This is a genomic window from Paenibacillus agaridevorans (assembly GCF_018604145.1).
In the GTDB taxonomy this organism is placed as follows: domain Bacteria; phylum Bacillota; class Bacilli; order Paenibacillales; family Paenibacillaceae; genus Pristimantibacillus; species Pristimantibacillus agaridevorans.
In genome coordinates, this window is the sequence record NZ_CP075889.1 from 6,932,501 (window position 1) to 7,047,843 (window position 115,343).

General features: G+C 54.4%; 97 protein-coding genes and 2 rRNA genes (2 of these 99 running past the window's edge). 86 read left to right on the forward strand and 13 right to left on the reverse strand.

Annotated elements, in window-relative coordinates:
* Nucleotides 1–426, forward strand: a 23S ribosomal RNA gene (locus KJW29_RS27845) (it extends 2,507 nt beyond the left edge of the window).
* Nucleotides 427–562: 136 nt separating this feature from the next.
* Nucleotides 563–679: ribosomal RNA gene (gene rrf, locus KJW29_RS27850) — 5S ribosomal RNA — on the forward strand.
* A 411-nt stretch (nucleotides 680–1,090) separates the two neighbouring features.
* Here the strand turns inward: rrf and KJW29_RS27855 are convergent.
* Nucleotides 1,091–1,621 carry a transposase gene (locus KJW29_RS27855; RefSeq protein ID WP_214627112.1) on the reverse strand — a complete coding sequence of 177 codons (531 nt, stop codon included), beginning with the start codon at nucleotides 1,619–1,621 and terminating at the stop codon, nucleotides 1,091–1,093.
* 267 nt (nucleotides 1,622–1,888) lie between these two features.
* Between KJW29_RS27855 and KJW29_RS27860 the strand changes: the two genes are divergently transcribed.
* From KJW29_RS27860 to rsmI, 10 genes are all read left to right on the forward strand, one after another.
* Entirely contained in the window at nucleotides 1,889–2,080 is a 192-nt protein-coding gene (locus tag KJW29_RS27860) for a sigma factor G inhibitor Gin (RefSeq protein ID WP_214627113.1), read from the forward strand.
* A gap of 220 nt (nucleotides 2,081–2,300) precedes the next feature.
* Nucleotides 2,301–3,896 (forward strand): aminotransferase class I/II-fold pyridoxal phosphate-dependent enzyme, encoded by a 1,596-nt coding sequence (locus KJW29_RS27865; protein ID WP_214627114.1) that lies wholly within the window; start codon nucleotides 2,301–2,303, stop codon nucleotides 3,894–3,896.
* A 103-nt stretch (nucleotides 3,897–3,999) separates the two neighbouring features.
* Complete coding sequence (gene tmk, locus KJW29_RS27870; RefSeq protein ID WP_214627115.1) at nucleotides 4,000–4,632, forward strand: dTMP kinase; 633 nt, start codon at nucleotides 4,000–4,002, stop codon at nucleotides 4,630–4,632.
* Between the two features lie 181 nt (nucleotides 4,633–4,813).
* Nucleotides 4,814–5,143, forward strand: a complete 330-nt coding sequence (locus KJW29_RS27875; protein WP_087571169.1) for a cyclic di-AMP receptor DarA — start codon at nucleotides 4,814–4,816, stop codon at nucleotides 5,141–5,143.
* A gap of 15 nt (nucleotides 5,144–5,158) precedes the next feature.
* Nucleotides 5,159–5,602, forward strand: coding sequence for a YaaR family protein (locus tag KJW29_RS27880; protein WP_087571170.1), 444 nt, complete (start codon nucleotides 5,159–5,161; stop codon nucleotides 5,600–5,602).
* A gap of 34 nt (nucleotides 5,603–5,636) precedes the next feature.
* Complete coding sequence (holB, locus tag KJW29_RS27885; protein ID WP_187103086.1) at nucleotides 5,637–6,623, forward strand: DNA polymerase III subunit delta'; 987 nt, start codon at nucleotides 5,637–5,639, stop codon at nucleotides 6,621–6,623.
* A gap of 3 nt (nucleotides 6,624–6,626) precedes the next feature.
* Nucleotides 6,627–7,430, forward strand: coding sequence for a PSP1 domain-containing protein (locus KJW29_RS27890; protein ID WP_087571172.1), 804 nt, complete (start codon nucleotides 6,627–6,629; stop codon nucleotides 7,428–7,430).
* A gap of 62 nt (nucleotides 7,431–7,492) precedes the next feature.
* A complete protein-coding gene (locus KJW29_RS27895) occupies nucleotides 7,493–7,900 on the forward strand; it encodes an initiation-control protein YabA (protein ID WP_087571189.1) in 408 nt (135 codons plus the stop codon).
* 95 nt (nucleotides 7,901–7,995) lie between these two features.
* Nucleotides 7,996–8,766: a tRNA1(Val) (adenine(37)-N6)-methyltransferase gene (locus tag KJW29_RS27900; protein ID WP_214627116.1), complete on the forward strand. Its 771-nt coding sequence runs from the start codon at nucleotides 7,996–7,998 to the stop codon at nucleotides 8,764–8,766.
* On the forward strand, nucleotides 8,763–9,662 hold the full coding sequence (gene rsmI / locus KJW29_RS27905) for a 16S rRNA (cytidine(1402)-2'-O)-methyltransferase (protein ID WP_214627117.1): 900 nt from the start codon (nucleotides 8,763–8,765) through the stop codon (nucleotides 9,660–9,662). The genes KJW29_RS27900 and rsmI overlap by 4 nt, the downstream gene beginning before the upstream one ends.
* A gap of 117 nt (nucleotides 9,663–9,779) precedes the next feature.
* On the opposite strand, the gene KJW29_RS27910 is transcribed toward rsmI, so the two are convergent.
* Nucleotides 9,780–10,034, reverse strand: coding sequence for an AbrB/MazE/SpoVT family DNA-binding domain-containing protein (locus KJW29_RS27910; RefSeq protein ID WP_012772023.1), 255 nt, complete (start codon nucleotides 10,032–10,034; stop codon nucleotides 9,780–9,782).
* Between the two features lie 268 nt (nucleotides 10,035–10,302).
* Here KJW29_RS27910 and KJW29_RS27915 point away from each other — a divergent pair, with 268 nt between their 5' ends.
* The 19 genes from KJW29_RS27915 to hmpA all read left to right on the forward strand — a co-directional run bounded on the left by KJW29_RS27915 (nucleotide 10,303) and on the right by hmpA (nucleotide 31,047).
* Complete coding sequence (locus tag KJW29_RS27915; protein WP_214627118.1) at nucleotides 10,303–11,601, forward strand: HD domain-containing protein; 1,299 nt, start codon at nucleotides 10,303–10,305, stop codon at nucleotides 11,599–11,601.
* Between the two features lie 14 nt (nucleotides 11,602–11,615).
* The gene (locus KJW29_RS27920) at nucleotides 11,616–12,395 is read left to right on the forward strand and encodes a TatD family hydrolase (protein WP_214627119.1); all 780 of its coding nucleotides are present in this window, start codon (nucleotides 11,616–11,618) and stop codon (nucleotides 12,393–12,395) included.
* Nucleotides 12,396–12,833: 438 nt separating this feature from the next.
* Nucleotides 12,834–13,982 (forward strand): resuscitation-promoting factor, encoded by a 1,149-nt coding sequence (locus tag KJW29_RS27925; protein ID WP_179215860.1) that lies wholly within the window; start codon nucleotides 12,834–12,836, stop codon nucleotides 13,980–13,982.
* A 144-nt stretch (nucleotides 13,983–14,126) separates the two neighbouring features.
* On the forward strand, nucleotides 14,127–14,681 hold the full coding sequence (gene rnmV, locus KJW29_RS27930; protein WP_281426388.1) for a ribonuclease M5: 555 nt from the start codon (nucleotides 14,127–14,129) through the stop codon (nucleotides 14,679–14,681).
* Between the two features lie 2 nt (nucleotides 14,682–14,683).
* Nucleotides 14,684–15,604, forward strand: coding sequence for a 16S rRNA (adenine(1518)-N(6)/adenine(1519)-N(6))-dimethyltransferase RsmA (gene rsmA, locus KJW29_RS27935; protein WP_214627121.1), 921 nt, complete (start codon nucleotides 14,684–14,686; stop codon nucleotides 15,602–15,604).
* Nucleotides 15,605–15,674: 70 nt separating this feature from the next.
* A complete protein-coding gene (yabG, locus tag KJW29_RS27940) occupies nucleotides 15,675–16,571 on the forward strand; it encodes a sporulation peptidase YabG (RefSeq protein WP_214627122.1) in 897 nt (298 codons plus the stop codon).
* Between the two features lie 230 nt (nucleotides 16,572–16,801).
* Nucleotides 16,802–17,077 (forward strand): biofilm formation stimulator Veg, encoded by a 276-nt coding sequence (gene veg, locus KJW29_RS27945; protein WP_087571179.1) that lies wholly within the window; start codon nucleotides 16,802–16,804, stop codon nucleotides 17,075–17,077.
* Nucleotides 17,078–17,251: 174 nt separating this feature from the next.
* The gene (locus KJW29_RS27950) at nucleotides 17,252–17,440 is read left to right on the forward strand and encodes a small, acid-soluble spore protein, alpha/beta type (RefSeq protein WP_087571180.1); all 189 of its coding nucleotides are present in this window, start codon (nucleotides 17,252–17,254) and stop codon (nucleotides 17,438–17,440) included.
* 195 nt (nucleotides 17,441–17,635) lie between these two features.
* Complete coding sequence (gene ispE, locus KJW29_RS27955) at nucleotides 17,636–18,490, forward strand: 4-(cytidine 5'-diphospho)-2-C-methyl-D-erythritol kinase (protein WP_214627123.1); 855 nt, start codon at nucleotides 17,636–17,638, stop codon at nucleotides 18,488–18,490.
* An 82-nt stretch (nucleotides 18,491–18,572) separates the two neighbouring features.
* On the forward strand, nucleotides 18,573–19,400 hold the full coding sequence (gene purR / locus KJW29_RS27960) for a pur operon repressor (protein ID WP_087571182.1): 828 nt from the start codon (nucleotides 18,573–18,575) through the stop codon (nucleotides 19,398–19,400).
* 59 nt (nucleotides 19,401–19,459) lie between these two features.
* Nucleotides 19,460–19,858, forward strand: coding sequence for a RidA family protein (locus KJW29_RS27965; protein WP_397374646.1), 399 nt, complete (start codon nucleotides 19,460–19,462; stop codon nucleotides 19,856–19,858).
* A 129-nt stretch (nucleotides 19,859–19,987) separates the two neighbouring features.
* Nucleotides 19,988–20,269, forward strand: a complete 282-nt coding sequence (gene spoVG / locus KJW29_RS27970; protein ID WP_087571183.1) for a septation regulator SpoVG — start codon at nucleotides 19,988–19,990, stop codon at nucleotides 20,267–20,269.
* 186 nt (nucleotides 20,270–20,455) lie between these two features.
* Nucleotides 20,456–21,853, forward strand: a complete 1,398-nt coding sequence (gene glmU / locus KJW29_RS27975; RefSeq protein ID WP_214627124.1) for a bifunctional UDP-N-acetylglucosamine diphosphorylase/glucosamine-1-phosphate N-acetyltransferase GlmU — start codon at nucleotides 20,456–20,458, stop codon at nucleotides 21,851–21,853.
* Between the two features lie 110 nt (nucleotides 21,854–21,963).
* On the forward strand, nucleotides 21,964–22,617 hold the full coding sequence (locus tag KJW29_RS27980; protein WP_214627125.1) for a 50S ribosomal protein L25/general stress protein Ctc: 654 nt from the start codon (nucleotides 21,964–21,966) through the stop codon (nucleotides 22,615–22,617).
* 217 nt (nucleotides 22,618–22,834) lie between these two features.
* A complete protein-coding gene (pth, locus tag KJW29_RS27985) occupies nucleotides 22,835–23,395 on the forward strand; it encodes an aminoacyl-tRNA hydrolase (protein WP_087571186.1) in 561 nt (186 codons plus the stop codon).
* Between the two features lie 88 nt (nucleotides 23,396–23,483).
* Nucleotides 23,484–23,714 carry an anti-sigma-F factor Fin gene (fin, locus tag KJW29_RS27990; protein WP_087571187.1) on the forward strand — a complete coding sequence of 77 codons (231 nt, stop codon included), beginning with the start codon at nucleotides 23,484–23,486 and terminating at the stop codon, nucleotides 23,712–23,714.
* Nucleotides 23,715–23,893: 179 nt separating this feature from the next.
* The gene (mfd, locus tag KJW29_RS27995) at nucleotides 23,894–27,421 is read left to right on the forward strand and encodes a transcription-repair coupling factor (protein ID WP_246608410.1); all 3,528 of its coding nucleotides are present in this window, start codon (nucleotides 23,894–23,896) and stop codon (nucleotides 27,419–27,421) included.
* Nucleotides 27,422–27,506: 85 nt separating this feature from the next.
* A complete protein-coding gene (locus KJW29_RS28000) occupies nucleotides 27,507–28,619 on the forward strand; it encodes a peptidylprolyl isomerase (protein WP_214627126.1) in 1,113 nt (370 codons plus the stop codon).
* A gap of 1,177 nt (nucleotides 28,620–29,796) precedes the next feature.
* Nucleotides 29,797–31,047: an NO-inducible flavohemoprotein gene (hmpA, locus tag KJW29_RS28005; protein WP_214627127.1), complete on the forward strand. Its 1,251-nt coding sequence runs from the start codon at nucleotides 29,797–29,799 to the stop codon at nucleotides 31,045–31,047.
* On the opposite strand, the gene KJW29_RS28010 is transcribed toward hmpA, so the two are convergent.
* A complete protein-coding gene (locus tag KJW29_RS28010) occupies nucleotides 31,021–31,524 on the reverse strand; it encodes a Crp/Fnr family transcriptional regulator (protein WP_214627128.1) in 504 nt (167 codons plus the stop codon). The two genes, hmpA and KJW29_RS28010, sit on opposite strands and share 27 nt — an antisense overlap.
* Nucleotides 31,525–31,843: 319 nt before the next feature.
* Here KJW29_RS28010 and KJW29_RS28015 point away from each other — a divergent pair, with 319 nt between their 5' ends.
* From KJW29_RS28015 to spoIIE, 18 genes are all read left to right on the forward strand, one after another.
* Nucleotides 31,844–33,514: a transposase gene (locus tag KJW29_RS28015; protein ID WP_246608411.1), complete on the forward strand. Its 1,671-nt coding sequence runs from the start codon at nucleotides 31,844–31,846 to the stop codon at nucleotides 33,512–33,514.
* A 321-nt stretch (nucleotides 33,515–33,835) separates the two neighbouring features.
* Entirely contained in the window at nucleotides 33,836–34,708 is an 873-nt protein-coding gene (locus KJW29_RS28020; protein WP_214627129.1) for an SPFH domain-containing protein, read from the forward strand.
* A gap of 11 nt (nucleotides 34,709–34,719) precedes the next feature.
* Nucleotides 34,720–34,896: a type II toxin-antitoxin system antitoxin gene (locus KJW29_RS28025; RefSeq protein ID WP_143810390.1), complete on the forward strand. Its 177-nt coding sequence runs from the start codon at nucleotides 34,720–34,722 to the stop codon at nucleotides 34,894–34,896.
* Between the two features lie 428 nt (nucleotides 34,897–35,324).
* The gene (gene urtA / locus KJW29_RS28030; protein WP_087571243.1) at nucleotides 35,325–36,533 is read left to right on the forward strand and encodes an urea ABC transporter substrate-binding protein; all 1,209 of its coding nucleotides are present in this window, start codon (nucleotides 35,325–35,327) and stop codon (nucleotides 36,531–36,533) included.
* A 143-nt stretch (nucleotides 36,534–36,676) separates the two neighbouring features.
* Nucleotides 36,677–37,582 (forward strand): urea ABC transporter permease subunit UrtB, encoded by a 906-nt coding sequence (urtB, locus tag KJW29_RS28035; RefSeq protein WP_214627131.1) that lies wholly within the window; start codon nucleotides 36,677–36,679, stop codon nucleotides 37,580–37,582.
* A 104-nt stretch (nucleotides 37,583–37,686) separates the two neighbouring features.
* Nucleotides 37,687–38,805, forward strand: coding sequence for an urea ABC transporter permease subunit UrtC (urtC, locus tag KJW29_RS28040; protein WP_214627132.1), 1,119 nt, complete (start codon nucleotides 37,687–37,689; stop codon nucleotides 38,803–38,805).
* 20 nt (nucleotides 38,806–38,825) lie between these two features.
* A complete protein-coding gene (urtD, locus tag KJW29_RS28045; protein WP_108994820.1) occupies nucleotides 38,826–39,608 on the forward strand; it encodes an urea ABC transporter ATP-binding protein UrtD in 783 nt (260 codons plus the stop codon).
* On the forward strand, nucleotides 39,586–40,293 hold the full coding sequence (urtE, locus tag KJW29_RS28050; RefSeq protein ID WP_214627133.1) for an urea ABC transporter ATP-binding subunit UrtE: 708 nt from the start codon (nucleotides 39,586–39,588) through the stop codon (nucleotides 40,291–40,293). The genes urtD and urtE overlap by 23 nt, the downstream gene beginning before the upstream one ends.
* Before the next feature lie 356 nt (nucleotides 40,294–40,649).
* Nucleotides 40,650–41,192: a stage V sporulation protein T gene (gene spoVT, locus KJW29_RS28055; protein WP_087571201.1), complete on the forward strand. Its 543-nt coding sequence runs from the start codon at nucleotides 40,650–40,652 to the stop codon at nucleotides 41,190–41,192.
* Nucleotides 41,193–41,382: 190 nt separating this feature from the next.
* A complete protein-coding gene (locus KJW29_RS28060) occupies nucleotides 41,383–43,314 on the forward strand; it encodes an oligosaccharide flippase family protein (RefSeq protein WP_214627134.1) in 1,932 nt (643 codons plus the stop codon).
* Nucleotides 43,315–43,335: 21 nt separating this feature from the next.
* The gene (yabN, locus tag KJW29_RS28065; RefSeq protein WP_214627135.1) at nucleotides 43,336–44,916 is read left to right on the forward strand and encodes a bifunctional methyltransferase/pyrophosphohydrolase YabN; all 1,581 of its coding nucleotides are present in this window, start codon (nucleotides 43,336–43,338) and stop codon (nucleotides 44,914–44,916) included.
* 195 nt (nucleotides 44,917–45,111) lie between these two features.
* Nucleotides 45,112–45,384 (forward strand): HU family DNA-binding protein, encoded by a 273-nt coding sequence (locus KJW29_RS28070; protein ID WP_087571204.1) that lies wholly within the window; start codon nucleotides 45,112–45,114, stop codon nucleotides 45,382–45,384.
* A gap of 3 nt (nucleotides 45,385–45,387) precedes the next feature.
* On the forward strand, nucleotides 45,388–45,675 hold the full coding sequence (locus tag KJW29_RS28075) for an RNA-binding S4 domain-containing protein (RefSeq protein WP_087571205.1): 288 nt from the start codon (nucleotides 45,388–45,390) through the stop codon (nucleotides 45,673–45,675).
* Nucleotides 45,676–46,618: 943 nt separating this feature from the next.
* Nucleotides 46,619–46,903 (forward strand): sporulation protein YabP, encoded by a 285-nt coding sequence (gene yabP, locus KJW29_RS28080; RefSeq protein WP_187103104.1) that lies wholly within the window; start codon nucleotides 46,619–46,621, stop codon nucleotides 46,901–46,903.
* A complete protein-coding gene (gene yabQ, locus KJW29_RS28085) occupies nucleotides 46,900–47,517 on the forward strand; it encodes a spore cortex biosynthesis protein YabQ (RefSeq protein ID WP_246608412.1) in 618 nt (205 codons plus the stop codon). Before yabP ends, yabQ begins: the two co-directional genes overlap by 4 nt.
* A complete protein-coding gene (locus KJW29_RS28090; protein ID WP_214627136.1) occupies nucleotides 47,517–47,831 on the forward strand; it encodes an FtsB family cell division protein in 315 nt (104 codons plus the stop codon). Before yabQ ends, KJW29_RS28090 begins: the two co-directional genes overlap by 1 nt.
* Before the next feature lie 145 nt (nucleotides 47,832–47,976).
* Nucleotides 47,977–48,480 (forward strand): S1 domain-containing RNA-binding protein, encoded by a 504-nt coding sequence (locus KJW29_RS28095; RefSeq protein ID WP_087571208.1) that lies wholly within the window; start codon nucleotides 47,977–47,979, stop codon nucleotides 48,478–48,480.
* A gap of 678 nt (nucleotides 48,481–49,158) precedes the next feature.
* On the forward strand, nucleotides 49,159–51,651 hold the full coding sequence (spoIIE, locus tag KJW29_RS28100; RefSeq protein WP_214627137.1) for a stage II sporulation protein E: 2,493 nt from the start codon (nucleotides 49,159–49,161) through the stop codon (nucleotides 51,649–51,651).
* Between the two features lie 717 nt (nucleotides 51,652–52,368).
* Here the strand turns inward: spoIIE and KJW29_RS28105 are convergent.
* A complete protein-coding gene (locus tag KJW29_RS28105) occupies nucleotides 52,369–53,886 on the reverse strand; it encodes a malate:quinone oxidoreductase (protein ID WP_214627138.1) in 1,518 nt (505 codons plus the stop codon).
* Between the two features lie 296 nt (nucleotides 53,887–54,182).
* Between KJW29_RS28105 and KJW29_RS28110 the strand changes: the two genes are divergently transcribed.
* The 4 genes from KJW29_RS28110 to KJW29_RS28125 all read left to right on the forward strand — a co-directional run bounded on the left by KJW29_RS28110 (nucleotide 54,183) and on the right by KJW29_RS28125 (nucleotide 57,240).
* Complete coding sequence (locus tag KJW29_RS28110; protein WP_214627139.1) at nucleotides 54,183–54,425, forward strand: SGNH/GDSL hydrolase family protein; 243 nt, start codon at nucleotides 54,183–54,185, stop codon at nucleotides 54,423–54,425.
* 130 nt (nucleotides 54,426–54,555) lie between these two features.
* On the forward strand, nucleotides 54,556–55,086 hold the full coding sequence (locus KJW29_RS28115; protein ID WP_246608413.1) for an RNA polymerase sigma factor: 531 nt from the start codon (nucleotides 54,556–54,558) through the stop codon (nucleotides 55,084–55,086).
* Nucleotides 55,070–55,918: a hypothetical protein gene (locus KJW29_RS28120; RefSeq protein ID WP_214627140.1), complete on the forward strand. Its 849-nt coding sequence runs from the start codon at nucleotides 55,070–55,072 to the stop codon at nucleotides 55,916–55,918. The genes KJW29_RS28115 and KJW29_RS28120 overlap by 17 nt, the downstream gene beginning before the upstream one ends.
* Before the next feature lie 110 nt (nucleotides 55,919–56,028).
* Nucleotides 56,029–57,240 (forward strand): glycoside hydrolase family 88 protein, encoded by a 1,212-nt coding sequence (locus KJW29_RS28125; protein WP_214627141.1) that lies wholly within the window; start codon nucleotides 56,029–56,031, stop codon nucleotides 57,238–57,240.
* A 78-nt stretch (nucleotides 57,241–57,318) separates the two neighbouring features.
* On the opposite strand, the gene KJW29_RS28130 is transcribed toward KJW29_RS28125, so the two are convergent.
* Nucleotides 57,319–57,999 (reverse strand): response regulator transcription factor, encoded by a 681-nt coding sequence (locus KJW29_RS28130; RefSeq protein WP_214627142.1) that lies wholly within the window; start codon nucleotides 57,997–57,999, stop codon nucleotides 57,319–57,321.
* Between the two features lie 27 nt (nucleotides 58,000–58,026).
* On the reverse strand, nucleotides 58,027–59,529 hold the full coding sequence (locus KJW29_RS28135; RefSeq protein ID WP_214627143.1) for a sensor histidine kinase: 1,503 nt from the start codon (nucleotides 59,527–59,529) through the stop codon (nucleotides 58,027–58,029).
* A gap of 115 nt (nucleotides 59,530–59,644) precedes the next feature.
* Between KJW29_RS28135 and KJW29_RS28140 the strand changes: the two genes are divergently transcribed.
* The 5 genes from KJW29_RS28140 to KJW29_RS28160 all read left to right on the forward strand — a co-directional run bounded on the left by KJW29_RS28140 (nucleotide 59,645) and on the right by KJW29_RS28160 (nucleotide 66,685).
* Complete coding sequence (locus KJW29_RS28140; RefSeq protein WP_214627144.1) at nucleotides 59,645–61,003, forward strand: ABC transporter substrate-binding protein; 1,359 nt, start codon at nucleotides 59,645–59,647, stop codon at nucleotides 61,001–61,003.
* A gap of 97 nt (nucleotides 61,004–61,100) precedes the next feature.
* Nucleotides 61,101–61,994 (forward strand): carbohydrate ABC transporter permease, encoded by an 894-nt coding sequence (locus tag KJW29_RS28145; RefSeq protein ID WP_246608414.1) that lies wholly within the window; start codon nucleotides 61,101–61,103, stop codon nucleotides 61,992–61,994.
* Entirely contained in the window at nucleotides 61,994–62,887 is an 894-nt protein-coding gene (locus tag KJW29_RS28150) for a carbohydrate ABC transporter permease (RefSeq protein ID WP_246608415.1), read from the forward strand. Before KJW29_RS28145 ends, KJW29_RS28150 begins: the two co-directional genes overlap by 1 nt.
* A 17-nt stretch (nucleotides 62,888–62,904) precedes the next feature.
* Nucleotides 62,905–64,350 (forward strand): sulfatase family protein, encoded by a 1,446-nt coding sequence (locus tag KJW29_RS28155; protein WP_214627145.1) that lies wholly within the window; start codon nucleotides 62,905–62,907, stop codon nucleotides 64,348–64,350.
* A gap of 61 nt (nucleotides 64,351–64,411) precedes the next feature.
* Nucleotides 64,412–66,685 (forward strand): FAD-dependent oxidoreductase, encoded by a 2,274-nt coding sequence (locus KJW29_RS28160; RefSeq protein WP_214627146.1) that lies wholly within the window; start codon nucleotides 64,412–64,414, stop codon nucleotides 66,683–66,685.
* A 768-nt stretch (nucleotides 66,686–67,453) separates the two neighbouring features.
* Here the strand turns inward: KJW29_RS28160 and KJW29_RS28165 are convergent.
* Nucleotides 67,454–69,733, reverse strand: a complete 2,280-nt coding sequence (locus KJW29_RS28165; protein WP_214627147.1) for a helix-turn-helix domain-containing protein — start codon at nucleotides 69,731–69,733, stop codon at nucleotides 67,454–67,456.
* Between the two features lie 229 nt (nucleotides 69,734–69,962).
* On the opposite strand from KJW29_RS28165, the gene KJW29_RS36305 reads away from it, so the two are divergent.
* The 3 genes from KJW29_RS36305 (at nucleotide 69,963) to KJW29_RS28175 (ending at nucleotide 77,874) form a co-directional block, all read left to right on the forward strand.
* Nucleotides 69,963–70,415: a hypothetical protein gene (locus tag KJW29_RS36305; RefSeq protein WP_246608416.1), complete on the forward strand. Its 453-nt coding sequence runs from the start codon at nucleotides 69,963–69,965 to the stop codon at nucleotides 70,413–70,415.
* Entirely contained in the window at nucleotides 70,339–71,100 is a 762-nt protein-coding gene (locus KJW29_RS36310) for a type 2 periplasmic-binding domain-containing protein (protein ID WP_246608417.1), read from the forward strand. Before KJW29_RS36305 ends, KJW29_RS36310 begins: the two co-directional genes overlap by 77 nt.
* Before the next feature lie 180 nt (nucleotides 71,101–71,280).
* Entirely contained in the window at nucleotides 71,281–77,874 is a 6,594-nt protein-coding gene (locus KJW29_RS28175; RefSeq protein ID WP_246608904.1) for an S-layer homology domain-containing protein, read from the forward strand.
* Nucleotides 77,875–78,005: 131 nt separating this feature from the next.
* Here the strand turns inward: KJW29_RS28175 and KJW29_RS28180 are convergent, their stop codons facing one another.
* Nucleotides 78,006–78,572, reverse strand: coding sequence for a nucleotidyltransferase domain-containing protein (locus KJW29_RS28180; RefSeq protein WP_343222689.1), 567 nt, complete (start codon nucleotides 78,570–78,572; stop codon nucleotides 78,006–78,008).
* A 93-nt stretch (nucleotides 78,573–78,665) separates the two neighbouring features.
* On the reverse strand, nucleotides 78,666–78,872 hold the full coding sequence (locus KJW29_RS37025; protein ID WP_485020613.1) for a DUF6199 family natural product biosynthesis protein: 207 nt from the start codon (nucleotides 78,870–78,872) through the stop codon (nucleotides 78,666–78,668).
* 2,054 nt (nucleotides 78,873–80,926) lie between these two features.
* Here KJW29_RS37025 and ltrA point away from each other — a divergent pair.
* On the forward strand, nucleotides 80,927–82,255 hold the full coding sequence (ltrA, locus tag KJW29_RS28185) for a group II intron reverse transcriptase/maturase (protein ID WP_214625909.1): 1,329 nt from the start codon (nucleotides 80,927–80,929) through the stop codon (nucleotides 82,253–82,255).
* 281 nt (nucleotides 82,256–82,536) lie between these two features.
* Here ltrA and KJW29_RS28190 read toward each other — a convergent pair whose 3' ends face one another.
* Both KJW29_RS28190 and KJW29_RS28195 read right to left on the reverse strand, forming a co-directional pair.
* The gene (locus KJW29_RS28190) at nucleotides 82,537–83,409 is read right to left on the reverse strand and encodes a tetratricopeptide repeat protein (RefSeq protein WP_246608905.1); all 873 of its coding nucleotides are present in this window, start codon (nucleotides 83,407–83,409) and stop codon (nucleotides 82,537–82,539) included.
* 86 nt (nucleotides 83,410–83,495) lie between these two features.
* On the reverse strand, nucleotides 83,496–84,404 hold the full coding sequence (locus KJW29_RS28195) for an ATP-binding protein (RefSeq protein WP_187105200.1): 909 nt from the start codon (nucleotides 84,402–84,404) through the stop codon (nucleotides 83,496–83,498).
* Nucleotides 84,405–84,664: 260 nt separating this feature from the next.
* Here KJW29_RS28195 and KJW29_RS28200 point away from each other — a divergent pair, with 260 nt between their 5' ends.
* The 23 genes from KJW29_RS28200 (at nucleotide 84,665) to KJW29_RS28310 (ending at nucleotide 112,998) form a co-directional block, all read left to right on the forward strand.
* Nucleotides 84,665–86,113, forward strand: coding sequence for an SWIM zinc finger family protein (locus KJW29_RS28200; RefSeq protein WP_214627151.1), 1,449 nt, complete (start codon nucleotides 84,665–84,667; stop codon nucleotides 86,111–86,113).
* A gap of 14 nt (nucleotides 86,114–86,127) precedes the next feature.
* Nucleotides 86,128–87,924 (forward strand): HEAT repeat domain-containing protein, encoded by a 1,797-nt coding sequence (locus KJW29_RS28205; RefSeq protein WP_214627152.1) that lies wholly within the window; start codon nucleotides 86,128–86,130, stop codon nucleotides 87,922–87,924.
* Nucleotides 87,924–89,015, forward strand: a complete 1,092-nt coding sequence (locus KJW29_RS28210) for an AAA family ATPase (RefSeq protein ID WP_214627153.1) — start codon at nucleotides 87,924–87,926, stop codon at nucleotides 89,013–89,015. Before KJW29_RS28205 ends, KJW29_RS28210 begins: the two co-directional genes overlap by 1 nt.
* Nucleotides 89,012–91,489 carry a DUF5682 family protein gene (locus KJW29_RS28215; protein ID WP_214627154.1) on the forward strand — a complete coding sequence of 826 codons (2,478 nt, stop codon included), beginning with the start codon at nucleotides 89,012–89,014 and terminating at the stop codon, nucleotides 91,487–91,489. The genes KJW29_RS28210 and KJW29_RS28215 overlap by 4 nt, the downstream gene beginning before the upstream one ends.
* Before the next feature lie 2 nt (nucleotides 91,490–91,491).
* Entirely contained in the window at nucleotides 91,492–92,718 is a 1,227-nt protein-coding gene (locus tag KJW29_RS28220) for a VWA domain-containing protein (protein WP_214627155.1), read from the forward strand.
* Nucleotides 92,719–93,395: 677 nt separating this feature from the next.
* The gene (locus KJW29_RS28225) at nucleotides 93,396–94,130 is read left to right on the forward strand and encodes a vWA domain-containing protein (RefSeq protein WP_108994989.1); all 735 of its coding nucleotides are present in this window, start codon (nucleotides 93,396–93,398) and stop codon (nucleotides 94,128–94,130) included.
* A complete protein-coding gene (locus tag KJW29_RS28230) occupies nucleotides 94,114–95,037 on the forward strand; it encodes a serine/threonine protein kinase (protein ID WP_187103136.1) in 924 nt (307 codons plus the stop codon). Before KJW29_RS28225 ends, KJW29_RS28230 begins: the two co-directional genes overlap by 17 nt.
* Before the next feature lie 98 nt (nucleotides 95,038–95,135).
* Complete coding sequence (gene tilS, locus KJW29_RS28235; protein ID WP_214627156.1) at nucleotides 95,136–96,566, forward strand: tRNA lysidine(34) synthetase TilS; 1,431 nt, start codon at nucleotides 95,136–95,138, stop codon at nucleotides 96,564–96,566.
* A 51-nt stretch (nucleotides 96,567–96,617) separates the two neighbouring features.
* Complete coding sequence (gene hpt / locus KJW29_RS28240; protein ID WP_108994987.1) at nucleotides 96,618–97,157, forward strand: hypoxanthine phosphoribosyltransferase; 540 nt, start codon at nucleotides 96,618–96,620, stop codon at nucleotides 97,155–97,157.
* 99 nt (nucleotides 97,158–97,256) lie between these two features.
* Nucleotides 97,257–99,260, forward strand: a complete 2,004-nt coding sequence (gene ftsH / locus KJW29_RS28245; RefSeq protein ID WP_087571593.1) for an ATP-dependent zinc metalloprotease FtsH — start codon at nucleotides 97,257–97,259, stop codon at nucleotides 99,258–99,260.
* 356 nt (nucleotides 99,261–99,616) lie between these two features.
* Nucleotides 99,617–100,669: a BMP family lipoprotein gene (locus KJW29_RS28250; RefSeq protein WP_214627157.1), complete on the forward strand. Its 1,053-nt coding sequence runs from the start codon at nucleotides 99,617–99,619 to the stop codon at nucleotides 100,667–100,669.
* Nucleotides 100,670–101,165: 496 nt separating this feature from the next.
* Nucleotides 101,166–102,713: an ABC transporter ATP-binding protein gene (locus tag KJW29_RS28255; RefSeq protein WP_214627158.1), complete on the forward strand. Its 1,548-nt coding sequence runs from the start codon at nucleotides 101,166–101,168 to the stop codon at nucleotides 102,711–102,713.
* A 6-nt stretch (nucleotides 102,714–102,719) separates the two neighbouring features.
* The gene (locus KJW29_RS28260; RefSeq protein ID WP_214627159.1) at nucleotides 102,720–103,805 is read left to right on the forward strand and encodes an ABC transporter permease; all 1,086 of its coding nucleotides are present in this window, start codon (nucleotides 102,720–102,722) and stop codon (nucleotides 103,803–103,805) included.
* Between the two features lies 1 nt (nucleotide 103,806).
* Nucleotides 103,807–104,760, forward strand: coding sequence for an ABC transporter permease (locus tag KJW29_RS28265; RefSeq protein WP_214627160.1), 954 nt, complete (start codon nucleotides 103,807–103,809; stop codon nucleotides 104,758–104,760).
* Nucleotides 104,761–104,872: 112 nt separating this feature from the next.
* Nucleotides 104,873–105,205: an ArsR/SmtB family transcription factor gene (locus tag KJW29_RS28270; protein ID WP_246608418.1), complete on the forward strand. Its 333-nt coding sequence runs from the start codon at nucleotides 104,873–104,875 to the stop codon at nucleotides 105,203–105,205.
* Nucleotides 105,206–105,240: 35 nt separating this feature from the next.
* Nucleotides 105,241–105,747 carry an SRPBCC family protein gene (locus KJW29_RS28275; protein ID WP_214627161.1) on the forward strand — a complete coding sequence of 169 codons (507 nt, stop codon included), beginning with the start codon at nucleotides 105,241–105,243 and terminating at the stop codon, nucleotides 105,745–105,747.
* Nucleotides 105,748–105,803: 56 nt separating this feature from the next.
* On the forward strand, nucleotides 105,804–106,196 hold the full coding sequence (locus KJW29_RS28280; RefSeq protein WP_214627162.1) for a VOC family protein: 393 nt from the start codon (nucleotides 105,804–105,806) through the stop codon (nucleotides 106,194–106,196).
* A gap of 600 nt (nucleotides 106,197–106,796) precedes the next feature.
* Nucleotides 106,797–107,735 (forward strand): quinolinate synthase NadA, encoded by a 939-nt coding sequence (nadA, locus tag KJW29_RS28285; RefSeq protein WP_087571602.1) that lies wholly within the window; start codon nucleotides 106,797–106,799, stop codon nucleotides 107,733–107,735.
* Nucleotides 107,736–107,855: 120 nt separating this feature from the next.
* The gene (nadB, locus tag KJW29_RS28290) at nucleotides 107,856–109,469 is read left to right on the forward strand and encodes an L-aspartate oxidase (RefSeq protein ID WP_214627163.1); all 1,614 of its coding nucleotides are present in this window, start codon (nucleotides 107,856–107,858) and stop codon (nucleotides 109,467–109,469) included.
* On the forward strand, nucleotides 109,462–110,346 hold the full coding sequence (gene nadC / locus KJW29_RS28295; protein WP_214627164.1) for a carboxylating nicotinate-nucleotide diphosphorylase: 885 nt from the start codon (nucleotides 109,462–109,464) through the stop codon (nucleotides 110,344–110,346). Before nadB ends, nadC begins: the two co-directional genes overlap by 8 nt.
* A complete protein-coding gene (locus KJW29_RS28300; RefSeq protein ID WP_214627165.1) occupies nucleotides 110,343–111,119 on the forward strand; it encodes a type III pantothenate kinase in 777 nt (258 codons plus the stop codon). Before nadC ends, KJW29_RS28300 begins: the two co-directional genes overlap by 4 nt.
* A complete protein-coding gene (gene hslO, locus KJW29_RS28305) occupies nucleotides 111,119–112,024 on the forward strand; it encodes an Hsp33 family molecular chaperone HslO (protein WP_214627166.1) in 906 nt (301 codons plus the stop codon). Before KJW29_RS28300 ends, hslO begins: the two co-directional genes overlap by 1 nt.
* A 17-nt stretch (nucleotides 112,025–112,041) precedes the next feature.
* On the forward strand, nucleotides 112,042–112,998 hold the full coding sequence (locus KJW29_RS28310; protein ID WP_214627167.1) for a peptidylprolyl isomerase: 957 nt from the start codon (nucleotides 112,042–112,044) through the stop codon (nucleotides 112,996–112,998).
* Nucleotides 112,999–113,112: 114 nt separating this feature from the next.
* Here the strand turns inward: KJW29_RS28310 and KJW29_RS28315 are convergent, their stop codons facing one another.
* Nucleotides 113,113–113,682, reverse strand: coding sequence for a PIN domain-containing protein (locus tag KJW29_RS28315; protein WP_214627168.1), 570 nt, complete (start codon nucleotides 113,680–113,682; stop codon nucleotides 113,113–113,115).
* Entirely contained in the window at nucleotides 113,669–114,325 is a 657-nt protein-coding gene (locus tag KJW29_RS28320) for a helix-turn-helix domain-containing protein (RefSeq protein ID WP_214627169.1), read from the reverse strand. Before KJW29_RS28320 ends, KJW29_RS28315 begins: the two co-directional genes overlap by 14 nt.
* Nucleotides 114,326–114,559: 234 nt before the next feature.
* Here KJW29_RS28320 and cysK point away from each other — a divergent pair, with 234 nt between their 5' ends.
* Nucleotides 114,560–115,343: the 5' portion of a cysteine synthase A gene (cysK, locus tag KJW29_RS28325; RefSeq protein ID WP_187103148.1), read on the forward strand. It continues 155 nt past the right edge of the window; the window shows 784 of its 939 coding nt (coding positions 1–784); it begins with the start codon at nucleotides 114,560–114,562; its stop codon lies beyond the right edge, outside the window.

Sequence of the window (115,343 nt, forward strand, 5' to 3'; positions counted from 1 at the left end):
CCAAGAGTCCACATCGACGGGGAGGTTTGGCACCTCGATGTCGGCTCATCGCATCCTGGGGCTGAAGTAGGTCCCAAGGGTTGGGCTGTTCGCCCATTAAAGCGGTACGCGAGCTGGGTTCAGAACGTCGTGAGACAGTTCGGTCCCTATCTGTCGCGGGCGTAGGAAATTTGAGAGGAGCTGTCCTTAGTACGAGAGGACCGGGATGGACGTACCGCTGGTGTACCAGTTGTTCCGCCAGGAGCACCGCTGGGTAGCCAAGTACGGACGGGATAAGCGCTGAAAGCATCTAAGCGTGAAGCCCCCCTCAAGATGAGATTTCCCAGTATGTAAGACCCCTTGAAGACGACGAGGTTGATAGGTTCGGGGTGGAAGCACAGCAATGTGTGGAGCTGACGAATACTAATCGGTCGAGGGCTTATCCTAATCGCTTACTTGGTCATACAGCCGGTAAGCAAGCTAAAGATTCAGCAACTTTCGTATCCAGTTTTCAATGTGCAAACATTGAAGCGCATGGCGTATTTCGAATTCGTTCGGGAGACGCGATCAGCGAGAAACATCGTTTGGTGGCGATGGCGGAGGGGAACCACGCGTTCCCATACCGAACACGACCGTTAAGCCCTCCAGCGCCGATGGTACTTGGACCGCAGGGTCCTGGGAGAGTAGGACGTCGCCAAGCACGAATAACCCACCGTATTTATGACGGTGGGTTTTTTGTGCGTTCAGGGACGGTTGGATGGAGGCTGTGCCTATCCAACCGTCCCTGGGCGACGTTCCTCTCCCTAGTGGGGAGAGTGTCCGAACCCTCTGATCGATGCAATTCGACGATGTTGGCCCGGCTTTAGAGGTAGGTTCAGACGCCGACCGGGGATGCGATTGCTTCGAAGCCAACTCATCCCCAGTGCGGAATGGACATCGCCAAGCAATGGTTGTCGCTCACGCCGACAACCTGTCAACTAAACATACCAATTACTTCTTACTGCGAGTACGTCGGCCACACCGACATACTGCCCTCCAACAAACTTGCTCTAAACAAAAAGCCCCACTACCCTTGCGGGCAATGAGGGAAATAGTTGTACTGGAGACAAACTTAACGGTGATAATACGAAGCTTCTTTGGACTCTAGGCGCAGGACGCCGTCCTTGCGCTGCTTGCGGAAGGATAGCGACAACAGCATGCGAGGTGCGAGCAGCCATGTATGCCAGCTTATAAGGCTAATCATGAGCGCAGGCGTCGCCCAAGGGTACACAACGCCGATAACGCATAGTCCCAGCCAAAAGAGATGGCGATGAACCCGGCGGAACAGATGCAAAGTAATGTCGTTAGCCGGCTTGAATCCGATCCATGGCGGGATAATACGCCAAATCCACTTGCGATCGGCTGCTTCATCTACCTGTATGAAGGTTACTAATAAGATAAGGATATGAAGCAGCTGAACAGCTGCGAATCCGAACAGCCAGGCAAACAGTCCGTTCATGCCATAGGCAAGCATCTGGATGCCAAGGAAGATGCCTGCAATTATGAGATGGCTGGTAACCAGCTCCGGCCTCACCATGACTCTTTTAACGAGCTGATACTGATATATAGTGGCATTCTGTTGCTGGGATAATGATTGCTTCATAGGATGATTGTCCTCTTCTCCGGAATTTACAATCCTCTTCCTTACATTTATCGGCATGCAATAGACAGTTGTGCACTACAAATTTGGGCTCAGGAATCACCAATTGCCCAGATCCGGCATACGATAACGAGAAAAACTACCGTCGCGCGCGGGCGCACATTCTCGAAAGATTTCTATAGAAGATTTTCACATGAAACAAGTATATTTCAATAGACTATGTGCCATAATAGTAGGTAAAGACGATGGCGATAGAAAGCGGGGATTGGAATGAACGAATTTCGCGATCACCATTGCATTATTTGTGGATTGCCCAAGGCGGAGGGCGAAGGGATTGTTATCGTAACTGGTTTTATATGCGAGAATTGTGAGACAGAGATGGTACAGACCGACGTTCAAGACGCCAAATATCCTTTTTTTATTCATCAGATGAAACAATTGCTCGTTGAGAAAAACGCTTAAAGCGGCTTCTAATAAAGAGGCTGCTTTTTTTCTTGAATTATAGGAAAGTATAAGTTTTCTCCATACTTGACCTATAAATCTCGGAATGAAACGCGCTGCAATATCAAAAGACGGCGACAGCCGTTTCACCTTGCTCCCGGTCAACGTTTACGAGTGTGCTTTCATTCGCTACAATGTAGGCAGACACCGCCCTACGGGCGAACGAAGGGATTGCAACAAAATGAACCCTATATATGCACCTATATATGAAGCATTAAAAAAACATGCAAGCAGCAAGCCGCGGAGCTTTCATGTACCGGGGCATCAGAATGGACAGGTATGGCAGGAGCTCGGAGCCGCAGCAAACACTTCAACAGGCCATACAATAGATGCCTATAGGCAAACCTATGATGCCATAATGAGGATCGATGCAACGGAATTATCCTCTACGGATGATTTGCATCATCCCGAAGCGGCGATCCAAGAGGCGCAGATTTTGGCTGCGCAAAGCTTTCATGCAGAAGCAACATTTTTTCTGGTTGGAGGAAGCACATCGGGCAATCTGGCTATGCTGCTTGCAGTATGTGATCCTGGTGATCTGGTGATCGTGCAGCGCAATGTACATAAGTCGATCATTAATGGACTGAAACTCGCGGGAGCAACAGCCGTTTTCGTTAGTCCACAGCGCGATGCAGGTTCTGGGCTTGCTGTAATCCCCTCCCTTAGCGGGATAGAAGCAGCGCTGAAACGTCACCCGCAAGCGAAAGCAGTCTTCTTATCGAATCCCAATTACTATGGCATGGGTGAGCAATTAAATCGATATGCGGAGACGGCGCATCAATACGGTGTTCCACTGCTGGTAGACGAGGCCCATGGAGCCCATTACGGTCAACATCGTGAGCTCCCGCGGTCGGCGATGCAAGCGGGAGCGGATGCGGCTGTGCAATCGACTCATAAGACGCTGCCTGCTCTTACGATGGGAGCCATGCTCCATATTCAGGGTAATCGAATAAATCTGGATCGCTTGAAGCAAGCGCTGGCTATCGTCCAGAGCTCCAGTCCGTCGTTCCCGATTATGGCATCGCTCGATATTTCCCGAGCAATGATAGCTTTTTTTCAAGAGGAGCTGTTCCAGCCTGCCTTAGCTCATGCCCGTACATTCCGTGCCTGGCTGAAGGCTGCTAAGCTGTTCCTTCAAGAAGTCACTTTAACGGATGCAACCGTCAGTAGCAAGCATGACAGGAGCGAGATGATAGATCATACTTCGCTTCAGCGAGATCCGCTTAGAATCGTGCTTCATGATTCGACCGGAACTCTAACCGGCAAGCAACTGCAGCAGCTGCTCGAGGAGAAGGGCTGTTGGGCGGAGATGTCGGATAACGTATACGTGGTGCTGCTGATCGGGATTGGTACTGGAGATGAGCATATGGAGCGGTTGAGAGATTCCATAACATTCATACATCAAACAATTGCAAGTGAAATGGAAGATATCGCGCCCAACATGAAACGATCGGTAAAAGAAGCTGAAAATAGGCATTTAGCGAGCTCGGCAGTATGGGCTGCGACTGCATTAGAAGAGCCTGTGGCGTTCGGCGGAGGATGGTACCGGAACCAGCCCAGCATCCGTCTGCCGCTTCGAGATGCAATAGGCCGCCGTGTCGCCGAGATGGTTGTTCCGTATCCGCCGGGTATTCCGCTATTGTATGCAGGAGAGAGATTGACGATTGCGGTGGCAGAAGAAATCGAGAGATTAGCTTCCGGAAGAGCCAATTTCCAGGGAGCAATCGACTCCGGCATGGACACAATCGCTGTCTATGAGGAAAAACCTGGGGGCTAAAGCTCGAAAAAGCGCATGATTCAACGAATTTCGTTGTGGTGTCACGTCCGCTTTGTTACAATAAATAAGAGTACAAGTCAAGTAGGTTAGGGGAAACGGCAAGTTGACTAAAGGAATCTTCATTACTATAGAAGGCGGCGAAGGATCAGGCAAAACAACGCTGATCCAGCGTCTCTCCCATGCTCTTCAGCAGAAGGGATGGGATGTGATGACGACGCGCGAGCCGGGCGGCATCCCGATCGCGGAGCAGATTCGGACCGTGATTCTGGATCCTGCGCATACGAAGATGGATGCTAGAACCGAAGCGTTGTTGTATGCGGCTTCACGAAGGCAGCATCTGGTGGAGAAGGTATTGCCGGCGCTCGAACAAGGCGCCATCGTAATCTGCGATCGGTTCGTCGACAGCAGTCTGGCTTATCAGGGCCATGCGAGAGGTCTTGGGATGGACGCAGTATGGGAGATCAACACATTCGCCATACAAGATACCATGCCGGAACTAACTTTGTTCCTGGACGTGTCGCCTGAGGTGGGACTCTCCCGAATCAATGCGGCAGCGGACAGAGAGATCAATCGTCTCGATCTGGAGCGTCATTCCTTCCACGAGCGTGTAAGAGAAGGCTATCGGATGCTGCTGGAGCGGTTTCCGGAACGGATCGTGTCAGTAAACGCAGACAGGCTTCCGGATGACGTATTCGAAGAAGCGCTGCAGGTGCTGATGGACCGACTGAACAGATAGGCAGGACGTACGATTGTCGGCATCATGACGGTTGCGGCATACGGTTGCTCCAAGCAGTTCCAGTAACCGATAACAGCCCAATGCATAGGATAAGGTGAAGCGGCTGTCGCCGTTCTTCGGCGGCGCAGCGCGTTACGCAAAGGCGATGACCTAATTTAATCTTAAACGAGGGGGAATGAGGATGAAATTAGTTATTGCGGTCATTCAGGATAAGGATAGCAACCGGTTGTCGAATGCGCTTGTAAGAGAGGGATTCCGTGCGACGAAGCTGGCAAGTACAGGCGGATTCCTGCGTGCGGGAAATACGACGTTCATGATCGGGATTGAGGATGAGCGCGTGCATGAGGTGCTTCAGGTAATCAGCGCGAACTGCAAGGTACGCGATCAATTGGTTACGCCGGTGTCTCCAATGGGCGGCTCGACGGATTCCTACATTCCGTTCCCGGTTGAGGTGCAGATTGGCGGCGCGGCGGTATTCGTCATGCCGGTGGAGAGATTCGAACACTTCTGATTGGGTGTGACGTAGATGAGAGTCGATCAAAGCTGGCGACCTTTGGGCCAGAACCGAACAAGCGGAGATACGGGCGGAAGACCCGTTCAACCGGTTAGTTTCTCCGATGTCCTGGTGCAGCAGAACGCCCAGAGAACGAACGAGCAGTTGCAGCAGAAGCTGCAGGACATTCATAACCAAGGGGAACGTTTGGCCAAGCTGATGACGGTTCGGGAGCTAAAGCTGTATCGGGCCATGGTCAAGAAGTTTCTGGAGGATACGGTTAAGCGCGGAGTAGGGCTTAAGGAAGTGCGCGGCTTCGATCGCCGCGGACGCGTAAAGCGTTATAAGCTGCTCGACGAGCTCGATGAGACGCTGGTGTCGATGGCAGAGGAATTGCTCGACAGCGAGCAAGGACGATTGGAGCTGCTTAACAAGATTGGCGAGATCCGCGGGATTCTGATCAATCTTTTGTTTTAGGCGGACCTCCTTTAAGAAAGGTAAGGACAATGATATGAGTCTTGAACGACTGGAGCAAGCCGAAGGCCAGTGGAAGGCGCAGCGCATTTTGAGACATGCGCTGCAAAGCGGCCGCGTCTCCCATGCTTATTTGTTCAACGGCCCTTCGGGGACAGGGAGAATGGCAACCGCGCAAGCGTTCGCGAAGGCGCTGTTCTGTACGTCGAATGGCTGGGATGCGTGCGGGCAATGCCTGGCATGCAGAAAGTTCGAGCATGGCAATCAGACAGCGCTTCTGACGATCGCTCCCGATGGACAGAGCATCAAGATCGACCAGATCAGAGAGCTGCAGCGAAATCTGTCGTATCGGGGAACGGAGACGGAACGCACCGTATATTTGGTCGAACGAGCCGAGACGATGACGCTGCAGGCGGCCAATAGTTTGTTGAAATTTCTCGAGGAACCTTTGTCGCCGATTGTCGCCATTCTCATTACGGATAATGGACAAGCCATATTGCCGACGATCCGATCGAGAACGCAGTGGGTGCCCTTCCTGCCGATCCCGCCGGAAAGTATGCTGGAGAAGCTTGTCTTGGAGGGGGCTTCTCCGCTTCTTGCAAGAGCAGCCGTCCATCTGTCCTCGGGACTCGACGGAGCTAGACAAATTCTCCAGCAGAATGAGTTTGCAGAAATCAGAAACCTAGTGATACAATTAGGCAAGGAGAGCTTGTCCCGATTCACCGCGGCGATGATCACTGCCCAGCAGCAGCTATTCAAGACGGATTTGAGCGCCGGTATGGATATGCTGCTATCTTTGCTTACACTATGGTTTAAAGACTTTACACAGTTCCAGGCCGGAAGGCAGGACAAGATTGTTTTCATAGATCAGTTGGATTGGATAAGCAGTCACGCGTACGACCGTTCCTTTGCAGGATGGGTATCCTGCATGGAGCATATATTGGAGGCGGGCAAGCGCATTCGGGCGAACGTATCGCCTCAGCTCGCATTTGAGCAATTATTGGTACACTTACAGGAGGGCTAATCCTTGTATAATGTCGTCGGTGTCCGCTTTAAGAAAGCGGGCAAGATCTATTACTTTGATCCGGTCGAACATCCCGTAGACAAAGAACAACATGTTATTGTTGAGACCGCGCGGGGAATCGAATACGGTAAAGTGGTGGTGGGACAGAAGCAAGTCGGTGAATCGGATGTTGTTCTCCCTCTCAAGAAGGTTATTCGCATAGCAAGCGATTCTGACGCTCAGATCGTCGAAGAGAATCGCAACGCCGCTAAGGGTGCGTTCACGACCTGTCTTGACAAGATTAAGAGCCATCAGCTTCGCATGAAGCTGGTTGATGTCGAATTTACGTTCGACCGCAATAAAATCATTTTCTACTTTACCGCCGAAGGACGCGTCGACTTCCGCGAGCTGGTAAAGGATCTCGCCAGCGTATTCCGTACCCGGATCGAGCTGCGTCAGATCGGCGTAAGGGACGAGGCTAAGATGTTAGGCGGTATCGGACCATGCGGGCGGGTGCTCTGCTGCTCTTCGTGGCTTGGCGATTTCGAACCGGTCTCGATCAAGATGGCCAAGGATCAAAATTTGTCGCTTAATCCGACCAAGATCTCCGGATTATGCGGGAGACTTATGTGTTGCTTGAAGTATGAGCATGACAATTACGAGAGCGTACGCGAGGAATTGCCGGCCATCGGCAAGATCGTCGTGACATCTTACGGAGAAGGCAAGGTTACGGGCATCAACGCATCCACGAAGAGCGTATATGTATCACTGTTTGATGTACCGGGCAAGCCGAAGGAACTGCCGCTTGATGATGTTGTCGTGAAGTAGACGGCGGCGTTAACAATCTGACAGGCGAGAGATACTCGCGCTTGATGCTCTGGGGTGGGGACTTGGAGAAAAAAGATATATTTAAACAGATGGATCAATTGGATAGCCAGATAGGGGAGTTCCATGCCCAATTCAGTGCGCTCAAGCAGATTATCAAACAATTGCTTGAAGAGAACAATCAGCTGAGCATGGAAAATCATCAGCTAAGGCTTGTGCTGAAGCGGGAGACCGCCCCCGATCGGGAAACCGTTCCGGCAGCTTCGACTCAGGCGATGGAACAGCATAACGGAACTTCTGCCGAGATAATAATTGGCAATATGGAACACGACGACAACGGTGCCGCGATTGGAGAAGGATATGACAACCTGACGAGGCTTTATCACGAAGGGTTCCATATCTGCAACGTCTACTACGGTCATCTCCGTACCGAAGGCGATTGCCTGTTCTGCCTGTCGTTCCTAAATAAATAAGCAGTATGTATCGACGGGCCGTCCTTACCTGAGGGGACGGTCATTTTTTAAATTATAGGGAAACATAAGATTTTCTATATAAGGAGAACACGAAGATGACGCAATTAAAGCCAAATGATTCATCCACTAGTCAGTCTGCGCAGCGGGAAGATCAGAAGATCGGCTTATTGCCCGGGGAGCGAATGGATGACCTGCTGACGGATACAGGGCTTAGGATTATACAGAGCCGCGAAGTCTTCAGCTTCTCGCTGGATGCTGTCTTGTTATCCAGATTCGCCAGCCTTCCGAAGCGGGGCCGAGTTGCGGATCTATGCTCCGGCAACGGAGTTATTCCCATCCTGATGTCGGCCGGAACGGAGGCAAGGATGGATGCCATCGAGATTCAACCGCGACTAGCCGACATGGCCAGGAGGAGCGTGGAGATAAATGGGCTCCAGGAGCAAATTACCGTGATACGAGAGGATCTCAGGGAATATGCGAAGACGGCTGGCAACGGCATTTACGACGCTATTACGGTCAATCCCCCTTACATGCCTGTCACGGCTGGAGATCAGAACGTGAACGAACATTATGCGATCGCGAGACATGAGATCCATTGTACGATCGAGGATATAGCCAGCGCCTGCTGCAGGCTGCTGCGCCCCGGGGGCAAGTTGTTTATGGTGCATCGTCCTTCGAGGATGCTGGATATCGTGGAGACGATGCGGCGTTATAGGCTGGAGCCCAAGCGGATCCAATTCGTACATCCCAATACAAGGTCCGAGGCTAATATGATATTAATAGAAGCAACGCGTGACGGGAAACCTGACATCAGACTGCTTCCGCCTATAATGGTGTATAACGACGAGGGGGTACAGATCGTATGAACAGGCAAAAAAGCTACGAAGCTCCGCAAGCGGTTGCCTCAGGCAAGTCTGCACCGGGCAGTCTTTTCTTGGTGGGGACGCCGATCGGCAATCTGGAGGATATGACCATGCGGGCAATCCGCACCCTCAAGGAAGTGGACCTCATTGCAGCGGAAGATACCCGGCAGACGAGGAAGCTGCTGTCTCATTTCGAAATTCATACGCGGCTGGTGAGTTATCATGAGCATAATAAGGAAGCGAGTGGTCCGGAGCTGATACGGTTATTGCTGGAAGGCCAATCCATTGCGATTGTCAGCGATGCCGGTCTGCCTGCCATCTCTGATCCAGGAGCCGACCTTGTCCGCGATGCCGTAGAACAGGATATCGCCGTTATTCCTATTCCGGGGGCGAATGCCGCTTTGTCCGCGCTCATTATGTCCGGGCTGCCGACTGACACATTTACATTTGCCGGATTCCCGCCAAGGGAGAGGAAGTCGCTTCAGAAACGTCTGACCGAGCTGTCTGGCCTCAGGTCCACGCTGCTCTTTTATGAATCGCCGCACCGTATCAAGAAGACGCTTGGCGAAATGCTGGAGAGTATCGGCGATCGCCGGATTGCCGTTATTCGCGAGCTGACGAAGCGGCATGAAGAAGCCATCAGAGGTACGGTCTCGGAATGTATCGCATGGTTCGAGGAGTATCAGCCTCTCGGTGAATTCTGTATCGTGGTAGAAGGCGCAAGCGATGGGGAAGCGGGCAACGGTCTTGCGAATCCAGAAGCTTGGTGGTCGAAGCTTGGCCTGGAGGAGCATGTGGCCCACTATGAAGCCGAGATGAGCAGGAAGGATGCCATTAAGCAAGCAGCGACGGATCGCGGTCTGCCGAAGCGGGACGTATATAATGAAGTGAACCGCTGACCGAATTTCCGGACAAAAAAAAGGACCTTCCTGGCCGGGTTCTAGCGCAGGAAGGCATCAAGGAGTATAAAAAGGTTAGAATTAACATGTGGATATAATGATTATAACCGATTTTTTTTATTTTGTCACAGGAGAAGGCATTTCTGATAAACAAATATGGCAAACAATTTTTCCTTTGAAGTACGACACGTTTTCGGCGTTGCCGCAGAAGATACATGCAGGCTCGTATTTCTTAAGCATGATGCGTTCGCCATCTACATAAATCTCGAGAGCGTCCTTCTCGCCAATGCCAAGCGTACGGCGTAATTCGATTGGAATAACAACGCGCCCAAGCTCATCGACCTTACGAACGATACCAGTAGATTTCATCATCATTCATCATTCCCCTCAGATAATATATTCGTCAATGTTCGACAATATTTTATAAATTCATGTTACTATAATACCAACTCTTCCCATAACAGTCAACCTGTAAAAATCAGCAGATAGCGTGCTGTTATAAGGATATTACCCACTATAGCAGATAATATTCTATGTAATAGAATACAACAGCTTCGACAAATTGGAAACTTAATTACGACATTATTCGACAAAAGTCGATAAAACTGTGTCGAATTTATGAACAGAAGGAGATGAGGAAATGAACGGTCAACTTAAGGAGGAAAAGGTATTTAAGGATCCCGTCCATCATTATGTGTACGTCCAGGATGAGACGATATGGAGCCTGATTAATACAAAAGAGTTCCAGCGACTGCGCCGGATCCGGCAGCTTGGGACAACCTACTTAACCTTTCACGGCGCGGAGCATAGCCGGTTCTCCCATTCTCTTGGCGTCTACGAAATTACGCGCCGCATTATTTCGCAATTCGAGCGCTACGGCTACCCCGACTGGCCGAAGGAAGAAAAGCTTGTCTCCTTGTGCGCGGCGCTTCTCCATGACGTAGGACACGGTCCGTTCTCCCATTCGCTGGAGGAGATCTTCGCTACGGATCACGAGGAGTGGACATGCGCCATATTAATGGGAGAAACTGAAATAAATGGCGTGCTTCGCTCCGTTTCCGAAGAGTTTCCTTCGCAGGTTGCGGCCGTCATTAAGAAGAAGTATCCGAAGCCGATCGTCGTCAGTCTCATCTCCAGCCAGATGGATGCGGACCGTATGGATTATCTGCTGCGCGACGCCTACTTCACGGGCGTTAACTACGGCACGTTCGACCTGGAACGCATATTGCGGGTATTGCGTCCTTATAAAGGAAAAATTGTAGTGAAGGATAGCGGCATGCATGCCGTCGAGCATTATCTTATGTCGCGCTACCAGATGTATTGGCAAATATACTTCCATCCCGTTACGCGCAGCTCGGAGATTATATTGAGACAAATATTTCGAAGAGCGCAGCAATTAAACGCGGAAGGCTACCAGTTTGGCTGGATGACGCGTTCCATTAAGCAGCTTTTGGACAATACGCTCGAGCTGAAGGATTATTTGAAGCTTGACGAGGCGCTCGCTCAGACGGCCTTCTCCGAGTGGGAGCAGGAGGCCGATCCGCTGCTCAGCGACCTGTGCCATCGATTTTTAAACAGGCAGCTCTATAAATATGTAACCATCGATCAACCGGATGAATTATTGCTTGGCGAGGTTGCCGCTACCCTGGAATCCATCGGTCTGAATCCGGATTATCATATGGAGATCGACTTCCCCTTCGATCTTCCTTATGATGTATACCGACCGGATCGGCAGGAGGGGGAAAAACGGGAAAAAGCGCCAATTTTGTTGCTGGACGAGCATGATGAAATAAGCGAGATTTCCTTGAAATCCGACATTGTTCGTTCCATCACAGGCTTGCATCAAGGAAAGTATCATTTGTATTACCCGGAGGAGCCGTTGCGGGCCAATAGGGCGCAGCTATCCGACCGAATGAGGAAGTTATTCCAACTGGATTAAAGGAGATGGACATCATGTTATTCGACACGCATACGCATCTGGACGCTAGACAATTTGACGAAGATCGGGAGCAGGTAATCGACAGGGCTCGCGCTGCCGGAGTCAGTCTTATGGTAAACATAGGATGTGACAGGAGAAGTATACCATTAACAATCGAACTGGCGGAGCGATATCCGTTTATCTACGCGGCGGTAGGTTGGCATCCTGTGGACAGCATCGATATGAAGCCGGAGGATCTGGAGTGGATCGAGCGTCTTTCCAGCCATGACAAGGTTGTCGCGATCGGCGAGATCGGGCTGGATTACCACTGGGACACATCGCCGAAAGACGTACAGCATCGCGTATTTCGGGAACAGATCAGGCTGGCCAAAAAGGTAAAGAAACCGATCGTCATTCATAATCGGGATGCCCATGAGGATGTTATTCGTATTCTTAAGGAGGAAGACGCGAAGGAAATTGGGGGTGTCATGCATTGTTTTTCCGGGAGCTGGGATACTGCAAAACAATGTCTTGATATGAATTTCTATATTTCGTTCGGAGGACCGGTTACGTACAAAAATGCAAGGGTTCCAAAAGAGGTGCTCGAGAGGGTTCCGATGGATCGACTATTGATCGAAACCGACTCCCCATATCTTACTCCTCATCCAAATAGAGGGAAGAGAAATGAGTCTGCATATGTGGCTTTGGTGGCTGCCGCCGCAGCCGAAATTAGGGGCATCTCGGTGGAGGAATTGGCTCAAATCACGATGAAAAACGGTAAAAATTGTTTTGGCATCGAAGGAAAGTCAGTCTAAAAGCGAGAAAACGAGACCTTTCATGCAAAAAAACTGATTTTTGCAGCTGAATTCAACTATTTATTCGGAGTTTTCCTGCTTTTTTCGTGAAAATCGCATTTTATCGCTTCTTTACAACTGGGCTCCGATGAAGGTATGATTCGTATCAGAGCTTTACATTTTGTATTGGATTTCCAGCCGAGCAGACATTTTTGCACCCTCAAAATAACCTCTCCACATTCCCGGGTAGTGAGCGCTAAGGCGCCTACCACATGTGCTCCACTTTGACGACAACCTCTAGCATGTCCCGAATATTCGGTTAGTAGTCGTCATAGGGTTAATCAGGGAGGTGAGAGTCTGCAAGACTGGAGTGCGTGCTTGCACGCCAATATACTATAGTCGCGTCAGTTGTAACATGCGTAACACTTGGCGGCGGGGCTATGAAGGAGGACCGAGGAAGTGGGCCTGAGTAAGAAGAAGGACACCCATGGGAAGCGATCATCCAGCATGACTTTCGCAATGCGATGGAAGCATGGAAACTTGCGTTTGATTATGTTAAGTGCAGTAATCTCAATCGCTATGACTTTCATGTTTTTGGTGTTGTTGTACGGAACGGCTGTCAAGAGCGTCTCCGTAGTAGTGAATGGACAAGAAACCGTTGTCGAAACGAAACAATGGGTCCTGCAACGCCTACTGGATGAACAAGCTATTACAATAGGACCGCACGACAAAGTGTCAGTCCCGCTTAATTCACCGATTAAGGACGGCGACCGGTTCGAGGTCGATCATGCGATTCCCGTAATTGTAAAAGCAGATGGCAAGACATCTACGGTGTACACGACAGAGAAGACGGTTGGAGCGGCGATCGAGAAATTGGATATAACCGTCCGCAGTGATGATAAAATAAATCCGCCTCTGTCCGCGGAAGTGGCAGAGGATGAGCTTGTAACAATCGTTCGGGTAGACACGAAGGTGTCGGCACTCGAAAAGGATGTTCCGTTCTCTATCGTGAAGAAAGAAGATCCGACGCTGGAGAAGGGTAAGGAGAAGGTCATCCAAACCGGCAAGAGCGGCGTTTTGATCGAGCAATCCAAGGAGCAATACGAAGACGGCGTGCTTGTCGCAAGCCAGGTCGTAAGCGAAGTTGTGCAGACGGCTGCCGTTGACCAAATCGTCGCCATTGGCACGAAGAAGCCGGAACCGAAAGTCACGGTTCTGTCGAACAAGAGCCCAAGCGTGACTACGGTAACGAAAGACGACCTTACCTTCAGCGCGAAGAAAGTGTTGAAGAACGTGACGCTTACCGCGTATACCGCGGGCGTCGAATCGACAGGCAAAGACGAGGACCATCCGCAATACGGCCTTACGGCATCCGGTACGAAGGTACAGGAAGGCCGGACGATCGCAGTCGATCCAACCGTCATCCCGATGGGATGGTGGGTATACATCGAGGGCATCGGCTTCCGCCGCGCCGAAGACAAGGGCAGCGCCGTAAAAGGCAACAAAATCGATGTGTACTTCGATAGCACCAGCTATGCGAACAAGTTCGGCAAGAAGACGGGCTACACAGTTTATGTGCTGGGTCCGAACAAACCATCGGCAAGCTAACCTGCCTAAGCTTCGGATGAAGCTATCGTAATGTTGAACTAAATATGCCATCATAAGAAGAGGCGACGCCTCTTCTTTCTTCTTTTTTCTCGCGAAAATAAAGAAGAAGGCAAGGAAAGACGGCAGAAAGCGGGGATGGTCAGATTGATTAAGGAAATCATTGTAGTGGAGGGCAAGGACGACACGGCTGCTATCAAACGGGCTGTTGAAGCCGACACGATCGAGACGAACGGTTCCGCCATCGGCGAAGACGTGCTTCGTCGGATTGCGCTTGCTAACGAACGCAGAGGCGTCATTATATTTACCGATCCTGATCATGCCGGCGAGCGCATCCGAAAGATTGTCGCCCGTCATGCGCCAGGCTGCAAGCACGCATTCCTGCCTCAAGAGAAGGCATCCTATAAAGGCGATATCGGCATCGAGAACGCGAGCCCGGACGCCATCCGACAGGCTTTATCGGAGCTGCGCACGGAGGCGCTTAGCGGCGAGGGGGGCGAGATCACTTGGGAGGACCTTATGGAAGCAGGGCTGATCGTCCATTCCGATGCGGCACGCAGAAGGCTGATTATGGGCAAGCTGCTCGGGATCGGATACGCGAACGGCAAACAATTCTTTAAGCGGTGTACAAGCTTCCAGATTACGAAGAGCGAATTCGTGGACGCGCTCCGGGAGATGGAACAGAATGCGGAGGGGTCTTAAATATGGAGACGGAACAAGGGAACAGAAGCGGGCAAGGCGCAAGATCGGCATCGGATGTGGGCACGCCTAAGCGAACCAAAGAAATTATCGCGAAATACGGCTTCTCCTTCAAAAAGAGTCTCGGACAGAACTTCTTGATCGATCGCAACGTGCTGAACAACATCGTCGCGGCGGCCGGATTGGACGAGTCCAAAGGGGCGCTGGAGATCGGCCCGGGCATTGGCGCGTTGACAGGGCGCCTGGCGGAGACGGCTGGCCGTGTGACGGCTATCGAGATCGATCAGCGGCTTATTCCGATATTAGACGATCTGTTCGCCGAGCAGGGGCATGTGACGGTCATTCACGGCGACGTGCTCAAGATTGATTTGCAGGAGCTGTTTCGCAGTCAATTCGAGGGCCTCTCCGGCGTCAGCGTCGTGGCGAACCTGCCTTATTACGTGACGACGCCGATCCTCATGAAGCTGCTTGAGGAACGTCTGCCTCTGGAGAACATCGTCGTCATGATTCAGAAGGAAGTCGCGCAGCGGATGGCCGCGAAGCCGGGAGGCAAGGAATACGGAAGCCTAAGCGTAGCCGTACAATATTATTGCGTGCCGGAGCTGGTATGCACCGTGCCGCATACCGTCTTTATCCCGCAGCCTAACGTGGACTCCGCCGTCATCAAGCTTACAGTGAGAGAGAAGCCTGCGGTAGACGTGCCGGACGAAGCCTTTTTCTTCCGCGTCGTACAGGCAAGCTTCGCGCAGCGCCGCAAGACGCTGGCCAACAATCTCACGGCTTTCGTAGGCAAGGAGAACCGGGAGGCGCTTGGCGGCCTTCTGGGCGGCATTGGCATCGATCCTGGCCGCCGGGGAGAGACGCTCTCGCTGGAGGAATTCGCGCGGCTTAGCCGGGCTCTCCTGGAGGCGAAGCTGTCGTTGTAAACGGCAAGTTGCAGAATCGCTCACCATTCGCTCCATCTGCCCATAGGATAGACGAAGAGGTGATTGACCTATGAAGCAAGGGGACCTGGTCGTCCGCAAATCATATGGAAGCGACGTTTTGTTCCGTATCGAAGCGGTTCGTTCGGAGACAGCCCTGTTAAAGGGCACGGATTATCGTCTGCTCGCGGACGCTCCAATTCCTGATCTGTCGGTCGTGCGCGATCCGGAATCAACGAGAGCGGCGCAACAGGCGCGTATTAAAGTAAATGAATCGTTACGCAAGATGCACACGGATCGGGAGAAGCAGACCGCAGAGACCGTGGATGCCATACGCCAGGGATTGCAGACGCCGGATGCGGCTTATTTCGAGATGCCCGGCAAGGTGCTGCATCTGGATGGAGACGGCAATTATTTAAAGAAGAGCATGCAGCTCTACAGCACGATGCAGGTGCCGGCGTATGGTCTGCATCTTCACGAGGCCCAGATGAGCGACATGCTCTACCGGCTGCTTCCGCAGGTAAGGCCCGACATTGTCGTTATTACGGGCCATGACGGCGTGCTCAAGCACCGCGCCCCGAATGAATTGTACAGTCTGACCAATTACAAAAATTCGCAGAATTTCGTTAACGCTGTCCGGGTTGCGCGCGAATACGAGAAGAACAGGGATAATCTCGTGGTGGTGGCAGGCGCCTGCCAATCCCACTTCGAGGCGCTGCTGCACGCAGGAGCGAACTTCGCCAGCTCGCCGGGCCGTATTCTGATCCATGCGCTGGATCCCGTGTACATCGCGATCAAAGCCAGCTTTACATCGATCCGGGAAACGATTAATCTTCCGGATGTCATACACGGTACCATTAGCGGGATAGACGGCGTTGGCGGCATCGAGACGCTCGGTCGACACAGGGTCGGCTTGCCGAAGCCAAAGGCTGCTGCATCGACTATGGCCAATGCAACGATGAACGCTTAACAGACGAACGAATGAGTCTTGCGGTCGTTTAATTAACAACGACTATTATGTCGCCTTTTGTATATTTTTTGTCATTGGAACACAAACTATCAAAAAATAAGGCCGATTTTTTATTTTTGGGTGAAATCACCGTTGACAAAATAAATAACTGGCTGATATAATATTTTGTTTCGTTTGACAATTGGTCTTTCCTTGGTTATAATGGACAAGGAAAGAGGTGGTAGTGGACAATGGCAAAAAACGCGCTATTGGATATCAAACGCAGCTTGGAAGCCCATGTGGGAGCCAAGATCCGTCTTAGAGCAAACGGCGGTCGCCGAAAGACAATCGAACGGACCGGTACGTTGGAAGAAATCTACCCTTCTGTCTTCATTGTAAAGCTGGATGAAGAGCAACACGCTTTCAAGCGCGTCTCCTACAGCTACGCGGATATACTTACCGAATCTGTTGAAGTGACCGTGTGCAATGATGAAGGCCAAGTCCGAATCGCTTATCTTCAACACTAGATGGACATAAGCTTCATATAGGCCCTTACGGGGCAACCTGACGCAGACCTCCTTGGGTCTGTGTCTTTTTTTTGGGACCATAAGAAGACCCGCATGATCCCTAACGTGCGGATGCATACTACGAATGGATGACAACCAAGCCTGACAAGGCAGAAGACGACAAGGAGGGATGATATGGGACGCAGGCGCAGAGGCGGCGTGATGTCGGAACAGCTGAAAGTAGAACTCGCAAAGGATCTGGGCTTCTACGGCACCGTTCAGCAAGAAGGTTGGGGCGGAATCAAATCAAAGGATGCCGGCAATATGGTGAAACGGGCCATTCAGATCGCGGAGCAGACGGCGGCACGATCGGGACAGCCGTAACGATCGACGATATCGTGACGCGGCTATGAAGAAGTACGACCCGGCTTTCGAAAGCAGCAACAGAGCGGCAAGAGTTTGCAAAAAGGGAAGCTAAGCTGTGCAGGACCTGCTCGAACGGTCTGGCATGGTTTAGCTTTTATTGTGCCCGTTTGTTATAATGAAGCTTACAGTTTAAATGAACGGGTGAACGAACCGATGAAAATTTATGAGAAAGCTCCTGCCAAAATCAATTTGCTGCTCGATGTGCTGCGCAAACGCGGCGACGGATACCACGAAGTAGAAATGATCATGACGATGGTCGATTTGGCGGATCGTCTCGAGATGGAGGAGCTGCCGCGCGACACGATCATCATTTCCAGCCAGGTGGGCTATATTCCGCTCGACGAGAAGAATCTGGCGTTCCAGGCGGCTCGCCTCATTAAGGAGCGGTATGACGTCCGTAAGGGCGTATACATCCATCTCGACAAGAAGATTCCAGTAGCGGCTGGTCTCGCCGGAGGAAGCAGCGACGCTGCTGCAGCGCTGCGTGGTCTTAACCGGCTGTGGGGGCTTGGCATATCGGAGGACGAGCTCTGCGACCTTGGGGCCGAGCTGGGCTCGGACGTGCCTTTCTGCGTGACGGGAGGAACGGCGATTGCGAGAGGGCGCGGAGAGAAGCTGGAGCACATCTTGCCGCCGCCGCAATGCTGGGTCGTTCTCGCCAAGCCGCCGATCAATGTGTCGACGGCCGATGTGTACGGCAGACTGAGAGCGAACGAGCTGAAGGACCACCCTTCCATCGAATTCATGAGAGGGGCGCTTGCGCGAGGCTCCTTCCACGATATGTGCGAAGGGCTGGGCAATGTGCTGGAGAACGTGACGCTGGAGCTGTATCCCGAGGTGCGTCAGCTAAAGGAGAGCATGCTCAGACTTGGAGCTGACGGCGTGTTGATGTCGGGCAGCGGACCTACCGTATTCGGCCTCGTATCGAAGCAAGCGAAGCTCCCGCGTATCTATAATGGACTGCGGGGATATTGCAAGGAAGTATACGTGGTAAGAATGCTTACATAAAGATGGCGTTATTGTTGATTAAATCCGTATAAAAATGTTATATTGGTAATATAATATTCGGATTTAGTGGGGGGAGATGGCATTGAAGAAGTTAAAGAGAAGCTCGCGGCTCGTTGAAATGACGCAGTATCTATTATCTCGTCCCCACACGTTAATATCGCTCACAGCATTCGCAGAACGTTATCAGTCCGCCAAGTCTTCCATCAGCGAAGATCTTGCTATCATCAAGGAAGTTTTCGAGGAAGAAGGCATCGGCGACCTGCAGACACTGGCGGGAGCGGCAGGCGGGGTTAAATACATGCCTAAGATGAGAGAATCTGTGGCGCTGGACATCATGAAGGAAACATGCAGAGAGCTGGAGCAGCCCGATCGCGTGCTGCCAGGCGGATATTTGTATATGACGGATATGTTGGGACAGCCAGAGCTGCTGGCTGATGTCGGACGGATGTTTGCAACCGCATTCGCAGATCGCAAAATCGACGTTATTATGACGGTGGAGACAAAAGGGATTCCGCTCGCTTACGCGACGGCGGCATGTCTTAATATCCCCGTCGTTATTGTGCGCAGAGACAATAAGGTGACTGAAGGTTCCGCGGTAAGCATCAACTACGTGTCGGGATCGACGAAGCGCATCCAGACGATGTCGCTGGCACGCAGAGCGCTTAAGGAGCAGTCCCGCGTACTGATCATCGACGACTTTATGAAAGCCGGAGGCACGATCCAAGGGATGATGGATTTGCTCTTCGAATTCAAGGCAACCGTGGCCGGCGTAGGCGTATTCGTGGAATCGGGAGAAGTGGAGCTGGAGGAGCGCCTGCTGGAGGATTACGTGTCGCTGGCGAAGCTGACGGCCGTGGATATGAAGTCGAAGCAATCCACCGTCATTCCGGGCAATTACTTCAAGGCGTAACCGCAAGCCTGCGCACACCATCACCTATATCCATCAATCATTGAGAGGCAGGGGACATGATGACAACACGCAAGGAAATGGAAATCGTCTCGACGGAAGCGGCGCCGGCAGCGATCGGCCCCTATTCGCAAGCGATCAAGCTGGGAGGTCTGCTCTTCACTTCGGGCCAGATTCCGCTCGACGCGACGGGCGCTCTTGTCGCGGGCGGCATCGAAGAGCAAGCTCATCAAGTATTCCGGAATCTGCAAGCAGTCTTGGAGGCAGGCGGGGCTTCCTTAGCCAGCGTCGTCAAGGCAACTGTTTTCTTGAAGGACATGAATGATTTCGCAACGGTCAACGGCATCTATGCCTCCTACTTCGGAGACCACAAGCCAGCTCGCTCCGCCGTAGAAGTAGCAAGGCTTCCAAAGGACGTTCTTGTCGAAATTGAGGTCATTGCATCGACTCTTGTCGAATGAAAACGAAAAATTATCAAAACAAAAAAAATATTTTAAATAGAGCATCAATTTACCAATTTAATAGAAGGATTTTGCATTTTTTCGTGGAAGTATACACCAAGTCTTGAGAGGCAAAGGTGGTGAACACAAGTGCAAATTACTGATGTCAGACTCCGCCGCGTCAATTCGGAAGGACGTATGAAGGCAATCGCATCGATCACCATTGACAATGAATTCGTTGTTCACGATATCCGTGTCATCGACGGCAACAATGGTATGTTCGTAGCTATGCCAAGCAAACGTACTCCGGATGGCGAATTCCGCGATATCGCTCATCCAATCTCTTCTACGACTCGTGAGAAGATCCAAGCCGCTGTTCTGGCGGAATATGAGCGTGCTGCCGATGAGGTTGCGATCGAGGAAGGTGCTTAACACGAAAGCTTTTGCAAGTATGATAAAACCTCTACCCTCGGCCTCTCGAAGATGAGCGACCGCGTTTAGTGGTAATAAATCCGCTTAGTCAGAAGAGAGAGCCGCGGCTCTCTTTTCTTTTGCCAATATATAAGCTATATTCATCTGAAGGATTGCTAGTTGGAGGAACCAGGGAGGTTATTGCGTATGACAAGAATGGCGATTGTGCTCGCGGCCGGTCAGGGCAAGCGGATGAAATCGAAATTATATAAGGTGCTGCATCCGGTGTGCGGCAAACCTATGGTAGGGCATGTGTTGGATACGGTCAAAGCCGCGAACTGCGAGAAGGTTGTCGTTATCGTCGGCCACGGCGCGGAGAAAGTAAAGGCTTATCTGGGCGACGCGGCGGAATATGCGCTGCAAGGGGAGCAGCTCGGCACAGGACATGCGGTGCTGCAGGCGAAGGAGTTGATCGGAGATATCGACGGTACGACGATCGTCGTATGCGGCGATACGCCGCTCGTTCGCGCTTCGACGGTAGAAGCGATGCTGAAGCTGCATGAAGAGAGCGGCGCGGCTGCGACCGTGCTAACGGCATCGTTTGCATATCCTGCCGGATATGGCCGCGTGATCAGGGGAGAGGATGGAACGGTTAGGCGCATCGTGGAGCAGAAGGACTGCTCGGCGGAGGAAGCGGCCGTACTGGAAATTAACACGGGCACGTATTGCTTCGATAACCGGAAGCTGTTTGAAGCGCTTGCGAACGTAAAGAACGAGAACGCGCAAGGCGAATATTATTTGACCGACGTCGTAGGCCTGCTAAAGTCGGCCGGCGAGGTCGTGCAGGGCTACTGTACCTCGGACTTGGCGGAGGCGATCGGCGTAAACGACCGCGTGGCGCTCGCCGAGGCGGAGCGGTTCATGCGCGAGCGGATCAACCGGGAGCATTTGCTAAACGGCGTGACGATTATCGATCCGCAGAACACTTACATTGAAGCGGGTGTAGTCATCGGCGCCGATACCGTGCTGTATCCGGGCAGCGTGCTTCGTGCGGGAACGGTCATCGGAGAGGACTGCGTCATCGGGCCGAACGCGGAGATTACGGCTAGCGAGGTTGGGGATGGCGCTGCTATTAAATTCTCGGTCATCGCGGAGTCTGTCGTCGGTCCGGAGAGCACGGTGGGACCTTACGCGAACCTCCGTCCGGGCTCGAAGCTCGGCCGTGGCTGCAAGATCGGCGATTTCGTGGAGCTTAAGAACGCGGTGCTGGACGATGGCAGCAAAGTGTCCCACCTCAGTTATGTGGGCGACGCGGTGGTCGGCAAGGACGTTAATATCGGCTGCGGAGCGATCACGGTCAACTATGACGGGTTTAACAAAGCCGTGACGGAGATCGGCGATCATGCTTTTATCGGCAGCAACGTCAATCTGATCGCGCCGGTTAAGGTCGGCGATGGCGCGTACGTCGTGGCCGGTTCGACTGTCACGCAGGATGTGCCCGCAGGCGATCTGGCCATCGCTCGGGAGCGTCAGGTCAATAAGCCGGGATACGCGGACAAGATCCGCGCGAGAGCGAAGGCGAAGAAGGAACGCAATTCGAAATAAACGGTTCTGCGATTTGGTCTGGCGATGCCGCTGCGGGAGCTAATTTGTTTAATTTATCCCGGGAGTGGGTAAAGTGATATGGACATCCAATTATTTAAGGAGGATTCCATATGGCTATCGCAATGCAGGCGGATGCGAGATCCGTCAAAACAAAAGGCGATCTTCGAAAGTTGCGCTTAGGCGGCATGGTGCCGGGCGTCGTATACGGAAAGCAGCTAAGCAAGTCGGCAACGGTGAGCATTCGGGAGAAGGAGTTGAAGGCGCTGCTTCGTTCTCAACCGAACGCGGTGTTAGAGATGGAGGTTCCGGGTCAGGGCAAACATTCCGTGATGGTCGCCGACGTACAAAGGGATTCGTTAAATGGCGTAATCACGCACGTCGACTTCCATCAGATCAATATGAACGAAGAGGTACGCGCGAACGTGCGGATTGAAGCGACTGGCGACTCCGCTGGCGTGCGAGAGGGCGGCATTTTGTCCATCGTGCTGCATGAGCTGGAGGTGCAGTGTTTGCCGGGGGCGATTCCGGAGCAAATCTCGGTCGACATCTCTTCGCTTGGCATTGGAGAAAGTCTGCAGGTGAAGGATCTGATGCTGCCGCAAGGCGTAGAGGTCAGCTCCGATCCGGAGGTTGTCGTACTGACGGTGCTGGCGCCGCAGAAGGAACTGGATGAGACGGAAGCGGAAGCGCAGGACGTGGAAGCGAAAGAAGCGGAGTCCCGCTCGGATCATGCGCAGCATGAGGAGATTTCTACAAGCACGTAACCGCAATAAATTTAGGAGGCCTGCCGGGCGATCGGCGGGCTTTTCTTTGCCTATAGGAAAGCGGGAGCCGCATGATTTTTTGGCGCTGCCCAACACCCGCTAAGGTGATTTATGATTTGAGGGTTCGTTTTTTGCGCCGAGTTATGCTACATTAAGTTCAATGAGATAGTGGCTTGCCCCACGCCGGGCAGGCATGGAGAGGGAGAGAGTAGAAGGCATGAAGTGGATCGTGGGACTTGGCAATCCGGGTACGCAATACAGGGATACTAGGCATAACGTCGGATTCATGGTCATCGACGAGTTGGCGAAGCGCTGGGGCATCTCGGTGACGGGAACCAAATGCAAGGCGCTGATCGGCGAAGGCAACGTCGGAGGCACAAAGGTGGTGCTGATCAAACCGATGACCTATATGAACCTGTCCGGCGAGTCCGTTCGGTCGTTCCTGGATTACTTCAAGGCGGATCTAGCGGACGGCATTGTCGTCTATGATGATCTGGATACCGAGATCGGCAAACTCAGGCTGCGTTATCAAGGCAGCGCGGGCGGGCATAACGGCATCAAGTCGCTGATTCAGCATCTCGGCACGCAGACATTCGACCGGATTCGCATGGGCATCTCCAGACCGCAGCCGGGCATGGTTATCTCCGACTATGTGCTGTCTCCCTTCCCGAAGGCGGAGCGCGACAAACTGGCGGATATGATCGGAAATGCGGCGGATGCGGCGGAATTTGCGCTAAAGGCAACGTTTGAGGAGACGATGGCGAAGTTTAATCGTTAGATCTTTAAAATCAATCGGGGGGCAGTACGTTAAGTTGGCGGTTATCTGGGTATACTGAGGGTATAACCTATCCTCAGGAGGCATACATATGGCTGTAAACTATATATGCAGACATTGCAAGACGTCCATAGGGTCCATCGAAGGAAACACGGTTACAGAGCGGGAGCTCGGCTTCCATTCCTTGACCCCCGAGGAGCGCAGCGATATAATAGCGTATGACTCAAGCGGCAACGTAACGGTGAAGGTTGTTTGCGATTATTGCAACGAAGCATTGAGCTCTAACCCCGATCTCATGCTGATCGGCAACCCTCTCCAATAAGAGGGGATATACGAATTGATAGGTTCCGCAGAACAAGCTATGACGGCATGCGTCCGGTCGTAGCTGTTTTGGCGTGGGCGAGGATGGACGATGTAGCGGGGAACTGCAGCCAGATGCTTGGCAGGAAGCAGCGATCGGATCTCCCCGGCCGGTCATATAGAAATGAGGTGCCACAGACGTTGAAAGCGCTAATACAAACTGTCGCGGCGGATCTGGACGTACAGTCTGTTCTGTCCGGAATTCGCAAAGGGATGCGCGAGCAGATGATATCCGGACTTGCCGGCTCTTCCCGCCAGGTGTTGATTGCAGCCCTGGAGGAGGAAATCGAGCGTCCGATGCTCGTTGTCACTCATAATATGTTCTCCGCGCAAAAAATAGCGGAGGATCTGCAGGAATGTCTGTCACCCGACAAAGTGCTGCTGTACCCTGCGAACGAACTGGTGGCCGCGGAGGCGGCGATATCGAGTCCAGAGACGCTGGCGCAACGAATGGACGTCCTGATGAAGCTGTCCCGCGGTTACCGCGGGATTGTTGTCGTGCCGTTTTCGGGCGTACGGCGGTATCTGCCCATCGGTAGCGTCATGGCGGATGCGCAGATCGAGCTCAAAATCGGCGATACGATGGCGCTGGAGGATTTCCTGCGTCGTATGACCTCGCTTGGCTACGTTCGCGCCGACCGCGTCGAGGCGAAGGGCGAGATGAGCGTTCGGGGCGGGATTGTCGACTTCTTCCCGCTCACGGCGCCGCAGGCTTGCCGGATCGAGTGGTTCGGCGACGAGATCGACTCCATCCGGACGTTCGAACCTTCCGAGCAGCGCTCGCTGGATCGGCTGGATAGCTGCGTCGTGCCGCCATGCCAGGAGATTATCGCGGACGCGGAGCGCATGGCCAGAGCCGCGGACCACGCGGCGGGGCTGCTGGAGCGCCAGCTCGACAAGATGACGGATCGAACCGCCAAGGAACGGCTGCGCGCCGAGATCGGCGGCGAGATGGAGAAGCTGCGGGAGCAGGTTTATTTTCCGGAGATGTATAAATATATATCGCTGTTATATCCGGAACGGCAGACAATCATGGACTACATGCCGGAAGATACGCTGCTGGTACTAGACGAGCCTACGAGATTGATAGAAACGTCCAAGCAGCTCGAGCGCGACGAGAGCGAATGGTCCGTCCATCTGCTGCAGAACGGCAAGTCGCTGCCAGGGCTTGTCCTGGCCAAGGATACGGAAGAGATTTTGCATCATCGTCCCTTCCCGACGCTGTTCCTGTCATTGTTCCTGCGCCAGGTGCCGCATTCGCAGCCTCAGAACATCCTGAATATGACGAGCCGTTCGATGCAGAATTTCCATGGGCAGATGAATGTACTGAAGTCCGAGATGGAGCGGTGGAAGAAGATCGGCGCCAAGGTCATGATGTTGGCCGGCGGCGCGGAGCGGATGGAGAGAATGCGACGCGTGCTGGATGATTACGGCATCGAAACGCCGATTATGTTGGAGGGCAACCTGCAACAGGGCTTTGAGCTGCCTTCGTCGCATCTGGTCGTCATTACGGAAGGCGAGATGTTCTCGCAGAAGCAGCGCAAGCAGCGCAGGATGGACAAGAAGCTCGACAATGCCGAGCGGATCAAGAGCTACACGGAGCTGAAGGTCGGCGATTACGTCGTTCACCATAACCACGGCATAGGCAAATACGTCGGTATCGGCACGCTCGAGATCGGCGGCATTCATAGAGATTATCTGCACATTATTTACTCGGGCGGCGACAAGCTTTCCGTGCCGATCGAACAGGTCGACATGATCCAGAAGTACGTCGGTTCCGAGGAGAAAGAGCCGAAGATCAACAAGCTTGGCGGCACGGAATGGACCAAGGCAAAGAGCAAAGCCCGGGCATCGGTGCAGGATATCGCCGACGACCTTATCAAGCTGTACGCTCAGCGGCAGTCCACGCCGGGTTATGCCTTCGGCACGGATACGACGTACCAGCAGGAATTCGAAGCGATGTTCCCGTACGACGAGACGAGAGACCAGCTTCGCGCGATCGATGAGATCAAGAAGGACATGGAGCGGGAGCAGCCTATGGACCGCCTCTTGTGCGGCGATGTCGGCTACGGCAAGACGGAAGTGGCCGTGCGAGCCGCGTTTAAGGCGGCGATGGACAGCAAACAGGTCGCCGTGCTTGTGCCGACGACAATACTTGCCCAGCAGCACTACGAGACGTTTCGCGAGCGCTTTGTGGGATATCCGATCAACGTCCAGGTGCTGAGCCGTTTCCGCTCGCGGAAGGAACAGAACGAGACGATCAAAGGGTTGAAAAACGGCACGGTCGACGTCGTCATCGGGACGCACCGGCTTTTGTCGCAAGATATTATATTCAAGTCGCTTGGCATGCTGATCGTGGACGAAGAGCAGCGGTTCGGCGTGTCGCATAAGGAGAAGCTCAAGAAGCTGAAGACGAATGTCGACGTACTGACGCTGACGGCGACGCCGATCCCGCGGACGCTGCATATGTCGATGCTCGGCGTGCGGGATCTGTCCGTCATCGAGACGCCGCCCGAGAACCGTTTCCCGGTTCAAACGTATGTGGTCGAGTACAGTCCGGCCCTTGTGCGGGAATCCATCGAACGGGAGCTGGCGCGCGGCGGACAGGTGTATTATCTGTACAATCGCGTGCAGGGCATCTACCAGATGGCGGAGCAGATTAACGCGCTTGTTCCCGATGCCAAGGTGTCGGTGGGCCATGGGCAGATGTCGGAGCAGGAGCTGGAGAAGACGATTCTCGACTTCCTGGACGGCGAGTCCGACGTGCTTGTCAGCACAAGCATTATCGAGACTGGCGTCGACATTCCAAACGTCAACACCCTCATCGTGCACGATGCGGACAAAATGGGGCTTTCCCAACTGTACCAGCTGCGCGGACGTGTGGGCCGGTCCAATCGGATCGCCTATGCTTACTTCACGTATCAGCGGGACAAGGTGCTCACCGAGGTGGCGGAGAAACGGCTTCAGTCCATCAAGGAGTTCACGGAGCTGGGCTCCGGCTTCAAGATTGCGATGCGCGACTTGGCCATTAGGGGAGCGGGCAATCTGCTTGGCGCGGAGCAGCACGGCTTTATCGCGTCGGTCGGCTTCGACATGTATTCGCAGATGCTGGCCGAGGAGATCGCGAAGCGTAAAGCGGAGATGACGGGCGAGGAAGTCAAGGTGCAAAAGGAAGTGGCGACCGCGATCGATATCAGCGTCGACGCTTATCTGCCGTCGGATTACATCTACGACAGCATCCAGAAGATTGAGATCTACAAGAAGGTCGCCTCGGTTAGTTCATTCGAGGAGTGCGACGATCTGATCGACGAGTTGGTCGACCGCTTCGGCGATCTGCCTCAGGCCGTCAGCAATCTGATGTCCGTAGCGCGCCTGAAAATATATGGCTCGATCTGCGGCATCGAGCTGATCAATCAAAAGGGCGACGACTTGATCTTTAGGCTGGCATCGCCGATCGGCGGCAAGATGGCGCGCAAGGCTGCAGACCAGCTTTGTCTCAAGCTGGAGAACCGGTTCCGGCAGAGCGCAGAGCAGGAGACGCCGCCGAGCATTACGCTGCGGGGCAAGGGGCTGAACATGGAGCAGAAGCTTCATTGGTCCGAGAAGTTCTTTGAGGGCTACAAGGATATCATCGCGCCGAAGGAAGTACTGCAGAATGCGACGTCATAGGTGTAAATTCGCTTTTGTTGTCCCTTTTCTGCTACAATACTCGTATTGCAAGGTTCATAACGCGAAAGGCGAAAGGGGATTCAACATGTTGCAAAGTTCACGCAAGTCGGCATGGCGCAGAAGCGCGCTGCTTACGGTTGCGGCGGTGCTTGTCATGACGATGCTAGCGGCATGCGGCGGCGGCAATAAGGGCGAGCATACCTTGGAGTTTAAGGGCGTAAGCGAGGGAGAAGTTGTCGCTACGTACAAGGATGGCAAGGTCACGCAAGCGGAGCTCGACAAGTATTTGGCGATCTTTGGCGTAACGCAGCCATCGTACGAGCAAATTATCACCATCCCGCAATTTCAGGAAATGATTCTCGAGCAATACGTTTCTTATAAGGTGCTTGCTGGCCAAGCCTCGGAAGAGTCCTTGAAGAAGGCTCGCGAGGACGTGGACGCGCAGCTGAAAGAATATAAGGAATATCTGAAGACGGACACGGCGCTCGAGGCGAAGGTTAAGGAGAAGAAAATCTCCGATGACGACATGTCTACGTTCCTTATGCTGACTTCGGCAGTCGTGGCGCACGTCAATTCCCTTGTAACAGAGGATGATATCAAGAAGGCGTTCGAGACTGCGCAAGCGGACTATGCGGTATCAACCGTACGCCATATTCTTGTGGCGACGACGGAGCAGAATCAAGAAACGGGCGAGACCAAAGAGGTTCGCAAGGATGAAGAAGCGCTGGCTCGCGCCAATGAAGTGAAGGCGAAGCTGGATGCCGGCGGCTCGTGGGACGAGCTGGCGAAAACATACTCCGACGATCCGGGCTCCAAGGATAAGGGCGGACTGTACGAAGAGGCGGAAGGCGGCAAGTGGGTACCGCCGTTTAAGCAAGCCGTATTCGAGCAGGAGATCGGCAAGATCGGCGACCCTGTAAAATCCGACTTCGGCTATCATGTCATTGTCGTCGAAAAACGCGACGTCAAGACCTATGATCAGCTGACAGAAGAGCAGAAGGAACAAGTGAAAAGCACGGCGGCTTACACATACATGGAGAAATTCATGACCGACGAGATGCCGAAGCAAGAGCTCAAGATCACTCTGCCTGAACCTGAGCCGACGGAAGGCACAGAAGAGGGAGCTGAAGGAGCGGAAGGCGCTGAGGATGGCGAAGCGTCCGCGTCTCCATCGCCTTCGGCCACGGACAGCAAGTAACGCCCGCGGGATAGAGTTGCTGTATCTCTATTCCTTCCGGCTATCGAGTACCATATAAGCTGTAGCGCAAAAATGCGGCAACGGAGTATCAAACCGGCCTGCATGACAAGAATCCCAGTCGACGAACGTGTCGGCTGGGATTTTTGTGTTGATCATTTTGCCATACGTACTCTTGCTCGGAATGACGAAACGATAGTGTCTATAGAAGGACGCTGCAGTCATTGCGAGTTATTGCAGGTCATTGCAGGTCATTGCAAGCCATGAAGAGAATAAAGGGGAAAACGCCCTCTATTATCGCCTCTATACCGGATTTTGTGGCTTTAAAGGGAAATCTTCCCTCTATTCTCCATCCAATTGACGTCTGTCCTCTAGTCCACTTGATTTAGAGGGAGAGTTTCCCTCTAACACTTCGAAAAACCGAAAGGGCAGTCAACTAAAGGGAGCTTTTCCCCTTATTTACAACATAAGCATTAAAAGTTTCCGAGCTTGCCTTAGAATTTCGTATTGGCGCTAAAACCTACCACTTGTTTCCGAAACGGCTTTGCTTTGCAAAGCTGGAGGTCGCTCATCTTCAGACCTGCGACGTTATTCGTGAGAAATCCAGGCAAACCGCGGACTTTTGCCCATCATAAGGACTGTCAGTTCCATTAGATTTGCGAAGTGCTGATTTTTGCCGAAATAACGCCTTCCATTTCCATTGCAGTGCTCCCGTTCACTTCTTACCGGACACTTGCGCAATTTTACCTCTGCACAATTAATAGACAGCCGCAGTCAGCAATCTGATGTCCGTAGCGTGCCTGGAAATATATAGCTCGATCTGCGGCATCGAGCTGATCAATTGAAGGGCGACGACTGGGTCTTAGGCTGGCATCGTAATTTAATCGGGAGGTTTGAGCGACTTTGTTATCGTTTGAGGTTAGCGGCAGGTCGAGGCAGGCGTTGTCACAGATCGTTTCGATTCGCTGTGATTGTGATCACAGGTTGGGGGAGGCATGGCATCTATACTTGAAATACAGGAAAACATCCTTGCGCTACGCATTGTCTGTATTTCCCGAAATGAAACGCGCCGCGCCGCCAGTGTAGCGACAACCGTTTCACCTTGGAAAAGGCAATACGAACCGACCAGACCATACAGAATGAGATTCTTAATCCTATATCCATAATGGAGGAGATTATTATGCTGAATCAACAAACTATTGCGGTCATTCAATCGACAGTGCCCGTCCTGAAGGAATACGGAACGGCGATTACGGGGCGTTTCTACGAGCGGATGTTCGAAGCGCATCCCGAGCTGTTGAACCTGTTCAATCACGCTAATCAGAAGCAGGGACGTCAGCGGGAAGCGCTGGCCAATGCCGTATACGCGGCGGCGCTGCATATCGATAAGCTGGAACAAATCCTGCCTGCCGTTCGGCACATTGCGCAGAAGCATCGCAGTCTGGGTGTCAAACCGGAGCAATACCCCATTGTAGGCCGGCATCTGCTGGCAGCCATCAAGGAGGTATTGGGAGATGCGGCGACGGATGAAATTCTCGAGGCTTGGGCTGATGCTTATGGCGTTATAGCCGATGTCTTCATCAGCGTGGAGCAGTCGATGTACGAACAGGCTGAGAGCCAGCCGGGCGGCTGGGAAGGATTCCGGCCCTTCGTTGTCGACAAGAAGATCGTCGAAAGCGATGTAATCACTTCGTTCTACCTGCTGCCTCGGGATGGAGGCGACATCGCTTTATTCGAGCCGGGACAATACGTCAGCGTAAAGATCGACCTGGAGGGCGACGAACATACTCATCTGCGTCAGTACAGCTTGTCTGATGCTCCTGGCAAGCCGTATTACAGGATTTCCGTAAAGCGGGAAGGAAGCCTTGCGGGCAAGCCGTCGGGCAAGGTGTCGGGCAATCTGCATGATCGTGTTGCGGAGGGAGACGTATTGTGGTTGTCGGCGCCGGCGGGCGAGTTCAAGCTGGAGATCGAAGGAGAAACGCCAGTTATGCTGCTGAGCGGCGGCGTGGGGCTGACTCCGATGGTTAGCATGGCGAATACGCTGGCTGAGCGTCAGCCGAATCGCAGGGCGGCATTCGTGCATGCCGCGCTGAACGGCAACACGCATGCGATGCGGGATGCCATGCTTCAACTGCAGGAGAAAAGCCCGGGGCTGTCCGTGCATTACTGCTACGCGGAGCCGACGCCTGAGGACCGGGAGCTGGAGCGCTACGACAAAGAAGGAGTCATTGACGCAAGCTGGCTGAAGACGCTGTTGCCTGATCCCGATGCCGTCGTCTATCTGTGCGGTCCCGTGCCGTTTATGAAGGCTATGTTCGGGGCGCTGCAGTCGATCGGCGTAGCAGAGTCGCGGATCCACTACGAATTTTTTGGACCGGCGGGGAGTTTGGCGCAAGAAGATTTACTTGCTCCCGCCGGATCGAAGTAGCCGATTGACGGTTTCTCGGCGAAGTCCGATAAATTGCCCTATCTCGTCTTGCGTCAATAGCTCGGAGATCGGAATAGGGCCTGCGAAGCTCGCGAGCCACTCCTGCAGCTTGCTCAGCTTCTCGGCCGGCGAAGTTCTCGTCAACTGGTCGATGCGCTGCTGCATGAGGCGGAGCCGGCTCTGAAGCAGCAACGCAATCTCAAGCGCCTTCTCTGGATGCGCGGCCAGATCGTCGTACCACTCCCTGGATGGAATCGTCTCGAGCTCGCTCGTCATCAGTGCGATAGCCGTACCATGGTAGGGCTGCTCGGATACGAGCGAGTGATGAGGAATCACTTCTCCTGCCACAATTAAATTAACGACAATCATATGGCCGTCCTCGTGAACGCGGACGATCTTAAGCAGCCCGCTCTTGAGTCTAAAGAGCGGGCCGTTGTCGCCTTGTCGGAACACGGTCTCTCCCTTATGAACAATCATGCCCTCTCCCCCTTCTTCTGAATGTTTGCTACGGCTAAGATATCGCTATGACCGTTAGATAAGTTTCCAAGCGTGCTTTGAATCCAAAATTTTTATTGGGGATAAAGCCCAACTAATGCTTCCGAAGCGGCTTTGCTTCGCAAAGCTGAGGGTGCTCATCTTCGAGAGGCCGAGGGTAGAGGTTTTCTTGAACGACAGGTTGGAATGTCTAACAGACACCAGGAGGCTGTCGATTCATTGTGAGTAACTGAAATTCCATATTCCATCCCCCCCGAACCCAGGTATAATGGAAAATATACTTGGGCCGGGGGTTTGTGCTGTGTTGAATAGACGTGTGCGTTACAAAGAGTTCGATCAAATGTCTTTTGCAGATATGATGGTATACTCCAAGCTTCCTGAGCATCCTTTTTGGAGTCACTTAGAGAAGAAGATAGACTTTTCTTTTGCAGATTCACTGTGCTCCGTGCTCTACTCGGGGCGCGGACAGCACCCATATGCGCCCTCACTGAAGCTTAAAGTACATCTCATTCAGATATACTACGGTCTTTCCGACCGCCAGGTGGAAGAGCGCATAATTAGCGACTTGTTCATCAAGCGTTTCTTAGGCTTGCCCGTCGACTTCTTTGGGTTTGATCACAGTACGATTGGCTTGGACCGCTCACGTATGGGTACCGCCATGTTTAAAGCCTGCCACTTCTACATTCTTGCCCAAATGTACAGCCATGGCCTTTGGGGCGATCACTCGGAGAAATGGATCATCGACTCGTTTGCCTCAAATCCCGCACTCTCCAAGCCGCGCACCTATCGCTTGATTCAACATGCTATGATCCGGGTCCTTCAACATTTAAAACGTAGCCATCGTGCGATATACCAACTCGCACTCGCTTCGGTTGAGACCGATGGACTCTACGCTCGTACCTCCGTACAACCATCTACTGCTGGTCACATGCTCGCTTTCAGCAAGTTGGTGGCACAAGCTTATGGTTTGCTTCAATGGTTTCAACTCGAGGATGTGTCTGCTTTGTTGCAAAAAGAACTCACGGAAAAAGAGCGCGAGACTTCTCAGCATTTGCAACGCATTTTGCAGGACATATTAGAGCAGAACAGCAGACCTGTACCGCCGACTGATGGCGACCCGATTGACTCTGCGCGGAACCAAACCGAACAAGAGATTGTGTTTGAAAAAATCCCGAGCCATGAAAGAACAAAGGATCGTCTTATGAGCGCTGTTGACCCGCACGCTCGAGTCGGGAGAAAGAATACATCCACCGTCACATGTGGCTACAAACTACAAAATTTGTGTGGGACCAGCTCCGTTGTGCTGAATGTGAACGTCGTGCCTGCGAATGAACATGACAGAGAAGCTATGTACGCGATGGCCAAAGATGTACAAAGCTTTTTCGAAATTTCGCCACGCGCCATGTTAGGTGACACCGCCTACGGCCACGGGTTGCAGCGCACTATGCTTGCCACTATTGGCATCCCTGTAGTAGCCCCTGTCATCCTGGGCAGTAACCCCTCAAAGGGATACGACCTCGCCCGATTTAGCTATGACAAGGAAAAGGACTGCTACACTTGTCCGAACGAAAAGGATACCGTAAAAAAGCGTCATATTCCTCAAAGCAGCGGTTGGCAATACTATTTTGAAAAGACAGACTGTGAAAGTTGCCCCTTACGCTCGGCATGTACAACAGGAAAAGCAGAGCGCCGGGTATTTCACAGTGACTATTATGAAGTGTACGAGGCTGCCAAGGATTACAACGCTACGATAAGCGGCAAATTAGATCGTAAACAGCGCATGCTGGTTGAACGAAAGAACCAAGAATTGAAGAATGACTGTGGTTTAGAGAGACCCTTAACGAAAAGCCGAAAAGCGTTGCAGCTTAAAGGTTACTTGGCTGCCATGGTCGTTAATTTGAAACTCACGTTGAGGAAGCTACTTCCTCAAAGACCTGGGTTTATTCGACGTCGAAATGCCATTAGTTACTAAGTAGAATCCGACTCCTCAGCCCTCCGATTATCCCACTCAGCGGTTCCCTCCAGCACACAATTGCCCCATTCCAGCACGCAACTCGTTCTTATCTACAGTGAATAGACAGCCTCTATGCGTCCGTTAGATTTTCGAAAACCCCAAAAATTGAAGAATAGCGTCATTTATGTCCGATAGGCAGTTGGGCTCTATTGCAGTCGTCTTAGCTTATTGTAGATGTCGACTCGGGACTAATCAACCACTATTTCCGATTGAAGTTGTTGACTGTATTTGTAAAAAGTGATATCATAAACATATCAAAAAGATATAGAGGTGAAGGCGATGAGGGAGAAAAAGGGATTTTGCGTAAGCGGGTATTTGGCACTCTTGTTGGCTTTGGTCGCGGCAGCGGGCGGTGGGTGGCTATTTGTAACGGAGTTGATGAAGGACACATCATCGTATGGGCTTGTCGCAGTCGGAGCAATTCTGATTGTGCTTGCACTCGTGGGACTATCCTCGCTGGTCATCGTTCAGCCGAATGAGGCCAAAGTCATTACCTTCTTCGGCACCTATGTCGGAACTGTCGTGGAGAGCGGGCTGTGGATGGTGCTGCCGCTGTCGACGAAATCGACCATATCGTTGAAAGTGCGGAATTTCAACAGCCAGAAGCTCAAGGTTAACGATGCGGAAGGCAATCCGGTCGAGATCGGCGCCGTCATTGTTTTCAGAGTAGTGGATACGGCAAAAGCGTCGTTCGATGTCGACCACTACGAGAGATTCGTGGAAATTCAGAGCGAGACGGCCATTAGACATATTGCGGCACAATATCCTTACGATACGTTCGAGGATGCAAGTACGGTGTCTCTTCGCGGCAATGCGGACGAGGTGGCAGCCGAGCTTTTACGGGAGTTGCAAGAAAGACTGGATGTAGCAGGTGTACAGCTTCGCGAGACGCGCATCACTCATCTGGCCTACGCGCCGGAGATCGCCAGCGCGATGCTGCAGAGACAGCAAGCCATCGCCATCGTGGCAGCGCGCCAGAAGATCGTGGAAGGCGCGGTCGGCATGGTCGACGCGGCTCTTCGCCAGCTTGAGGATAACGGCATCGTGCTGGATGACGAGCGGCGCGCGGCGATGATCAATAATTTGATGGTGTCCATCGTATCCGACCGGGCGGCCCAGCCGGTTATTAATACGGGATCGCTGTATAGCTGAGGATCGTCGGGATGGCTAAGGAGAAGAAGGCGTTTCCCCTGCGATTGGATCCGGAGATTCATCGCGCGCTGGAGCAATGGGCCGCGGACGAGTTTCGCAGCGTAAACGGGCATATTGAATTTCTGCTCAGGGAAGCGTTGGCTAAGGCGGGTAGATTAAAGTTGCCGGGCCGTGATACGAATAAGTAGGAAGTTCGACACAGGCGGATAGGACGACTCGCAGCTCAAGCGGCTGCGAATCGATCTATCTGCTTTTTTCGTGTAATGTTCGTGTTATATATTATCTCGGGATCAGATGGGGCTTGAGGGGGCGATACTAACTTGAATCCCCTGAACGATTATCAAATTCAATTATGTGAGTTAATCTTACATAATATTGATTGACATGTATCTATAATTAGCAATTTGAACGCAAATATAATATTTATGGAAATTTTAATGTAAACTATGTTGACACAACTAAAACCACCCCACTATAATTGAGCACAGGAGCGAACATTGGGAAGCTATTCCAGTCAATCGTTCGGAAAAGAGAGACAAATACTTAGGAAATGGGGAGTGGAGAGATGAGAAAAGGCTTGTTTTACCAATTTTCTTTGCTGATTGTGGCGGTTAGTATGGTGCTGGCGGGATGCGGGGCGAATAATGAACCAGCTTCATCGGGCACGAACGCACCTCAGGAGTCAAGCGCATCAGGGGGTTCTGACAACGGTGAAATCAAGGTAGGCATTCTTCATTCTCAGAGCGGCACTATGGCGATAAGCGAGACCTCGGTCATCGACGCTGAGATGATGGCCATCGAAGAAATTAATGCAGCAGGCGGGGTACTGGGCAAAAAAATCGTTCCGGTGCTTGAGGACGGCGCTTCCGATTGGCCGACCTTCGCAGAGAAGGCACGCAAGCTGATCTCCGAAGATAAAGTCGCGACGGTATTCGGCGGTTGGACATCCGCGAGCCGCAAAGCGATGCTTCCGGTATTCGAAGAGTTGAACGGCTTGCTCTGGTACCCTGTTCAGTATGAGGGACTGGAAGCTTCTCCGAACATCTTCTACACGGGAGCGACAACGAACCAGCAGATCGTTCCGTCGGTGACGTGGCTTCTGGAAAACCGGGGCAAGAAGGTATACCTGCTGGGCTCCGACTACGTATTCCCGCGTACGGCGAACCTGATTATCAAGGAACAGCTCAAGGCAGAAGGCGGCGAGTTGGCGGGCGAAGAGTACACGCCGCTTGGCCATACAGACTACAGTACCATTATTAGCAAAATCAAGGCGGCCGATCCGGACATCGTATACAACACATTGAACGGGGACAGCAATGTAGCATTCTTCAAGCAGCTTAAGGACGCCGGCATTACCGCCGAGGATATGACGACATTGTCGGTATCGGTGGCGGAGGAAGAAATCCGCGGGATCGGGGTAGACGTGCTCGCAGGTCACTTGGCGGCATGGAACTACTACCAGACGACAGATACGCCGACCAACGCGAAGTTCGTGGAGAGCTACAAGGCGAAGTATGGCGCGGATCGCGTAACGGCGGACCCGATCGAAGCGGGCTACACGGCGGTATACCTCTGGGCCGCGGCGGTCGAGAAAGCGGGTTCGACGGATGTTGCAGCCGTTAAGGAAGCAGCCAAGGAGCTGGAGTGGGACGCTCCGAGCGGTAAAGTGAAGATCGACGGCGAGACGCAGCATATCTACAAAACGGTCCGAATCGGCGAGGTGCAAGCAGACGGGCAATTCAAGGAATTGTGGAATTCGGGAGAGGCCGTCAAGCCGGATCCATTTTTGAAGGGCTACGAATGGGCCGCAAGCATTCAGCAGTAAGGCGTTGCTGCAAGGGCCGAATAACATGACGCCGGGATAAAGAAGCGGCTTGGTGGGTAGGAGAGGAAGTGTTCGAGCGAAGCAATATCGAATGCTTCCTCTTCCTGCATCATGCCAGCTAAGGCCGCCGGGGGAGCGATGGGATGGAACTCTTCATATTGCAATTGTTCAACGGACTTAGCATAAGCTCGATTCTGCTGCTCGTGGCGCTTGGTCTCGCGATTACCTTCGGATTGATGAAGGTCATCAACATGGCGCACGGCGAGCTGATTATGATCGGAGCGTATGCCACGTATTTGACGCAAAATCTGTTTCTCGACTATATGCCGGCATCCATGTTCAATTGGTACTTCGTACTCGCGATTCCAGCAAGCTTTGCCATCGCATTCGCGATCGGGCTGGTGCTCGAGATGGGATTGATCAGGTTCTTGTACGGCCGTCCGCTCGACAGCTTGCTGGCGACATGGGGCGTGGGCCTCGTGCTGCAGCAGCTGGCGCGAACGATCTTCGGCGCTCCGAACGTCGCGGTCAAGAGCCCTGCTTGGCTGGACGGGGGGATGCAGTTCTTTGGAGGAACGCTGCTGCCGTACAAACGGTTGTTCATCATCGCGCTTGTCATCGCTTGTCTCGTCGCGATGTATGTGTACATTTACCGCAGTCTTGAAGGCCGGCGCATGCGCGCCGTCATGCAGAACCGCGAGATGGCGGCTTGCCTTGGCGTGTCGACCAGAAGGGTGGACGCCATGACATTCGCGATCGGCTCCGGCATTGCGGGTATTGCGGGATGTGCCCTGACGCTTCTCGGACCTATCGGCCCGTCGCTCGGCACTTATTACATCGTGGACGCATTCATGGTTGTCGTACTGGGAGGCGTCGGCAAGCTGGTGGGTACGGTACTTGGGGCGACCGGCATCGGCATGTTTAACACCCTATTCGAATATTGGACGAATGCGTCGCTCGGCAAGGTGCTTGTGTTCGTATGTATCGTCGCGTTCCTGCAATGGAAGCCGTCAGGGCTTGTGGCGATGCGGACTCGCTCGCTGGATTGATGACCGGTATACGAGCGTAACAAGGTGAACCGGCTTCGTCGTCCTTTGGCGGTGAAGCTTTCAAAAAGTTCGGGTTTCATGACCGGGAATAGGTGGAATGCGATATGCAGCTTACGCGTATAACGGGAAATCGATTATGGATATTGGGGGCTTATCTGGTTGCGGCCGCAGCTCTGTTTAGCGCTCCGCTCGTATTCAGCGACTTCAGGCTGAATCTGCTTGCGAAATTTTTGGCCTTCGCGATTGTTGCGCTGGGGCTTGATCTCATATGGGGTTATACCGGCATTCTCAGTTTAGGCCACGGCATCTTTTTCGGTCTCGGCGCCTATGCGATGGCTATGTACCTGAAGCTGGAGGCCAGCGGCGGCAAGCTGCCGGACTTCATGGGGTGGAGCGGGCTCAAGGAGCTGCCGCTTTTCTGGATGCCATTCGAGAATTTCGGCGCGGCGGTGGCGCTCGGCATTCTCATACCCGCGCTTCTGGCGCTGGGACTCGGATACTTCACGTTCCGTAACCGGATTCGGGGCGTATACTTCACGATCCTGACGCAGGCGCTTGTCATTATTACGACGACGCTGCTCGTGGGTCAGCAGGCGTTCACTGGGGGAACGAACGGGGTGACGGGCTATTCGACGCTTCTCGGTTATTCGCTGGCGTCGCCGGAGACGAAACGAGTGCTCTACTGGGTAACGGTAGCAGTATTGATCGGCATTTTTATTATATGCCGTTATTTGACGGGAAGCCGGTTCGGCAAGGTGCTTCGCGCCATCCGCGACGGCGAGAACCGAGTTCGGTTTATCGGATACAATCCGGCGGTGTATCAGATGGTTATTTTCACTGTATCGGCGGCTATCGCGGGGATCGCAGGCATGTTATTCGTGTTGCATGTCGGCATTATCTCCCCGTCCATGCTGGGCATTGTGCCCTCCATCGAGATGGTGCTGTGGGTCGCGATCGGCGGCAGAGGTACTTTGATCGGGGCGGCGCTCGGGGCCATTCTTATGAACTGGGCCAAGAGCGAATTCAGCACCGCATATCCCGAAGGCTGGTTGTTCTTTATGGGCGCTATGTTCGTTATCGCCGTTGTGTTTTTGCCGAAAGGCGTGGCGGGATTGTTCCAATGGAGGGGCAAGGATAGGAAGAAGTGGCTGCCGGCGTGGGCTCGCGGCTCCGGCGGGAAGCTGAGGACCGGAGAGAAGGAAGGCAGCGTGCCGCAAGGATAACAATCTAGGAGGGACCGGGAATGGCGAACAAGGGAGCGGCAATTCTGGAATGCGAGGACGTGACGGTCGAATTCGACGGCTTCAAAGCCGTGCAAGGGATGAATTTACAGCTTCAGAAGGGCGAACTGAGGTTCCTTATCGGTCCGAATGGGGCGGGCAAAACGACGATGCTGGATGTCATCTGCGGCAAGGTAAGGCCGTCGGCAGGGAGCGTTACATTCGGCGGCAAGGTTGATATTACGCGAAAGCACGAGCATCAGATCGCGGAGCTTGGCATAGGCCGGAAGTTCCAGGCGCCATCCATCTTCAAAGACATGACGGTTATGGAAAATTTGGAGATTGCCATGAGGCAGAAGCGAAGCGTCATGGCTACGTTGTTCGCGCGAATGAACAGCGAGGATGAGGGGCGGCTGAATGGACAGCTGTCGATGATCGGACTCTCATCGAAGGGGTCATGGCGCGCGGGCGGTCTGTCGCACGGCGAGAAGCAATGGCTGGAGATCGGCATGATGCTGATGCAGGAGCCGGAGGTGCTGCTGCTCGACGAGCCGGTGGCCGGCATGACCGACAAGGAGACCGATAAGACGGGGGAGCTGCTGCACGAGATTGCGCGAGCGCGCTCCGTCGTCGTAGTCGAACACGATATGGAGTTTGTCCGCAATTTTGCCAGCAAGGTGACGGTCATGCACGAGGGCAAACTCCTGAAGGAAGGTTCCATGGAGGAAGTGCAAGGCGATGACCGCGTGGCGGAAGTATACCTGGGCAGGAGGCGCGAAGAGCATGCTAGCCGTTCAACAGCTTGAGTCGGGTTATGGAGAAAGCGTCATCCTGAGGAATGTCTCGCTGCGTGTCAAGCCAGGTCAGGTCGTCTGCCTGATGGGGCGCAACGGGGTCGGCAAGACAACGCTGATGAAGAGCATCATGGGATTGCTTAAGGCTCGCGGGGGCGGGGTCAGCTATAAAGGCGTAGACTTGACGAAGAAGGCGCCGGGCTTCCGGGCGAAGAGCGGGATTGGTTATGTGCCGCAGGGGCGGGAGATTTTCGGCCAGTTGTCGGTGTACGAGAATCTGCTGCTGGGACTGGAGGCTTCACGGTCAAAGGAAAAGACAAAGGGAGAAGTTATTCCGCCCGAGGCAATCGAGAAGTTCCCGGTGCTGCCGACGATGTACGAGCGGCGCGGCGGCGATCTGAGCGGCGGGCAGCAGCAACAGCTGGCGTTCGCGCGCGCCTTGGCTTCAAAGCCGGAGGTGCTGCTGCTCGATGAGCCATGCGAGGGTATACAGCCTTCCATCGTCGACGATATCCGAGACGTCATCCGTTCCATCAAGGAGGAGGGCCATACAGCCATACTGCTGGTGGAGCAGAGTCTGGACTTCGTAAAGAGCGTCGGCGATTATTTTTACGTGCTGGATAAAGGCGCAATCGCATGGGAAGGCGATCTGGCGGGGCTGGACGATGATGTGATTCGCCAATATTTGACGGTGTGACCGCGCACGCGTCCGCTCGAAAAACGCATTCATCCCCCGACTTATAGAAGATCTGAGTTTCTTGGGTAAATTGGATGAAGATATTGCAAGAGCCTGATCCTGTAAAGGGTCGGGCTCTTCGGGTATCTGCGGTATGGTGCCGTTGAATTGGATTGGCAGGGGGAGGCTGGAGACGTGCATAAGAATTTGGGAGCAGTTGAATACTATGGTCAGATTCAAAATATTACGATGAAGGGTACTCCCTTCTAAAAGGTAGCTGGATCGGTGGAGCGAACCCATCACGGCGCAATAATTTTCCAGCAAAGACTGGCATCCAGTGTATTCAAAATCTTCTAGTGAAAGCGGGGCAACAAGAAATGAAAGCAACTGGAATTGTACGACGCATCGATGATCTTGGTCGTGTGGTGATTCCGAAGGAAATCCGCCGTACGCTGCGTATCCGCGAAGGCGATCCGCTCGAAATCTTCGTGGATCGCGACGGAGAGGTCATCCTGAAAAAATATTCCCCGATCGGGGAGCTTGGCGACTTCGCCAAGGAGTATGCGGAATCGCTGTACGAAAGCACGGGCCATGTCACGCTGATCTCCGACCGGGATACGATCATTACTGTAGCCGGCGCATCCAAGAAGGAGCTTCTGGACAAGCCGATCGGCTCCGCGCTCGAATCGTGCATGGACAATCGCAAGACGATGACGGAGGCGAACGGCGGCAATTACGAGATCGTAAAGGACGTGCAGGATACGTACACCTCCTTCGTTATTGCTCCGATTATCGCCGGGGGCGACCCGATCGGCTCGGTTGTACTCCTCAGCAAGGACGAGTCCGTAAAGATGGCGCAGATGGAGACGAAGATGGCGGAGACGGCCGCGGGCTTCCTTGCGAAGCAGATGGAGCAGTAGAGGGCTATTTAGGCCGTAGGACGGCACGCGAAATAGGCGTGGCAGGTCTGAAAAAAAGGTTTCCCGGGATTCGGGGCGCGTTAGTCGCCGGCGCGGGGAGCCTTTTTCCCGTTCCTGTTTCCCCCTGGACGGCTCGATGGGGTATAATCGAGTGCATATAGGGACAAGGCAAGGTGGGGCTAGTGATGAAGTGGAAAATCGTTACATGAGGGAGAGAGAGGGGAGCGGAAATTCGCCGCGACTGTGGCGGCACGGAGTCGCGTTAATGGCGGGTGCGGCACTGTTGTCGAAGCTGATCGGCGCGCTGCAGAAAATTCCGCTTCAGAACATGGCGGGTGATCGCGTATTCGGCATGTACAACGCGGTGTACCCGTTCTATCAAATGATAGCCGTGCTGGCCACGGCGGGTTTGCCGACTGCGGTATCGATCGTCATCGCAAGCCGCTTGGCGGACGAAGGAAGCGGATCGGCTGTCGGCGCCTCCGGTACGCGCAGCGCGCTGATGGCCGCTTTGCTGCTGTTAGGGGCCACGGGGACGGTTACGGCCGTGCTCATGTGGACGACGGCGGGTCAGACGGCTGCGTGGCTTGGGGACGAAGCGGTGGCTCCGGCTATTCGGGCGCTTGCCCTGTCTCTGCTGGTAGCGCCGCTCGCCGCCGCCTTGCGCGGCTACATGCAGGGCATGCAGCGAATGGGAATATCCGCCGCGTCGCAACTGGCCGAGCAACTGGTACGGGTCGCCGTGATGTTGCTTGTTCTCGGCGCCGGCCTTGCGGCCGGTTGGAGAGACAGCACGATCGCTGCCGGCGTCATGTTCGGCGGTGCGGCGGGTGCGGCTGTTTCCTTGCTCCTGTTGGTGCTGGGCTCCCGGACGATGACGGGCAAGCGTGAAGCGGGAGCCGGCTCGGGCGTTATTAGCAAGCGCAAGCTGTTTGGCGAGATGAAGGACCTTGTCGCGCTGGCGCTGCCAGCGGCGCTAGCCGCGCTTGTCGTGCCGGCGGTAGCGGCCGTGGATAGTTTCACGGTGCCGGCGTTGCTGCGAGCGGAAGGACGCGCGCCGGAGGAGGCGATGAGCCTGTTCGGCATCTACGGCCGAGGCCAACCGCTCGTGCAGCTGATTGTCATGGCCGCAGGTGCTGGAGCCGCGGCTATGGTGCCGGGTCTGGTACGAGCTCGTGCCGAGGTGCAGCGTCGGCGTGGTGGAAGCGGGCTTGGCGGGGATGAGGCGAAGCATAAATTCGAGAGCGGAAGAGCTTCGAGGAAGGCGCGGAGGACAGGCGGGGAAGCCGATGGCGGGTTTATCATCGATGGAGCGAAGTCTGCAGGATTGAGAAGGACGCAAGATCAAAACGCGAAAACAGTCGGTAATAAGCGTTCAGGCGGGGCCGTGATTGAGGCTGATAATAACGGGGACGATGGGGCGGCGGAGATGCTTGGTCTGCGATTGACGTTGCTGCTGCGGCTGGCCTGGCTCCTTGGAGGCGCGGCCACTATCGGGCTCGTACTGTTAGCCGAGCCTATTAACGTGATGCTGTACAAGGACGCCAGTGGCACAACCGCGCTGGCGCTCATCGGATTTACCGCGCTCGCCGGCTGCGTCAGCGCGGTCGTCGCTCCCGCGCTGCAAGCGCTCGGCGCAGCGCGAATCCCGGCGCTGCTGCTGCTCCTCGCAGCGCTGCTCAAGGGCGCGCTCAACGCCGCTCTCGTCCCCTCCCTCGGCATCGAGGGAGCGGCGCTCTCCGGCGTTGTCGCGCTAAGCGCCGCCGCCATGCTGGGCGCGGCGGCGCTGCATCATGCGGCTGCGCGGCTGCGCCTGCCGCATGGCACCGCTCCGGCGGCTGGCGGCTGGCGCCCCGCCGCCGCAGGCGTCTTCGCGCTCGCGGTCATGGCCGCGGCGCTATGGCTGTGCGAGCGCGCCCTTGGCGGCGGCGCGCTCGAAGGGCTGCCGCCAAGGGCGGCGGCAGCCGTGCTGGCGCTGACGGGCGTTGCCGTCGGCGCAGCGGCGTTCGGCGCCGCCATGCTGCGCGGCGGCGCCATCGGCGCGCGCGAATGGCGCGCGCTGCCGGGCGGCGAGGAGCTGGCCGCCCGATTGCGGCGGCGGGGGCTCATCCCGCCCAAGTAACCCTTGAAGGAGGAATAAACAATGTCTCAAGCCATCATAGAAATTATCGGTCTTGGCGCCGGGGATCCCGATGCGCTGACGCTTGGCGTATGGAAAAAGCTGCAATCGGCCAATCGCCTGTTCGTGCGAACGGAGCGTCATCCCGTTATGTCGCTGCTGAACGAGAATGGCATAACCTATACGACATTCGACTCCCTGTATGAGCAGTACGAATCGTTTCCCGAAGTGTACGAAGGGATTGCCGGGATATTGCTGGAAGAGGCCCGGAAATCGAAGCCGGCCGATGAAGCTAATACGAGCAATCCGACATCGGAGCCGACTGACGAAACGATCTCGGCTACAGCCGGAACGGGCTCCGCTGCCTCGCCGCCCGTCGTTCCTTCCATCGTCTACGCCGTTCCGGGTCACCCCATGGTTGCCGAACGAACGGTCCAGCTGCTTAGGGAGCGCTGCGCCGAAGCCGGCATCGAGCTTCGGATTACCGGGGGCGAGAGCTTCCTGGATGCCGCGTTCATCAGCCTTGGCATCGACCCTATCGAGGGCTTTGCCCTGCTCGATGCGGCGGAGCTTCAGCCTTCTTTGCTTCAGCCGCAGCTTCATACGCTTATCGGGCAGGTCTATGACGAATTTACGGCATCTGACGTCAAGCTGGCGCTTATGGAGCGTTATCCCGACGATCATGAAGTCATCATCGGCCATGCGCTTGGCGTGCGAGGCGAAGAGCGAATGATTCGCGTCCCTCTCTACGAGCTGGATCGCGACCAGGAATACGGCAATTTATCGCTGGTCTATGTACCGCGCTCCGACGACCCTTCGCTTCGGAACCGTACGTTCGAGCGGCTGCACGAGATTGTTGCCATTCTTCGCAGTCCCGAAGGCTGTCCGTGGGATCGCGAGCAGACGCATCAGTCCATCCGCAAGAACTTCATCGAGGAGCTGTACGAAGCGCTGGAGGCGATCGACAATGACGATCCCGACGGCATGCAGGAGGAATTCGGCGATATTATCCTGCAAGTGATGCTGCACAGCCAGATGGAGGAAGAGACAGGGATGTTCTCCGTCTATGACGTTATTCAGACGCTGAACGAGAAGCTGATCTTCCGCCATCCGCATGTCTTCGGCGATCAAAGCGCAGGAGATGCAGGCGAAGCGCTCGTCAATTGGGAGGCTATGAAGGCCGAGGAGAAGAAGCGCAAGGGCACGGAGCGCAAGTCGCAGCTGGACGGCATTCCGCCGGATTTGCCGGCTCTGATGAAGGCTTACAAGATTCAGAAGAAGGCTGCGAAGGTCGGCTTCGACTGGGACGAGCTGGAGCCGATGCTCGCGAAGATTGAAGAGGAGCTTAAGGAGCTTCGCGAGGCGATCGCGACGGGCGATCGGGAGGAGCAGGCTGCCGAGCTTGGAGATCTGTTGTTCGCCGTCGTGAACGCTTCCAGGTTCATCGAGGCAGACCCGGAAGAAGCGCTCTCTCGCACGAATCGAAAGTTTCGTAGTAGATTCGAATATATTGAAGAGCAGCTTCGTATAAACGGCAAAACTTTTGACCAGACTGATTTACTAGAGATGGATCGTTGGTGGGAGGAAGCAAAGCGGCAAAAATAACCCGCGTCCGGCAGACTTTCGCCACAATTCGCCCCTTTTCTGCACTATTCCCAAAAAAATTTGCTGTAAGCAGCAGGATTTCTGCTACTTGAGAAGAATATGTATTCTTCGTGAGAGCAGATTTTGCCAAAGGGCATCGCCGCCTATGTGCGGCATCGCCACAAAAATATGGATAACCTTTAGGAGGAAACTATGATGAACAAAACAGACCTGATCAACAACATTGCTGAGAAAAGCGGCCTGACTAAACGTGATGTAGAAGCGGTATTGAACGGCTTCCTGGGCGAAGTAACTGACGCTCTGGCTGGCGGCGACAAAGTGCAACTGATCGGCTTCGGTACTTTCGAAACTCGCAAACGTTCCGGCCGCGTTGGCCGCAACCCGCAAACGGGCAAAGAAATTACAATCCCGGAATCCAAAGTTCCTGCATTTAAAGCAGGTAACAAGCTGAAAGAAGCGATCAAGTAATTCATGCGTCTCGATAAATTTCTCAAGGTGTCCAGGTTAATCAAGCGCCGCACCGTCGCGAAGGATGTATCCGAGCAAGGGCGCGTCTGGATTAACGGCCGCGAGGCGAAGGCTAGCAGCGCCGTAAAGGTTGGCGACGAACTTCAGATCCAGTATGGACAGAAGATCGTCACGGTGCGCGTCGAGCGTCTCATGGAGACAACTCGCAAGGAAGAAGCCGGCGAGATGTACACCCTGGTGAAAGAAGAGCAGCGTCCCCGCGAGAGCGAGCTCGAGTGGGAGAAGCCTTAAGCACGAAGCAGTCCCGCCTCTCCGAGAGGCGGTCGCTTCATGCTCAGGTTATAAGAACCGCCTACGACCGGATGACCGGAGCTGGGCGGTTCTTGCTGTATAGACGGAAGTGAAGGTTGCCCGAGCTTAGCACCCTTAGCGCTCTAGCCGCCGCGTAGCACCTTAGCAGCTCAGCACCTTAGCATCTTATTGCCGTAGCACCCTAGCGTCTTTAGTGCCTTAGTGATTAGATGGAAAACCTCCCTTTATTCTCGACTATGGATGTCCATGGGGGCTAATAAGAGGAAATCCTCCATCTAATCAACAGATTAATTGGAACAAAACCCGTATCTGACCCTATTAGAGGGCGATTATCCCACTATTGGTTCGCCCAACAGGCGAATGCCGATAATTAGAGGGCGATTTTCCCTCTAAATTCCAAGCCGGAGCCCGACCTCTCGCCGCCAGCAGCGTTACACGCCATCAAGTGTGTCCCAACCTACGCCGCCAACAGCGTTACACGCCATCAAGCGTGCCCCGACCTCTTGCCGCCAGCAGTGTCGCCGCCAATCCAGCATGCCCCAACCTCTTGCCGCTAGCAGCGTCACACGCCATCAAGCGTGCCCCAACCTCTTGCCGCTAGGAGCGTTACACGCCAATCCAGCGCCAGCGCGACGTTACGCCATGCGGAGGTCGCGACTCTCTCAGGCTTTTGTTCTAAACCTTGTCCGTCTCTCATAAAGTAATAGTGAGAGTTCAAAAAGTTCGGTTTTCAGCACCGAGAAAATTGAATGAAAGTAGAAACTGAGTAGCGGAGCGTAGTGGAAGCTACGTGAGCAACGGAAGTTTCGCTTGAATTCAAGATTCGATGTCGACTAGGCTTCAGGGTATACTTCGTGATCAAAAGCGGACTTTTTGAATTACCTCTAATAGGGAATATGATTGCGAAGCGGGGGAGAGCGGTATGGTGGAGCAGGGGAAGGGACACAAGACGCAGGATGTAAAGCTGATCGGCCGGAAGGTGCTGGAGCTGACGGGCGTAAAGAACGTGGAGAGCTTCGACAGCGAAGAATTTCTGCTTGATACGGAGCTGGGATTTCTAACGGTGGCTGGTCAGAACTTGCATATGAAGCATCTCAGCCTGGAGCAAGGCCTGGTCGCCATCGAAGGGCATGTGAATTCGCTCGCCTATCTTGACGGTGCAACAGCCGCGAAGTCCAAAGGGTTGTTCGGGAAGCTGTTCAAGTGACGCTTGAAGTACAATGGATGACGATGGCGGTCATGCTGCTGTCGGGACTCGGCATGGGTGCGGTGTTCGACGGCTACCGCGTTGTGTCGAATGAGCTGAAGTTTCCCAAGTGGTGGCTGCCGGCGCTCGACGTCCTGTATTGGATCGCATCCGCGGTCGTCGTGTTCCGAATGCTGTACGCCAGCAACAACGGCGAGGTGCGGGCGTACGTATTTCTTGGACTGGCTGTCGGCGTCATCCTCCATTATTGGCTGTTCAGCAGGGCGGTTATCGTCATTGTGAAGTGGATTATAGCGGCCATTCGAGCTTGTATTCGCTTTATTTTGAAAATTTTTGAGATTTTTATCGTAAAACCGATTCAAATGCTCTACAAAGTGGTTATAGTTTTAATAGGATTTGGGTCTGCGCTCACTATTTTCACTCTAAAGATTGTGATACAATTGGTTCGTCCAATCGGGCTGCTGCTCATCTGGATGACAAAGCCGATCTGGCGTCCGCTGGGAAGATGGTTGAAGCCCTACTGGGACAAGCTGAGGCCCGGAGAGCGGATCGGAAAGCTGGCGGCACTCCTTCGGAGCCGCTGGACATCATGGTTTAAGAAGGGAGATCGCTAATGGCAACTGCAACTGCAACGGCGAAGAAGCCGGCCGGAACAGCCGCGGCTAAACGCAGATACAAGCTTTGGATGACGTTTATCCTTTTGTTTATGGGCTGGGCAGGCTATACTTTGTTCGGACAGCTGCAGCAGCAGAAGGCGACTCATGACAAGCTGACGTCGATCCAGACTCAGATCGAGGCGGCGAGGGCGAACAACGATGAACTGAAGCGTCAGGTGGAGCGCCTGAACGATCCTGAATATATATCTCAGCTTGCCACCAAGGAGCAAGGAATGGTGAAGCAGGGCGAGAAGCAAATTTTCCGTGATTAATCCGCCAAATATTAGGCACCGTACGGGGTGAACGTCTGTTGACCTTACTTCTTCCATTCGGGTATAATCACGATAGAAGCCAATTCCTATCGGAAGCGATAGGACAGGGACTCACTAAACTTTTGAGAGAGGAACATTTTATTTTATGGCAATTGAAGTGGGCGCCAAGTTAGAAGGGAAAGTGACGGGCATCACGCATTTCGGGGCATTTGTCGACTTATCGGGAGGTGTCACAGGCCTTGTTCACATCTCGGAGATTGCCGATAACTACGTCAAGGACGTGAAGGATCATCTTAAGATCGACGATGTCGTCAAGGTCAAAGTGATCAACGTGGACAAAGACGGAAAGATCGGACTATCCATTAAGCAAGCCATTGATCGGCCGGAAGGTCAACCTGCTCCGCAGCGCGAGCGTTCGGGCGGCGGCCCTGGAGGAGACCGTTTTGGCGGCGGCGGTGGCGGTGGAGGTCGTGGCCCAGGCGGCGGCGGACGTCCCTTCAACAAACAATCTTCTGGCAGACCGTCCTACGGTAAACCGTCATTCGAAGATAAAATGTCCCGATTCTTAAAGGATAGCGAAGAACGTATCTCTTCCCTTAAGAAGAATACGGAAGGCAAACGCGGCGGACGCGGAGCCAAGCGCATCTAATTCCTATACACTCACATGCCTGTCGGCATGCGCCAATAAAGCTGTGGGCAACTTTTGTAATGCAGACTACTGAGATAAATCATAGAACCTTGATGACCACATTCGTTGGTCCATCAAGGTTTTTTTTCTGTATATGAGGGATTTCGGTCGGAGAAGAGAGGGATCGCGCCGGGGAGGAAATGTCCGTCTCCGGTTCCCGCAGCCTATCCCTGTCCCAGAAAGCGCCGTTCGCCTCCCTTTTCCGACTTGATAATCGATTTGCCTGGCCTGACTACCGTCGAATGCTTTCGTTCCGGGTGGCTAACTCAGCTATTTTGCCATTATAGGGTCTTCGTATGTCGAAGCCGGCGCCTGTTGACCGGAATTTTTGAAATATTCCTCGGCGAGCTCAATAGTTTTCCCCCATACTCTTCCATTACCGACAGGTTCCTGCCATCGTCGCCATTGAATTGAAAGCGTTCTCTATAAAATTTGTTGAGGGAGATTTGTCGGATGACGAGTCGGCCATCAGCGCAAAGCCGCGCCGGGCCTGCATTTGTATGCCACATGACAAGGCGCGCGGCGCTCTGCGGCTTTGTCGGAAAAAACTTTGGCGCGACTTACGATAACTGACAAACTTTATAAGGATGAGCCCCTATAATGGGGAACACATTACATTCGGATAAGGTGGTGTCTTTCATGAAGAAGGAGAATGCGCTTGGCAGATCCGGGATGAGGCAGGGGAGCTTCGTCCGCAACCTGAAGGAAAAGGCTGTAGAGTGGAAGGCTGCAAAAGGATTTATTAATATGCTGATGGCCAAAAAATGGACGTTCCTGCTTGTCGCCGTTGCTTTTTTGCTGGGACGAGCCGTCATTCTGGAGTCGCTGATGCCGTTTGCCGTCGCTTATTTCGCAGTCATCTACTTTATGCGAAGGGACATCTACCCGTGGATTGCGGCGTCGCTCGTAGCCGGCAGCTGGCTGGCCGCCGAACCTGCGCCGTTATGGATCGCGATGGAGATCGCCGTCATGTTCTTATTGTTAAAGGCGCTCGAGACATACGAAAAAGCGGAGTTGTCTACCGCTCCGATTCTGGTTTTTATATCAACGCTGCTTGTCCAGCTGTTTAGCGTGTTTATCGGCGACAGCTTAAGCTGGTACAGCTTTATGCTCGTCGTTGTAGAGGCTTCGCTGGCCTTCGTGCTGACGTTAGTCTTTATCCATGCGATACCCGTATTGACGATGACGAAGAAGTCGGCAACGCTCAAGCATGAGGAGATCATCTGCGTCATGATTCTGTTAGCCTCGGTCATGACGGGGGCCGTCGGCTGGATCCTCTATGGCATGTCGGCAGAGCATGTCATGTCCCGTTACGTGCTGCTTCTGTTCGCGATGGCAGGCGGCGCGCCGCTTGGCGCATCCGTTGGCGTCGTGGCTGGCCTCATCCTGAGCCTGGCGGACTTCAGCGCCATTGTGCAGATGAGCATGCTCGCATTTGCCGGTCTGCTCGCCGGTCTGCTGCGGGATGGCGGGAAGATGGCTGCCGCGTTCGGCCTGCTGCTCGGCACGTCGATCTTGACGATCTACATTGGCACCCAGTCCGATGTCATGAACTCCACATGGGAGTCGGTCGCCGCAGCCACCTTATTGCTTCTTACCCCGCGCGGCGTCATTCGAACCATTGCCCGTTATGTGCCGGGCACCAATGAACATGCGAAGTCGCAGCATGAATATGCTAAGCGCGTACGGGAGGTAACGGCTGAGCGCGTCGTAAAGTTTTCCGATGTATTCCGCCAGCTGTCGCGTACCTTCGGGCAATTGAATCAGAAGGCGACCGAGGTAAAGCGCGACGATGAGATCGCCAGCTTTATGAACGCCGTTGCGGAACGAAGCTGCTTCTCCTGTCATCGGCGCAATGCTTGCTGGGAGGACAAGTACTTCCATACGTACAATATGATGACGGATATGATGGCCGCCGTGGAGGAGAAACGCGTGCCCGCGGTCAAGGATCATCCTCGTTCATGGACGTCCCATTGCGGGAAGACGTCCCAGGTGCTCGGCGTTATGCAACATCAATATGAGTTATACCAGAACAATATGCATTGGAAAAAACAAATTCTCGAGTCCCGTCAGCTTGTAGCGGACCAACTGTACGGCGTGTCCCAGGTTATGGAGGACCTGTCCAAGGAGATCCGGCGCGAAGGTCAGACGCTTCATCTGCAGGAGGAGCAGATCCGGGAAGCTGTGGAGGGACTCGGTTTATCGATACAAGGCGTAGATATCGTCAATCTGGAGGAGGGAAATGTAGAGATCGAAGTGTACCACTCCTTCGAGAGGGGCTTCGACGAATGCCGAAAAATCATCGCGCCGCTGCTTAGCGATATTCTGGGGGAGCATATCGCGGTCAAGTCGGAGCGCGAGCCGGCGAAGCAAGGAGAGCCGTCGCTGGCGATATTCGCCTCGGCGAAGCAATTCGAGGTGGAGACGGGCGTAGCGGGCGCCGCCAAGGGTGGAGATCTGCTGTCGGGAGACAGCTTTACCTTGATGGAGCTTGGCGGCGGCAAGTTTGCGGTCGCGATCAGCGACGGCATGGGCAACGGGGAGCGCGCGCGCCAGGAGAGCAGCGCGGCGTTATCCATTCTGCAGCAGCTGCTGCAGTCGGGCATGGACGAGAAGCTGGCGGTGAAATCGGTAAACTCCGTATTGCTGCTTCGTTCCGCCGAAGAAATGTACGCGACGGTAGACCTGGCTATCGTCGATCTCTATACAGCTCACACGACATTTATGAAGATCGGCTCGACGCCCAGCTTCATCAAACGCGGGAAGGAGGTTATTCCGATCACGGCGAACAACCTGCCAATCGGAATCATACAGGATATCGACGTCGACTTTGTGTCGATGCAGCTTCAGCCCGGCGATACGCTCATTATGATGAGCGATGGCATCTACGATGCTCCGGGATATGCGGTGAATAAGGAGATGTGGATGAAACGGATTATAGGGGAGATGAGTACGGAGAATCCGCAGGAGATGGCGGACGCGTTGCTCGAGACGGTGGTTCGTTATCACGAGGGCGACATCGTGGACGATATGACGGTACTGGTCGCGCGTATCGACAAACATTTGCCGGAGTGGGCAACCTTCCGCTGGCCGGGCGTAAGCCGCATGGAACGGCCAAGGACGGTGAGCTAAGGGGAGGATGACGAAGGGAATGACAAAGGGGGAACTGAAAAGTAAATAGGAGGCTTGCGCCCTTCTTTGAAATTCAGTTCTCTACTCTGCTCTACAAGGGGGCAAGTTCACACTAGATTATTGTGCGTCCACAGCCCGTGAGAGCAATTAGACACTTTAGGGAAGGAGAAGTAGGTGAGATGAAGAGGTAATGTGGATATTGCGATCAATGTGGATAGTGCGGTTTATGGGTGATATTGCACTTAATGTATCTAGTGTAAGGCTATTACGAGCGGTCAATGTGAATAATGCGATTAACGTGGACATTGCGATTAATGGGAAAAGTGCCGTCTAAATTAGCTTCTAAACCGGATTTTGTGACTTTAATGGGAAATCTGCCCTCTAATCACGAATGAAATGGCGACAGCCGGCCTGAGCGCGTGAAATATAGGAAACATTTCCCTCTACTTCACCAATGAAAGGAATTGGCAATGAAGTAAAGGGATGTTTTACCCTTAATTATGAGCGTTGTCTAGGTCAGGCTTAAAAAACTCAGAAGGGACATGCGAGAGTATACCGTTCTTCAAACGCTGACACAGTCGTTCGGCATTGAGCTAAAAAAGTTTGTGCCATCGTCGCAACCCCAAGTGACTTGGATTCTCTAACTTTGAGCACAATATAAGGAATGCAAGACAACAAAAAAACCGCCTCGCAAAGAGGCGGTTCATTCACGATTCTCTAAGATACGGTGCGTTGAGCCGTCTTGGATGCTGATGCATCGTTCAAGCCCAGCGCTTGCGCAGTTGTTGCATGTATCTCCTGGATCAGATTCGGATGGTCCAGCAGCGTCTTGCCATAAGAAGGAATCATTTCCATAAGCTTCGGCTCCCACGACTTGACATGCTGAGGGAAACACTTGGCGATCACTTCGAGCATAACGGATACGGCGGTCGAAGCGCCTGGCGAAGCACCAAGCAAAGCGGCGATGGAGCCGTCAGCGGCGCTGATGACCTCCGTGCCGAATTGCAGCGTGCCCTTGCCGGCAGCCGTGTCCTTGATAATTTGTACACGTTGCCCTGCTACGACAAGCTCCCAATCCTCGCTCTTCGCATTAGGAACGAACTGACGAAGTTCTTCCATCCGTTGTTCCTTGGACAACATAAGCTGCTTGATCAGATAGTTGGTCAGCGGCATGTTCTTTACGCCCGCGGCCATCATCGTCACGAGATTATGCGGTTTGATGGACGTAAACAAGTCCAGGTTGGAGCCGTACTTCAAGAACTTCGGCGTAAAGCCGGCAAACGGTCCGAAGAACAGCGACTCCTTGCCCTCGATGACGCGCGTATCCAGATGCGGCACGGACATTGGCGGAGCGCCGACCGACGCTTTGCCGTATACCTTCGCGCGGTGCTGCGACACGAGCTCCGGCTTGCGGCACACCATGAACAGACCGCTGACCGGGAAGCCGCCGATGCTCTTGCCTTCGGGAATGCCCGACTTCTGCAAGAGGTGCAGGCTACCGCCGCCGCTGCCGATGAATACGAACTTGGCTTGATGACGCTCCACCGCATTGGTGGCTTCGTTGCGCACCTTGAGCTGCCAGGAGCCGTCGGCTGCGCGTTTTATATCGTCTACTCGATGATTATAGTTAATGTTTACATTCTGCGTGGCCAACTGCTTGAACAAAATGCGGGTCAGGGCGCCAAAGTTAACGTCCGTGCCGGATTCGATCCGCGTAGCGGCGATCGGACCGCTCTCCGTCCGATATTTCATCATGAGCGGGATCCACTTCGCCAGTTGTTCGGGATCTTCGGAATATTCCATACCCTCGAACAGCGGATTCGCGGACATCGCCTCGAATCTCTTCTTCAGGAAGTTAACGTCCTTCTCCCCTTGCACGAAGCTCATGTGGGGAACGGGACTGATAAAGTCCTTCGGATTGCGAATGAGCTTGCGATCTACCAGATAGGACCAGAATTGTCTGGATACCTGAAATTCTTCGTTAACCTTGACAGCTTTGCTAATATCCATGGAGCCGTCAGCTTTCTGGGTTGTATAGTTCAACTCGCACAAGGAAGCGTGACCCGTCCCCGCGTTGTTCCACTCATTGGAGCTTTCCTCTCCCGCAGCGCTGCGGCGCTCGAATACTGTAATGTTCCAGTCCGGAGCGAGTTCCTTTAGCAGCGAGCCCAGAGTCGCGCTCATTATGCCGGCGCCAATCAGGATGACGTCTGTTTTCTTAGGTTGGTTGCTCATATATACCGTCCTTAATCCTTCATTTTTGCAGAAAGGATGTAGGCTTGTCTTCGTAGGCGCCTCGGGCGATGCGACGGGGCGCAGGCTAGTCGTACATCTTTTCCGGATCATTCATGACCTTATCTCTTAGTGTAACACTATTAGTAGTAGATTAAAATCATTGCGTCTACTTTTTTGTGAACTTGACTTGACAGATTGGTTAGGCTTCCACTTCTAGGATAGAATCGATCTTTTTTATAAGTGCGAGTATCATCATTCCCTGGAATGCGGTGATTCGTTGAAGTTATTCGCGAATTGTGCTGATGGGCGTATTCCCGCGCGAGGAACATCCGGAGCATCCGACAAGAAAGTTAATTTCGGATATTAATGTCCTCTATAAGCAATTTGCAGAAGAACGCAATTATGTATTCCTGGATATAGGCTCTCTTATGTTGGATAAGGACGGGATTCTGTCGCGAGAAATCGCGTTCGATACCTGTCATCTGACGGAGAAAGGGTACAACATCTGGGCCGACGCGCTTCATCGCGTGCTGAGCTAGGTTCCAAGAACCTCATCCCCGCTTTAATGGTGATGAGGTTTTTTTATTGAACTTATTTATCATTGCAGCAAACTTTCCGTCAACATGCCGGGTAATACTTATAAGAACAGCACGAAAGAGGTGATGAGAGTTGGATGGTGAGATCATAAGCCGGGTCATCCAAGGCGACCGGGATGCGTTCCGATCGTTATACGACGAATACTTCGACTATGCGATGCGGACGGCGATGCTCGTAACGAAACATGGCGAACGTGCCAAGGACGCGGTGCAGGAGACGTTCCTCCGGGTGTATCGCAACATCTGGCAATACGATTCTTCGAAGCCGTTCAAGCCGTGGCTGTACTGTATTCTGCTAAGAGAGTGTTACCGGGTGATGGAACGGGAGAAGAAAGTGGTGCCGCTGGCCGGCGAGCTGGAGCTGGAGCGGATCGGAGTAGAGCCGGAATTGCCGGATACGAGCCTCGACGTATACGATGCCTTGCAATCGCTGCCCGATATGTATCGAATCCCGCTTATCTTAAAATATTTGCACGATTATTCGGAGAAAGAGATAGCCGACACTTTGGAGCTTAACATCAACACGTTAAAGTCGCGCCTGCTCAAGGGCCGCGAGAAGATGAGAGACAGACTGGGAGGGGAGCCGCATGGATCAAAAGCATAAAGAGCAATTGCTCAAGAAGTCGGAGTATCCGGACACATGGAAGGACGATATTTGGGGCCAGCTTGAGGCCCGCCTCGATGCCGAGGAGGGAACGCCAAAGAGCTCTTCTGCAGGAGATAACGGGGAACAGGCTGACGGCGGCACGGTGCATCATGATTCTATCACCGGACGGAGTCCGAGCCTGGGACGCGCGAATAACAGAAGCAACAAGACCAAACATAAGGGGATGAGAGTCATGAAAATCGGAGTGGGAGTTGCGGCTGCGGCCGTTGCCTTGACAGTGTTCCTGTCGCTGCCTGCGGGTACGGCTATGATGGATAGCGTGAAGAACTGGTTTGAGCCGGAGAAAAAAATCGAAATCGACGTCGAGGGCCAGAAGGAAGAGACGAACGGCCAGGTTCACGTCGACAAGACTAGCGACTACGCCATCTACTACGACAAGGATCGGTATAAGCTGGTGGAAGGCGAGGACAAGGATGTCATTACGACGATCGATCCGCTGCCGGAGAAATATCCGGAGGTATCGCTTACGATCGAGCAAAAGGCCGAAGTGCTGCCGGAGCAGCTGGCGAAGGAGCTTGCGGAGCAATTGCAGGGCGAATACGATCGGGTCGATGCTATCGAACGCGTGACGGCGCCGGTGGACGGTTACCTGGTTCATGCGATTGACGGTTCCGACTGGGACAGCATGGTGACGAACGTCTATATCGTAAGCAACGGGAAACAAGGCAGCTTTATCCTGTCCTCGAAGTACTTCCTTGAGGCGGCCGAAGGACATGGCGCGCGTTTTACCCAGACGCTGGAGCAGTTCCAGGTGCTGGACGGAGAATAACAGGGCATCGACACGACAGAGGGGTATAAGATTTGGGCCTTATGAAGGGCGCGACAAGTCATTATAGTTAATGGAAAAGGTAGTGACTTTAGCGAGGAGGATAAGCAACAATGGCCGTCAATCCAACTGCATGCGAAGCGGTCCGTGGCACGCACAGGTTTAACCATGGTTTGTCGAAAGAAACATTTCGGACGGCGCTGGATTTCGTCATGAACCGAATCGACCATCATCTGGAAGCGTTCACGGATCGTTTCCCTTCCGCCCACAGCGTCAATCAGGTTTACCAGCCTGTCGACAACGCAAGCCTGGACTATTACTCTGACTGGACTTCGTCGTTCTGGACGGGGATGGTGTGGCTCGCCTATGAGCTGACAGAGGAACCGAAATACCGGGACGTCGCAGAAAGACATGTAGCCAGCTTTAAGACTCGACTGGAAGAGCGGGATATACTGAATCATCATGATATCGGTTTCTTGTACTCCTTGTCCTGCGTGGCCGGTTATCGGTTGACCGGAAGCGAGGAAGCCAAGCGCATTGCGCTGGATGCCGCCAAGCTGCTTTCCATGCGATTTCAGGAAAAGTCGAGCATCATTCAGGTAAGAGGTTATCTGGAGGATCGCGGGCACAAGGAGCGGGGCGTATTTATCATCGATTGTTCGATGAATGTCCCTCTTCTCTATTGGGCGTCCACAATGACGGGCGATCGCACCTATTACGATAAAGCATACCGTCATATGAGCCAAGTCATGGAGCATATGGTGCGCGACGACGGATCCTCATACCAGGTTTATCATATCGATGCCGATACCGGCGAGCCGACGCGAGGCTGGACGAGCCAAGGGCATGCCGACGAGGACTGCTGGTCGAGAGGGCAAGCCTGGGTCATGTACGGATTGCCGCTCAGTTACCGCTATACGGGAGACAAGAAGTTTATCGACGCTGCCAAACATGCCTGCAATTACTTTCTAAATCATTTGCCCGAGGATCTGGTATGCAATTGGGATCTGGTCTTTACCGATCAGGATGGACAGCGCGATACGTCGGCAGCAGCCATTGCCGCGTGCGGATTGCTGGAATTGGCTCGTCACTTGCCTGTGTTGGATGAGGATCGAACGTTATACGAGAATGCGGCTTTAGCGATTCTGGGCTCGCTTGCGGCGAATTACACGACGGTGGACGACCCGGGGTCCAACGGCGTGTTGGGCCATGGCGTATACTCCCTCCCGAAAAATCTAGGCGTCGACGAGTGCAATATTTGGGGCGACTATTTTTATATGGAAGCGTTGGTTCGAGTACTGCGCGATTGGAAGCCATATTGGTAAGACGCATACGACCTCCGCTCTCTTCTTAAAGGGAGCGGAGTTTTTTTTGCAACAATTCTGCATGGGATAACTCTGAGTCTATAAGCTTTTAATAACCTCGAATATGTTTAATTCATTCATTAATTTGACAACTTCTTTTGTTCTTTGTACGTTGAATTTCCTTAGTATGCCATTAATTTGTTTTTTTATCGTTTCGACTTCTACGGATCTCATGTCTGCAATCTGTTGGCGGTTGTTCGATTGGCAGAGCAGCTTCAGAATTTCCAGTTCGCTGGGCGTCAAGGTCGAGATGGTATTTAGCGCAGACATTAGGCGTGCCTCGGACTTTTTAATGCGAACCAGTTCATTCCGCAGTTTTTTGGCAATGATGGGTCGGATCGGCGAGTCGTCATGGTACGCGGAACGGATGGCCTCTATAATCTCCTCGGGCGTTGCCGACTTGATGACATAGTCTACAATGCCTGTTTGAAACGCCGCAAATACAATATTATCGTCTTCGTGTACCGTAAGCACAATGATTTTCGTATCGGGCAAAGTCTCATGAATCACTTTCGCCGCTTCGATGCCAGCCAGAGGAGTCTCCATTTCGATATCCATCAGAATAATGTCGGGCTTGTAGCTCCGTGCGAATTCAACCGTGCTATCGCCGGTGCTGAAGGAACCTCCAATGTCAAAGTCATCCTGGGTCTGCAGAATTCTCATCAGCCGTCTGCGATGAGCCTCCATATCGTCCGCGATCAACATTTTTATACGGTCCATTGTCCAAAACCTCCATAATTATTATGTCTAGACCAAGGGGAGAAAAAAGGTAAATGTCGTTCCCTTCTTGTCATTGCTCTCCACTTCGATCTTGCCGTTATGGGCGGTCACGATCTTGTGGCAATAGGACAAGCCGACTCCCCAGTTGCTGGAGGAGGCTTTCGTCGAGAAGAAGGGGGAGAACACGTCGTTGATATGCTCGGGCGCGATGCCGGGGCCGTTGTCCTGGATGGAGATAGCCCCCCACTGGTCCTGATCCTCTATCGTAATTACGATTTCTCCGTCCGACTGGCCCTTCAAGGATTCCAGCGCATTGGTAATAATATTGCAGCACACCTCGCTCATATGGGCAATATCCATGTAAGCCTTGCTTCCCAGCGACTCGCGTATCACCTGGATCGAAACCCGGCTGTCGGAACTGGCTAACGTGGCCAACGCTTTCTCCACGGGAACGTGCAGCTTTGCAAGCTCCATAGTTAACGAGATGCTGTTCAGTTTGCTTGATGCGCTGCTCAGCGTGTCATAGGACATGAGACAGGAGTTCATGATCAAATCCAGGCTGTACAAGGCCTCGCAGTCATCGGCCAGCTTCTCCTTTAAATATTCGGCTTCGGATTTAATGGCGAGCAGATGATTTTTGATGGAATGGGTAAACGCTTTTACGCCGAGCGAAGCGGTTTTGATCCGCTTGTTAATATCCGCATTGATATTCCGATAATGAACCTCCATCGAGTGGTAGCGCGAAAAAGTGAAGATCATCGTCCCCAGAGCGACAATGGATACGATCGGGAAAATATTGATATCGTAAATAATATTGCTGGTTTGAGGCTTCAAATAGTTGTGAAATTCGCGAATGAATGTCGCCTTCACCAGCACCTTCGGGGCCCAATAAAACATGATCGTATGGATCGCCGCCGCCGGAATGAGACAAAGCAGATGGTAGAGCATATACCTTCTCAAAAATTTGACATGCACGTTTCTGAAAAAATGGATAAAGAGCAGCAGGAACGCAACGATAACGACGCCGTGCTTCAGGACCATGGAGGCGGCGTTAATAATGTCGCGAATCTCGTTAAAAGCAAGCGTCTGGGGATATCCGGCGTCGTAGTAACGGTTTTGCAGCGACAGGTTGATGGCCGGGTCAAAATAAAGCAACTGAAGCAACGCCAGGATGCCGATCGGGATATAAATCGCCAGATTTTTTAATTTCCTTCTGCTCATCGTATAGGAGACCGAGAAAAGCAAAAAGGAATAGCTGAACAGAATGACGCCCGCATTCATCAGCCGAATTTGCACGCTGGGGTTGAAGTTTTCCAACACAAGCCTGTTCCATGATCCCGGGCTGAAATCATAAAATTTGCTCACGACTTCGAAATATACATTAAAACTACTCATATAGAAAATATATGAAAAAAAGGATAATAACCAGCCGATAATAATCCCGTACAAAAAATAAGTCGATAAACTGTTGAGCCTTTTGTAAGTAAATGCGATGGTTAAAAGCAGCAAAACGATGGATAAATAAATCAAAGGAATCGTCGCCTCCTGCAAAGGGGGTATAAAAGATTCAACTTATTTTCCTCAATGGTATGCGCTTACAATGTGAGTGAGAGGAAGTATAACACGCCTGAGAGGGGATTGTAAAATGAAAAAGAGATGGTCAAATGTTCTAATTCTTTCACTTATTACCGGATTGTTGGCAGCCTGTTCGTCTAATGGGGGATCAAACAGCTCTACCGCCGGCTCCACCCAATCGCCGCCATCGAACACTGGCAAAGAACAATCGGCGGGCGAAGGGAAGTCGGAAGTTGTAAACTTCACAATTCCAGTACTGCCGGATGATCTGGAGGCCTTCCAAACCGTATATAAAGAATTCGAGAAGGAATACCCGAACATCAAGATCGAATTCATCACATTTCCTGCAGGACAGTTCTATTACGAGAAGCTCAGAATTCAATTGTCGGGCGGCGTTGAATACGATCTGTTCGGCGGCGTATTGGATTCCCTGGTCGACACCGGCATCATCGAACCGCTGGATGAGCTGATTAAAGCCAACAACATGGATGTGTCGGGATTCGGAGAGATGTTCGAAGGGATGAAAATAAACGGCAAATCTTACGGGCTTCCTTACCGGAAATCCAACTGGATGTTGTATTACAACAAGGATCTGTTCGATCAGGCCAATGTCCCGTATCCGGACGAAGACATGACCTGGGATGAATTCCGCGCCACGGCCAAGCAATTGACGAGCGGATCGGGTCAAGACAAGATCTACGGCGCTTACCTGCATCAATGGGCTCAAACCTGGTACATGCCGGCGGTCCAGGGCGGAACAACCATCATCGACAAGGATATGGAGCCGTTCCGGGATGCTTTGCAGTTCCGGCTGGATCTGGAGAAAGACGGATCGATCATGAAGTGGTCGGAGCAAATTACGACCGGAGCGCATTATAACGCCGCCTTCCAGAAGGGAAATGTGGCCATGAATCTGATGGGCGATTGGCATGTTGCGCAATTGAGGCAAGCGGAGGCGGAAGGAAAGATCAGCTTCGATTGGGATATCGCGCCGCTGCCTCATCCGGAAGGGGTGGAAAGCAACACGACGCTGGAGCTCCCGGTTGCGCTCATGATCAATAAAAATTCCAAGCACAAAGAAGAGGCATTCAAGGTCGTCGAATTTATGACCGGCAGCAAAGGCGCGGAAATTTTCGCCAAGCAAGGCTATTTGACGGGCTTTACGAACGATGCGGTTAGAGAGGCGTACTCCGGAGACGGGACGCTTAAGCCGGAGCATATCAACTACTTCAATGATGCCAAGGCGGTTCCGGAATACCCTATGCTGCCGGGCGTGAAGAACATTATCGTAAACGGAATCTTTAAGCAAGAAGGAGAGCTTGTCTTCGTCGGCGAGCAAACGCCGGAAGAAGCGGTAGCCAAAATCGCGGAACGCGTAGCGAAGGAATGGGGCGGCATCTATGCCGACCAGTTCTCGATTGACAAATAAAGCGACATATTCAGGACAGAAAATGTAAAAACGGATATCAATGGGCAAGCACGGTTATTGGATCAGGCTTGCCCATTGATCAAGGAGTGGGTTCAACTTGAAAATCAAAAAACAAAGAACGATGACGCAGCGCAACAGGCTGACGGGTTATATGTTTTTGCTTCCGAATATTATCGGGTTTGCGCTTTTCGTATTCGTACCCGTTATAGCTTCCTTCTTGATGAGCTTTACCGAGTGGAACGGCTTTGGACCGTTTAAATTCGTGGGCCTCGACAATTACCTGAAACTGTTCGATGATGACAACTTCAAAATTTCGCTCATGAACAGCTTGATCTTTACGATTCTATCCGTACCGCTCACGCTGTTCCTGGCATTGATCATATCGGTATGGATGAACGCCGGCATCAAATTCGTCAAGCTGTTTCGTACGGCGGTGTTCTTGCCCTATGTCACGGCAACAATCGCCGTAGCGGTCGTGTGGCAGCTCATTCTCAATCCGTCTATGGGGCCGGTCAACCAGATGCTGCAGGCGCTTGGCGTCACGGAGCCTCCGGGATGGTTCTCTTCGTCCGCATGGGCGTTAATATCGGTGGCCATCGTTTATATCTGGCATTCCATCGGGTACTACATGGTGTTGTATTTAGCAGGACTTCAAGGCATTCCTGATCATCTATATGAAGCGGCGGAGCTGGACGGCGCGGGGCCGATTGCGAAGTTTTTCCGCGTAACGCTGCCTATGCTATCTCCCATTATCTTTTTTACCGTGATTATCGGCGTCATTAATTCGTTCAAGGTATTCGACTTTATCTATGTGCTTACCCAGGGTGGGCCGGGGCGATCAACGCAGGTGCTTGTGTATACGATCTATAATGTTGCGTTCAAGCAATTCAGCTTCGGTTATGCGTCCGCGATGGCCTATGTATTGTTCCTGGTCATTCTTGTGTTCACCTATGTGCAGTTCAGAGGCCAGAAGAAGTGGGTGAACTACTAATGAGAGAAATGGAGAGAGACAGAATGCCGCTTCCGCTCGCTGCTAACAAAATAAGTCGTTCATCGATGAAGCGTGCCCGGAAAATCAAGCAATTATCGCTTTATTTGGTTTTGACGCTCACGTCCGCGTTTATGATCCTGCCCTTTATTTGGATGATCTCGGCGTCGCTCAAGGCAGAACATGAAATATTCGGTTTTCCGATCAAGTGGATCCCGGAAAAATTTTATTGGAGCAATTACGCGGATGTGTGGACCACGATTCCGTTTCATCTTTATTACTTGAATACACTCAAAATCGTAGTGATTACCATTGTTATCTTGCTTTTCACTTGTTCCATGGCGGGGTATGCCTTCTCCAAAATCAAATTTCCGGAAAGAGACGGCTTGTTTTTTGTTTATTTGGCCACGCTCATGATTCCTTACCAGGTCATGATGATTCCGCAGTTCGTCTTAATGAAGCAATTCGGCTTGATCGATTCGCATTGGGCGTTGATCGTGCTGGGTGCCGTGAGCCCGTTCGGCGTATTTTTGTTTCGTCAATTTTTCTCCTCCATTCCGGATGAGCTGCTGGAAGCGGCCAGAATTGACGGGCTTAGCGAATTCGGCGTTTACTTGCGCATTATATTGCCGCTTACGAAGCCGGCTATTGCGACACTCGTTATTTTCTCGTTTATGCATACCTGGAACGACTTTCTCGGGCCGCTCATTTATTTGACCTCCGATCGTCTCTATACGCTTCAACTGGGCATGCAGCACTTCATTGGCGAATATACCACGCAGTACGCTTTGTTAATGGCGGCAGCCGTGTCCTCGATTATCCCGACCATTATTGTATTCGTGGCGGCGCAGGATTATTTCGTAAAAGGCATCGTAGGTTCAAGCGTGAAGGGATAAAGGAAGGAGGCGCGCGAATGACAAGGCAACGGCCGAATATCATCTATATTTTTGCCGATCAGTGGCGCAGGCAAGCCGTCGGATTCATGAATGAAGACCCGGTATACACGCCGCATATGGACCGATTTTCGAAGGAAGGGCTCGTATTCACGCAAGCTGTAAGCTGCACGCCCTTATGCTCGCCGCACAGGGCTTCGCTCATGACGGGCAAGTATGCGCTATCCACCGGCGTGTTTACCAATTGCAAAACGGGTCTGAACATGATGCTTTCCCCGGATGAAATCGGGATCGGCGACGTATTGAAGCGGGAAGGGTTTCGGACCGGCTATATTGGAAAATGGCATCTGGACGAGCCCGAACGGAACAAGGCGGAGCAGCCCTTGTCCGGAGCGGATGATTGGGACGCTTACACGCCGCCGGGGCCGAAGCGGCACGGCTTCGATTATTGGTATTCTTACGGGGCTTCCGACGAGCATCTGACTCCGCATTATTGGATGGATTCTCCCGAGAAGATTAAGATCAGCGAGTGGTCTGTCGAGCATGAGACGGACAAGGCGCTGTCTTTTCTAGAAGAGAATTGCGGAGGGGAGTCGCCCTTCTCGTTATTCCTGTCCTGGAATCCGCCTCATAGCCCGTTTCATCTGGTGCCCGAACGCTACAAGAAGCTGTATGAGGGTACCGTGCCGGAGCGGCGGGAGAATGTCGTCATCCGGGAACCGTTCCTCGTGCATACGGGCGAGACCATTGCTGGCGGAGAACAGAGATGGGAGGAGAACGCGAGCGATTATTTCGCGGCCGTCTCCGGCATCGACGATCAATTCGGCAGACTCATGGAACGGCTGGAGCAACTGGGCATCGAGGAGAACACGATCGTGGTGCTGACCTCCGATCACGGCGAGCTTCTCGGCTCGCACGGCATGATGGCCAAGCATTCGTGGCATGAAGAGTCGATAGGCGTCCCGTTCGTCATCAGATGGCCGGGCCGGATTGCGACCGGCGCGACAGCCGAAATTTTGAACACGGTGGACATCATGCCTACGTTGCTCGAACTGATGGACATTCCGGTACCCCGTACCGTAGAAGGGCATTCATTGGCCGCGCATATGAAGGAGCATGACGAGCTTGGCGGCAGGATTACTGATGAAGCCGCAGGGAAAGAGCGCAGGGCGCTGATCAGCGCATATCCCGGACGGCTCGCCGCGATTACGGCATTCCGGGAAGCCGGGCTCAATCATCTGGCGTATGGCTGGCGGGGCATTAGAACCAAACGATATACCTACGTGGTGGATAAGGGTTATGCTCCGGGCGAAGGCGAAGCGCGCTGGCTGTACGACTTGCAGGAGGATCCCGCGCAGCAAAATCCGATTGCGTTGAAGCACGCGGCGGAGCATCCCGTTGCCTCGGAGCTGGAGAAAGAACTGAAGGAGCGGCTAGCCGGGATTGGGGATCCATTCGAGATATGATGCCGGTCTGGATCAAACGATAGGAACAACAGAATGATGCGATGCGGAGTGTGACATAGCCATGAAGGCGGAAACCATTTATACGGATATAACGGTAATTGGCGGCGGGCTTGCCGGCGTATGCGCGGCGGTAGCCGCAGCCAGGCTGGGCCGTACGGTGGCGCTGGTGCAGAACCGGCCGGTCCTGGGGGGCAATTCCAGCAGCGAGGTGCGGGTATGGGTATGCGGCGCGACCAGCCATGACGTGAACCGCTACGCTCGGGAGACGGGCATTATGGGCGAGATGTTCGTGGAGAACCAGTATCGGAATCCGGAAGGCAATCCGTATCTGTGGGATTTAATTGTGCTCGAGACGGTGCTGGCGGAGAAGAACATCCGGTTATTCCTGAATACGGATGTTCACGAGGTGGAAGTAGCGGAATTGGTGGCGAGTCGCGAGACCGAAGGAGATGATTGCGACAACGGCCGGATCGCATCGGTAACAGGCTGGATGATGGGATCGGAGCGGCGAATCCGCTTTATCGGCGAGATGTTTCTGGATTGCACGGGCGATGGGCTGATCGGTTTCCTGGCCGGAGCCAACTATCGGATCGGGCGCGAGGCGCGCCATGAGTTTAACGAGGATTGGGCGCCGGAAGTCGCCGACGATATTACGCTGGGCAGTACGATTCTGTTCTATACGAAGGATGCCGGGCAACCGGTCAAGTATATTCCGCCAAGCTTCGCCAAGGATATTACCCAGACCTCCATCCCGGTGCGGCGCGTCATACGCAGCGGCGATTCCGGCTGCCACTATTGGTGGATCGAATGGGGCGGAGAGCTGGATACGGTGCATGAGAACGAGCGGATCCGCGACGAATTGTGGTCGGTTATTTACGGAATCTGGGATTATATCAAAAATTCCGGGAAGTTCGAGGCCGACAACATGACGCTGGAATGGGTGGGCTCGATTCCGGGCAAACGGGAATACCGCCGGTTCGTCGGCGATTATATGCTCAATCAGAATGACGTGATCGGACAGACGCCGTTTGAGGACCGCATTGCCTTCGGCGGCTGGTCGATCGACCTGCATCCGCCGCAAGGCATGTATGCGCAAGCGAGCGGCTCCAAGCATTATCACGCCGACGGCATCTACCATATTCCGTTCCGCTCGCTTTACTCCAATAATGTGGAGAATCTCATGTTCGCGGGCCGGAATATTAGCGCCTCGCATGTGGCGTTCGGCACGACGCGCGTAATGGCGACATGCGCCGTCATGGGCGAAGCGGCGGGCACAGGCGCGGCGCTTGTCGTACAGCACGGAGTAACGCCGCGCGAGCTGGGCCGCCGCCATCTGACGGAGCTGCAGGAGACGCTGCTGCGACAGGATGCGTCGGTTATTGGCCTGCGAAGCCGCGATTCGCTAAACAAGGCGCGGTCGGCAACGGTGACCGCGTCGAGCGTGCAGCGGAGCATAAGCGTGGAGGAGCCGGCAGAAGCGTATCCGCTAATCAACGCCGTCGGCATCCTGTTCCCGGTGACGAACCGGCTGGACCGGCTGTCGCTGCTGCTGGATTCGGCCGAAGCGACGGAACTGACCGTCACGCTTTACGGAACGGGCCGAAGCGAGAACTATATTCCGGCAGAGCAGCTGGAGTCGAGCACGGTCAAAGTGGCGCCGGGCGAGCGGCAGTGGGTCGCATTCCCATTCCAATATGAGACGCAGGAGCCGCTTAATCTGTTTGCCGTAGTAGAAGCGAACGAAGCGGTAATGCTATACACGAGCGGAGAGCCTTTTTTCGGGATGCTGAGTTTCGAGAAGAAGGTAAATGATTCGTCGGATTTCTCCGAATTTATGGATACGCAGCTAACCATGATCTGGACGATGAAGCGGCTGATTCGCAAGCCATTCTGCGCGATTGTGGAACCGGCTACGGAGGCTTATGCCGCAGAGTCGGTCGTTAACGGCTATATCAGGCCATACGGCGGACCGCAGCTGTGGATGTCGGAGCGTCTGCGGGAGGGCGCCCAGGAATGGGTGTCGCTGGCGTGGGACGAACCGATTGCGCTATCGGAGATTCAACTGATTTTTAACGATGACGTGAACCAGGACCTGATCAATCTGCATCACTTCCGTACGCCGTTCGACGTAATGCCGGAGCTGGTGCGGGACTACCGTGTGGAAGTATGCATGGGCGGTGAGTGGACCGTATTGCTCCGCGAGAAGGACAACCGGAAGCGCAATCGCGTTCACCGGCTAGAGCAGCCTGTTGCCGCCGAGCAAATGCGCGTCGTCGTGGAAGCGACGGCCGGCTCGAAGCATGCGCAAATTGTGGAGATTCGGGCATACGAATAAGAAGAGCGGAGCCGTGCCTGAGGCACGGCTCTTTCTTACCACATAAGAAAGTATAAGTTTTCGGTCTTCGAAAACGGCTTTCTTATTAGCGATAAAACCTACCTTTAAACGCGGTCGCTCATCGTTGAGAGGCCTCGATAGAGGTTTTCTCATAATTATAGAATTTATAAATTTTCGGGGTGGAGCGCGAATTCAGTCGCTGTCGCTACGGCGTGCGTACGTGCGCGATAGCGACAAACGAGGGACGGAACTCAGAGCCCTTATTTCGGCGAATGGAGGGGTAACGGCAGGGCTAGCGGAACTCAGAGACTTTATTGGTTGATAATAAGGGGGATGGGGTGCGATTGATATGGAATAAGAGTGCTCAGTTCCGTAAGGGTACTCGAAACCCTTGATTTGGCGAAAATAACGTCGCTCAGTTCCGCACAACTATTTAGTTTGATTAATAAGCTCGTTTTGTTCACTCTTTGTTGCCATAGGGCTTTGCATTGCAAAGCTCAAGGCCGCTCATCTCCAAAAGGCCCACCGTATATCGCATCGGAAAATAGAGGGAAAATCCCCCTCTAATCTGGAAAAATCGGAATATCGGCTCCGCTTTGAGGGAAAACCTCCCTTTAATCGGGGCGGTTCGACCAGAAAACAGTGATTCGGCCAGAATTAGAGGTAGGATTTCCCTCTAAAGAGCAGTCAAAGGCGGAGACGAGGATATTAGAGGGAGTTTTTCCTCTTACTCGAGAGAACGAACAGATAGGAGTGACGCCATTCCCGCTAGCCCGTTTTACCTTCCGCGTCGACCTGCCGCAATCGTCGATATTCAGTCGGCGAGATGCCGGTCGTTTTTTTGAACAGACGGTTAAACGAGGTAACGTTATGGTAGCCGACTTCCCGGGCGATGTCGCTCACTTGCCGGGCTGTCTCCGTCAGCAATTCCTTCGCCTTCGCCATCCGCAGGCCGTTCAAGTGGTCGATGAAGTTGGTGCCTGTTTTCTCCTTGATGTAGGTGGACAGATAGGCCGCCGACATGTTCAGATCGTTCGCCACTTGCTCCAGGGAAATATCCGCTCCGAATCCCGTCTCCAGGGAGTGCATGACCCGCGAGATGACGGGGGCTTCGCCCGAGACTGTTCGCATGGACAGCGCGACGGCCACCGTCTCGGCCAGCCGGGCCAGCTGCGAGCGATACTCCTCGACGGTATGGCAGGCAGCCATTTCCCGCCGGATGGAGCGGATCGTCCAGCCCACCTGGGGCTCCGCTTCGTCGCCCAGATGGCGAAGCTCGTCGGTCAGTATAGCCGCCAGTCCCTCCGCCACTTCATGGTATTGACGCACCGCGGCCCCGGATTCCCGCATGCGCTCCAGCAATTCTTCGACCACGTCGACGGCCGCTTCTGCTTGCCCCGCTTGCAGGGACGAAGCCAGCTTGTCCGCTTCCTTCTCCGATAAACGAGGCGTCTCCGGCAATTCCCGCGGCGCCGTAATCAATTGCGTCTCTTCCTTCGGCAGCGCTTGTCCGGCCCAGCTTCTAACCTGCTCGTAAGCATGGCCGAATTGCGAAGCATGCTCGAAGCGGGAGCTGACGGCGATCGTCACCGCGCAATAGGAGGAGCTTTGGTCCAGCAGCTCTTTGACCTCGGCCAACATAGCCGAGATGGGCTCAGAACGGCCGTCCCGGACGACGGTGAGAATCTGATGATGCTCTAGCTGGAAGGTATGCGAGCCCGGGCAATAACGCTCGACGGCCGCCCGGATGTGCTCACGAACGGCCAGCGAGGCGTGCTCGGGCCGAATGTTAAGCCGGGCCATCGCGTCTCCGCGGAATTTCAGCTCGTATAGAATCAGATCGTAGCTGCCGTCGGTCTCCGTCGTCATGAACTCCTTCCACTCCCCCAAATCCTCGTTGATGTTCTTGATCCGGCTCATGTAGCCATAGCTGGTCAATATGGAACGGTGCCGTTTCATCCTCCCTTGTACTTCTTCTCGCTCCTCCATTAAATGAAGAATGCGGCTTTCGATCGCCTCGTATTCGCGAATGCCGCTGCCTGCCGCCGGCTGCAGGCGCGAGGATTGACCTGCAGCGGCGGCAAGCAGCCGGTCAACCGGTTTCTTGATCCGCCTGCTGAAGTAATGGGAAACGGCGGTCGCGAGGAGAAGCGTGCAGACGAACACGGCCGCCGACCACCAGAACCATTGGCGCAGCTCGGCGGATGCCGTCGCGTAAGTAATCGTCGAATAATACGACAGACCGTCGGCCGTCGTTGTTCGGAACCAATAGAATTGGTCGTGGAGCAGATGATCGGACCCGTTCTTAAAAACAGGGATGTCTCCCTCCGGCAATCCATTCTGATACAACATTCGACCGTCGTTATCCGCAATAGCGATCGATCGGTCCGCCGCCTTGCCTGCGAAAGCGGACATGGCCTTGTCCACGTTGAGCAAAGCGATAACCTGAAATTCCTCGCCCGGCAGTTTGAGGCTGATGGGCAGAATAGCGGGTCCGTCCGCCACATCGGACGAGGGGAGAAAGCTCCGGGCCGGGTATAGGGTCAAAAATGACGGACTGCTCAGCTGATCGCGCCAGAAGGAATGGGAGTAGCCCGGACTTGCATAGGCTCTCCCGAACATATCCGAGGCGGAGCTGCTGCCGTCCTGATCCACGGCGAAGTCGCCGATGCCGTAATGGACGATGATGCCTTCCAGATAAAACAACGGATTATAGGCGTCCGCGCGCAGCATATTGGAGATGCGATAGGCGGATAAGTAATTGGCTTCGTCCGCGCCGTAAGAGCGCAATTGCCGATTGAACTCGCGCACCGTGGTATCGTTATAGATCGTATTCAGCAGTGCTTTCAACTGGGCGATATGCGTTTCATATCTTTCCGCGACATCGATTAACGCGCGATGATTGTTGGCGACGACGTCCTTCTGCAGCCGGGATTGAAAGAACGAGAACAACAAGCCGTTAAACAGCGAAAACAAAATAATGATGCATATAAAAGAGACAAGCAGCTGTCCGTACAGCGTGCGAGGTTTCGAAAAACGAAGCTTCATTATGAGAGCACTTCCTTTCCCTGCGGAGCTAAAGAGAGTATCACGCAAGTCCTTCTATCGTATACGAAAGCGGCCCGAAAGGCTGTGACAGGCATGTTGAGTGTTTGTAAAAAAGGAATCGAAAAAAAGGATAAGCATCAAAAAAAACGTCGATTTCGCTGCATAAAGCCGCGTTATATCATAAATTTGCGCCTCATGCGGACAGGCGGAGGCGGCGTGACGAGAAGGGATGATTAAAGCGGTGGACGACAAGCGATACGGAAAGCGGAATTCGGCCATCCTTGCCATTCTTCTTATTATGGCCGCCGTCCTGGTCTTGCTGTCAGGCTGCAGCGTTCGGGAGAGGCAAGCCGAAGGACAGCGAGGCGAAGAGCAGCAAGCCGATGAGGCAAGTGAGGCGGCGGAAGGAATGCCGATTGCCCGCGATCGAATCGCGCTTACGTTTTTCACCGGCCAGTCACCGAATAATATCGGCCCGTACGAGGATAAGCTGGTATGGAAAAAGATGGCGGAGCGGTCGAATATGGATATCGACTTCCGGCTGATTCCCTTCGAGGTATTGGCCAACCAGCGGGCGCTAGCGCTCGCGGGGGAAGAATTGCCGGATGCGTTCTATTCGGCGAAGATTGTCGTCCGCCGAGCTCTATATGTACGGCAGGAAGGGCGTGCTTATCCCGCTTGACGATTATTTGGCCGATCATGCGCCGAACTTTTATGCCTTGCTGGAGCAATATCCCGAGCTGAGGCAAGGATTGACCATGCCGGTCGGCATGCCGTTTTGGGTGAACGGGAAATGGCTGGAGCGGCTTGGCATGCAAGAGCCCGCTACGACGGACGAACTGCTGGCCTATTTGCGGGCAGTGAGGGACACCAACCTGAACGGCAATGGCGTGCAGGATGAAATTCCTGTAGCCAGCGTCGGCATCACGCCCCTGCTGGACCAGCTTAAGGGAGCATTCGGTCTTGGCAATCGCGGCATCGCGCATCGGTTCGTCGACGTGGACGAGGAGACGATCCGCTGGATGGATTATTTCTTCGGAGAAGAGGGAGCGACCTTGTTTTTTATGGGCGAAGAAGGACGCACCTACGACAAAAAGCCGGATGGCTCGCTTGTATTCAAGGAGAGCATTGCGCAGGCGGAAGGCGGCTTGACGCTGGATCAGGCGCTGATTCCTTACGTCACCTGGATGGGAGGCAGCTATCCCGGCTTTGTACGGGAAGCGTACTTTCAAGGATCGGAGACGAGACCGGAAGCGATGGCGTCGGCGGAGAAGGCGAGACCGTACATCCCAAGCGAGGTATGGGGCCGATTCAACTTCACCGAAGAGGAGTCGCTCTGGATGTCTACGGCGGGACTGGACATCTAACGGTATGCGAACGAGGCGGAACGCGAATTCGTGAACGGCACCCTGCCATTAGGCGAGTGGAAGACCTATGTGTCGAGGCTGGAAGCGATGGGGCTGGATCAATATATTTACGAACAAGCCTACGAGAGATATGAAGCAACATTACGATAACGATTGGGAGCGTGTAGGATCGTGAAAGCAATGAATGCGAGACATTGGAAAAAATGGCTGTCGGGAGCGACGGCGGCGACGCTGCTGCTCGGTGCCGTTCCGGCTCCTGCGCCGGCAAGCGCGGCGCCGGATGCCCCCAAGCTGATGATTACGGAGCTCGTGCCGGATTCCAGTAATCTGCCGGGCGTCGAAAAAGCCACGGACGGGTACGAATTTATCGAAGTTTATAATAACAGCGATGCCCCGGTCGACTTCCGGGATTACTCGCTAATCTATCATTACATCGACGACAAAGGGGAAAAAACGACGCCATGGCCGCTTACCTCGCCGGACACGGCGACGAGCATCCCGGCGTACGGAACGATCGTGCTCTGGGTCATGAACGCGGACAACACGAAGGAGCCCGTGGTCAACTTCAATGGCGAGTACGGCGTACATTTGACGGAAGGCGTATCGTTGTTCCGCGTCAATGGCGGAGGCGGCATGAGCAACAGCGCTCCGCGCGACTTGATCATTAAGGACGGAGAAGGCAATGTCGTATCGTCTTCATCCTATCAGAACGATGATCAGACAAAGCCGAACAAGGGCATTTTTTATACGTATCCCAAAGATGGAAGCACGGCTATGGTCATGATGGATGGCCCGGGAATGTTGGCTGCCACGCCGGGCTCCGTAACGACGGATCAGGTGCCCGACAACGGTCAGACTCCCAACCTGCCGCCGGTTATCGGCCATGCGCCGGTTACGGAAGCGACCTACGAATCCGATCTGCTCATTACGGCGACCGTCGAGGATCCCGAATCGGCTGCCGTCACGGCAAGCGTCTACTATCGGAACGGCTTGGAGGGCGCCTTCGCGAAGCTCGGCATGGTAGCGAATAACGGCGTCTTCGCCGCGGCGATTCCGAAGTCTGCGCTGACTTCGCCGTTGCTTCAATACTATATTGAAGCATCCGACGGCACAGCGAGCTCGACCACCCGCACTTACGACGTGGCCGTGGAGACGGACGATTTTGACTATGGCAAAGTGCCGCCCGTCTTGATTACGGAGCTGGTGCCGGACAGCGAGAACGTAAGCTCGACGGTGAGCAGCGACGCCTATGAATTCGTAGAAGTATACAACAATACGGATAGAGAGCTCGACTTCGCCAACTACGGCCTCTTCTACCGCTATCCCGACAAGGGGCCGGCCGGGGACGTGGCATGGCCGTTGGCGGAGAAGGGCAAAGTCGTGATCCCGCAAGGGGAATCCATCGTGCTCTGGATTACGAATCCCGCCAACCAGTCGACCAAGACGGCGGCGGATTTCAACGCCAACTACGGCACGGCGCTGGAAGTGGGCGTGAATCTGTTCCGGACGGAAGCCGTGGACGGCATGGCCAACGGCTCGGCCCGCGACCTGATCGTCAAGAACCTGCTGGGACAAGATATCGTGGTCGCTTCTTATCAGAATGACGATCAAACGAAGAAAAACATGGGCATCTTCTACTCGTACCCGTTTGACGGTACGGCAAGCATGCGCATGCTGCCGAACCCCGGCACGGTTGCCGCGACGCCGGGAACGGTAGCGGCCGAGCAGACGCCGGCGGTGCCGGTTCATCTGCCGGACGGCTCGGAGAACGAGACGCCGGTTATCGCGAATATTTCGCATGCATTCGTAGCCGGCGGCCTGGAAATCACAGCCGACGTTACGGATCCCGACGGTCCGGAGGCGCCTCAGGCCAAAGTATTCTACCGGACGAAGTCGCAATCCGCGTACGCCAGCGTGCCCATGAATCCTTCGGGCGGCGAGTTCAAGGGACTTATTCCGTCTTCGGTACTCGTCGAGGACGCGGTCTATTATTACATCGAAGCGGCGGACGGCCTTGGCCGGACGACGTCCGAAGAGACCGAGGTTAAGGTGGAGCTCGGCGACTTCGATCCGCAATCGGCGCCCGAGCTGCTGATTACGGAGATTGTGCCGGATTCGACGAACGTGGGGAGCGGCGACGGCTACGAATTCGTGGAAGTGTACAACAACACGGACGGTCCCGTGAACCTTAAGGATTACCGCATGAATTACCGGTATACGGATTCCGGTCCATCCGCCGACGTTATTTGGCCGACGGACAAGGAAGACGTCGTGATTCCGGCGGGCGAGACGGTCGTCTTCTGGGTCATCAACGCCTACAACGGCGCTTCGACGGCAGCCGATTTCAACGCCAACTACGGCAACGCCGGATTGACGGAAGGCGTCAATCTCTTCCGGATGTACAGCGACGGCATGGCCAACGGCGGCAAGCGCGGCATCGTGATCGCGACGAACAGCGGCATCGAAATTTCGTCCGCGTATTATGACAACGACGAAGAGACGAAGGCGAACATGGGTATTTTCTACAAATACCCGCTGGACGGCACGACCACGATGATCAAATACAGCGCGGGTCTCGAATCCGCTACGCCGGGCAAGGTGGCGCCGGAGCAGATTCCGGCGATTCCGGTTCGGGTTCCGGCGGACAACGTTAATCCAACGGCTGCGGATTTGACGACAGTCGCGACGATCGACCAGTCGAGAAACATCGACCTCGTCGCGGACGCGAAAGACGATCGCATCGTCAAGACGGTGGCGCTGTATTACAAGGACAATCGCAAGGAAGATTATACAAAACGTTATCTAAAGCGGAGCTACAACGATTCGTTGTATCGCCAGACTTTGTTCAGCCCCGAGTTGATCGGCCGCGATTACATTGACTATTACTTCGAGGTATCCGACGGCACGAATACCGTCAAGACGGCCACGAAGCGGGTCGACGTAACGGGAGGACCCGAGCTGTCCGATCTGCGTCTTAACCTGAAGGAGAACGAAGTCGTCTCCGGGGATCTCATCCTGCGGGGAACGGGCAAGGACGTGCCGTGGAACGAGTTGACAATGTCCGTCGACGGCAACGAGTTGTCCGGCGGCACGTATGCCGCTCTGGAGAGCGGAGCGTTCTTCGCTTTCGAGACGCAGGGCGTCAATTATTATTTCAAAAACGCGGTCGTAGCGGACGGGGAAATTATTCATACGTTCCTGGATCCCATCGACAGCTGGTCGACGCTGACCGTGCCGATCTCGGCGGACTCCCTGAAGGAAGGGGGCAACGTGCTCTCGATCTACGCCGGCTCCAAGTCGGGACCGTTCGACGATCGTCCGGAAGAGAACAAGGACGACTTCGAGATCCGGAATATTCGTCTCGTGCTGGCGGACGGAACGGAGCTGTACGATCCGAATTTCAGCAATCCGCAGCAATCGCTTAAGATGGGGGACAGCGCGGGCAAGCACGAATTCCTTGACTTCACGTTCACGCTTGAGGCCGAGAAGCTGGCTTCCAAGGCATACGTTTGGCAGACGGCGGGCATCGAGGACGGCGATCACGTATTGACGCTGAGCCATCCCGATTACGAAACTTTGACGCGCAACGTGAAGGTGGATAATACGGCTCCTTCCATTGTGCCATCCGTAGAGGAAGGCAAGACGTATCGCGGCGCATTCGATCTGGATGCCTTGGTGACGGATGCTATCGCGGGCCTGGAAGCTACAACGGCTACGCTGGACGGAACGTCCGTCGCGCTTCCTTACGCCACCTCCTCGGCGGCGTTGACTCCAGGCGCCCATACTTTTGTCGTGAAGGCTGTCGACAAAGCAGGCAACGAGGCTTCGTTTTCCGTAAGCTTCGAAGTGCCGGAAGAGAATCCAGCCGCGCCGGAGGTTGTCGCGCCGCTCCACAATGCGGGCAATATCGGAAATGCGGCGACGCTGACCGTCAAGGCGAAGGATCCGCTGGGCGATCTCATGCGCGTCATGTTCTTCCGCGGCTTCAACTATGACGCCAATGCGTCGGCCGGCTTCCAAGGGTACCGCGGCGCGTCCGATACGGAGCCGCCGAAGCGGGAAGTGCCGGGCGGCGAGAAGGCGTTCACGGCGGATGATTACGAGGCGATCGGAAGCGAGGACGGCAAGTATCTCATCGACGACGCGACGGAGCAATTCCCGTACCAGCGATTCGAGATAACGCTGGACGCCTCGGTGAAGGACAGCGATCTTGTGGACATTCGCTGGAAGGGCAAGTCGCTGGAAGGACGCAAGGTTAGCTTGTACGCATGGAGTTCGGCAGATGCGAAGTGGATGATCCTGGATTCCGTCATCGCGGGCAATGAAGACTTCGAGCTGGGCGCGGAGGTAGCGGCGGGCGTTTATCGTCAGCGGGCTGCCGAGGGTTCCGGCGATTCGGACCGTATCGCGCTCATGGTACAGGACGAGCTGCCGGTATCGAACGATCCATACGACTTCTCGTTCGTCTGGATGTCCGATACGCAGTATTATTCGGAGACGTATCACAAGTATTACCGCGACAATGTGAAGTGGATCGTCGATAATCTGGACGAGCAGAAGATTCGCTACGTTATTCACACAGGCGATATCGTCGACGAAGCCGATCAGGAATATCAATGGATTGAAGCCGACACGAACATGAAGGTGCTTGACGATGCGGGCGTGCCGTACGGCGTACTGGCGGGCAATCATGACGTCGACCATCAGAAGGGCACGTACGACGAGTACTGGAAGTGGTTCGGCGAAGACCGTTTCGTGAACCAGCCGACCTTTGGAGGTTCTTACAAAAATAACATGGGCCACTACGATCTTATCTCCGCTGGCGGCAACGATTTTATTATCGTCTACATGGGCTGGGGCCTCGCCGACGAAGAGATCGAATGGATGAACCAGGTCGTGAAGGCTCATCCCAATCACAAAGCGATTCTGGCAATGCACGAATATTTGCTCGTATCTGGCAACCGCGCTCCGATCGCGGACAAAGTGTACGAGGAGGTCGCGCTGCCGAACCCTAACGTGTTCGCCACGTTGTCCGGCCACTATCACGATGCCGAGCTCAAGACGGACGAAGTGGATGATGACGGTGACGGCAAGGCCGATCGCAAAGTGTATCAAATGCTCGCCGATTATCAAGGCGGGCCGGATGGCGGCCAGGGCTACATGAGGCTGATGCAGTTCGACATGGCGAACGACAAGCTGCATATCAAGACATATTCGCCGACGTTGAACGATTACAACTTCTACGATCCCGCAGAGTACCCGAGCAAAGACGAGTTCTCGCTTGATCTGAATCTGGACGCGGAGACAAAGCGCGTCGCGACGGATTACTTCGGCGTTCGCGTGTACACGGAGCAGAAGATTGGCGATACTCAAGCAACGGAGAGCGGTAAAAATGCGTCGGTGACATGGGGAAGCTTGGCCCATGACGCAAGCTACGAATGGTATGCCGTAGCGGAAGACGATTACGAGGGCCGTACTCGCTCCGACATCTGGCGCTTCTACACGGGCAAAGCTCCGGAGCAGCCGGGAACGGATCCGGGCACGAATCCGGGGACGGGTACGCCTCCGACAAGCGGCGGCAATGAAGGCGGCGCGGACGCGAAGGACGGCGTCATTACCGTCAAGCCGGGCAAGGCTTCGGACGGAAGCCCTGTCTTTAAGGTGAACGAAACTCAAGCAGGTGAAGCGATTAAGAGCGCGGCAGGGAAATATGTCGATATCCAGCTGCGGGCGGATACTTCTTCGGGGGAACAGCTTGTATTGGAGCTGTCTGCCGAAGCGATCGAAGCCTTGCTGGAAAGCGGCAAGACCATTCGCGTCGTTACGCCTCGCGTAACGGTCGAATATCCGGTCGGCGCGATTCCTCAGCAGGCGGGAGAAGGCAATGGTTTTGTACGACTGCGCGTCGATATCGGGGAGACAAAGCTGACGGAAGATGCCGTCGCCGACGCCATTAAGGATGACAAGGCGCTGCGCGGAACGGGCATCGTGTACGATCTGACCATGGTTTACGTTGGATCGGACGGCAAGGAAACGCCGATCTCATCGTTCGGCGAAGAGGTCATCGTGACGCGTACGCTGACGGCCGAGGAGACGAAGGCTAAGGATCCGGACTACGCCGGCGTCTATTATCTGGACGGCTCGGGCGGAGCCGACTATATGGGCGGTTCGTTCAAGGGGAACACCGTAATCTTCCGGACGAAACACTTCTCGAGTTACGCCGTGATGGAATATCGCAAGACGTTCGCCGACATGGACGGCCATTGGGCGAAGGACTACGTCGGCAAGCTGACCGCGAAGCATGCCATTACGGGCATTGACGGCACGAGATACGCTCCCGACCGCGACGTGACGCGCGCGGACTTCGCGGTTATCGCGGTGAAGGCGCTCGGATTCCTGGGCCTTGAGGCCGGACAATCCGAATTCCAGGATGTCGCATCAGGCAAGTATTATGCGGCATACGTGGACAAAGCGCAGGAGCTGGGACTGGTAACGGGCTACGGCGGTCGCTTCCGCCCGGAGGAGACGATTACCCGGGAGGAAGCCGCGGTCGTGCTCATGAGGCTGTTCGCTTATCTGAACGAGGATGAAGCGGCAGCCGGCGACGAAACGGCGTTCGTGGACATCGCGGAGGCGTCCCCGTGGGCGCGCGAAGCGATCGAAGCCGCGCAAGCGCTGGGTATCGTAGGCGGCAAGGGCGATGGACGTTTCGATCCGCATGCGGACGTGACGCGCGCCGAGATCGCCAAGATGATCACGCTGGCGATTCAATAACAAATAGGGATGGTTCCCATGGCCGAGCGGTTGGCGGCGGCGGGGACCATCCCTTTTTTTGAGGAAATGAACAAGTTTTTCGCTTTCGTACCCGTTTAGATAAGAGCAACCACAAGCATTAAATTATTAATTCACAAAAATTTGAGCCAGGTATGACCTTCTGGAAATTGCCGGTTTAAAGAAGATTTCAGCCATGCTTTTTCTTGTGGTAGAAGCGATGGAAGCATTGTTTGGAAATCATTATAATCCTTTTCACGTACTTGCGGACCACCTGCTTTATGAAGAAGTTGGATTTCGGGTCTCAAATAAGGTATGCCTTCATCAGTTCTCAAAAAAATTTCATCAACTGGCCTTCTGACTGATTTATCACTCTTATAAATCCAAGAATTTTCGTAGGTATTAATTATCATAATCTGAAAAGCCCAAGGCGTTTCATCGCTCTTGCTGACCCATATGTCATTTGTCGAATTCAAGTACTCTCCATCTTCCCAAAGTTCAAGCTTACCATACTCCGCCTTGTATAACACCCAATCACGTTTTAAATACTGATAAGCGATTAATTGCTCATCACGTGTAATAATAATGTCTATATCACTATGTTCCCTTGTTTGCTTACGTAGATGCAAATCTAAAGCCCAACCTCCAGCGATAATCCACCGAAGCGGAATGTCAGAAAACACTTTATTTATTTCCGACACAGATAGTGGCATCCAATTACTTATATCCGTCCTCAAATCCAACCCACCCATATATTTTTCTAGTTTTTAATTTCTTAATTCTGCACTTCTCCGTTAGTTGAATAGAAAAAACAAACCAACAATAACAAAGAAACCTCCAATAATGCGATTAACCCATAATACGAATGAATTTGCTGGTTCAGATTCGAAAACAAATTTGCCTTCTTTTAAACGAAACATAAATTGATTGATATACCATATTCGTCTTGGAAAAATAACGAAAAGTAGCCCCAAGAGAATACAAATCATCTCGGCTATCATAAAGAACCTCACTTGATTTTCTAATTGCTTTCAGTCTATCGCTTCGCCATTGCAAGGAGAAAGAAAATGTTGAACTAATCTGCTATCTAGCAATGAAATAAGAAGCAGTTGCCGCTGTGACAAACTGCTACTGGATCATTCAAATAATGTTTCCTGTTAGCTCAATAATTTATTGATTAACAACTCATCGTCATTGGCTAGTCAATACGCTGCCAGCGTACAAAATGCTGTGCTTAATGGCAGCCCTATGCTTCGCTTTATTTATGAAGAAGGTGAAGTGATCCGTTTTATCAATTTAAATAATAACTTTAATGAATAATAGGTAATTACTACACAAACTAGATAGATGTCTAATCTGAAAGAGGTTAATGAAAAAAAATGTTTAAAAATAAGAATGTTACTGTCAGGGGTCTCCAGGCCGTGATAGGTAATAAACTTAAATGGAAAACCTAAATTAAATTCTCTGTGTCCTTCGTGATAAAAAGAGCCCCACAAAATTGAAGATAGCGGAAAAATAAAGCTCCACAGTAGATGGGTTGTCTTTTTCATTTCCTTCTCCTTTCCAGGTGCTTAGCAAAGACACTAATCATACTATATACTCATTTCTCCAAAATGAGACCGATGGAACTATCCTGCCCGTTACGTTCTCTATACGTTTCCCCAAAACGATAGTGTCTGTAGGAGGAAAGCTGCAGTCATTGCAAGTCATGAAGAGAATAAAGGGAAAATCCCCCTCTAATCTCGCTTCTATACCGAATTTTATGGATTTAAAGGGAAATCCTCCCTCTATTCTCCATCCAATTGGCGTCTGCCCTCTAGTCCACTTGATTTAGAGGGAGCTTTTCCTTCTAACACTCCGAAGAAACGAAAGAGCAGTCAATTAAAGGGAGCTTTTCCCCATATTTATCACATGAAAATGTATAAGTTTCCGGGCTTGAAGGAGGTATGAAATTTTTATTGGCGATTAAACCCACCTCATGCTTCCGAAGCGGATTTGCTTTGCATAGCTGGAGGTCGAACATCTTTGAGAGACCGAGTTTAGAGGTTTTCTCATTATTATAGAGTTTATAAAATCCCTCTTAAAAAGCAACGATTGGATGTCAAAAACGCCCGGTGAGCTTCAAAACGGAGAGGTGTGCCGGTGGGTGGGGTGGAAATGTAACGGACATTCTAGATCCTTAGCCATCTGTTTTTCGTTAGCCGCGAGTGTTACGGACATACGCGACTTTTAGAAGCTCATATGGGGTGGGATGCCTCTGAATTGAAGCTGTAAGAGTCGCTGATGTCCATTACAATTTCGGCAACCGGGCGTGGATTTCGTACGAGGCAAATAAGATCGCCGACAGGCGTTTTTCTCGAGCTTGGGCAAGGATGCGCCTGACCTGTCTCTCTAACAGACATCAGTGACGCTAATTGCGCCATTTTTGGTGAACACGAATTGTAACGGACAAGTATGACGTTATTGGGCTGAATGAAGCAAAATAGGGCCCGAATGTTGCGAATAAGGTCGCCTATGTCCGTTGTGCGCCTAGCCAAGCTGGGCATAACTAGCTGATGAAAGTTCAGCCGGGGTAAAGGCCAAGCTGCCCCGTAGCTAGTAGGCAGGTCATGGAGAAATTCATGGGTTGAAGCCCTACGAAAAGCATGAAAAAAAATCATGCGAAGCAAGCCCTCAGGCCGTAACATCCGAGTGAATCCTGCCGCATCGTCAAAAGGAACCCGCAAGGGACAAGAGGGAGCCGAGCCTTGAGCGGACGGGCGAAGGCCATGGAACGTGCACAGAACTTGGAGCAGCACGGAAGAACCCTCCGGTGTATGGGGATCGGCATGTGGAGACAGTTATGTTCGGAACTAGGGAGACCCTCCCCCACACGGCAGCAAGGGGCCGTAACGAGCAAACCTATAAGCCTTGAAAGGTGAAGTGGCTAGCGGTGGGAAGGGAGTCGGAGGGGGCCGTAGTACCGAGGAAGCAAGGACAACATAACCTTGTGGAGGGAAGGGCGTCGAAAGACAATACCCCACTTCGTTCATGGGAACCAAGGAGGTAAGAGTGAGTGAATGCCGCAAAGGCTAACAACGCCAAAGAAAAAGCTCGAGAACTTCAAAGAACCCTCTACCTTGCAGCTAAGGAAAAGCCAGGACGGCGGTTCCATGCTCTGTATGACAAGATCAGTCGCGAGGACATCATGACCTATGCGTGGATGCGAGTAAAGGCCAATAAAGGGAGTGCCGGGGTCGACAAAATCACGATCCAGTCGATCAACGAAGACTATGGCGAGAAGCGGTTTATCGCGGAGACATGCGGTCAACTGAGAAACGGTACCTATCGACCAACGCCGGTACGCCGAGTAGATATTCCAAAAGATGATGGAAAGACAAGACCACTCGGCATTCCGACGGTGAGAGACCGACTGGTACAGATGGCGACAAAGCTCGTACTGGAAGGCATCTTCGAGGCCGACTTCAAAGACTTCTCCTATGGGTTTCGTCCGAAACGCAGCGCGCACGATGCGCTGCAAAAGATCCTGACAACGGCGAACGAGGGGAGAGTATATTGGGTCGTGGATGTCGACATTCGGGGCTACTTTGACAACATCTCACATGAGAAGCTGATGGCACTCGTCGAACAACGAGTCAACGACCGGAAAGTACTGAAACTTCTCCGCGGATGGCTGACGGCAGGCGTGATGAAAGAAGGCGAGTTCTATGCTTCGGACATCGGAAGCCCGCAAGGAGGCGTCATTTCTCCGCTATTGGCTAACATTTACTTGAACTACCTGGACACGATCTGGGAGAGGAACTACACGCAGCTCGGAACGCTGGTCCGTTACGCTGACGATCTGGTCATCCTATGTCATCGAAAAGCAGAAGCGCTGGAAGCGATACAGGTATTGAAAGCTGTATTCGCAAAACTGGAGCTGAGCATGAATACGGAGAAAAGCAAGCTGGTGAATGTGTGGGAGGACGATCAAGGCTTCGACTTTCTCGGCCATCATTTTCGTCGACTGCCGGTCATGCGCAAAGGGGGAAAAGTGGCACGAATTCTCCGGTGCTTCCCGTCGCAGAAAGCGATGAAGAAGATGAAGACGAAAGTAAAGGCATGCACGTCGTCGCGAACGCTACTGAAGCAAATGACCAGCGAGATCATCGCAGTACTCAACCCGAAAATAGTGGGGTGGAGAAACTATTATGCCAAAGCGGACAAAGGCCTAGCCAATGGCTTTTTGGCCAAGATCGACTGGTATATCCGTAAGAGGCTGATGATCTTCTGCCGGAAGAAGTTTAAAAGGTGGAGGCTGCGTCAATCCGGATTCTTCAAGATGCTAAAGGAAGCAGGGTTACAATCCGTCACAACCTGGAAGAGTACGTACTGTGCAAGGTGAAGAACGTCGGAAAGCCGTATGCGGGAAAACCGCACGTACGGTTTGATGAGGAGGGGCTGGTAGTCCCAGCCCTTTACTCTACACAATTTAGAATCCTTGCAAAACGGATGAATAACGTCATTCATGTCCGTTACGTGGGAACTCTCGCAAAAATGGTGATGGAGGAGCATCAGTAAGGGCAATTCGCATCCGTAGAACGAAAATAGATGAGAAGAGACTGCGTGCGCGGGACGAGAGCTACCTCTTGAACGACCAGCCAAACGGTTAGACGTGGACAAGAGCTATCTCTTGAACGACCAGCCAAACAGTTTGACGTGGACGAGCAGCTTGGTGAGCCAGTGGGTCAGCACGTAGACGATAATGAAGATGAGGAGCAGCGGACGGAAGATAATGGCGGCCCCAAGCCAAATGACCAGCACCTGCCAAGGCTTCATCCGCTTGAACAGCGTGAACGGTGCGAGCAGAATGCGGTACATCTTGTAGCTCTTCTGCAGACCTTCCATGTACGCTTCCCGAATCTGCTTGTCATTGGGATCCAGCCGGATGGCTTCCTTCAGCATGTTCAGGTTCTCCTCGTAGTCGCCGCGCTGCTCCGCGGACCAGGCCAGGATGAGGAAGGTCGTATCGGATTCCACGCTCAGATTGAGTGCTTCTCTCGCATGCTGGCGGGAAGCCGCGTGGTTGCCGAGGAGCGCCTCGGCATAGGAGAGGCTGGCCATGTAAGCCGCATTGTTCGGCCGGATGTCCAGCGCGGTCTCGATGTACGACTTGGCCTCCGCATACCTGCCTCGCTTCAAGTAAATATTGGCCCGGATAAAATAATAATGAGGCTCGTAAGGATCCACGCGCATGCCCTCGGTGGCGGCGTCCAACGCTTTGTCGAGCTTTTCGCTGTCATGGTAAGCGTTGGTGCGGACCAGCCAGGCGAGCCTGTTCTCGGGATCGCGCTTCAGCGATTCGCTGGACCAATGCAGGGCGGCGTCGTATTGCTCCGTATGAACATGAATAAGCGCGAGCAAGGCATACGCTTGGTCGTCCTCGGGTTCGTCCCTCAGCAGAGCCTCCGCTTCCTCCGTTGCTTCCTTGTATCTCTTCAAGCCAATTAGATGGCTGATTCTGCTATACCTGACGTCAATGGCTTCGGCGTTGGTCATGGAGGACACATCTATCCCTTCCTTGCGGCGCGCGGGCGTAAAGCCAGAGCTGTCTAGAGCTGTCTAGAACTGCTGTCTACAGCTGTCTAGAGCTTAAGCCCGGTCGCCTTCATATAGTCGAGCACGATTCGGTAGTCCTGATTGGCGTCGCTGAACGTCGCGTAATTTTTTGCGGTGGAGAACCACTCCAGCGTGGTCGCCTTGCGGCTCTTGGCGGCTCGCTTGAGATCATCCTGCGTGATGGGCTCCAGGTTGCCGGAGTTCAACATGCGCTCCATCGCGGCTTCCACGGCATCCTTTACGATCTGCTCCAGATCGGCGCCGGAGAAGTGTTTCGTCTCGCGCGCAATGCGGGCGAGCTCCAGCGAATGGACCGGCTTGCCCTCCAGCTTGAGCTTCAGAATCGTCTCCCGCTCAGTCTCCTCCGGCGGCGGAACGAAAACAAGATGGTTGAAGCGCCCAGGGCGGCGCAGCGCGGAATCCAGATACCACGGGGTATTTGTCGCGCCAATGACAAATACCTGCTCGTTTTGCTCGCGAATGCCGTCGAGCTCCAGCAGCAGTTGGTTAACGAGCATCCGGTCGTGATGCTGACGCATTTGGTTGCGGCTGCCGCCCATCGCGTCCAGCTCGTCGATAAAGATGATGCACGGCTTGTTCTCGCGCGCCTTCTCGAATATATCATGCAGATTGTTTTCGCTCTGGCCGGACCACATGGACAAAATCGCTTGCAGCTCGATATGAACGAAGCTGGCATCGATCTCCCCGGCGACGGCCCGGGCGAGGAAGGTCTTGCCGCAGCCCGGAGGGCCGAACAGCAGCAGACTGCCGCCCGCCTCGCGGCCGTATGCCTTGAATAGCTCCGGCTGCTGGAGCGGGAGAATGAAGTTTAGCCTGATCTTCTTCTTTACCTCTTCGAGCCCGGCGACGTCTTCGAACGTCTCCTTGGGTTTCTCGGACTCCACAAAGCTCTTGCCGTCGCTATCGAAAGACATCAATTTCAATTTATTGCGCCTGCGCGCGGCCAGCTCGTCTTGATCATTGTAATCGGACAAGTCGAATGCACCCTCTCTGCGTAAGCTTCTGGCTCTATCATACCAAATTTCGCAGAGAATGGCTTCGCACGAACCGTCATAATCAAAAAATTATGAATATAGCATCATTGGTTCAGCCAAAAATTTGGTATAAGATGGGGTCTAGGCGTATATAGTAGATTTCGATTTTGGTTCATACTTGACCAGGGAGGACGCATGAGATGATTGCATTGACGGAAGCATTTGTAGATTCGCTGGCGCCCAATCTGGCTGCGGCCAAGAACGGACGCGATCTGGTGAAAAAAAACAAGCTGTCGAACCTGCGCCGTTCCGCCGACGGCGTGCTGTTGTTCGGCGATTGCGCGGGGAGCGGCAGCTCGGGTTATCAATGCTCGGCCGACTTCGTCGTCGCCGACAAGCCGGTATTCCGCTGCAATTGCCCTAGCAGGCAATTTCCGTGCAAGCATGGATTAGGGTTGTTGTACGCCTATACCAGCGGGCGGGAGTTCACCGAAGCGGAAGTGCCGGCGGAGCTGGAGGCCAAGCGAGAGAAGGCGGAGCAGCGCCAAGTCCAGAAGGCCAAGGCCGAAGCGGAGGGAGCAAGCGGCGAAGCAGCCAATCCGAGGAAGGTGAACAAGTCGGCGCTGGCAAAGAAGATCGCGGCTCAGCTCGAAGGGCTGGACCTGCTCGAGAAGCTGGTTAACGCTTTGATTCGAAGCGGACTTGCCACCGTAGATAAGAAGGGAATCAAACATATTCGCGAGCAGGTCACCGCGCTCGGCAACCACTATTTGCCGGGGGCGCAGACGGAGCTGCGCAAGCTCGCCCTGCTGCTGGAGGAAGCCGAAGGCCGGGAAGCGTCGTTCGGCGAAGCCGTGGAGCAGCTTGCGCTGATCCATGCGCTCATTCGCAAGGGACGGCCTTATCTCGCGGCAAAGCAAGCCGACCCCGACTTGAAGCCGGACACGGAGTCCGCCATCGAGGAGTGGCTGGGTCATGCCTGGCAGCTCGCGGAGCTGCAGGAGCATGGTCTTGTTCAGACGGGGACCGAGCTCATCCAGCTCTCGTTCATCAGCTACGACGATGCAGCGCGGCAGGAGTTCGTGGACGCTGGATACTGGCTGGAGCTAGAGGGCGGAGCGATCCACCGGACGATGAACTACAGGCCGTACAAAGCGGCTAAACATATGAAGGAAGAGGACAGCTTCTTCGAAGTCGCGACGGTCGGGCAACTTTACGTGTATCCCGGCACCGTCAATCGGCGTGTCCGCTTCGACGGTGTTACGTCGGCTCCGGCCTTGGAGAGTCATCTCGCGAAGGCTCGCGAAACGGCGGAGCCCCTGCTGTCCGATGCGGTAAAACGCGTCAAGAACGAGCTGAAGAACCCGCTTGGCAACAAGCAGCCGGTCCTTCTGGCAGCAGTGGAGAGCTTGCGGGAGACGGAAAATGGCGAATTCGTCATCGTCGATCGTTCGGGCGGCATGCTGCAGTTGGGCGATGTGCCCAAATACGGCCGGGGGACAACGGAGCTGCTGCGTTTATTGCCGAAGGAAAAGATGGAGGGGGCTGCCATGTTGCTGCTGTTCGCCCATCTGCCGGAATCCGGGCGGCTTATCGCCCAGCCTTTATCCATTATTCATGACGCTGGAATCATTCGACTCTGGTATTAGGAGGCACGCCTACAATGAGCACAACCTTATTACGTGAGCTCTACGGAGAGCTCACGCGACTCTATATAGCGGGCAGCGATCTCGCTGTCGGCGATTTCCGGCTGAAGCGGCTCGTGCCGCAATTGCTTCAGCTTGGCGAGCGGGCGCCGGTGTTCAAGCGGCTGGGCGAAGGCGTGGAGACGCTTATCGAGACCGCGCCGGTCATTGAAAAGCCAACGGCCGTCCAATTGCAGGAGCTTACGCTGCTGCTGAGCTCCGTGCTGCATACGCAAGGGGAGACGGCTCCCTCCTCCGAGACGCGGGAGCTGGACGCGCTGCCGATGGATCTGCCCACGGCCTACTCCTCCCGCAGGCTCACCGAGGTGCAGGACGCGCTTGAAAGCACGGGCGGCGGACGCTATGAGATCATTACGCAGGCGTACAAGGACGGATTATTCCAAGACTTGCGCTTATTGATTCCGGCCATGGGGGCTCTTAACGATCCTTACGCCGAGCTTGCCGATTACATAAAGGATCATGTGCTGCCCGACTACGGCCCGCAGATCATCCCTATGCTAAAAGGTTGGTTTAATATCGCGGGAGGACGTTCCGACGCGCGGGCGGTGGAGGTCATCGGGAAAATCGGCGGCGAGGGGGAGCGCGACTTTATCCGCCAAGCGGCCGCCGAAGGCTCGGAGCCCGTGCGTATCTCGGCCATAGGCTATTTGGCGGGCTGCGACGCTTACGTAGGCGACCTGTTGGAATGGTCGGCCGATGGCAAGAAGACGATTCGGGCCGCGGCTTACGCCGCGCTTGCGGAGAGCGGGACCGAACGCGCCCAAGAGCGGCTGTACCAAGCGTTCTCGGGCAAGGATCGCGATCTGGCGGCCGATGTGCTGTCGCGGCGGGAGCACAGCCCGCTGACGGCACGGCTCGTAAGCGACGCGCGCAAGGAGCTGGAAGAAGCCCGAAAGCATGCCGAAGCGAAGGTAAAGCTGCCGAGCATATGGACCCGATTGGAGGCGTATTTGGACTCGTTCAGGGGCAAGTCCGTTCCGGAGCTGAACGCGTTTTACGAAGAGGTGCTGGAGGAAGGAACGTTCTACCATGGTCTGGGCTGGACGCGAATGCTGCATGATGCCGCCCGGTATGCGGGCGATCAGGGCGGCGATCGAGCGCTTGCGCTGCTGCTGAAGTTGGAGCGCAGCCATGCCAGCTACTTGTCGTACGCCTTCCGGCTGTCGCTTCGCATGCGCAAGCCCGCTGAGGTGTATGAGCACTATTCGGCGTATACCAAAGGCGCGTTCAAGGATACGCTGGTCCAAGAACTGGAGCGCGTGTTGTACATCTCGACCTCCCGCATGTATCCAAGAGTATGGGGCTCTGGCGAGGAGTACGGCAGGGAAGTGCGCATTCCTTCTCCAAAAGAGCTGGCGGACCGCTTCGACCGGCGTTGGCTGGAGTGGGCCATTTCGCGCGATGCCGCGCTGGTGGCCGCGGTGATGTCCGAACCGGGACATCAAGCGACCACGATCTATCTGAAGAACAAATTCGCTGGCATGATGGCGGAGAGCGAAGAGAGCTTCCTTGTGTTATGGGAGGGGCTGAATCGGGCGGGCGTAGGCGAAGAAGAACGGCGCGAAGCCATCGTCGCGGCCTTGGAAGGCAAGCAACGCGGACTTTACAGGTTCGATTACGAGATGTTCCGTCAGTTGACCCTGCTCCCGGCCTCTTACCGGGATCGGCTTGCTGCGTTGAAGAACCGCTATCGTTATGACGCGGCTAAACAGCTTGACTATATTATCGATTCGATAAGCGAGGTGCAATCATAATGGAAGCATTGCAGGATGTGCTACGCCTTCCGGCGGAACGATTGTTTAAGGAGGAGCTGGAAGCCTTGAAGGCGGCGGATACCGGCAAGGTGCCGGCTGGCTGGCAGCTGTCTCCTCGGTCCGTGCTTACGTTCATTACGGGCGGCGAGGCCGGCGGACGAATCATTACGCCGAAGTATATCGGCAACAAGCGGCTGGTGGAGATGGCGATCGCGACGCTCGTCACCGATCGCGCGCTGCTGCTGATCGGCGAGCCCGGAACGGCCAAGTCCTGGCTGTCGGAAAATCTGACGGCCGCCATCTACGGCAACTCCGGCCTCGTTGTCCAGGGAACGGCGGGCACGACGGAGGAGCAGGTGCGCTATTCCTGGAACTACGCGATGCTGCTCGCGAACGGGCCGACGCCGGAGGCGCTGGTGCAGAGCCCCATCATGAGAGCGATGGAGGCGGGCGGCATCGCGCGCTTCGAGGAGATCTCGCGCTGTGCGTCGGAGGTGCAGGATGCGCTCATCTCCATCCTGTCGGAGAAGACGATCTCCGTCGCGGAGCTGGGCAAGGAGATGAACGCGCGCAAAGGCTTCTCGATTATCGCGACCGCGAATACGAGGGACCGCGGCGTTAACGAAATGTCCGCCGCCTTGAAGCGCCGCTTCAATATTATCGTGCTGCCTGCTCCGCCGGATCTGGAGACGGAGGTGGAGATCGTGCGCAAGCGGGTCGGCGAGATCGCCGCGCAATACGAGCTCGGGGCGGCCGCGCCGGCGGACGAGGCGCTTATCAAGGTTGTCACGATCTTTCGGGAGCTGCGCAGCGGCATGTCGCTGGACCGGAAGGAGAAGATCAAGTCGCCCGGCGGCGCGATCTCGACCGCGGAAGCCATCTCGCTGCTCACGGGCAGCATGGCGCTGGCGGCCAGCTTCGGCGACGGGGAGCTGCGCGACGCGGATTTGGCGGCCGGCCTCCAAGGCGCGGTCGTGAAAGACGACGATAAGGACAGACTCGTATGGAAGGAATACCTCGACAACGTCATGAAGAAGCGCGGCGAAGAGTGGCGGGGACTGTATACGGCGTGCAAGGAGCTTAATTCATGAGCGGAGCTTCGGCGGCCCGCGTGCGGCTATTCGGCGTGCGGCATCTCTCTCCGGCCGGAGCCTGGCACTTGCGGCGGTTTCTGGACGAAATACGGCCGACGGCCGTCCTGATCGAAGGGCCGTCCGACGCCGTCGACGAGCTGCGTCACATCGTGCACAAGGCGACCAAACCGCCGATCGCGATCCTCGCCTATACGGAGGAACTGCCCGTTCGGACGGTCATGTGGCCGCTGGCTTCCTACTCGCCGGAATACGAGGCGCTGCGCTGGGCGTCGGAGCACGGGGCGCACGCCTCCTTCATCGATCTGCCGTCGCGCGTCGTACTGGCGCTGCAGGAGCGGAGGGGGAAGACGTCGGCATCCGGGCCGGAATTTCCGGCGGCGGGGGATGGCAGGCCGGATTCCGGCAAGGTGGAGCAAGCTACGGAGAGCGCCGAAGGGCGCGACGGGGAGAGAGATGCAGGAGGTGAATCGGGTATAGACGAAGCGGAAGGTCCGAGAAGCGTCCCGGGCGGACGGTCGGAAGACCTTGCTTCCGAATATCTCCCGCCGGAAGAGCGCGAGTCGCTCTATGATCGCATCGCCGCCATAGCGGGCGAACCCGATTACGATACGTATTGGGAGCGCCATTACGAACATAATTTATCACCGCAGGCTTATCGCGAGGCGATACTGGCGTTCTCCGCATCCATGCGGGAGATGTCCATCGGCGAGGAGCGGGTGCGGGCCGCGGGCGAGTTCGCGTACAATGCCGTGCGGGAGAGCTACATGAAACGCCGCATCGCGGACGCCATTGCGGACGGACATGAGCCGGAATGCATCGTCGTGGTATGCGGCGCGTACCATGCTTCCGCGCTGGAGAACCTGGACGGGGCGATGACCGACGAGGAGATCGCCGGATTGCCTTCCGTAGGCGCCCGGCGCACGATGATGCCTTATTCCTATTACCGGCTGTCTTCCCTGTCCGGCTACGGGGCGGGAAACAAGGCGCCCGGGTACTATGAGTTGATGTGGAGATGCATGGAGGATAGCCGGATGTCCGAGCTGCCTCACTACTATATGTCCTCCATTGCGCGGAAATTGCGGAATTCGGGTACGCACCGCTCTACCGCCGAAGTCATCGAGGCGGTCCGGATGGCGGAGTCGCTGGCTGCCCTGCACGACGGAGGGCAGCCGACGCTGCTCGACCTGCACGATGCGGCGCGGACGCTGCTCGGCAGAGGCGATCTCGGCGTCGTGGCCGAAGCATTGGCCGGACTCGACGTCGGCACGGGCATCGGGTCGCTCGCCGAAGGCGTCAGCCAGACGCCGGTGCAAGACGACCTGAACCGCCTGCTGAAGCAGCTGAAGCTGGAGAAATACCGGACGGCGGTGGCGCAGGATCTGTCGCTCGACCTGCGCGAGAATCGCCGCGTCAAATCCGAGGAAGCCGCATTTTTGGATTTGCGCCGTTCCTATCTGCTGCACCGGCTGGAGCTGCTGGGCATCTCGCTGGCGAAGAAGATGCCCAGCAGCCAGCAAGGGGCTAACTGGGCGGAGCATTGGGTGCTGCAATGGACGCCGGAAGCGGAGATCCAGACGGTGGAGGCGACGCTGCTCGGCGAGACGATCGAGGTTGCGGCCGGGTATACGCTGGCGCAGAAGCTGGCCGCTTGCGCCAGCATTGCCGAAGCTTCCTCCTTGATCAGAACGGCCTGCCTGTGCGGCATGGCTTCGCAGCTGGAGGCGGGCACGGCGGCTCTGGAAGGGCTGGCGGCGGACAGCCGCGACGTCGTGCAGCTGGCCGAAGCCGTCCGGCAATTGTCCGTCATCATCTCGTACGGCGATGTGAGACGGATGGATACGGCGCCGCTGATCCCCATGCTGGAGAAGCTGTTTCTGCGGTCCAGCCTGTTCTTGCTGGAGGCGAGCGCCTGCAACGACGAGGCCGCCACAGAGATGGTCGCGGCGATTAACGGCTTGAACGGCGTCGCTCAAGAGCATGCCGAAGCCGTAGACGAGGCGCTGTGGGTACGTCAGCTGGAGGAGCTGTCGGCGCGGGACGACCTGAATCCGCGCCTGTCGGGTTTCGCTTGCGCCATCCTCATGGAGCGGGGCGTGCTGTCCGCGGCGGATTGCGAGCAAGAGGTGTCCCGCCGTTTGTCGCCCGGCGTGCCGGCGGAGCTGGGGTCCGGCTGGTTCGAGGGGCTGGCTCAGCGCAACCGCTACGCGCTCGTATCGCGGATGAGCCTTTGGGAGCAATTGAACGACTACATGGCAGGTCTCGACAAGGAGCAGTTCGCGAGAGCGCTCGTGTTTCTGCGGCGCGCCTTCAGCGTGTTCTCCGCGAGGGAGAAGGTCATGGTGGCCGAGGTGCTCGGCGAGCTGTGGGGCGTCCAGCCGGAGCAGGCCGCCGAGCTGCTCGGAGCCGAGTTGAGCGAGAAGGAAAGTAAGCAAATCGAGGAGCTGAATGATTTTGACTTTGAGGACTTCTGATTATGAGCGCTGAACTCCAGCAAGAACTGTGGTCGCGTTGGCGCCTTGTGCTCGGCAAGGAAGCCGAGAAGCAGCTCGTCGAGAGCGGCGGAGGCAGCGGTGGGCTAGAGCTTTCGGAGGACGAGAGAATCATGGACGAAGCGCTGGCGGCGATCTATGACGATACGGGCGGCAACGGCGAGGGCGGCGGCGGAAGCGGCGGGAACGCCGGAGGGCGCGGCGGTGCTGGCTCCGGCAAGTCCGCTCCGCGTCTCGCGAAGTGGCTGGGCGACGTCCGCAGCCTGTTCCCCGAGGATGTCGTGTCGATCATTCAGAACGACGCCATGGAGCGCAAGGGCTGGAAGCAGCTGCTGTTCGAGCCGGAGCTTCTGGCGACGGTCAAGCCGGACATCGGGCTGGTCGGCACGTTGATGTCGCTGCGGGGGAAGATTCCCGAGAAGACGAAGGATACCGCGCGCCAGCTCGTGCAAGCCGTGGTCGACGACCTGAAGAAACGCATGGAGACCGAGATCAGGCAGGCGGTGACGGGCGCGCTCAATCGCCGGCAGCATTCCCCGCTGCCCTCGTTGTCCGGCATCGATTGGAAGCGGACCATCCAGCGCAACCTGAAGCATTACAGCGCGGAGCGGAAGCAGATCATTCCGGAGAAGTTCTATTACTTCGACCGCGCCCGCCGCAGCAAGGAATGGACAATTATCGTCGATATCGACCAGAGCGGGTCCATGGCGGATTCCGTCATCTGGGCATCCGTCGTGGGATCGATCTTTGCCAGCATGCCGGCGCTCGACACCCGGGTCGTGGCTTTCGATACGGAGGTCGTCGACCTGACGGAGCAATGCGGCAACGATCCCGTCGACATGCTGTTCGGCATCCAACTGGGCGGAGGAACGGACATTCACAAGTCGGTGCAGTATTGCGAGCAATTCGTCACGGAGCCTAAGAAGACGCTATTCATCCTCATCTCCGACTTGTTCGAGGGCGGCAATCAGGCCGGACTGATCCGCCGCATGCGCGAGATGCGCGAAGCGGGAGTGCGCACGATCTGCCTTCTGGCCTTGTCGGATCAAGGCAAGCCGTATTACGATGAGAACGTGGCGAAGAAGCTTGCCCAGGACGGCACTCCTTCCTTCGCCTGCACGCCTTCCATGCTGCCCGCCCTTGTGGAGGGAGCGCTTAAGGGCCATGATCTTCCTGCCCTGGCCGAGAAGCTGACGGGTGGGAATAAGTAACTAGCAGCAAGGATGCGAAACCAAACCTTCGCTTGCCCCGCCGATGCGGACATCGGCCGGGCAAGGAAGGTTTTTTTGTGAGCCGGTGAGTGGGGGAAATGTAACGGACATTGGCGAGACTGTCGAATAACTGCCCATCATAAGGGCTGTCTGTTCCATTAGAATTGCGAAGTGCCGCTTTTTGCCGAAATAACGCTTTTCATTTCCGTTACAGTTGCTCCCGTTCATTTCTTACCGGACACTTGCCCGCAATTTCACCTTTGGACAATTAATAGACACCCCCGGGAACGACGTTTGTCTCGAATGGGCATGTTCATGTATTCACAATCGGGCAGCGGCAGTCGATGAATCAGAGAGAGGGGGTGCGGCTTAGGTGCTGCAGCCTATGCAGTCCAAGGAAGACACATGGTATAATAGGGACCGAATAAGACTGATTATAATCCCCATAAATAGGGTAGGTACATAAAGCGCAGCATCGGAAGCATACGCAACTGTGCTGGAAATCGAACTTTTTGAAACACCCGCTATCAGGTGCAAAGCCAAGCTTTAGTGTAGCGTTCGGCAGGCAATTATCCCACTTTTTGCGATTCTAGCGAGTTTATCTCTTCCAAAATAGGCAAAGCTGATAGAACAGGCTTTTACTGGAAAACCGCTCCGGCGGTATGGAGGGATTAGGGATGAAGCAAATATTGTTGGTAACGGATGGCTGCTCCAATGTAGGGATGAGTCCGGTCGTCGCCGCGGCGCACGCGAAGTCGGAGGGCATCGCGGTAAACGTCGTCGGCGTGCTGGATCATGGCGATGTAGGCGAGCTGGGTGCTTCGGAGATCGACGAGATTGCGAGAGCGGGCGGCGGTCTCAGCCGGCTGGTCAACACGCGTCAGCTCTCCCAGACGGTGCAGATGATGACGCGCAAGACGGTCGTGCAGACGATTCAGCTTGCCGTGCAGAAGGAGCTTAAGCAGGTGCTGGGCAATGGCTCCATCGAGGCCTTGCCGCCCGAGAAACGCGGCGAGGTCGTGCGGGTCATCGACGAGCTCGGCGAGACGTCGGGGCTGCAGGTTGCGCTGCTGATCGACGCCAGCGCCAGCATGAAGCCCAAGCTGGCCGCGGTAGAAGAGGCGATTCACGACCTGATGTTAAGCCTGCAGGCCAGGCAGGGCAAGAGCCAGATCGCGGTATTTCACTTCCCGGGCTCGCGGCATGGCGACGACTGCGTGTTGGACATGGCCTGGACGGAGCACCTTAACGGCATGCACTCCATCTTCCCCAAGCTGCAGATGGGAGGCACGACGCCGACGGGGCCGGCGATTATGCATGTCGTCGACTACTACTTGCGGGGCCAGGACGGGGAAACGGGCCGGAAAAGCAGATATGGAACGGATGGGATGATGGGTGACTACGTCGTTTAAGTTGGAGCTTAGACGGGGGACGATCGTCGTCGGCAAGTGGAAGGGAGGCCGCTACCGGGTGGAGCGCCTCCTGGGAGAAGGGGCGAACGGCAAGGTCTACCTCGTGCAGAAGGATCGCGACTGGTACGCGCTTAAGGTAGGCGCGGATGCCGTGGATCTGCAATCCGAGATTAACGTGCTGGGAACGCTTGCGAAGCAGAAGGGCCCGGGAATAGAGCCCTTCTTGTTCGACGTTGACGATCTTTACGCGCCGAACGGGAAGGAGTATCCCTTCTATATAATGCGCTACGTGAGGGGCACAACGCTGGATGCCTACTTGAAGCAGCAGGGCGCGCAGTGGTTCCCTCTCGTGGGACTGAATCTGCTCGGGAAGCTGGCCAGACTGCATAAGTCCGGCTGGGCGTTTGGCGACCTGAAGGTGGAAAACGTCATGGTCGCGGACTACGGGCATGTCGACCTCGTTGACTTCGGCGGCGTCACGGCGATCGGCAAGAGCATCCGCCAGTTCACGGAGATCTACGACCGCGGCTACTGGAACAGCGGTTCCCGCACGGCGGATCCTAAATATGATCTGTTCTCATTCGCGGTGCTCTGCATCCAGCTCCATGAGCCGAAGCGTCTGCATGCGCTGACGAAGGAGCTGCTGCCGCAGAACCGCTCCACGCTGGAGCTGTCGGGCCTGCTGACGAGCAGCCCCGACCTGAAGCCCGTCGCGGGCTGGTTGAAGCAGGCGCTGGAGGGCGGCTTCGCGGACGCGGCGGAGGGCGCCGAAGCCTGGCGGCTGCTCATGCACCGGCGAGATACGCGGAAGTCCTCCGCTACGCCGGGCTGGCTCAAGGGGTTGGCCGCGACGACGAGCGTGCTGCTCGCCATCTCGATCTACTGGCTTCTTCGCAACATGATGTAGCGGACACGAGCGGGGATACGGACGCGAGGACACCGAGGACACAAGGATACGGGGATACGAGGATACGGGGACGGGACGAACGGAGGCATACATACACGATGAATGCGAATGTGCTGAACGCTGTGGAGAAGGAAGCGGCGGAACGAGGTCTATGGCAGGACGGGGATACGATCATCGCAGCCGTCTCGGGAGGTCCCGACTCCATGGCGCTGCTTCATATGCTCCATATGCTTGCGGTGCCGAGACGGCTGCGAACGATTGCCGCCCACGTCAATCACGGCTTTCGCGGCGAGGAATCGGCAGCCGAGCTGGAGCTGGTGAAGCGGTATGCGGAGAAGCTTGGCGTGCCATGCGAGACGACGACGCTTGCGCTGACTACTTATATAGAAGAAAATGCATTGAATCTCCAGGCCGCGGCGCGCGAGAAGCGGTATGCATTCCTGCACGAGGTCGCGAAGCGATACGGAGCGTCCCGAATTGCCTTGGCACACCACGGCGACGATCAGGCCGAGACCGTGCTGATGCGGGTGATACGCGGCGCGGGACTGTCCGGCTTGTCCGGCATTCCTGCCAGACGGAGCGAAAATAATGTGGAACTCATCCGTCCGCTATTGCGTATGAACAAGTCAGACCTTCTGGCATACTGCGAGGAGGGAGATATCCCCTACAGCACGGACAGCAGCAATCTGGAGCGGCATTACTTCCGCAACACGGTGCGGCTCGACATTCTTCCTTACTTGTCACAGTTCAATCCCCAGCTGCCGCTGTCGCTGCAGAGGCTCGCCGAAGTGGCGGGCGAGGAGGATGACTTCATGGCAAGCCAAGCGGCCTCGGCGTTCGAGACGGTCGTGCGGGTAGAAGACGGGGAATACGCCGTTTCCTGCCGCGATTTGCAGGGTCTGCACATCGCTTTACAAAGGAGATTGATTAAACTAATATTAAGTTATCTTTCGCAAGATACGGAAAACATATCCTGGAGCGGCATTGAGCGAATGCGCTTCGCCGCCGCTACGGAAGCGCCGTCGACTTGGCGTCATGACGCGGGCAGCGGAGTTCGCTGTTTAAGGGAATACGACACCATGCGATGGATAAAGATCCCTCCGGAAGGAGGAGGCCTTGAACCCGGCCGTTATGTTTATGAGATACGGGAGGGGATGGCGTACATACACGCAGTATCCGCCGGCTGGACGTTCCGGCTGCAATGGCTGGACGCGGCATCTTCCGGGAGGCCGAGACCGGCCTCGCGAAGCGAAGCGATATTCGACGCGTCGGAGCTCCGTTTCCCGCTGATGATTCGCAATCGCCTTCCAGGCGACAGAATTCATGTTTTAGGATTAAATGGGTCGAAAAAAGTGCAAGATATGTTCGTTGACGAGAAGATCCCTCCATCCGGCAGGGCAACCTATCCGCTGTTATGCGATTCGGAGGGGAGGCTGCTGTGGATTCCGGGCATTCGAAGATCGTCCCATGCCCTCGCGGGGGAAGGCAGTCGCAAGCTGCTTCATATTACAGCATCGACTGGCGAATAAGAAGCAAGGGTCTATTCATAAACATAGGTATAGCGTAGGGGGATTATCACTTTGCAGAATGACATTAAGGAAGTACTATACAGCGAAGAGCAGATTCAAGCAAAGGTATCAGAACTCGGCGCACGGCTGAGCGCGGACTTCGAGGGGCGCAATCCGCTCGTTATTTGCGTTCTAAAGGGTGCGTTTATTTTCATGTCCGACCTCGTCAAGGTTATCTCGGTGCCGCTCGAGATCGATTTTATGGCCGTATCCAGCTATGGCGCGTCGACCAAATCGTCGGGCGTCGTAAAGATTATCAAGGATCTGGATGTAACCGTAGAAGGGCGCGACGTTCTGATTGTCGAGGATATCATCGACAGCGGTCTGACGCTAAGCTACCTGATTGACGTACTGGAGCACCGCGGTTCGAAATCGGTGACGGTCGTCACTTTGTTCGACAAGCCGGCCCGCCGCGCGGTGGACTTGCAGCCGCATTACAAGGGCTTCACCCTCCCGGACGAGTTCGTCGTAGGCTACGGCCTCGATTTCGCGGAGAAGTACCGCAACCTTCCTTACATCGGCATTTTGAAGCCGGAAGTGTACGAGAAATAAATCGCGCTTTATACCTGGCAGGAGAGCTGATTCCGGCTCTATTGTGATGGAAAGTCATGCTATGGTAAAATATCTAAAGCGTCTGAGAGGAGGTAGGGGATGAATCGGATCATCCGAAATACTGGTTTTTATTTGATCATCTTTTTGGTTACCGTTGGCATTTTCCAATATATTAGCGGCCAGGGGGACAACACCAAGCCGTTAAGATATGACGAGCTGCGGTCTCAGATCGAGGCTGGCAACGTGTCGGAGCTGACCGTGAAGTTCGACAATCAGTCCTACTTCATAACGGGCAAATATAAAAACACCCCTGAGGGTGTGGAAAGCGAGAACTTCACCTCCCGCGTCGGCAACAGCGCAGAGGCAAAGATCGCGGAGTGGTCGGAGCAATTCGGCTTCGAGCTGACGAACAAGGAGATGGACACGCCGAGCTTCTGGGTCACGTTCCTGACATCCATCATCCCGTTCATCCTGCTCTTCGTCCTGTTCTTCTTCCTGATGAATCAGGCACAGGGCGGCGGCGGCAAGGTCATGAACTTCGGCAAGAGCCGCGCGAAGCTCTACAACGAAGAGAAGAAGCGCGTCACGTTCGAGGACGTGGCCGGAGCGGACGAGGAGAAGCAGGAGCTGGTGGAGGTCGTCGACTTCCTGAAGGATCCGCGCAAGTTCAATCTCGTCGGCGCGCGCATACCGAAGGGCGTACTGCTCGTAGGTCCTCCGGGTACCGGTAAAACCTTGCTTGCGCGCGCGGTAGCGGGCGAAGCGGGCGTACCGTTCTTTAGCATCTCGGGCTCCGACTTCGTGGAAATGTTCGTCGGCGTCGGCGCATCCCGCGTACGGGACCTGTTCGAGAACGCCAAGAAGAACGCGCCTTGTATTATCTTCATCGACGAGATCGACGCGGTCGGCCGCCAGCGCGGCGCCGGACTTGGCGGCGGTCACGACGAGCGCGAGCAGACGCTCAACCAGATGCTGGTCGAGATGGACGGCTTCGGCTCCAACGAAGGCATTATTATTATCGCCGCGACTAACCGCGCGGATATTCTTGACCCGGCGCTGTTGCGTCCAGGCCGTTTCGACCGTCAGATTACGGTTGACCGTCCAGACGTTAAGGGCCGTGAAGCTGTACTGAAGGTTCATGCTCGCAACAAGCCGCTTACGGGCGAAGTAAAGCTGGACGTGATCGCGAGGCGCACGACGGGCTTCAGCGGCGCGGATCTGGAGAACTTGCTTAACGAAGCTGCGCTTCTGGCAGCCCGCCGCAATAAGAAAGAGATCAACATGGTCGACATCGACGACGCAATCGATCGCGTCATTGTCGGCACAGAGAAGAAGAGCCGCGTCATCAGCGACCGCGAGAAGCGGATCGTGGCTTATCACGAGGCTGGTCACACCATTGCCGGCTTCTTCCTGGAACATGCGGATCAGGTTCATAAGGTCACCATTATTCCGCGCGGACGCGCGGGAGGCTACGTCATCATGCTGCCTAAGGAAGACCGCATGCTGGTGACGAAGCAGGAGCTCCTGGACAAAGTGACAGGTCTCCTTGCGGGCCGCGTCGCCGAGGAGATCTTTATCGGCGAGATCGGTACAGGCGCTTACAGCGACTTCAAGTCCGCAACAGGCATCGTACGCAGCATGATCATGGAATACGGCATGAGCGACAGGCTCGGCCCTATGCAATTCGGCAGCACTCAAGGTCAAGTATTCTTGGGGCGCGACATCGGCCACGAACAGAATTACTCGGATGCGATCGCATACGAGATCGATCAAGAGATGCAGACCATCATCAACGATTGTTACGACCGTGCCAGAAAGTTGTTGAACGAGAAGAGCGAAGAGATGCATCTGATCGCCAACACGCTTCTGACGGAAGAGACGCTGGAGATGGATCAGATCAAGTCCCTTATCGAGAAAGGCACGATGCCGACAGGCGGAGAAGGCGGCGGTACGCCGTCCGAAGCGTCCACGGCGGAGCCGATTATCGACGAGATCGGCGACGTGAAGGTGCGCATCCAGCCTCGCGAGGATGTCGATCCGAAGCCGGAGACGCCGGAAGGCGGAGGTTCTTCTTCCGAAGGCGATCCGAACAACAAAGCTTAAAGCTTAATGGTAGCTTTACCCATAGCAAGTACGGACGTCCCGTCCCTCTCTCTGGAGAGGGCGGGACGTTTTTTTGTTTTTTGCAAAAATACAGGCAGGCATATGAGTTCGCCTTACTGTTTCTAAGAATGAAGCGCGCTGCGCCGCGGTTGCAACCCGAAAAAATCAGGTTAGAGCGGGGTTCAAGCCATTGGGGCGATGTTCGACGCACAGGCACGGAGCCTATGGAGAGTAAGGGGAGTAAATGTTTTGCAACCACATTGAAATAATAGCGGCAGGAATTAGCAATACTACATACGAGCTGCCACACCATATCACATCACTTGTACATTGTACAAAAAGGGGAGATTGCGGCAATGAAAAAAACGTACAGCATGATGTTTTCGCTGCTACTCGCAATTACGCTGGTACTGTCCGGCTGCGGGGCGGGCAAGAATAACACCGTCAACCCGGGAGCGGGCACCGGCGGAAATAAAGTGGAGTCCGACGAAACAGGCAAGGACTTCCGAATCGGTATGGTAACGGACGTAGGCGGCGTTAACGATAAGTCCTTCAACCAGAGCGCTTGGGAAGCTCTGAAACGAGTAACTGCGGAGACTAGCGCTCAGACGAAGTTCCTGGAGTCCAAGGGCGAAGCCGACATGGAGCCGAACCTTAACAACTTCGTACGGGAAGGCTTTGATCTAACTTGGGGAATCGGTTTTTTGTTTACGGACGCGGTCGCGAAAGTAGCCAAGGAGAACCCGGATGCGAAGTTGGCCGTTATCGATACGGTCGTTGATGCGCCGAACGTGACGTCCATCACTTTTGCCGAACATGAAGGTTCGTTCCTGGTGGGCGTTGTGGCGGGCCTGATGACGAAGACGGACAAGATCGGCTTCGTGGGCGGACTTGAAATTCCCGTTATCAAACGTTTCGAAGCCGGCTTTCTGGCCGGCGTAAAAGCCGTGAAGCCTGACATTAAAGTCAACGTGGTATACACGGGCGCGTTCGATAAGCCGGATCTTGGCAAGAGCGCCGCGGCTACGATGTACAATAGCGGCATCGACATCATTTTCCACGCGTCCGGCGGTACGGGCAATGGCGTATTTAACGAAGCCAAGGACCGTAAGAAAAACGGCAAGGATGTATGGGTAATCGGGGTAGACAAGGACCAGTCGCTGGAATTCGGCGACGACGTTACGCTGACATCTATGATGAAGGGCGTAGAGACGGCTGTGCACAAGGTGTCGAGAGATCTGATCGCTGGCAATTGGCAAGGCGGCTCGGTGCAGGAGCTTGGTCTGAAGGACGACGCGGTTGGGTTGCCGGAGACCTCGAAGGCTAACGTCCCTGAGGAAGTGTTGAAGCAAGTCGAAGAGTTCAAGGGCAAGATCGTTAGCGGCGAAATTACCGTTCCGACGAAATAAGCGGAAATCCACGGCGATAGCCATAACCACATTGTTCGTTCGTTTGTTGAAACAGCGAGACCGGCAAGAGCCGGTCTTGTGCCGTTTGCTTAAAGTGCTGTTCAAAAAGTTTTTCACTTTCGTGATTGTCAGGAAATACAGGAAAGAATGATTTCTTGGGGCATGGGGGAAGAGGAAGCCAACCAATCATATGGCCTAATCGGAAGTAATGGGAAAAGTTCCCTCTAATCTTAAAGAATCGAGCTTTCTGCTTGTCTTAAAGGGAAAAGTGCCCACTAATCATGTGGGTTTTGCTCAATGTAGGAATTCGATCGAAATTAGAGGGAGGAAATCCCTCTAAAACCTGGAAAATGGTGAGAATGGGGCAATTAGAGGGAGCTTTTCCTCTTATCCAGGAAGAATGATGATCGCCCCGTATAGGAAGATGTTTTTCTTATCTCTTGACTGGAATACCAGGCATGCAGACATTATATGTGGATCCCGGGAGTGATTAGGAATGGGTCAGAGCGGGGCAGTCGTACAGTTAAAGGGAATTACGAAACGATTTCCCGGACTGGTGGCGAACGATTCCATCGACTTGGAGCTGAAGAAAGGCGAGATCCATGCCTTGCTTGGGGAGAACGGCGCCGGCAAGTCGACGCTGATGAATATTCTGTTCGGCTTGTATCAGCCGGACGAAGGGGAAATCTGGATTAACGGCGAGCGCACCGTCATTGACGGGGCCTCCAAGGCGATCGAGCTGGGCATTGGCATGGTGCATCAGCATTTCAAGCTGGTACAACCGTTTACGGTAGCGGAGAACATCGTTCTCGGCGATGAACCGAAGAAAGGCTTGAAGATCGACTACAAGCTCGCGAATCAGAGGGTAAGAGAGATCTCCGGGCGTTATGGATTGAAGGTAGATCCGCAAGTGCGGATTCAAAATATTACGGTAGGCATGCAGCAACGGGTAGAGATTCTGAAAACATTGTATCGCGGCGCGGAAATCGTCATCTTTGACGAACCGACGGCCGTGCTTACCGTGCAGGAGATCGAGGAGCTAATCCAAATTATTCGGAATTTGGCCGCGGAAGGCAAGTCCATCATCATCATCACGCATAAGCTCAAGGAAGTGATGGCGCTCGCGAACACCGTGACGGTCATCCGCCGCGGCAAAGTCGTCCGCACGCTGCCGACAAGCGGCACAAACGAACGGCAGCTGGCGGAGCTGATGGTCGGCCGCGACGTGTCGTTCGAGGTCGAGAAGTCGCAGGCGAAGCCTGGCGAGGTGGTGCTGGACATTCGGAATCTTCGGATGAAGGGCGATCAAGGCAAGCCGGCGCTGGACGGTACAACGTTGCAGGTGCGCGCGGGCGAAATTTTTGGCATTGCAGGGGTTGACGGCAATGGTCAGAGCGAACTGATCTATGCCATTACCGGCATGCGCAAGGTACAAGAAGGCAATGTGTTTCTTAACGGCTCCGATCTGACGAACAAGTCGCCGCGCGACATCTCCATGGCGGGCGTCGGCCATATTCCGGAGGATCGCCATAAGCATGGGCTGGTGCTGGACTTCTCCGTTAGCGAAAATATGATTCTGAACACATACTTTCAGCCGGAATACGGCCGTTATGGTTTCGTGGACTTTAAGGCGATGGACAAGCTTGCGGCGGATCTCGTGGGTGAATACGACGTTCGGCTGTCAGGCATCCATACGGATGCAAGAGCGTTGTCCGGCGGCAATCAGCAGAAGGCTATTATCGGGCGGGAGCTGCACAAGGACCCCGACCTGATCATCGCGGTACAGCCGACGCGCGGTCTCGACATCGGCGCGATCGAATTCGTACATAATCGGCTCGTGGAGGCCCGAAATGGCGGCAAGGCCATCCTGCTCGTCTCCTTCGAGCTGGATGAGCTGTACGCGTTGTCTGACCGAATCGCGGTCATGTACGAAGGGAAGCTGGTCGGAGAGGTGGATGCAGACAACCGCAACGACGAAGAGCTCGGTCTACTTATGTCGGGCAACACGGATACAGCCGGGATTCCGGGACAAAGGGGGAGCTAGCGGGATATGGACACGACCAAAAAAATATTCAACAAATCCTCGCTTCTCGTCCCGCTGGTCTCCATTGTACTGGGTCTGATTATTGGAGCGATCGCGATGCTTGCCGGCGGGTACAATCCCATTGTGGCTTATACCTCCCTCTTCGAAAGATTGTTCGGCAGCCCCTACCATATGGGCGAGGCGATTCGGGCCATCACGCCGCTTATCTTTACTGGCATCGCGGTAGCTTTTGCCTTCCGGACAGGACTGTTCAATATCGGGGTAGAGGGTCAATTCGTTATGGGAATGACAGGGGCGACGTTGATCGGCGTGCTTTTGGATTTGCCTTGGTACATTCATGGACCTCTCGCCATTGTGACGGGTGCCTTGTTCGGGGGATTATGGGCCGGTATTGTCGGCTTCCTTAAGGCGACGAGGGGCGTTAACGAGGTCATCTCGTCCATCATGTTGAACTGGACTGCGCTGTACCTAGCCAATTACATCGTTGCTGCATTTTTGCTGGAGCCGGGCCAACAGAAATCGAGGCCGATCCATGCCTCCGCGCTTATGCATATCGACTGGCTGATCGAGCTGATGGACAGGGCCAGAATGCACTGGGGCACCTTGATCGCCTTACTTGGCGTAGCGGTGTTCTATCTGCTGCTCTGGCGTACGAAACAAGGCTACGAGCTGCGCGCGGTTGGCCATAATCCCGATGCGGCGCTGTATGCGGGGATGAACGTTAACCGGACGATCGTCAAATCGATGATGATCAGCGGCGTGTTCGCAGGTCTGGGCGGGGTATTCGAGGTGCTCGGCGTATTCGGAAATCAAACCATTATGGCCGCATCCCCGGGATACGGCTTCGACGGCATCGCGGTTGCTTTGCTCGGCGGCAATACGCCAGTCGGCGTGCTGCTCGCATCCATTCTGTTCGGCGGACTCAGCTACGGATCTTCCGGCATGAGCTTCGGCGCCGGCGTTCCTTCGGAGATCGTCCGTATCGTAATCGGTTCGGTTATTTTCTTCGTAGCCGCTCATGGCATCGTAAAATATATGCTGAAGCCGTTTATGCAGAAGCGCTCGGCGGACAAGCGGAAGGAGGCGGCTTGACATGGAGGTATGGGGTCAACTTATCAATACGACGCTGGTTTTCTCTACCGCGCTTATCTTCGCTGCCCTGGGAGGCATGTTCTCGGAGCGTTCCGGCGTTGTCAACATCGGCCTGGAGGGCTTGATGGTATCCGGCGCGTTCGCCGCCGCGGTTGCGACGTATTCTGCATCGGAGGCGGGCTTCGGAAGCGGTTCGCCTTGGATCGGATTGATCGCCGCCGTTGTCTACGGCGTATTGTTCTCGCTTCTGCATGCGGTGGCAACGATCACGTTTAAGTCGGATCAGACGGTCGTCGGCGTCGTCATTAACATCTTGGCGCTTGGCGTCGCGATCTACTTTACGCGCAGTCTGTATGATGGATCGGTGCAGACGCCCCAGCTATACGACGTATTTTCCAAGGTGTCGATTCCCTTGTTGTCAGACATCCCGATCATCGGGGAAGGGTTTTTCCATGCGTACCCGACGACCTATATCGTGGCCGTACTGGTCGCCGTCAGCTATTTCTTGCTCTTTAAGACGCCGTTCGGACTGCGCCTGCGCGCTGTAGGGGAGCATCCCAGCTCGGCTGACACGGTCGGCATCAACGTATCCAGGTATCGCTATATTGGCGTTATGCTGAGCGGCGCGCTGGCCGGCCTCGGCGGCGCAACGATTACGCTGACGACGACGAGCAGCTTCGCGTACAACACGATCTCCGGCCAGGGCTTCATTGCGCTGGCGGCGCTCATCTTCGGCAAGTGGAATCCGCTCGGACTCGCCGGAGCGGCCGTCTTCTTCGGCTTCGCGCAAGCGATCCGCAACTTCGCCCAGCTGTTCGATTGGTCGAAGAACATCCCTACGGAAGTGTTCTACATGCTGCCTTATGTCCTCACCTTGATCGTGCTCGCTGCCGCGGTCGGCCGCTCCAGCGCCCCGTCGGCGCTTGGACAGCCTTATGATCCCGCGAGGCGATGACTTCTTGAAACATGCCGGACCTGAGCTAACCTTTGGTCTGGTTTTTTATTCAACCAAATGGTTGACTAAGATAGGCGAAGAAAGTATAGTTAACTACATGGTTGAATATTCATTGAACGATGAACAGCTGGATCAAGTGTTTCATGCGCTGTCCGACCCGACACGCAGAGGAATGATTCGTATGCTGGCGCAAGAGGAGCGCACGGTGACGGAGCTTGCTGCTCCGTTCGACATGTCGCTTGCCGCGGCGTCCAAGCATATCAAGGTTTTGGAGCAAGCAGGGCTGCTGCAGCGGACTGTGCATGGGCGCACGCATACCTGCAAGCTGGATTCCAGTGTGCTGGCGCGGGCGACGAGGTATTTGCAGTTTTACGAGAGGTTCTGGAGTGCGCAGTTCGACACACTGGAGATGGAGCTCAACAAGGCGAAAAACGAGGAACATTAAGTCGACCTACAAATAGAAGGGAGGGAATTGGGATCATGCACGAAACAAAGGAGGATCACGCATCTTATACAACGTTGACGATGGTTCGCCAGTTTGACGTCAAGCCGGAGCGGCTATTCGATGCCTGGATCAACCCGCAGATGATGCGCAAGTGGCTGATGACTATGGAAGCGACAAATAAGGTGGCGACATGCGACCCTCGCGTGGGAGGCAAGTGGGAAATCGTCGATGTCCGGGATGGCGTTGAATACAGGGCGATTGGCGAGTACTTGGAGATAGATCCTCCGCACAAGCTGGTTCTTACGTTCCGCATGCCGCAGTTCAATGATTCGGTGGACACATTGACGGTGGAGATCAAGCCGCTCGGCAAAGGCTGCGAGATGGTATTTACCCAAGTCATCCGCGTTCCGCATGAGGAAGGCTGGAGAGAGGCCGAGATTGCAAGAGCGATGCAGGAATACCACGATGGTTCGCAGCATGGCTGGAACCTGATGTTCGTAGGATTGCAGCAGCTTCTTAAGGCTCAGGAGAACGAAGATTAGTCTTCGAGCTGGAAAAACGCATACAAGTACTAAATCATAAAGAGGAGAGGTGCAACATGCAGAAAATTAATACGTTCTTGATGTTCGAGGGACAAGCAGAGGAAGCGATGAACTTCTACATATCTTTGTTCGAGGATTCCGAGGTGCTGAGCATGACCAAGTACGGTCCGGAAGGCCCGGGCCGCGAAGGATCGATCATACATGCTTCGTTTGCGCTGAAGGGTCAAACCTATATGTGCATCGACAGCCATGTTAAGCACGACTTCACGTTTACGCCCGCCATCTCGCTTTATGTCCATTGCGAATCGGAAGAGGAGATCGATACGCTTTACGGCAAGCTTTCCGATGGCGGAGGTCCGCTCATGCCGCTGGGCGACTATGGCTTCAGCAAAAAGTTTGCATGGGTTGCCGATCGATTTGGCGTGACTTGGCAGTTGAATCTGGCTTAATGTCGTTTGAATAACCGGATGAAGCAAACACCTAGCTCGCAAATGAAGCTCGCCTCGCTGGCTGGCTTCTTTTTGCTTTTTTCCGTATGATCATTTGCAGGAGCTTGATTTGGACTTGCATAAGGAGCAATGCAACCTGAAGGCCAGTAATCGGAAGCAATCAAAGCTTAATATCCATTAAATACTGCGCGAAGGCGATAATTGGGCTCCCAAGCGGCTCAGAACGCGTATTCCTCCATTGACATACCCCTCTGTCAAGTGTAAATTAAATCTTAATTACACAACCGTAACTGCTACTGTCTGGAACGATGGGGGTCGGCGCGGAATCCCGATGCATTTGGATACAGAGAAACAATGGGTCGGGAATGGGGAGCAAGCATGGGCTACAATGATAAACCGCTTTTTGGGTCACACTAAAGGTAATGGAATCCCATAGTTTGTGCATCAATTCACAAAGTTGGCGACAGCCGCATCAAGATATAACTGGACGGAATGGGACGAGCGACGAGGAATTTCGCTGCAGATGCCGAGAGCTTGGCGGCAGGGCGGATGCAAGAACGCTGTTGAACCCATATCCCTCATAAGAGGAGAGGATCTAACGTGGAAGCACTGGCACTGGAACGCAAGGCGGAACAAAACCGCGAGCTGCGCGAGAAGCTGATGCAATTGAAGAAGGAACGCAACGCTATCATTCTTGCTCATTATTATCAACGCGACGAAATTCAGGAGGTGGCTGACTTCCGCGGCGACTCGTTCCTGCTGGCGCAGAAAGCTGCCCAGACGGACGCGGACGTTATTGTATTCTGCGGCGTGCACTTTATGGGCGAAAGCGCAAAGATTTTGGCGCCGAACAAGACGGTCATCATTCCCGACGAACGTGCGGGCTGCCCTATGGCGGATATGGTTAACGTCGACGGACTGCGCAAGCTAAAGGCTCAGCATCCCAATGCGAAGGTCGTCACGTACATCAACTCGTCGGCCGAGATCAAGGCGGAGACGGATATTTGCTGTACGTCGGCTAATGCCGTCAAGGTCGTCAATTCGGTGGAAGGCGACGAGGTGATCTGGGTACCGGACAAGAACCTCGGCCACTACGTGCAGCAAAACACCGACAAAAAGATGATCATCTGGGAAGGCTATTGCAACACGCACGATATGCTCACCGTCAAGGATGTCGAAGAGATGAAGGCGAAGTATCCGAACGCGCAATTCGTCGTGCATCCGGAGTGCCGTCCAGAGGTTGTCGAGCTGGGCGACTTCGTCGGCAGCACGACGGCGATCATCAAGTATTGCCGCGAGTCCGATTGCCAGGAGTTCATCGTCGGCACGGAAGACGGCACCGGCTACCAGCTGCGTCTGGACAGCCCCAACAAGACATTCCATTTTGCATCCAAATATTTGGTCTGCCCGAACATGAAGGTTAACAATTTGAAGAAGCTCGTGAAGTGTCTGGAGACGATGCAGCCTCAAATCTACGTGCCCCCTCATGTAGCGGAACAAGCCCGTCTGTCGCTCGAGCGCATGCTGTTGGTGAAGTAGCATGCGCTGCTCCCTTATTGGGGCAGTCGCGATAGTCCGGTCAGGTTAGGCAGCAGCACTCCGTAAGAGCAACATAGCAAGCCTGAAGCTTAGATGCACGCCAAATCAGGAGGAGCACACATGATTCCTAGATACCTCATCGACGTGGAGCTGGACACGCTGCCGGTCGTAGAGAAAGATGTCATTGTCATCGGGGCCGGCATTGCCGGTCTTTTTACCGCTATACGCTCGAGCGAACAGCATTCGGTGCTGATGATCACGAAGAAATCATTGCTTGACAGCAATACGCGCTACGCGCAAGGCGGCATCGCGGCCGTTATATCCGAGGACGATTCGCCGGCCTACCATCGGCAGGACACGCTGATCGCCGGAGCCGGCCTATGCGACGACGAAGCCGTCGACGTGCTGGTGCACGAAGGGCCTAAGGGCGTACGAAGCCTCATCAAAATGGGCACCCAGTTCGACCTCGAAAACGGCGAGTTCGCCCTGACGAAGGAAGGCGCTCACAGCCAGCGCCGCATCCTCCATGCCAACGGCGACGCGACCGGCTATGAGATTGTTCGCGCGCTCTCGGAGACGGCCATGTCGACGCCGGGCATCGAGGTATGGGACGATCATTTCGTTATCGACCTCGTGACGGAGGACGGCGTTTGCTGCGGCGCAATCGTGCAAAAGCCGAGCGGAGAGCGGCTGTTCGTGCGCGGCAAGGCGACTATTCTATGCTCCGGCGGCGCGGGTCAGCTCTACCGCTACACGACGAATCCCGAAGTCGCGACCGGCGATGGCGTAGCCATGGCTTACCGCGCAGGCGCTTACATACGAGACCCCGAATTTATCCAGTTCCATCCCACATCGCTCTGCTATCCCGGTGCGCCAAGGTTTCTGATCTCGGAAGCCGTGCGCGGCGAGGGAGCCGTCCTGCGGAATATCAGAGGCGAGCGTTTTATGCACAAATATCACGAGCAGCTGGAGCTTGCGCCGCGCGACGTCGTCGCCCGGGCGATCGTCAGCGAGATGGAGGAGACGCGTTCCACCTTCGTCTATATCGATATAACGCATGAATCGGCGGAGATGGTCAAACATCGCTTCCCTACGATTTACCAGACATGTCTGACATACGGTCTCGATCTGACGTCCGACTGGATTCCCGTCGCTCCCGCGATGCACTATATGATGGGCGGGGTAAAGACGGATCTGAACGGCGAGACGAATATCAAGCGGCTCTTCGCCTGCGGCGAAGTGTCGTCGACGGGCGTGCACGGCGCGAACCGGCTGGCGAGCAACTCGCTCTCCGAGGCGATCGTCTACGGACGCCGCATCATTAAACGTATCGAGGAGCTGGGACCGAACGAGGTCCAGCCAAAGGTCGTCAATAAGGTTGTCCGCAGCTCCGTCTCCATGCAAGCCGTGGTGGAGCGCCGACTGAAGCTGCAGAAGGTCATGGTCCGGTATGCGGGTTTGCGGCGCAATGAAAACGGTCTGCGCAAAGGTCTGGAGGAGCTGAAGCGGCAATTGCCGATCTTCCAGGCTACGTTGACGGAACGCGAGCAATACGAGTTCGCCAACTTGCTGACCTGCGCGCTTCTCACGACGGAAGCGGCGCTGCAGCGCGAGGAGAGCCGCGGCGCGCACTACAGGGAGGACTTCCCGGCGAAGGACGATCTTGTATGGCGCAAGCATACGATCCTGCATCATACTCAAGGCATAACCGAGGAGCGAATAGAACATGTTTGAATGGACGACGGGCGGGTACGACGAAGCGCTGCGGACCCAGATTAGAAGCTGGCTGGCCGAAGACATCGGCAACGGCGATATTACGACCGAGACGACGATACCGGCCGATTCGCAGTCCAAGGCCGTGATCCACGTAAAGGAGAGCGGCATCATCGCGGGCATTCCGGTGGCGAAGCTTGTATTCGAGGTCGTCGATCCTTCCCTTGTCTTTACCGCGCTTGTCCAGGACGGGGACTCGGTGACAAAGGGAACGGTTATTATAGAGGTGGAGGGCAGCACGCACAGCCTGCTGACGGGGGAACGCCTGGCGCTGAACCTGATGCAGCGGCTGTCCGGCATCGCCACCAAGACGAATGCTTTCGTGCAGAAGCTGCAAGGGCTTCCCGCACGTCTCGTGGATACTCGCAAAACAACTCCCGGCCACCGTCTGCTGGAGAAATACGCGGTTCGGGTAGGAGGCGGAGCCAACCATCGGTTCGGCCTATACGACGCCGTCATGATTAAGGACAACCATATCAAGGGCGCGGGCGGCATCACGGCCGCCGTTCGGGCTTCGCGGAGCCGCATTCCGCATACGATGAAGATCGAAGTGGAGACGGAGTCGATCGCGCAGGTCGAGGAGGCTCTGGCTTGCGGCGCGGACATCATCATGCTGGACAACATGGATAACGAACGAATGACGGAGGCGGTCAAGCTGATCAAAAGCCGCTCCCCGCATGTTATCGTCGAAGCATCCGGCGGCGTGAATCTGGATACGATTCATGGCATCGCCGCATGCGGCGTTGACGTCATTTCCGTAGGCGGGCTCACCTACTCGTTCAATGCGCTGGACATCAGTCTGGACCTGGGCGAGAAGAAGGGCGGTTCTTCGCAATGATTTTAGTCATCGACGTTGGCAACACTAACATCGTTATTGGCGTCTATAATGGTATGGAGCTGCTTCATCATTGGCGTCTCAGCACCAACCGCTCTGCCACCGTGGACGAGTATGGCATCAATATACACAATTTGTTCGGCTACGCGGGCATCAAGACGGATCAGATCGAAGGCGTCATTATCTCATCCGTCGTTCCGCCGCTTATGCGCATGCTGGAGCAGTTGTGCCTCAAATACATGCGCAAGGCGCCGCTTATCGTAGGTCCCGGCGTAAAAACGGGGCTAAATATTCGGTACGAAAACCCGCGCGAGGTGGGGGCGGACCGAATCGTCAACTCCGTGGCCGGCATCGAGAAGTACGGTACGCCGCTTATCGTGGTGGACTTCGGCACGGCTACGACGTTCGACTACATCGACGAGGGGGGCAATTACCTCGGCGGCGCGATCGTGCCGGGCATCGGCATCTCGACGGAGGCGCTGTATCAGCGCGCCGCGAAGCTGCCGCGCATCGAGCTGGCGAAGCCGAAGAGCGTCATTGGACGCAATCCGGTGACGTCGATGCAGGCGGGCATTATTTTTGGCTATGCGGGGCAGGTTGACGGGATTGTAGGCAGAATCAAGGCCGAATTCGGCGTAAAGCCTAGAGTCATCGCAACGGGCGGGTTGGCTGAGCTGATCGCCGCAGAATCGGATACAATAGAAGAAGTGGATCCTCTACTGACGTTGGAAGGTCTTCGCATTATCTACGAACGGAATCAGGAGGGGCAATCATAATGGAGCAAGGGCAATTGAACGACATTCTGGTGCGCGGAACGGCCTGGGGCGGCAAAATTCGCGTGTTCGCCTGCCGGACGACCAATCTGGTGGAAGAGCTTCGCCGCAGACATGATACGTTTCCGACGGCTACGGCCGCGCTGGGCCGGACCTTGTCCGTCGGCGCGATGATGGGCGCGATGCTCAAGGGCAAGGAGAAGCTGACGATTCAAGTAAAGGGCGACGGACCGATCGGACAAGTCGTCGTTGACGCGAATGCAGATGGTGAAGTGCGCGGCTATGTGGAGAATCCTCAGGCGCATCATGGCAGCAACGAACATGGCAAGCTCGACGTGGCAGGCGCGGTCGGCACGAGCGGTTATGTGCACATTACGAAGGATCTGGGGCTAAAGGAGCCGTATCGCGGCAGCGTTCCGATTATTTCGGGCGAGCTCGCGGAGGACTTCACCTATTATTTTGCAGTATCGGAGCAGACGCCTTCGGCGGTTGGCGTGGGCGTGCTGGTGGATACCGACAATTCCGTGCTTCATGCGGGCGGCTACATCGTACAATTGCTGCCGGGTTTAAGCGATGCGGAGATTACGCGTCTGGAACAGGCGATCGGGGTTATGCCGCCGGTCACGACGCTGCTGTCGCAAGGCGAGACGCCCGAAGGGCTGCTTAAGCGGGTTGTGGGCGAGGATGTCGTTATTCATAGCACGATGGATCTTGCCTTTAAGTGCCAATGCACCGCCGAGCGAGTGGAGCAGACGTTGATCAGTTTGGGGCAGCAGGAAATTCAGAGCATTATCGACGAAGACGGCCAAGCGGAAGTCGTCTGCCACTTCTGCAACGAGGCATTTACTTTTGGACAAGCGCAGCTGGAGCAGTTGTTGGAGCAGGCCAAACCTAAGCCAGTTCAATAACCGGAGGCCAGGAAACTATGAAAAGAGGAGAAGTGCTGAAGGCAGTCGTCATTCTGCAAGCGATCTGCTTGATTGCGCTGACGGGGGCCGTGCTGGTAAAGATGTTGCCGAATGCTTTCGGCCGAGGGACGGACGTTTCTCCCCCCGTGGAGGACGGCGAGGGCCCGGAGGTCCTGCCGGGAGACGAGGCGATCGCCTCGGTAGGCGGCAAGCCGATTACAAGGCGCCAATTGACCGAGGAGCTGTACAAGCAATACGGCGATGCCGTGCTTCGGACGCTGATGCTTCGCGAGGCGATGGGGTTGGAAGCGGCCAAGAAGGGCATCAAGGTAACGCAAGAGGAGATAGACCGCGAACTGGCATTGTCGGCCGAAGGGTACGAGAGCGAGGAGCGGTTTTTTACCGTTATGGAGGAGCAGCTGGGACTTCGCAAGGAGCAGGTCATGGAGGATATCCGCTACAGGCTGCTGCTCGAGGCTATTACTGCGGCTACGGTGACGGTGACGGACGAGGAGGCGCGACAATATATTGACGCGCATCCGGAGCGATTTGCGCCCAGGACGGAGTACCATCTGCGCTGGATACTTACGGAGACGCGGCGGCAGAGCAATGATATTGTCGACAAGCTGACGGACGGCGATTCGTTCGAAGAGCTGGCGAAGGCGTACTCCATGGACGAGTTTACGCGCGATACGGGCGGCGATCTCGGCTTTATCGAGGCTGAGGACCCGTTCTACGACGGCGCGATGCTCGCCGAAGCCGGTCTGCTCTCTATCGGGGAGACGGCCGGCCCCATCGCGCTGGAGTCTGGCTTCGCCGTCATTCAGCTCATGGGAGCGAAGTCGACGGAGGTGCTCACAGGCGGGCTCTTGCTCGCCTCGGTGCGCAAACAGCTTGCGCTGGAGCGGGCGAAGCCGATGGCCGAGATGGAGCAGGAGCTGCTCGCCCGGCATGAGGCGGTTGTGATGAAGTGAAGTAGCGAAGGGCGCGGCCGCTGGACGGTTGCGCCTTTGTGTCGTTTCAGGTGGCTTTGGTTCGAGTCAATGTAGTGGATTTCTCCACTATAATTAGCCGTCGCTTTACAACAATCATTCTTCCATGATTAAGTTGTAAAACTCCCCAGGCTTGATTCGCGTAATGTAGCCAATTGTTTCTGGAAATCGTCTACTATTACTACTTACTATAAACTTACATTTTTCTTGAATGGCTGTTACCCAAACATGGACATCTTGTTGATCGTAAGAGTTCAAAGGGTTTTGAAGTCCAAGTTGTTCCGCGAAATAAAAAGCCTCTTCTGTAGTGCAACCGCTTATTTCAGCAAGGGCTTGTCCAATTTTCATTTCAGTTCTCTTTATTATTTCCCAATGATAACGTCCTACCTTACTATTTACTACAGGATGGTTTTCTAAGACTGGATACACGAAATGATCTAAAAACTGTTCAACTATTGGTTCAGGGTAAACAGTCCCTGCAATTCCGTCATAGATGGCTTTTTTGTAAAACTCCATAAGACATACCCTGGACAAAACAGGGGTGAAATTAAGATTCTCTCCTGCAAGCCTTAACAATTTTCGGTTAATTCCATCAGTACGAATTGCACCACATAACACTGTGGTGTCAAATAAAACAGAATAAGGGGAAGCATTAGAGGAATTCATCTTCGTCTGCCTCCCCTTTTTCGTTATTCAACGTATTTAATTGTTCTTCAAATTCTTTTCGCTTTCTCGCCTCCTCAATCGTAATTTTGAAGTACTTCTTCGGAATCCTCCAATGCCCTCCTTCTGTCTGATAAGCATCAGGATATTTTCTTTTATCGCACCAACGCCGGATCGTTTGGTCACTTACACCTAAGATCTCAGCTACCTCAGTAGATGAATAAACTTCTGTTTTCCCCGCTGCAAGTACACCGATATACTCATTACCTTCGGCATCAAGGAAATGATTTGACAAGAGCTTCGCCATGATTCGTTTTTGAAGTGTTGTCTTATCAGTAGCATCATCATCATGAATAAGTTGAGAAAGCAATTCAATATACTCTACTAGTTGTTCGTGAGCACTTTCATAATCTTTCATCATCAACTCATAACGGATTTGTCGCTCTATATAACGAAATTGATTAGATAACTCCTTTGATGGCACTTCAATGTTTGAGTCATCCAAAAAATCTGTTGACTGCTTTAATAAAACGAATGTCCTTTCCACAATGCTTTTAAATACTGCTTTAGCGTTGTCCATGAGATTCTGCTCACTAAGTAATGAAACGGTATCCCATAGAAGTTCCTCATCACGCTCTTTAATCATATCGAACACCTCCTTATGTCTTATTATAATTGATTTTTTGTTGGATATTCAAGAAAAAGCAACAAACTCAACATTTTTATTTTTTCTGGATATCTCACCGCGCGGAAGAATGGCATTGGAAAGTGCATGTAAAGCAGCATGCAAAGTAGCTATTGACAACGGAAGCATGAGATTGTTAAGATGGAATAAGTATAATACCAACTATTTTAGTCGGATTAAGGAGGCTTTTCACTCATGGCAAGAATTGTGCAAAGCATTACAGAACTTATCGGCGATACACCACTGGTTCGTCTGAACCGCCTCGTACCTGAAGATAGCGCAGAAATATACGTGAAGCTGGAGTACCAGAACCCGGGAGCAAGCGTAAAGGACCGCATCGCGATCAGCATGATCGAAGTAGCGGAGCAAGAAGGCGTATTGAAGCCGGGCGACACGATCGTCGAGCCGACATCCGGCAACACGGGTATCGGTCTTGCTATGGTAGCAGCAGCTAAGGGCTACAAGGCTATTTTGGTTATGCCTGAGACGATGAGCCTTGAGCGTCGCAACCTGCTTCGCGCATACGGCGCGGAACTCGTGCTGACGCCAGGATCGGAAGGCATGAACGGCGCAGTTCGCAAGGCAGAAGAGCTGGTGAAGGAGAATGCGACATACTTCTTGCCGCAACAATTCAAGAACCAGGCGAACGTGAAGATTCACCGCGAGACGACGGGACCTGAGATCGTAGAAGCGATCAACTCCCTCGACGGCAAGCTTGACGCGTTTATCGCGGGTATTGGCACGGGCGGCACGATCACTGGCGCAGGCGAAGTGCTTAAGCAGAACTTCGAAGGCATCAAGATCTATGCGGTAGAGCCTGCGGCTTCCCCGATCTTATCCGGCGGCACTCCCGGTCCGCATAAGATTCAAGGCATCGGCGCCAACTTCGTGCCGGACATTCTGAACCGCGAGATCTATGACGGCGTTCTTACTGTCGAGAACGAAGAAGCGTTCGAGTACGCTCGTCGCGCGGCGAAAG

Excerpts from the sequence above, each read along its gene's own strand:
- KJW29_RS28315 (WP_214627168.1), bottom strand. The coding sequence starts at position 113,682 with ATGAATTCCTCTAATGCTTCCCCTTATTCTGTTTTATTTGACACCACA.
- spoIIE (WP_214627137.1), top strand. The coding sequence starts at position 49,159 with ATGAAGAAGGAGAATGCGCTTGGCAGATCCGGGATGAGGCAGGGGAGC.
- KJW29_RS28020 (WP_214627129.1), top strand. The coding sequence starts at position 33,836 with ATGAGGGAGAAAAAGGGATTTTGCGTAAGCGGGTATTTGGCACTCTTG.
- KJW29_RS28275 (WP_214627161.1), top strand. The coding sequence starts at position 105,241 with ATGCACGAAACAAAGGAGGATCACGCATCTTATACAACGTTGACGATG.
- KJW29_RS28165 (WP_214627147.1), bottom strand. The coding sequence starts at position 69,733 with ATGAAGCTTCGTTTTTCGAAACCTCGCACGCTGTACGGACAGCTGCTT.
- KJW29_RS28265 (WP_214627160.1), top strand. The coding sequence starts at position 103,807 with ATGGAGGTATGGGGTCAACTTATCAATACGACGCTGGTTTTCTCTACC.
- nadB (WP_214627163.1), top strand. The coding sequence starts at position 107,856 with ATGATTCCTAGATACCTCATCGACGTGGAGCTGGACACGCTGCCGGTC.
- KJW29_RS28255 (WP_214627158.1), top strand. The coding sequence starts at position 101,166 with ATGGGTCAGAGCGGGGCAGTCGTACAGTTAAAGGGAATTACGAAACGA.
- urtA (WP_087571243.1), top strand. The coding sequence starts at position 35,325 with ATGGTGCTGGCGGGATGCGGGGCGAATAATGAACCAGCTTCATCGGGC.
- KJW29_RS28095 (WP_087571208.1), top strand. The coding sequence starts at position 47,977 with ATGGCAATTGAAGTGGGCGCCAAGTTAGAAGGGAAAGTGACGGGCATC.
- KJW29_RS28280 (WP_214627162.1), top strand. The coding sequence starts at position 105,804 with ATGCAGAAAATTAATACGTTCTTGATGTTCGAGGGACAAGCAGAGGAA.
- KJW29_RS36310 (WP_246608417.1), top strand. The coding sequence starts at position 70,339 with ATGCGTTCTATTCGGCGAAGATTGTCGTCCGCCGAGCTCTATATGTAC.
- KJW29_RS28250 (WP_214627157.1), top strand. The coding sequence starts at position 99,617 with ATGAAAAAAACGTACAGCATGATGTTTTCGCTGCTACTCGCAATTACG.
- KJW29_RS27900 (WP_214627116.1), top strand. The coding sequence starts at position 7,996 with ATGACGCAATTAAAGCCAAATGATTCATCCACTAGTCAGTCTGCGCAG.
- KJW29_RS28105 (WP_214627138.1), bottom strand. The coding sequence starts at position 53,886 with ATGAGCAACCAACCTAAGAAAACAGACGTCATCCTGATTGGCGCCGGC.
- hmpA (WP_214627127.1), top strand. The coding sequence starts at position 29,797 with ATGCTGAATCAACAAACTATTGCGGTCATTCAATCGACAGTGCCCGTC.
- ftsH (WP_087571593.1), top strand. The coding sequence starts at position 97,257 with ATGAATCGGATCATCCGAAATACTGGTTTTTATTTGATCATCTTTTTG.
- KJW29_RS27880 (WP_087571170.1), top strand. The coding sequence starts at position 5,159 with ATGAGAGTCGATCAAAGCTGGCGACCTTTGGGCCAGAACCGAACAAGC.
- KJW29_RS28320 (WP_214627169.1), bottom strand. The coding sequence starts at position 114,325 with ATGATTAAAGAGCGTGATGAGGAACTTCTATGGGATACCGTTTCATTA.
- KJW29_RS28025 (WP_143810390.1), top strand. The coding sequence starts at position 34,720 with ATGGCTAAGGAGAAGAAGGCGTTTCCCCTGCGATTGGATCCGGAGATT.
- KJW29_RS28260 (WP_214627159.1), top strand. The coding sequence starts at position 102,720 with ATGGACACGACCAAAAAAATATTCAACAAATCCTCGCTTCTCGTCCCG.
- KJW29_RS28150 (WP_246608415.1), top strand. The coding sequence starts at position 61,994 with ATGAGAGAAATGGAGAGAGACAGAATGCCGCTTCCGCTCGCTGCTAAC.
- KJW29_RS28070 (WP_087571204.1), top strand. The coding sequence starts at position 45,112 with ATGAACAAAACAGACCTGATCAACAACATTGCTGAGAAAAGCGGCCTG.
- KJW29_RS28010 (WP_214627128.1), bottom strand. The coding sequence starts at position 31,524 with ATGATTGTTCATAAGGGAGAGACCGTGTTCCGACAAGGCGACAACGGC.
- KJW29_RS36305 (WP_246608416.1), top strand. The coding sequence starts at position 69,963 with ATGATTAAAGCGGTGGACGACAAGCGATACGGAAAGCGGAATTCGGCC.
- urtD (WP_108994820.1), top strand. The coding sequence starts at position 38,826 with ATGGCGAACAAGGGAGCGGCAATTCTGGAATGCGAGGACGTGACGGTC.
- veg (WP_087571179.1), top strand. The coding sequence starts at position 16,802 with ATGGCAAAAAACGCGCTATTGGATATCAAACGCAGCTTGGAAGCCCAT.
- KJW29_RS27865 (WP_214627114.1), top strand. The coding sequence starts at position 2,301 with ATGAACCCTATATATGCACCTATATATGAAGCATTAAAAAAACATGCA.
- KJW29_RS28300 (WP_214627165.1), top strand. The coding sequence starts at position 110,343 with ATGATTTTAGTCATCGACGTTGGCAACACTAACATCGTTATTGGCGTC.
- KJW29_RS28000 (WP_214627126.1), top strand. The coding sequence starts at position 27,507 with ATGTTGCAAAGTTCACGCAAGTCGGCATGGCGCAGAAGCGCGCTGCTT.
- KJW29_RS28215 (WP_214627154.1), top strand. The coding sequence starts at position 89,012 with ATGAGCGGAGCTTCGGCGGCCCGCGTGCGGCTATTCGGCGTGCGGCAT.
- KJW29_RS28120 (WP_214627140.1), top strand. The coding sequence starts at position 55,070 with ATGGATCAAAAGCATAAAGAGCAATTGCTCAAGAAGTCGGAGTATCCG.
- nadC (WP_214627164.1), top strand. The coding sequence starts at position 109,462 with ATGTTTGAATGGACGACGGGCGGGTACGACGAAGCGCTGCGGACCCAG.
- KJW29_RS28210 (WP_214627153.1), top strand. The coding sequence starts at position 87,924 with ATGGAAGCATTGCAGGATGTGCTACGCCTTCCGGCGGAACGATTGTTT.
- yabP (WP_187103104.1), top strand. The coding sequence starts at position 46,619 with ATGGTGGAGCAGGGGAAGGGACACAAGACGCAGGATGTAAAGCTGATC.
- KJW29_RS27950 (WP_087571180.1), top strand. The coding sequence starts at position 17,252 with ATGGGACGCAGGCGCAGAGGCGGCGTGATGTCGGAACAGCTGAAAGTA.
- KJW29_RS28200 (WP_214627151.1), top strand. The coding sequence starts at position 84,665 with ATGATTGCATTGACGGAAGCATTTGTAGATTCGCTGGCGCCCAATCTG.
- KJW29_RS28155 (WP_214627145.1), top strand. The coding sequence starts at position 62,905 with ATGACAAGGCAACGGCCGAATATCATCTATATTTTTGCCGATCAGTGG.
- urtB (WP_214627131.1), top strand. The coding sequence starts at position 36,677 with ATGGAACTCTTCATATTGCAATTGTTCAACGGACTTAGCATAAGCTCG.
- KJW29_RS27855 (WP_214627112.1), bottom strand. The coding sequence starts at position 1,621 with ATGAAGCAATCATTATCCCAGCAACAGAATGCCACTATATATCAGTAT.
- KJW29_RS28220 (WP_214627155.1), top strand. The coding sequence starts at position 91,492 with ATGAGCGCTGAACTCCAGCAAGAACTGTGGTCGCGTTGGCGCCTTGTG.
- KJW29_RS27980 (WP_214627125.1), top strand. The coding sequence starts at position 21,964 with ATGGCTATCGCAATGCAGGCGGATGCGAGATCCGTCAAAACAAAAGGC.
- hslO (WP_214627166.1), top strand. The coding sequence starts at position 111,119 with ATGGAGCAAGGGCAATTGAACGACATTCTGGTGCGCGGAACGGCCTGG.
- KJW29_RS28190 (WP_246608905.1), bottom strand. The coding sequence starts at position 83,409 with ATGACCAACGCCGAAGCCATTGACGTCAGGTATAGCAGAATCAGCCAT.
- KJW29_RS27965 (WP_397374646.1), top strand. The coding sequence starts at position 19,460 with ATGACAACACGCAAGGAAATGGAAATCGTCTCGACGGAAGCGGCGCCG.
- KJW29_RS27915 (WP_214627118.1), top strand. The coding sequence starts at position 10,303 with ATGAACGGTCAACTTAAGGAGGAAAAGGTATTTAAGGATCCCGTCCAT.
- KJW29_RS27910 (WP_012772023.1), bottom strand. The coding sequence starts at position 10,034 with ATGATGAAATCTACTGGTATCGTTCGTAAGGTCGATGAGCTTGGGCGC.
- rsmA (WP_214627121.1), top strand. The coding sequence starts at position 14,684 with ATGGAGACGGAACAAGGGAACAGAAGCGGGCAAGGCGCAAGATCGGCA.
- KJW29_RS28310 (WP_214627167.1), top strand. The coding sequence starts at position 112,042 with ATGAAAAGAGGAGAAGTGCTGAAGGCAGTCGTCATTCTGCAAGCGATC.
- KJW29_RS37025 (WP_485020613.1), bottom strand. The coding sequence starts at position 78,872 with ATGATAGCCGAGATGATTTGTATTCTCTTGGGGCTACTTTTCGTTATT.
- KJW29_RS28205 (WP_214627152.1), top strand. The coding sequence starts at position 86,128 with ATGAGCACAACCTTATTACGTGAGCTCTACGGAGAGCTCACGCGACTC.
- urtC (WP_214627132.1), top strand. The coding sequence starts at position 37,687 with ATGCAGCTTACGCGTATAACGGGAAATCGATTATGGATATTGGGGGCT.
- rsmI (WP_214627117.1), top strand. The coding sequence starts at position 8,763 with ATGAACAGGCAAAAAAGCTACGAAGCTCCGCAAGCGGTTGCCTCAGGC.
- ispE (WP_214627123.1), top strand. The coding sequence starts at position 17,636 with ATGAAAATTTATGAGAAAGCTCCTGCCAAAATCAATTTGCTGCTCGAT.
- KJW29_RS28140 (WP_214627144.1), top strand. The coding sequence starts at position 59,645 with ATGAAAAAGAGATGGTCAAATGTTCTAATTCTTTCACTTATTACCGGA.
- KJW29_RS28125 (WP_214627141.1), top strand. The coding sequence starts at position 56,029 with ATGGCCGTCAATCCAACTGCATGCGAAGCGGTCCGTGGCACGCACAGG.
- KJW29_RS28175 (WP_246608904.1), top strand. The coding sequence starts at position 71,281 with ATGAATGCGAGACATTGGAAAAAATGGCTGTCGGGAGCGACGGCGGCG.
- KJW29_RS28160 (WP_214627146.1), top strand. The coding sequence starts at position 64,412 with ATGAAGGCGGAAACCATTTATACGGATATAACGGTAATTGGCGGCGGG.
- yabG (WP_214627122.1), top strand. The coding sequence starts at position 15,675 with ATGAAGCAAGGGGACCTGGTCGTCCGCAAATCATATGGAAGCGACGTT.
- glmU (WP_214627124.1), top strand. The coding sequence starts at position 20,456 with ATGACAAGAATGGCGATTGTGCTCGCGGCCGGTCAGGGCAAGCGGATG.
- KJW29_RS28090 (WP_214627136.1), top strand. The coding sequence starts at position 47,517 with ATGGCAACTGCAACTGCAACGGCGAAGAAGCCGGCCGGAACAGCCGCG.
- urtE (WP_214627133.1), top strand. The coding sequence starts at position 39,586 with ATGCTAGCCGTTCAACAGCTTGAGTCGGGTTATGGAGAAAGCGTCATC.
- KJW29_RS27860 (WP_214627113.1), top strand. The coding sequence starts at position 1,889 with ATGAACGAATTTCGCGATCACCATTGCATTATTTGTGGATTGCCCAAG.
- KJW29_RS27920 (WP_214627119.1), top strand. The coding sequence starts at position 11,616 with ATGTTATTCGACACGCATACGCATCTGGACGCTAGACAATTTGACGAA.
- KJW29_RS28225 (WP_108994989.1), top strand. The coding sequence starts at position 93,396 with ATGAAGCAAATATTGTTGGTAACGGATGGCTGCTCCAATGTAGGGATG.
- fin (WP_087571187.1), top strand. The coding sequence starts at position 23,484 with ATGGCTGTAAACTATATATGCAGACATTGCAAGACGTCCATAGGGTCC.
- yabN (WP_214627135.1), top strand. The coding sequence starts at position 43,336 with ATGTCTCAAGCCATCATAGAAATTATCGGTCTTGGCGCCGGGGATCCC.
- KJW29_RS27875 (WP_087571169.1), top strand. The coding sequence starts at position 4,814 with ATGAAATTAGTTATTGCGGTCATTCAGGATAAGGATAGCAACCGGTTG.
- tilS (WP_214627156.1), top strand. The coding sequence starts at position 95,136 with ATGAATGCGAATGTGCTGAACGCTGTGGAGAAGGAAGCGGCGGAACGA.
- KJW29_RS28195 (WP_187105200.1), bottom strand. The coding sequence starts at position 84,404 with ATGTCTTTCGATAGCGACGGCAAGAGCTTTGTGGAGTCCGAGAAACCC.
- KJW29_RS28130 (WP_214627142.1), bottom strand. The coding sequence starts at position 57,999 with ATGGACCGTATAAAAATGTTGATCGCGGACGATATGGAGGCTCATCGC.
- spoVT (WP_087571201.1), top strand. The coding sequence starts at position 40,650 with ATGAAAGCAACTGGAATTGTACGACGCATCGATGATCTTGGTCGTGTG.
- holB (WP_187103086.1), top strand. The coding sequence starts at position 5,637 with ATGAGTCTTGAACGACTGGAGCAAGCCGAAGGCCAGTGGAAGGCGCAG.
- KJW29_RS28075 (WP_087571205.1), top strand. The coding sequence starts at position 45,388 with ATGCGTCTCGATAAATTTCTCAAGGTGTCCAGGTTAATCAAGCGCCGC.
- pth (WP_087571186.1), top strand. The coding sequence starts at position 22,835 with ATGAAGTGGATCGTGGGACTTGGCAATCCGGGTACGCAATACAGGGAT.